This is a genomic window from Leuconostoc sp. S50 (genome assembly GCF_016624925.1).
GTDB lineage: Bacteria > Bacillota > Bacilli > Lactobacillales > Lactobacillaceae > Leuconostoc > Leuconostoc pseudomesenteroides.
Genome location: NZ_JACVUE010000002.1, coordinates 1 through 115,343, shown reverse-complemented (window position 1 = coordinate 115,343; position 115,343 = coordinate 1). Strand labels below are relative to the sequence as shown.

The window sequence follows — 115,343 nt, the reverse complement described above, 5'->3', positions numbered from 1 at the left end:
ACTGATTTGGATACACTAAGAAAAGAAATAGAAACACGCGATTATAAAGATTCTCACCGCCAAATTAGTCCTTTGGTGCAGGCAAAAGATGCAATACTTGTCGACACAACTGGACAAACAATTGATCAAGTGGTTGATGAAATTACAAAAATTATCAAAAATTCATTGAACTTCTAATTTACACGGTTTAAACCGTGTTTTTTACTATACAAGAGTTGAAATATTTGGTACACTATATTCATAGTGTAAATTGTAGGAGGACGTTTGACGTCATGAGTGAAACAAACAACGAGCTTTTAGCAGCTCTTGAAAGTGCAGATCAAATTAAGGTAGGAGATGTCGTTACCGGTGAGGTATTAGCCATTGATAACGATAACCAAGCAGTTATTGGTTTGCATACCGGTGAAGAAGGAGTTGTGCCAGCACGTGAGTACTCAGACGATCGTAACATCAACCTGGCAGACGAATTAAAAGTTGGTGACAGCGTTGAAGCTGTTGTCATCTCTAATGTTACAAGCGACAAAGAAGGTGTTGCATACTTGCTATCAAAGAAGCGTTTGGAAGCACGTAAGGCATGGGAAAACTTGTCATTTGCTGAAGGGGACACTGTTGATGCAAAAGTTATCAATGCGGTCCGTGGTGGCTTAATTGTTGATGTCAATGGTGTTCGTGGCTTTGTCCCAGCATCAATGGTTGCTGATCGTTTCGTTTCAGATTTGAATCAATTCAAGAATAAAGATATTAAAGCGCAAGTTATTGAAATTGATGCTTCAAAAGCACGCTTGATTTTGTCACGTAAGGCTGTTGCTGCGCAAGAACGTGCTGCACAATTAGCAGAAGCATTTGCTAAGTTAACAGTTGGAGAAGTTGTTGAAGGTAAAGTTGCTCGCTTAACTGACTTTGGTGCTTTCGTTGACTTGGGCGGCGTTGATGGCTTGGTGCACGTATCAGAAATTTCACATGATCGTGTTAAGAACCCAGCGGATGTTTTGACAAAGGGTGAAGTTGTTAATGTTAAAATTTTGGCATTGGATTCTGAAAAGGGTCGCATTTCATTGTCAATTAAAGCAACACAACCTGGTCCATGGGACAAGGTTGCTGAAGAAGCACCAGCTGGTACTGTACTTGAAGGTACAGTAAAGCGTGTTAAAGATTTTGGTGCCTTTGTTGAAATTTTCCCTGGCATTGAAGGTCTTGTCCATGTGTCACAAATTTCGCACAAGCGCATTGAAAACCCATCAGACGTTTTGAAGTCAGGTGATAAGGTTAAAGTTCAAGTGCTTGATGTTAAGCCTGCAGAAGAACGCATTTCTTTGTCAATGAAGGCTTTGGAAGAAAAGCCAGAACGCGAAGATCGCGGTAATGCAAACGATAGTTCAGCTTCACGTGCCGATATTGCTGCTTACAAGCAACAAGAGGACGATTCAGCTGCAACTTTGGGCGACATTTTTGATGGTAAGTTCTAAGAATTCTTATTGAGAAGAACTGGTTCGCCAGTTCTTTTTTTATGATAACGCAATATAAAAAGGAGGTGCTGATATGGCTGCACCAATAGTAGCAATTGTTGGTCGTCCAAATGTTGGGAAATCAACTATTTTTAATCGAATGGCTGGGGAACGTATCGCTATCGTAGAAGATATGCCTGGCGTCACTCGTGATCGACTTTATGCATCAGCTGAGTGGTTGAATTACGACTTCCGAATGATTGATACCGGTGGTATTGAAATTGGCGATGCGCCATTTCTAGCTGAAATCAGAGGACAAGTCGAATTGGCCTTGGATGAAGCAGACGTTATTGTCATGGTTGTTTCAGGTAGAGAAGGTTTGACCGAAGCTGATGAAGTCGTCGCTAAAATGCTGTATAAAACCGACAAACCTGTTGTATTAGCAGTTAACAAGGTTGATAATCCAGAAATGCGTAATGATATTTATGATTTTTACGCGCTCGGTTTAGGTGATCCATTCCCTGTATCTGGTTCTCATGGTATTGGCCTAGGGGATTTATTAGATGAAGTGGTTAAACATTTCCCTGATGAAGCTGCTGAACAAGAAGACGAAGCCATACGATTTAGTATTATTGGACGCCCAAACGTTGGAAAGTCTTCAATTGTAAATGCGATGTTAGGTGAAAAAAGAGTCATTGTCTCTGATATTGAAGGTACGACACGTGACGCTATCGATACGCGGTTTGTTACGCCTGATGGTGACGAGTTTGTGATGGTAGATACCGCTGGTATGAGAAAACGCGGTAAAATCTATGAAAATACTGAAAAGTATTCCGTGATGCGCGCTATGAAGGCCATTGATGATAGCAATGTTATCTTAATGGTTCTCGATGCAGAAGCAGGTATTAGAGAACAAGATAAGCATGTGGCTGGCTTTGCGCATGATGCTGGCCGTGCGATGATTATTGTTGTAAACAAATGGGATGCAATTGAAAAGGATGATCACACGATGTCTGATTTTGAAAATTTGATTCGGGATGAATTCAAATTTTTGGACTATGCACCGATTGTTTTTGTGTCAGCCAAAACGGGACAACGTTTAGACAGATTGCCTCAGTTGGTGAAAGACGTTGATGATAACCACCGAAAGCGAATTGGATCGTCAACCTTGAATGATGTCATTATGGACGCTATTGCGGTTAATCCGACACCTTCAGATAATGGTAGGCGCTTGCGTGTCTACTATGCGACACAAGTAGCAGTTCAGCCGCCAACATTTGTTATATTTGTTAACGACGTTGAGCTAATGCACTTTTCTTATGAACGCTTCCTTGAAAATAAAATCCGAGAAGCCTTTGACTTTACAGGGACGCCGATTAAGCTAATTGTTCGTGCAAGAAAGTAACTTAATTTCAAAAATATTGTAATTATGTAACGTAATTATTACGAAATGCCGAAAACCCTTGATAACACTACACATAAGCGCTTTCTTGTGTTATTCTAAGTACATGAAATAATGTTTCGACAAATTTCACACGGCGCTTTGCGCCAATCATAAAATAACTCTCAGGAGAAAAGAACATGGCAAATAAGCAAGAATTAGTAGATTCAGTTGCAAAAGCAACTGGTTTGACAAAGAAAGATGCTGTCGCATCAGTTGATGCTGTCTTTGCATCAATTGAAGCAGCTTTGAAAAAGGGCGAAAAGGTTCAATTGATTGGCTTCGGTAACTTTGAAGTTCGTGATCGTGCAGCTCGTAAGGGCCGTAACCCACAAACTGGTGAAGAAATCGAAATCGCTGCTTCAAAGGTTCCTGCATTCAAGCCTGGTAAAGCCTTGAAGGATGCCGTTAAGTAATATATATCGCAATTAAAAAGAGTAAGCCTTTGGTAGGCTTGCCTTTTTTTGTATACAAAATGTAATACACAACGCTAAATATCGTTTTTTATCCTTCTTTTGGGAATTTCGCTAATTTATACATTGTGCACGATTTAATGGTGTATAATGTAGTTGTTAAGAAAGAAGGCGACGAACTTGGAAATTCCAGTTAATAATGACAATATTAAGTTAGACAACCACTTGTGTTTTTATATCTATGTGACCTCTCGTGCGATTCAGCGAATGTATATGCCACGACTAAAACAATTGGGATTAACATATCCGCAATATCTTGTGCTGGTTGCTCTCTACGATAAGCAGAAACTAACGGTTAATGAGTTGGGAAGGCTGTTGGACTTAGAGTATGGTACATTATCACCCATGCTTAAAAGAATGACCGATAGGGGATTAATTTCAAAAGTACGTTCAACTGAAGATGAGCGAATTGTTGAGTTGACGTTGTTATCTGAGGGAAAGTTGAAACGACAGCAAGCATTGCAGCTTCCACAAATGTTAGCTAGTAATAGCGGATTAACTGATGAAGAATGGCAGCAGATGGTTAATCTAACAGAAAAAATGTTTAAAAATATTTCAGAATAATTTTTTTGGGGGAATAATTTATGTTAACAGTTTCAGAAAATCTAACGAAAAAAATAAGCAAAGTAATTCATCCGGAAACAGTGCTGATTTTAGATTTTGATGATGGTGTCGGTCCGTTTTCTAACGCGGCAACTTGCACGTTGGATGTTGCTTTCAATTTGATATTAGCAACACGAAGTCAAATCACAAACGATTTTGACACCACGATTGAATCTAATTTAGGCAAAATTTACATTAAAAAGTATGCTCTACCACAACTTGGACATGGTGCCTTGAAGTTAGAACAAAATAAATATTTAGCGAATGTTTTGTCCAGTGACGCTGGTGTCGTTGACTCAAATTGTGGTATTTATGATGTACAAGGTGTGAATGAGAATGATGCAAAAGTTGGCAATTATTTATCATGTGACGGGGTGTCTCAAATGTAGGATTACTGCAAGAATCCGGATGAATTGTGGTGTTCAAGTGGAAACAGTAAACATTGAAAATCATCCGGAAACTTTGCAGCAATTAAAACAAATGGGGTATCATAGTTTTCCGGTTATCAAAATGAATGATGGTACAATTTGGCACGGCTTAAGCTTAAAACACTTATTAACATTTCTTACCGATCGATATCAAACTAATAAAAGCAAGGAGAAGTGATTATGGCAATTCAAACAGCAATATTTGCGGGTGGTTGTTTTTGGTGTATGGTGGAGCCATTTGAAAAAATGGATGGCATTCAAAAAGTCAGATCAGGTTATACTGGTGGCTCAGTTGCCAATCCAACCTATGAGGAAGTATCCAGTCATCTAACTGGTCATGTTGAAGCAGTAAAAGTGTGGTTTGACGATAGCAAAATTTCGTATAAGCAACTACTGAACATCTATTGGATGATTTCAGACCCTACTGACAATCAGGGACAATTTGCAGATCGAGGCAATACCTACAAGCCAGTTATATTTACTAATTCTCAAGAACAAAGAAGAGAAGCACAGGAATCAAAAGAAGAACTTCAGAAATCAAATCGATTTGACCAACCTGTTGTCACTGTAATTGAGGATGCTGAACCATTTTATGATGCAGAACCAGAGCATCAAGATTTTTACAAGAAAAATCCAATGCGAGAAGCAATCATGATGCGACCGCGTCATGCGTTTCAACATCGCTATTGGAATGATAAATTGTGAAGGGAGTATGTGATGGACAAAGAACAATTAGAAAAACCAAAAGCAACTCTAACTAATGAAGAGCGGCAAGTGACACAGAATGGCACAACGGAAAGAGCATTTACTGGAAAGTACGATAATTTTTTTAAAGATGGTATTTATGTTGATGTCGTGAGTGGTGAGCCACTGTTCACATCACGAGACAAATACGACTCAGGCTGTGGTTGGCCGGCCTTTACTCACATTTTGGCACCTGAAAATGTTGTTGAACACAATGATAATTCATTTGGTATGAAACGGGTTGAGGTTAAGTCAAAATTAGCTGATTCGCATTTGGGTCATGTTTTTCCTGATGGTCCAAAGGATCAAGGCGGTTTGCGATATTGCATAAATTCTGCGGCACTTAGATTTATCCCAAAGGACCAAATGGTAGCACAGGGGTATGGCAATTACCTGAATAGTTTGTATGGTAATTAAATCAATTGGGGGAATTGGGAAATGGTAATAGAAATTAATGATCAAAACTTCAATGATGAAACAAGAACTGGTTTAGTGTTAACTGATTTTTGGGCAAGTTGGTGTGGTCCATGTAAGATGCAAAGTCCAGTAGTTGAAGAAATGTCTGAACGATTTAGTGACATTAAATTTACAAAACTAAATACTGAACATAATCAAAAAGTTGCGACGGAATTAGGCATTAAAGCGATTCCAACATTACTTATTAAAAAAGATGGCGTTGTGGTTGATCGCTTGACTGGCTTCCACAATAAAGAAATGTTGTCAGAAATTTTGGAGCAATACAGGTGATTAAAGCAAAAGTTGTTTTGTGATTTTTTGGGGGTTAAAAATGAAAGTCATTATTGTAGGGGCATCGCATGGTGGTCATGAGGCTGCCTTTGAATTATTAGATCGTTATAGTGATATAGATGTCACGGTTTATGAACAAAGCGATTTTATTTCGTTTATGTCATGTGGAATGCAACTCTTTCTTGAAGGGCAGACTACTAAACGAGATAATGTGCGTAACTTTACACCAACTGATTTGGAAATGCGTGGTGGTAAAGTACAGATGAATAGTCAAGTGATAAAGATCGATCCATCGGTGCATCAAATTACAGTCAAAAATTTAATAACGGAGGGTATTTCAACCGATAGTTATGACCGATTAATTTTATCGACCGGCGTTACACCAGCTCTAATTCCAATTAAAGGCGTGGACTTAGAAAATATTTACCTAATGCGTGGTCGTGATTGGGCGATTAAACTTAATGAGAAGTTGCATGATAAGACAGTCAAAAATGTTGTTATAGTTGGTGCCGGTTATATTGGTATTGAGGCGTCAGAAATATTTGCCAAGGCAGGCAAACAAGTCACCGTTGTTGATAAAATAACGCAACCACTAGGTAATTATTTAGATGAACCGCTGTCTAATGAAGTGAAAAATGAGCTCATCAACAGTGGTGTTTCGCTTCACCTTGGTCATGGTGTATCTGAATTTAGGGGAGATAGTGGCGTTACACAAGTTATCACTGATGATGGGCAACATTTTGCGGCAGACTTATGCATCATCGCGGCTGGTGTTCGTCCCAATACAGATTGGTTAGCAGGGACGGTTGATTTAGACAGTCGTGGCTGGATAGCAACTGATCCATTTTTACGGACCAGCCAACCAGATATTTTTGCTATTGGAGATGCAATATTGCCCGCATACGCTAGTGTTGGAAAACAAGCACCGATTGCATTAGCATCCACAGCAAGGCGTGAAGCACGTTACGTGGCAGAAAATATTTATCAAATGAGTCAACCTGAGCGCCCATTTTCAGGAGTTAATGGGACTTCTGCGTTACGAGTATTCGGATTAAAACTAGCTAATACTGGATTAAACGATTATAGCGCCAAAAATCTGTCAATTAAAACAGAAAGTAGCTTATATGTTGGATCTTTGTTACCCTCGTTTGTAAAATTAGACAATCCTAGAGTGATGATTAAATTAACATACAAACCAATCAACCATGTGATTCTCGGTGGCCAAATTCTGTCTCAGGCAAATGTGGTGGAAATTGTTAACACAATTGCGTTAGCGATTAAAGGTAAAATGACATTATCCGATTTAGCGGAGGCGGATTTTTTCTTCCAGCCTAGTTTTGATAAGCAATGGTCAATTTTAAATCTTGCAGCGCAACATGCGCTAGGTGAATACATGACCATTGCATAGTGAGCAATGTCATTAACAATAAAAATAATTATTAATAAAGGAGAAAATATGAGTGTAAAAGTTGGTATTAACGGTTTTGGACGTATTGGACGTTTGGCATTTCGGAGAATTCTATCATTAGCAGAATCTGCCGATGATATTGAAGTTGTAGCCATCAATGATTTGACAAGTCCAGCAATACTGGCATACTTACTAAAGCATGACTCAACTCACGGTAAACTTAAAGCCGAAGTGACAGCAGACGAAACTGGTATTATTGTGAACGGCAAACATTATAACGTTTACGCAGAGCAAGATGCCCGTCAAATTCCATGGGTGAAAAATGATGGTGTTGAGTATGTGTTGGAAGCTACTGGATTTTATACCTCAACTGAAAAAGCGACAGCACATTTAGAAGCGGGTGTCAAAAAAGTGTTGGTGACAGCTCCAGCTGGAAATATGCCAACTGTCGTTTATGGTGTTAACCAAAATATTTTAACCCCAGACGATAAAATTATATCAGCTGGATCATGCACCACCCAATCGCTAGCCCCCATGGCCTATGTTTTACAAAAAGAATTTGGTATTGAAGTTGGTACAATGACGACGATTCACGCATTCACTTCAACGCAAATGATATTAGATGGTCCTAAAGGAAGTAATCTGCGTTCTAACCGAACAGCATCAGCTAATACAATTCCTCATTCAACTGGTGCAGCTAAGGCGATTGGTTTGGTTATTCCTGAGTTGCAAGGCAAATTACAAGGACATGCGCAACGTGTGGCGGTCGTTGATGGTTCAGTGACAGAATTGGTTTCAATCTTGTCACGGCATGTAACGGCTGAAGAAATTAATAATACCATGAAAAAATATCAATCGGAATCATTTGGTTATGATGATGACGAAATTGTCTCTTCGGACATGATTGGTGATACACATGGTGGTGTCTTTGATCCGACTCAGACCGAAATTACAACAGCTGGTGACTTTCAATTAGTAAAAACGGTTACTTGGTATGATAACGAATACGGATTTACGTCGAATATGATTCGCACTTTACAGTACTTTGCCAGTTTATAATTCAAATTGCGAAATGTTTTAAACGAATTTAGTTTTCTCTAAATTCGTTTTTTTGTGCTTTATAATCTTTAGTCGTCAAGCAGTGATTTGCTAATAAAATGTTTTCTGAAATGATTTGGCGTCACACCTGTCACTTTTTTAAATGTTTTGACAAAATAGGTGGCTGTTGAGAACGATAGAAATTCAGCAATTTCTAGCAGCGACAGATTAGACGCAATCAATAATTCTTTGGCAGTTTCAATTTTGGTCTGTCTAACATACTGGGTGATTGTGACACCATATTCTTTTTTGAAAGCAGGATTTAGTGTTTTTTTCGAAGCATTCAAACCAGTAGCAATGTCATCTAGAGTAATATTTTCTCTGATATGTTGTTTAATATATTGTTTAATTCTTTGGTGCAAGGGTAGAAAATTATTAAATCGATAATCTTTAACAACGTTAAAATAGTGCCATGAAATTTCCCTAATGGTTTGAAAAAAATTTAAAAATTGAGGTGATAATTCCACTTCCTGCACTAAATCATATTGTAATTGGAAAGCTAATTTAGCTGGATAACCCCATTGTATAATTGCCCGATTTAAAATTGATATGTAAGAAATGAGGGTATTCTTTTCGCCTCGAATAATATTGTTGGCTGTTAAATGTTCAGCTACTAAGTTAAACTCTGCTAGACGGTCCAATGCTTTGATCAGCTGATTTTTTTTTGAATATACAATTGCTTTAATAATGTCAGTTTCTGTGTCAAAAAATAATTGTGAATCAAATGGTACAAAATGACGAGCCTTAACAGGTTTTTTGTTATCCATTTTTAAAATATAAATGTCTTCATTGGGCGCTTCCATAGTGTTGTACATTGTAAAAATGATTTGTGCAATTGTTTTTAAATTCTGTAATGAGTGTAAATGTATTAGTTCGTTGTTATCGGTGAAGCTTTTTTTGTATAAAAATGAGAAGCAGATTAATTTAGTTGGATTAATTTTACATACAACAACGTGTCCTAAATCATAATCAACTGACGTATACGAATGGGATAACACTAAATCTAGTTTATTCAATAAAAAATCATGAATATCATTATTGGAATCACGATTATTTTTGTATAAAAATTTTGTAGTATGCTGGACACTATCCAAAAAGATGACATCAGCATTTAATATTTTTGCTAGTTTTGCAATGTTATTCATCAACACTCCTAGTTTATTCATTTATAATGACCAGAAAATTGAAATTAAAAGATATGTATTCTTAAAAATTTCGTTCTTTAGATACTCGTGAAATATTGTATAAAAAAAATAATAAAAAAATAACCATATGCCGGTTTATGGATTTGAATTTGCTATAAAATACCTTTTTGTATCATGAAAATATAAAAAAAGTAATAGATAATAATTAATAGCCATGAAAAGAATTGTAGTACATTCTTTGTCCGATTCGAGAATGGGGGGAATTATAAAAAAAACTTATGCTACCCGTGGTAGTTAAAGTTTTTGTTGCATTTTAAAAATGTAAATATTTTTTAAATTATACACACATCACAAACATTAGAGTGAATTTTATAAAGATTACAATAGCAAAAGACAAACTCGAGCTACAGTTCATGGTGAGAAAGAATAAAATTTCTCAGATGTTGTGAATTAATTTTTATAAAAAAGAACAATTAATGTTCTTAGAGAGGAGAATTATGAAAAAAAATATTCACAAGAATCTGCGCAACAAAATTGTTCACTTCTTGGGAATTGCTTTATTGATGGGATCGATTATTACGAGTTCATTTTTGCAACCAATATTGACAGCTTTTGCAGCAAGCGACATAACACCGCAATACACTAGTAATAGTAGTGGTATTTCGCCAACTAACTCTTGGACTATTCCAGGACAAAATACTGTAATCAACCATCAAGGTGGGGATACTACTAATGGTTGGGACAAGAATAGCAGTTGGAATGGTGATTCATCTGATACATCAAAATCATATTTGAAATTTGGTAATGATACTAGTAACCCAGATTACCAAATTCGTAAGTATGCTAAAGAGACTGCAACACCTGGGTTATATGATGTTTATTTGAATGTTAAGGGAAATGAAGTTAAGAATATTAAACCCATTGATATTGTGCTAGTAGTTGATATGTCGGGATCAATGGAACCTAATAATAACTCAACTAAAAGTAATAGAGCACAGGCAACTAGGGACGGCGTTAAACAATTTTTACAGGCTATCAAAGATGCTGGAATTGCTCAGTATGTTAATGTTGGGCTAGTCGGATTTTCCAGTCCAGGAGGATATGTTACAGGCTCAAATGGGTATCTGGAAGTTGGGATGCAGAATCTTTCAACATCTGGTCAGATAGAGCAAATAAATAAAACTTTATCTCCAACTTTCTCAGGTGGAACATTTACACAATTGGGGATTCGTAGAGGTCAAAAAATGCTTGATGATGATAAAAATGATCACCAAAAAATGATGATTTTATTGACTGATGGCGTTCCAACTTTTTCTTATAAGGTTACTCAAGCAACCACAGTAAATGGTACAGACTATGCTACAAATTTTAGTGACACAAGTCTTGATAAACCAGGATTTACATCTCAGTTTTATAGTACAAATTCGCAGGGATACATTACAGGTAAATATTCCTACCAGGTTTCTGGTAAAACAATTCAAGATACTTGGCCAGCTACACTAGGTGAGTCACTTATATCTCAAAATAAAGGGACAGAGATTCATGCTTTAGGAATTCAAATTGGATCAGATACTGGTTATACACAAAGTACCACTAATCCGTATTTAACTGAAGCGGCTGTTAGAGCACGTATGAGTTTAATTGCTTCATCTGGACTTTACCAAGATGCCAACAGTGCTTCGGACGTTACTACCTACTTAAATAATCAGGCGAAAAATGTCCTAAGCCAATTCAACACCGTCAACCAAGGGACCATTTCAGATCCACTAGGTTCTCAATTTATATACGGTGATGATACACCGACAGTCAAAAGTGTTGGAAATAGTGTTGTTCAGAATTTACCAACTGTTACCAAATCAAATGGAAGTATCTCCGTTAGCAATATGAACCTCGGTAAAGACCAAGAAGTTCAAATTCACTATCAAGTTCATTTGAATACCGAGTCGGATAATTTCCAACCGGATTACTGGTATCAGATGAATGGTAAAACAACCTTCACACCGACAAAGGATAGTAATGCTGTCGAATTCGGGGTTCCTTCTGCTAAAGCACCTGGAACTGCGATAAAGGTTACCAAGCAATGGCAAGAGTTGGCTGATTTATCGAAGCGACCAGATAGTATTAACTTTAATGTAATACGAACAGTGAACAACCAATCAACTAATTGGCAAGCTTCTGGTATTTTGAGTCAGAGCGATAACTGGACAAAAACGTTTAAGCAATTGAATAAAAATAATCAATCTGTTTGGTTGCCAGCGTATGACAATAATGGCAATACGTTTAATTACCAAGTTTCTAGTGAAGCTACGGATGGTTATGTTTCAAGCATTAGTAACAAAACGAATGAGTCAACAATCACGAATACACAGTATGGTTTAATTATTGATAAGTATGCAAGTAATTCAACCAATAAACTCACTGGCGCTGAATTTATTGTCAAATCAGCAGATGGCAAGCAGTCCTACACATTAAAAGGTAATCAGTTACAGCAACTGACACCCGGGGATTATACTATTCAAGAAACTAAGAGTCCAACTGGGTATCAACTTGATTCTACGGTTTATCCAATAACATTATCGCAGGATGGTAAATGGTCAAGCAGTGGAAAAGGTATTAGTGCGACATCACCAAGCGCTAATGGTAATGGCTATAAAGATGGCTTTTCTATTGCGACTGATACATCAAACAATCTTGACAAGAATAATGTTGTTAGATTTGTCAAAAATGATGCTTTGAAGCAATTTAATCTGACAGTTAATAAGGTTGATAAAACTACTGGTAATGCGTTAAAAGGTGCTAAATTCTCATTAACTGACTCTGCTGGCAAAACATTATCTTATAAAGAAACCGATCCAACAGCGACGTTTACTTTTGAAAATCTTTCATCAGGAACATATACTTTGAAAGAAACAAAAGCGCCTGATGGCTACATTACTAGTCAAGACGTTACAGTAGTAATTTCTGATGATGGCAGCGTTAAGGTAACTAACAATAATGGTGATTGGAAATCAACTTTACAAAATGATGCAGGTAATAATCAGATTAGCCTAACGGTTAATAATACCAATAAAACTGTCTTTCCATCTACTGGTGGATCAGGTAATGAACTTTATTTGATTGTCGGAGGTATTTTTATATTAATCGCGGCACTTGCTGGTGGCTATTATGTTTTCAGAATTAAGCGAGGTTACCGGTCATGATTAAAAAAATGATGATTTCTATTGTAACAATTTTATCAGCTGTTCTGTTAAGTTTTAGTCTGTCACACAAAAATGTCGAGGCGGATCTATCTAGTTCGGTAACAATAAAGCTTAATCATCAATTAAGTGTTTATGGTTCAGATCCAATGGCTTATATGCCGGGTGCAAATGTCACTTTTAAATTATACGATTTAACCAATGATTATCAAAAACATCAAAATGATGAAAATTATTTTCAAACACTAAAATCACTTAATCAAGGTATTGAAAAATATATTAAACAAAACAATGTTCAATTGGTTGAGACTGAAAGAACTGATGAAAATGGACAAGCAATCTTTCATGCCGATAAAAGCATTGGTAAAGCCTATTTAATCGTTCAAGAGCAGGTGAAACATTTTGATAACAATGGGTTAGTTTATGAACAAATGACCGATCCAATTGCTTTTGTGCCAGCTGATCAAAAAGTGCATCAAGATATTTTAACAATTGATACTAAGTCTGCGATTGTTACAAGAGTGCCATATTTTTTCAAATATGGTCGAACATTAGATCAAAAAGAAACGCCATTAGCTGGGGTGAAATTTGTCTTTTATAGATTAAATAATAATCGAAGAGAATATCTTACAAATGACAATAATTGGCAAATTGTAACTAATCCGTTACACGATAGCGCAATTAAAAAAATAGTATCTGATGAAAATGGCTTAGTTGCTTTGAATGATACTAAATTAGTTGCTGGAGAATATTATTTTGAAGAGGTTGCAACATTAAAAAACTTTGAAATTTCAAAGTCAGCTCAGCAAATTAAAGTCAATATTCCCGCAGTTAACAGTATCAATGACGTTTTACCAATTACTGTTAACGGGCAACCATTATCAAAAATTTCAGCTGGTACTATGCCGGACTATCTTATGAAAAATGCGCGACCACGCATCTTGAATTATCAAAAAAAGCCGACTATACTGCCAGCTTTACCAGCAACGGGTGCGGCGATAGGTTCTATTTCTGTTATTGGTTTGGTGATGGTGATATTAGTTTTGTTTATGAAACAAAGAAATAGGAAGAAAAAGGGAGAATACAAATGAAGCGTAAAACATGGTCAACATTGGCTAATACAATTTTACTAGTGCTACCATTACTGCTTTCAGCAGTTTTAGGTGTTGCTAATGTATCAGCAGATTCAACTGACGCAGTTAATGTGACATTACACAAGCGTGTGTTTGATGAAGGCCAAGTACCGGCAAACAAGACCAACACAGGTGATATTGATAGCAGTTTTGGTGGCACACCACTAGCTGGTGTTACTTTCACAGCTTATGATGTTACAGATCATTATTTGGCGCTACGTAAAGGTGGGCAAACGGCTGAAGAAGCTACTCAAGCTGTTCAAAAAGATGCTGTTGATAAAGCACCAAGTTATGCAAATCAAGTGGGTCAAGATGTCACTAAGGGTGATGATGGCACAGTGACTTTCTCAAATTTAGCTTCTAAAGATGGTGATAAAGATAAAGTTTACTTATTTGTTGAAACGAATTCACCAACGGATATTACGCAAAAAGCTGATCCAATTGTATTGGCACTACCTATCTATAAGACAGGATCTGATTCAGAGATCAATACTAATATTCATGTTTATCCAAAAAACGAAAAATCAACTGCTATTACAAAAGATTTGAATGACAAGAGCAAGACTGCTTTAGAAGTTACGCTGCCTGATGGTACAAAGGTATACAATGCTACATTTGGTCAAACATTTGGTTATCAACTACAAATTGCTGTACCTTGGAACATTGCTGATAAATCAACATTTAACGTTGTCGATACACCTAATTTAGGTATCGAGGATGATGCGTCAACTGTTCAAGTTGCAGGACTAACAAAAGGCACTGATTATAAGGTTGAACCAAGTGCTGCTAATGACCAAAATGGTAAGGGCTTCAAAATTACCTTTGATACAAGTACTGCCGCTGTGAAAGCAGCTGCAGGAAAGAAATTAACTATTACTTATGATGCAACGCTAACTAACGCTGCAGTACCAGACAAGGCTTTAAACAACACGGCGACACTTAATATTGGTAATGGCACTGACGTTACTTCAACGCCAACTCAGGGACCAGAAATTTATACTGGTGGCATTAATTTTGTTAAGCAAGATAAGCAAAGTGGTAAAACACTTGCTAATGCAGAATTCCAGTTGGTTAAGTTGAATGCAAATGGTGATAAGGTTGCTTATGCAACACAAGCTTCTGATGGGTCATACAATTGGGCCGCAACAGCTGATGGTGCTACAACATATATTTCAGATTCGAAGGGTGCGATATCACTAAAAGGATTGGAATATTCAACTAAGTTGTCAGATGGCCAAAGTTACGCCTTGGTTGAAACAAAAGCACCAGAAGGCTATGCACTTTTGACAGCACCTGTTAAGTTCACAGTGACAAAGGGAAGCTTTGGTGCAAGTCAGTTGATTACAATCACGAACATCAAAAAAGGTATTTTGCCATCAACAGGTGGTTCAGGTATTTATTTGTTCTTAATAATTGGCGCATTGATGATGGGGGCTGCTTATCTTTGGAACAAACGTAATAAGAAAGAACAAAACATTTAATTCATCTCTAGAAAGTGCAAATCATGATAATGGTGCGCGCTTTTTTTATCAAAGTAGTATCAGATCAAGTGTGACATTCTTCTCAGAAATACCTTAATGGCGTTTAGTTTGGCAAATTATAAAGGGAAATAAGAACATGTCAAAGATGAATCATAATAGAACGAATATTTCATTGAAGTTGTTTATTGCCATTATGTTTATGATTGGCTTTATGATATTTATGTACCCTTTTTTTGCCAATGCTGTTAATAATTATGTTGCGCAAAGAGAGGTTAATTCAGTTAATCAGATTAATCAAAAAGCAAGTGATAAGAAGTTAAAAGAACTAATCGCAGCGAATAAGAAAAAGAATGAAGAAAATCAACAATTAGGAATTTCTCCAGTCAAAAATATTCTTGGTACATCTCTAAAAAATGTGCCAAAGGAAGATCAGTCTTATTATAGGCAACATGCCTTAGGTAGTATATTTATTCCCAAAATATCACTAAGTTTACCAATTTTTGATACAACAACTGAAAGTTTATTGCAACAAGGTATCACATTGTTGCCTGGCAGTTCATATCCTGTTGGCGGTAATAACACTCATACTGTGCTTTTAGGTCACAGTGGTTTGACTAGTCAATTGTTGTTTACCAATTTACATAAGCTAAAGATAGGTGATAAGTTTTTTTTCAAAGTGTACGGCAAGCGATTAGCTTATCAAGTAGTCAGTAAGAAAGTTGTACTGCCTTCGAATTTAAATGATGTTGGTATAAAAGCAAACGAAGATTTGGCAACTTTGGTGACGTGTACGCCATACATGATTAACACTCACCGACTGTTGATCACTGGTAAAAGGGTTCCCCTCAGCAAATCAGCATTTGACCACCAAGAAAAGCAAACCTCGCAATATCAAACCAAAAATCTGTTAGTCTTATTGGTACTACTTGTGACTGTTCTTGCGATTATTTGTTATATTTTGAAACGAGAAATAATTGAACTATTAGCTGCCAAACGCTCTTATTTATTGCGATTCTATATTTATCAAAATCATCTTCCAGCGCCGAATCTATCTTTTAGACTGATTCAAAAAAATGGAAAACCACTTTTCAATCAGCAGGGCGATATGTATCGAGCAACTAGTGATAAAAACGGCCAAGTTAACTTTGGCAAATTGTCCGGAGGACAGTATCAAATTTTAATTGAAAATTCTATGACAAATGAAAAACCATTTTGCGCTTATGTGAAAAAGTTGACTTACAAACGATTTTATTTAAAAAAGACAAAGCGAAGTCATTATCAAATAATACTAGAAAGTAATCAAAAAAATGACTAAGAAGAAGAGAACAAAGCAAAATTTTATTTTAAATCTTATTTTTTTAATCGGATTTTTGGTTGCGTTGTATCCATTTTATGTTGGTGCGCTTAATCATTTTATTGATGAACAACGTATTAAGACCCTACAATCTCAAACAAATAAAAATATTTGGTCTAAAGAAGCCAGTATGCGTAAGAAAAATGCAAAATTGCGTCAAAATGGTATCGTGGCAGGTAGTGATCCTTTTTCTGGGTCCACTTATAATGAACACGTTGACCTAAAAAAGCACTTAATCGGAAAAATTAGTATTTCAAAAATCGGATTAGATATACCTCTTTTTGATACTACCAACGAAGAAACACTCAATTATGGCGCAACAGTATTGCAAGGCACTTCTTTTCCGATTGGTGGGGAAGGGACGCATAGTGTTATTTCAGCTCATCGTGGATTAGCATCGCGGGTTTTATTCACAAACCTCAATAAAGTTAAAAAAAATGATATTTTTGTTTTAACAGTATTGCATAAAAAATTAGCCTATAAGGTTTTTAAAATTCAAATTGTTAAACCTGAGGATTATCAAGGATTAAAAATTGAACCAAACAAAGATTTAGTTACGCTTTTGACATGTACACCATATATGATTAATTCTCATCGACTGTTGGTGACCGGATATCGGGTACCCTACACAGCAGATATGACAAAGAAAATTGATACCGCCAATAAATGGCATACTCTGAAACAAGGCATAATTCTGATTGGTGTTGTGTTGTTGCTAATTGGTCAGTTCTTTTTACTCTATCGAAAAATTGTGATGATGAAATTATCAAAAAAGAAATTCAATTTTGCTTTTTACCGACTTAACAAAAATGGAGAGCCTATTGCTGATATAGGTTACCAATTATTCTCCAAAAATGGAAAAGTGACTCTGAAGAGAGATGGTGCGCCGTTAATTCGTTATTCTAATTTGGATGGTCAAGTCGTATTTGATAATTTACCGGGTAATATGTATGTTATGAAGGAGCTGGGCATACCTAATCAAACTAAAGTTAAGATAGGTGTTAAAAAAATAAGTGATAGACACATGTCATTTTATCCTAAAAAACAAGATCAATTCTATTTTAATTCCAAGAATGGCAAAAATTGGATTAAAATGTGAAAATAGAAGATATAATGCAAAAATAATTTTGAACACTGGCTGAGTAGACTAGATTTGGTAACAAACTGAATTTAGTCTACTCATTTTTGGTAGCTGATTATTTTACTGGAGTTTTAAGCCTGTCAGTTTAGAATTTAGAACAGTTGATGATTAAAACATGACTGTATGAGAGCGATTCACTATCTTAATGAAATTAAGCTTTAATAGGATGACAACATAATTGAGAGTTACAAAATGCTATTGATTAACTGTCCTATTGGTTTAATGCTATATTTGTAAAATTGTAGTGTTTTTACATTATTATCAAACGGCAAGACTAAATATAAGTTATTAAAACTATTTTTTTATACTAATAGTGATATAATGATATCTAAAATGTTTAACGTTTATCATCGGCTAGCAATTTACGTGTATAGAGTCTAAAAAAAATAATGAGAACTTCAAATTTATTTTATGACATAGGAGAGTATATGAAAAATACAATTAAAGTAATGTTTGTTTTTGGCACGAGACCAGAAGCAATTAAAATGGCGCCAATTATTAAGGCAATGGCAAAAAACAATCATTTTCAAGAAATTGTTGTTGTGACGGGACAGCATAGAGAAATGTTGGATCAAGCGCTTAATGATTTTAAAATAGTCCCTGATTATGATCTGAATTTGATGAAAAATGAACAAAGTTTGTCAAGCATAACAATTGATGTTATTCAAACATTGGACGGTATTTTGGATAACGACAGGCCGGACATTGTTTTAGTTCACGGTGATACCGCGACAACTTTTGCTGCCAGTGTTAGTGCATTCTATCATAAAATTACTATTGGTCATGTGGAAGCTGGGCTAAGAACTTGGCATAAATACTCACCCTTCCCAGAAGAAATGAATCGTCAATTAACTGACACACTTGCTGATTTGTATTTTGCGCCAACGATTCAGAGTCAAGAAAATTTGCTTTTGGAACATCACAATCGTGAACATATTTTTGTAACTGGTAATACTGCGATTGATGCATTAAATTATACTGTTCATAAAGAATATAACCATAGTGTGTTAGATAAAATTGAAAAAGGTCATCGTATCATTATGCTAACAATGCATCGACGCGAAAATCAAGAAAATGGATTGGAGTCAGTCTTTAGTGCGGTCAAAAATGTGATTAAGCAATATGAAGATGTTGAAGTTATTTTTCCAGTTCATTTGAGTCCACATGTGCAAGAGGTTGCTCATCGCTACTTTGATGACGTTGATAAAGTTCATTTGCTACCACCACTAAATACGGTTGACTTTCAAAATATTGCAGCGCGTAGTTTCTTCATTATGACAGATTCGGGTGGTGTGCAAGAAGAAGCGCCATCGCTTGGGAAACCGGTTTTGGTACTACGAGACAATACAGAGCGACCAGAGGGAGTAGCGGCTGGTACTCTAAAATTAATTGGCACACAGTCTGATAATGTTCAAAAAAATATGCGTTTATTGTTAGAGGATAAAGATGTTTATCAACAAATGGCCAGTGCTAAAAATCCCTATGGCGACGGAAAAGCATCTGAAAAAATTTTGGATATTATTTATCATCATTTCCAATAGTTGAGTAGGTAATTTATAAAATGAAATATAAAAGTAAAACATTAACGCTAGAAACATTGATTCTTTTGTTTATTGTTGTTATCTTAACAATCACAATTTCGGTTGGACTATTAGATAAATACCTAATGATTCCAATTGCAGTTATGATGTTGCTGGGCATTATTACAGGATTCTTTATTGATCGTATTATTTTAGTATGGTTAGTAACTATTATTGTTTTTGTTGGTATCGCCCTAATTTTGAATATTGGTTCGCAAGTTAGCGGTGTAATCAAAACTTTGCTACTTGTGACCTTTCCTTTTTTTTCTACCATTAGTGTAGTTATGCGCTCACAAGTTTTGAGTCGTAATACATTAATTAATAATAGAAAATTGATCATGCGTAAAATGGAAAAGAAAAATTTGGTCACCAAAACACCAACGCAAGCATCACTTAGAAAATATTATGACAAAATAGTTGGCAAATTTTCTGATCGTGAACCACTCGTTGTACTAACATTAATTTCTCTGCCATACTACGAACAACGGGAGTATGCAAATCAAAATCAATTGTTCCAAGTGCTTTCAGATATATCAACATTACTAAAAGAAAATCGGCTTCCTAGCGAACGTATCTTTTATTTCGGTCATAGTGAATTTATTATCGTTAGTCTACGAATTAAAGAAGATGAAGTTAACTCATTAAATCTTGAAACGCGACAACAACTTAATGACACATATTTTGAACTTAATGGTAAAAAACAGGAATTACGTTATCAATTTGCCAGTTTAAAACTAAATCAGCGGGAACCATTAAAATTTGATGACGTATTGAAAAAGCTACATCGAAAACAAGAGACCGATTTAATTGATGAATACTTATTATAAGGATTAAAAAAATGACAGAAAGCATTTTTGTATTGATTTCATGGCTAGTGACGGGCATTTTTTTTATTAGTTTTGTTATTCTTTTTGTTTGTTTATGGATAATTTATTACAGAGTGATTGACATTTTTAAATTGGAGTCAGAAGATGAATTTTAGTCAAATAATTATGGTGTTAGCAATTATGTCGATTTGGATTGCGACTGGACTTGGGCTGATGATTCTATTTAGTGCCACTCATTTTTGGCTAACAAGTATAAAAAAAGAAAGGCAAAAAGTCTTTCGACTAGCAACTTACCCTAAGGTAACAGTCGTCGTTCCTGCCCACAATGAGGACGTTGTGATTGCCCAAACTGTTGAAGCTATATTAAATTTAAATTATCCTAAAGAACAGTTAGAACTGTTATTGTATGCCGACAACTGTGAAGATGACACCTATGATCAAATAAAGAGTGTTGTGTCGTTACCACAGTATCAACATATTGATGCGACAGTTATTCAAAGAACGGGGACTGGTGGAAAAGCAGGCGTATTGAATGATGCTTTAAAAATTGCCACAGGTGAATGGATCTGTGTATACGATGCAGATGCAATGCCTGAAAAAAACGCACTTCACTTTTTAGTAGAGAAATCCTTGGAAAATCCAGAAAAATATGCGGCTGTTTTTGGTAGAAATAAAACAAGAAATTATAAACAAAATTTTTTAACAAGGTGTATTAATTTAGAAATTGTCAATACACAAAGAATTCATCATGTTGGCTTATGGCATCTGTTCAAAATTGGGCGAATACCAGGGACAAATTTTATTATCAAAACAAGTTTTGTTAAGCAGATTGGTGGTTGGGACAATGGCGCATTAACTGAAGATACAGCCATTTCATTTAAAATTATGCAAAGCGGTAAATTGATTGCTTTGGCACATAATTCTGAGGCGTTTCAACAAGAGCCTGAGACTTTGTCAGCATATTATCAGCAGCGCAAGCGCTGGGCTAAGGGCAATTATCAGGTGATTTTGGATAATTTCAAACATTTATTTGATCGAAGTGTTTGGCGGATAAAGTGGGAAGTTTTTTATTATATTAGTACATTTTTTTGGTTCAATGCTGCGATTGTCATTTCTGATGTGATATTTGTGGTTAATATGGTGACTTGGGGGATTAGCATTTTCAATCCGAGTGTTCATATTTTATTTACAATTGGTAGTAATAACGTTGAGCTAGCAAATTTATTGATGATAAATTGGTTTTTGATGGTTGGCATTTACTTATTACAAATCAATATAGCACTTGCGAGTCAGTTTGGACAATTGACTGTAAAAAATCTATTAGTAGCAATTATTTCTTATATAACTTATGCACAACTTTTTATTGTTGTGTCAGTGGTGTCAGTTATTTCCGTACTTTTAGATCATATTTTACATAGAGACGGTACGAAATGGTACAAAACCAAAAGATTTGGTGACTAAAGGAATTATAAATGACTAAAAGAATTTTATCGTTTGTCTGGTTTTTTATTGTGATTTTACTTTTTGTTTTTTCAGTGCAATATGTCAAAAATGAAAGTTCAGAGCATAATAAACAAGAAATCTACAGTCAGTGGCAGCATAAATATATTTTTAAAACGCCTCAAGGAAGATACGTGAATACCTCATCCCGTAGTGAAAATGGCGTCGCTTTGTCTGAGGCACAGGGATATGGCATGTTAATTTCTGTATTAAATGATCAAGATAAATCTTCAGAAAATCAGTTTTATGACCTGTATACTTACTACAAACATCATCGTGTTAAGGGAACGTATCTCATGTCATGGCGTTATACTAATGGCGCTAAGCAACAAAAACAAGCAGATTTAAAAAATAATGCAACCGATGGGGATCTTTACATTGCTTATGCATTAATTTTAGCATCTGAAAAATGGTCACAGCATAGATCTGTCTATGAAAGTGCTGCAAAACAAATTTTGGATGATATTTTGAAGTACAACGTGAATTACAATAATAATATTTTGACGGTTGGTAATTGGGCGGATGGTTCTTCCAAGTACCAAAACTTAATGCGAACTTCTGATGTTCTACCTTCGTTTTTTGATAAGTTTTACGAGTTTTCACAAAATTCTCAATGGTTGACAATTAAAAATAAAATGCTTGACAGCCTTTATCAAGCCAGTCTTAAGAGCAACGTTGGTTTGGTACCAGATTTTATACAGGTGACAAACGATAACAAAGTGAAATCTTTAGCCTATGGTAAAAACGTTAAACTCAACAAGCACGATGATGATTATTACTATAATGCATTTAGAATTCCCTATAACTTAGCGCTTGATAAAGATAGAAGTAGTAAAGAAAATCAAATATTGATCAAGTTGATGAATTTCTTTAGTTCATTTGAAAAAATAAGTAGTGGTTATAATATGTCTGGTAAACCGCTTAATAAATTCCAGTCAACTAGTATTTCGGCCCCGTTATTTTATGCTGCTTCAACTAGTCAAAAATGGCATACGCTGTATCAAAAACAATCCTTTATATTAGATTATGACCGTTTAAATCATAACTATTATGATGATACTTTATTAGTTCTGATATTATATAGTACTAAATGAGAACTTATCAAACAACTGTCAAAACAGCATATTTCATACAAATTAAGGTTGGTAATATTAACATCGTTAATGACGTAAAACGTAAAAAAACGAAATATCTAAATCATTGCTGGAAAAGTAATGTGTCGAGAAAACGGAACGTATTTAGATGGACTTAAACGTGTACTCGTCGTTATAATAATTCAAATAAACGCATTTAGCTAATAGATAAATTGTCCTTTCACTTTTTTGAACACATTATTTTTTGCGAGAACTTTATCTTCATTCAAATGATAACAGTGCCATTTCGTTTTTTTGAGATGACGTCACCCCATGCGAAAATAGTAGCGTTTAGTATTCTATTTGAGCTATTATGGATTGGTTTTGATAAAATAATAGTTATGAAAGGTAAAATACTGAATGAAAAATATTGTGATAACTGGTGGTGGATCTGGTGTTGGATTTGCCATAGCGCGAGATTTATCAATTAATAATCAAGTGATTTTGGTTGGCCGTAATGAGCACAAGTTGCAATTAGCCCAAACTAGTCTTGGTAATAATGTCAAGTATGTTGCTGGTGATCTGTCAATCAATTCAGAACGTCAAAAAGTTGTTGAATTTATTTTGAAAAACACAGAGCGGATAGATGTCTTGATCCATAGTGCCGGTATTTATCCAACTAACAGTCAAGATAATATTAATAACAACTTGTTAGCCCATTATTATTTGACAATAGCTCTTTTAAAAGTATTAAGAGGAAGTCGAGTATTGATTGTCACGGGAAACCCACAGGCTATTGCAATGGCTCCGATTTGTGAACAACAATTTAACGCATTGATGCGCGCCACATGGGCAATTACTCATAAAATGCTATTAGTACAGGTACTGGTTGACCAATTGGCAGCACAGAAGACCACTATTAATAGCTTTTTCCCTGGGGATGTAAAAAGCAATCTGATGGCGTATACAAAGTCTCTGACGAATACTTCTGTACCGGTGGGTAGCTTACTGGCTTTGAATGAAAAATTTGAAAATGTGACTGGTGCTTTTTTTGATGAAATCGGAAATAAAGTACCTCAAAATACTGATAAATACAATAAAAATAATGCGAAAAGAGTCTTATCACTTTATATCCGAGAGCTTGGTTATTCATCATTGCACAAACTTCAATAATCAGCTTTTTTTCAATTGAAGAGGTGGCAAAAAATAAATTGATTGGCAGAGTCATTAGCATTTCTTATCGATAACAGCTCTATAAATAATCCAGAAAAAATTCTAAAATCGTGAAATTGTATTTTGTAACAATCGCTATAACGTCACCATAACTTTTGAAAGAAGTCCAGTTATGTCTAGTTAGCCCATTACTAGACTTCGTTGCGAATCCAAATGGGTTAGTTTTTGTCATTAGAATTCGCCTGGTTTGACTTTGACGAGTGATAGGCTTTGTTATTGACTTATGAGCAATCTAGAATGATTTAAACAGTTTACACGTTTTTGTTACTTTATATAAAAATAGAATTGACAGAGTAGTATTGTAATGATAACAGAAATTTTAAATAAACTAAGTGCTTGACACCAAAGAGACTTTTTAAAGAATACTGGCAACTTTTATTTGTTTAATCAATGACTGATTTAAATTTCCAGTCTTGTTGGTAAAAAGCTTGCTCCCAAAACTGCCATTCTAGTTCACAACTTTTTAAGAAAAATTGCATAGCTTCTTCACGTTGTGATGATGTTGCCTCTGATGCCAAACGATCAATCCAATCGAAAATTTGATCAGAGAGTGTGGTCTGAGAATCATCATCCGTTTTGGCATAGAAATCAATCCATCCTTTAAAAGGATTAGCTTGATTATTAGCCTTTTCTTGAACTTGCTTGCTGGCAATTTCATGGTACGTCCAAGGACAAGCTTGAAAAGCAGCGAGAATATTCAGCAGTAAACCTGTATCAGCTGCACGATACATATGTGATTCATACAAATATGCTTTTGGTGCTGGTGTTGCATGTTGTAACATTTCATATTGAACGCCGGCCACATCGCAAAAGACGTGGTGTGGATGAATTTCGCTATTCAAAATAAAATCAATTGAATTCGCAAAAAATTTTATCTCGGTACGGTCAGTTAGTTTTGTAATTGCAGTGGCATAAATTTTAATAAATTCACTCAAATATTGAAAATCTTGTTCAACATAAAAAATTAAAGCTTCTCGTGGAACGTATCCTGTCGCGATACCACGTACAAATGGGTGTTCATGAATAGCAGTCATAATTGGTTGTGCATGAGCACGTAATTCTTCTGAAAACAACATAATATCTCCTAATAATTGGTTTTTAGTCAACAAAAAAAGCGCTTTGTTAAGAGCGCAAAAAGAGCATCTTTATTAAATAAAAGAATGCCACTTTCCTACGCTAGTGTTGACTAGATCAGGTTCGAAGGGACTGATGTAAACATCATCTCAGCCAAGAAGGCACCCCTAGTGGACAACATATAATATTTTATGAATTAAGAATAACACTACTACAAAATAATTACAAACATTAAAAAAAGTAGGAATCAGTGCATTGCCTTTTTGAAAACAATGAGTTATACTTTTTCACGTAGTTTAATATTTTATCTGGGGTACCGTAAGGTTGAGATTATACCCATTGAACCTGTCAGGTTAATACCTGCGAAGGAAGATAAGTTAGATTAAGACATTTTTTGATGCCATCAATCACTATTCTCTTTTGTGGTTGGTGGTTTTTTCTATGATCACTTATTACTAAAACGGTATATTAGCAAAGCTTACGACCTCAATCAAAAGGAGAATATGTTTATGGAACAGTTAGAAATCTCATCTGAATCAAAGGTTAGGTGGTCGTTGCGAGAAGTGATATTAATGGCATTAATAGGTATTGCTTTTGGTGTCATTTATTTTATTATGGATCCGATATACACAGCTTTAGATGCTGTTTTGGTCCCACTCGGATTACATCAATACACAATTGCAATTACAATTGGTCCTTGGATGATGGCAGCGCCACTTTCCAGCTATCTATTGAGAAGGATGGGGGCTGGATTAATTGGTGAATTACTAGGTGCGACAGGAGAAGCACTTTTGGGTGGTTACTGGGGTGTAGCGACTTTAATTTCTGGTTTTATTCAAGGAATTGGATCAGAGTTAGGTTTCACATTAACAGGCTATAAAAATTGGAAAACAGGTTTAATTTTGTCGACCCTTACAGGAACTATTGTGACTTTTGTATGGTCATTGTTCCATGATGGCTATCTTCAGTTTGGAATTAGTATGTTAATCGGATTGTTCATTGTACGGTGGATTTCAATTGCTTTTTTTGCTGGCCTACTAGTTTATTGGATTGTTAATCTATTAGAAAAGTCTAAGTTATTAAAAAAGTGATGTTAGGATGACCAATAATGACGATTTTAAAAACTAGCCATTTAGATATTAAAATTGATGACCAATTAATTTTAAAAGATATTACGCTATCCATACAACCGGGACGATTTATTTTATTAGTTGGTGAATCAGGTTGTGGGAAGTCTACATTGATGACTGCTCTAGCTGGTTTGTATCCCAAGTATGGTGGTGAATTGTCAGAAACAGTTTTATTAAATAAACATAATATCGCAACAATTAAAGCTAATTTTCGATCGAGAAAAGTAGCTATGTTATTTCAACATCCCGATCAACAGTTCGCAATGGATCGTGTGGAAGATGAATTAATTTTTTCACTTGAAAATTTGTCTCTATCAAAGCAAGAAATAGATAAACGAATCAATGAAGCATTAATTGAAGTTGGTATTGAACCACTGAGGCATAGTGATTTAGCTCATCTATCAGGTGGGGAATTGCAAAAAGTGGCTTTAGCTGAAACGTTGGCTATGGGCGCCGAAATCATTTTGTTAGATGAACCTTTTGCAGCGGTTGATCTCGTGCATCGAAAAGAATTGCAGTTATTGTTGAAAAAGTTAGCTGATCGTGGACATGGCATTCTAGTTTCTGATCATGATACAAGTGGTTATCAGTCGCTGATGACGGATGTCTTTCGCATAGCAAATAAAACACTTTATCAAGCAGGCAAAAATGAAATTAAGGATATATTTAATGAATATAGTCCACAGCTGTTAAAGGTTCACAATGAAGTAGATGAATTATCATTCAATATGGTTGATGTGACCTTGAAAAATGGCATCATGCCTATTTTAAAAAATAGTGATTTTAAGTGGGCCAAAAATAAAATAACATTAATTACTGGACCAAATGGTATTGGTAAGTCAAGTTTGTTATTAACTTTTGCGAGATTGCATGACTTTCAAGGAACATTATGCTACGAAGAGCAAGCGATTAATAATTTACCTTTTAAGAAATATGCACGTTTAGTGGGGCTAGTTTTTCAAAACGCAATGAATCAATTTTTAAACATTACAGTAAAAGAAGAACTTGAGCAAGCTAGATCAAAGAGTCGTTTCAAAGGATACTGGACTAAAGACAAAATATCCAAAGTTATCGACCGGCTAAATCTTGACGGACTATCAGAGCATAGCGTGTATGAATTGTCAGGCGGGCAGCAAAAAAAAATTACAATTATTAATTATGATAGTTATTTCTCCAGAAATATTATTATTAGATGAGCCTTTGGCGGGCTTGGATAAGATGTCTATTCAACATGTTATGGCAACTATTAAGGAGGTCGCTGATGATTTACATCAAACCGTCATTATGATTTCGCACCAAACACATGGCATTGCAAAATATGTTGACTATCACGTTCATTTCGATACAAGTGGCCTGCGCTATGAGGAGAAAATATGTTGATGAATGAAACTCAAAAACTAGTATTGGTCTTACTTATCTCTTTTGAAATAGCTTTCACAAAATCAGTATATCTCAATTTAATCTTGATTGTAATGAGTCTATTAATTTTATTGATAACTGGGAATTTTGCAAAGAACTTTGCTCGATTGTTGATTGTAAGTATACTGCCGGCCATTGGATCATTTACTTCGTTCTATTTTTTTGGTACCGGAAGCAAAGAACAGCGGGTACATTTTGCTTTGGTCATGACGACTCGTGTCGGAGTGTATATTTTTTTGGGCGCAGCTTTTATATCGACTATGGTGTTATACAAATTACTACGTTCTTTGGAGCAAAATGTCAAAATGTCTGCTACCTTCGTCTACGGTATATTAGGCGCTTTTAGTTTTATTCCTAAAATTATACACGCTGTGAAGACGATTCGTGCAGTCGGCATGATGCGAGGAGAAGTGTTGCATTTTTGGTCTCCAAAGCTATATTTTAAAGCGATTACCCAGTCATTGATATGGTCCAATAATTTGGCCATGGCTATGACTTCACATGGTTTTGAGGAAGGAGAAAAACGAAGTTACTATGAACGGTTTCCAGCAAAATTTGGTGGCTGGATGATTATTCTGATCGTGATGTTATTCATTCAATACTGCGTTTTTATTTTACGACTCTGGTAATTATTTTTTAATCATTAGCTAATTTTGAGAGATACGCGTGTGATCAAAGATTGAACAGTTTAGAAAAGTCCTCGTTTTTCCTAGAGAATATAAAAGGAGCTGAATTATGAACGATAACAAAATTGTTTTCTTTGACTTAGACGGCACGCTTTGTCCCAATAACGATCTAAAAGTTAGCGTGGAAATGATTGAACTGTTAAAAACGTTTCCAAAACGTGGGATTCTGTCAGTCATAGCTAGTGGCCGTAGTTTTTATGAAACTAAACCATTACTCGAAACACTGGAACTAGATGCTATTCAAAATATGATCTGAAAAAGGGAATTGAAATATGAATGTGAAAAAGATATTGAAATTATATTTGGTTACTGATCGACAGGGGCTTTGCGATGAGGATTTTTTGAATCGGGTAGGACTGGCATGTAAGAGCGGGGTCACACTAGTACAATTAAGGGAAAAGGAACTTTCTTCGCGTGACTATTTTAATTTAGCCGTTAAGGTTAAATTAATTACGGATAAATACGATATTTCTTTAATCATTGATGACCGTGTGGATATTTGTCTAGCAGTTGGAGCTGATGGTGTTCATGTTGGTGATAGTGATTTACCAATTAATGTTGTTAGAAAGCTGTTAGGGCCGAATAAAATAATTGGTGTATCAGCAAAAAGCGTGCAGAGCGCACAGGAAGCAGCAAAACAAGGAGCTGATTATATCGGCGTCGGTGCGATATATCCGACCCAAACAAAGGTTGTCACACAACACACATCTATAAAAACATTGCGGGAAATAAGCCAAAATGTTTCTATACCAGTGATTGCAATTGGAGGTATTAAGGAGGCGAAAATAAAGCACCTTGAAGAAACTGGTATTGTTGGCGTTGCAGTGGTAAGTGAAATTATGCAGGCTATCAATATTGCGCAAAAAGTGCCTAATTTACTTAAAGAACTGCATAAAGTTGTGACGAAAGAATAGATTCAAAAGAAAAAACGATCACAAAATATTGAACCTCACATAGGCATTACAAATATGCAGGAGACAAAAATGAATAAAAATGTAGATATTCAAAGATTAATAATAGTAGCTGTCATGATTGGTTTGGACGTGATATTGTCACCAATTTTTAGAATAGAGGGTATGGCTCCAATGTCAAGTGTTATGAACATTATAGCTGGCGTCTTTTTAGGGCCACTTTATGCAGTTGTTATGGCATTTGTGACTGGTATCATCAGAATGCTAATTTTGGGTATTCCACCACTTGCTTTAACAGGGGCTGTTTTTGGTGCTGCTGGTGCAGGATTACTATACAAATATGGACAAAGCATTTATTGGTCTATGCTTGGAGAATTTTTAGGAACTGGCATTATTGGATCATTGATTTCTTATCCTGTAATGATTTGGTACACAGGACAACAGCAGAATATGTATTGGTTCGTGTATACGCCACGTTTTATTGGTGCAACAATTATCGGTGCTGTTATTGCTTACTTTGTCATTACTAATTTATTGAAAATTAAAGCTGTTCGGAAAATTCGCCTTGTATTTGTAGGTTGAAACATGGAAAAAATAGATATAAAGACCTTTGATACTATTTTACCTTTAAAAAGTTCACCACTCATTCATTGTATAACAAATGACATCACTATCGAGACAGTTGCAAATAGCATTCTATACATTGGTGGGAAACCAATTATGAGTGGCGACAGTCGAGAATTTCGTTCTTTATTCCAGACAACAGATGCTTTATTTTTGAATATGGGGCGTATGAGTGAAACCCATGAAAAAAATTTAAAAATAGCCAGTCAACTGGCTTATCAAACGAAAAAACCAACGGTGGTTGACATGGTTGGCTATGGTATTACCCAACAAAGATTAGATTTAGGAAATGAGATAATCAGTACGCATCCTGCTATTATTAAAGGAAATAGTTCTGAGATGCGACGGATTGTTGGATTACCTACGTCCGCTCGTGGAATAGATAGATCAGAACAGGACAACCAAGACAATACAGTCTTTGAACTAATTCACGCCTTAAAGATGGTAGCTAAGCAACAGCCAGAAACGGTGTTTGTTGCCACAGGCCCAATAGATATTGTCGTTAAAGGTAATCAATGTGTCAAACTTAATAATGGTGTGTCTTTGTTGGATCGCTTTGTGGGGACTGGTGATATAGTCGGTGCTTTAATGGCCACTTTACTGGGTGCTGGTTACGATGCCTGGACGAGTAGTTTATTTTCACTTAGTTATCTCAATATTGCTGGCGAACAAGCTTTTTCTAAAGCAAAAGGACATGGTATTGAAAACTTTCGTCAAACTTTTCTGAACAAACTATCTGTACTCAGTAGCCATAAAGATTGGGTTAATGACATACGCCCGGTGTCTTAACGACGCCTTTTGAGTGAAGCATTTGGGCATTTAAATATTTAAATTCAGCACTCGTGTAGTGTGAGCCATTTGTAACAACATCAGCAGTAACTTGTATCGTTAATGTCACAATAGCTTGATTTATAATTTCAAAAAGCGCATAGTTTCTATTTAGAAACTATGCGCTTTTTGAAAGGGTTACTATGGATAACAAATTAAAAAAAATACTCTCAGAATTACAATGTGAATTAGTGGCTGAAAGGAACCTAGTGAATCCTGAAGCAGTGAGTTGGTTACAATATGATATTTTGAGCCTTTTGAGGATAAAAGCTTACTTACCAAAAGAACTTAGCAAGCATTTGGGGATATCCAAATCGAAACTTTCTAAAAATTTGGCGGGATTGCATACTTTAGGCTATATTAGTCAAAAACCCGATCAACTCGATAGACGTGAAATGATTACGGATTTAACGGAAAAGGGTCAAAATTTTTTAACAGAAACAGATAATAAACACAATGAATTACTTGTGGACGCTCAAGCTAGTTTAACAAATGAAGAACAGCAAATATTTGCAAAGTTATCTGAGAAATTTGTGTCAGAGCTTCGAGAAAGAAGGTTAAGTAATGACACAAAATAGAATTGTTGTTAAAGGTGCTAAAACAAATAATTTAAAAAATATAGATGTTGAGATTCCAATCAATCAAGTAACAGTGATAACAGGTGTCTCTGGATCAGGAAAGTCGTCATTAGTATTTGATACACTCGCATCAGAAAGCCAAAGAGAAATAAACAAAAATTATAGTGCCTATATTCAACAACTACTCCCAAAATATGATAAACCAAATGTTGATACGATTCAAAATTTGCCTTTCTCTGTTGTTGTTGATCAAAAAAATATCAGTGGCAATGCGCGGTCCACTGTTGGTACCTTCACAGAAATTTATACAGCGCTGCGTTTATTATTTTCTAGAAAAGCGCAACCATTTATAGGATATTCAATGGCTTATTCATTTAATAATCCATCTGGTATGTGTCTTGATTGCCAAGGATTGGGTTATATTCAAGAAATCGATAACGCTAAACTTTTGAATACCAATTTATCCTTAAATGAAGGCGCCATTCAGTTCCCAACTTTTCAACCTGGTGGCTGGCGCTTAACACGTTATACCGAATCCGGATTTTTTGACAATGCGCTACCGTTGAAAGATTGGTCAAGAGATACGTTCCAATTATTTTTATATGGCGAAGAACAGACGCCTGACCATCCAACAAAATCATGGCATAAAACAGCCAAATATCTAGGCCTCATACCACGTATAAAAAAATCTTTTTTTCACCAGGAAGATGGCAAATACAGTAAAGAGATTGGCGCCATTACTCAAACAATTACTTGTCCGACATGTCACGGCACGAGACTTAATGAAGCAGCTCGTACAGCTATTCTTAATGGTAAAACAATTGCCGAATGCAGTGCGTTGCCGCTTATTGATCTTAAAAAATGGTTGGGGAAAATCGTTGATACGGATATCGAGTCTGTACTAAAAGATTTGAATTTAAAAATTGACAATTTAATAACGGTTGGACTTTCTTATTTAAGTTTAGATCGCCGTACAAGTACACTTTCTGGTGGTGAAGGGCAAAGAATTAAATTGTCTAACCATCTTAATAGCGCTTTATCAGGGGTACTATACATATTCGACGAACCAAGTGTAGGATTACACCCACATGATTTAATCGGTATCAACAAAATTTTTAAATTACTTGCTAAAAAAGGTAATACAGTCGTTATTGTTGATCATGATCCAGACGTTATCAAAAAGGCAGATAATGTTATTAATTTAGGTGAAGAGGCTGGTGAAAATGGTGGCTATTTAACATTCGAGGGGACGTATCAAGAACTACTTACCAGTGGCACGATAACTGGAAAATCACTTAGTCATCCTGGCTTGGTGAATAATCAAAGTTTATTGAAAGAAAATTTTGTTAGTTTGCATCATTTAAATATTCACAACTTAGTCGATGTGAGTGTTGACGTACCTCAAAAGGCGCTTACAGTAGTATCTGGGCCAGCTGGTTCGGGTAAAAGTTCATTGTTACATGCCTTTATTAAATCACAGGATGCCGTCACAGTATTAGATCAAAAACCAATTCATACAAGCAGTAGGTCGAATATTTTAACTTATTTAGATGAATTTGATCAATTGAGAAAATTGTTTTCACAAATCACTGGTTCTTCTCAATCATTGTTTTCATATAATGGTAAAGGCGCTTGCACAGTATGTAAGGGTCTAGGTTTTGTGAAATTGGATCTGGCGTATCTGGGTGACGAAATTTCGGTTTGTGAGGCTTGCCACGGGAGCCGTTATTCAAGCAAGACTTTAGCTTTGAAGGTGAAAGGATTTAATATTCACGAAGTGTTAAATTTTCCTGTGACCAAATTCGCCAACGTTTTTCCTGAATTTTCTAATGTAACAGCAATACTTCAAGAGTGTGGACTTGCCTATCTACACATAGGTCAATCACTAAATACACTTTCAGGTGGCGAATTACAACGACTTAAATTAGCAAAGAATTTACTGCACAACAGTAGTACTACCATTGTGCTTGATGAACCAACAAGTGGTTTACATGAATCAAATATTCAACAAATCATCAATTTGTTAAAAAAACTAATTGTGAAACGTCAAGTGACTATAATTGTGGTGGAACACAACTTGCGGTTTATCGGTCAAGCTGACTGGGTGATTGATATGGGCCCGGGCGCGGGGGATAATGGCGGAAAAGTTCTTTTTGAAGGTTCGCCAATTGAACTCATGAATCATTACAAAACCAATACATCTATTGCAATGCAGGAATATTTTCTCAATAATGGTTATACAGACTAAAGCTATATTAACATTTTAGGGATGAAACAAATAGGGCGACCACAAAGTCCATGGAAGTCTGATTCTTATTTTATTACCTTTTTTTTAAAATTGCACAAGTGTTTGGGCCTTATACCAATTGCTAGATTTTGGCCTGATACTCTAGTTACAGCAAACAAGTTAATACGGTGGCTATCTTAGATGAGGATGGTGCTTATGCTGTAACAGATAGAAGCCGAGACTCTAAGAAAAGTGCTGACTAGTGTCACATCAGATAGTTTACAGCAGCTAATGATTGGCTTTGGACCTACGTCTTAATGCCGGTCGGATTAGTTGTTGAGATGATAAACAAAAACAACAAAAGATGACTACTCTTAACTTTTGACAGAGCTAATGATCGTGGGATTAATTAGTATAGACGCCGTATAAAACTGTTTTGCTAGGAGTCATAGGTGGCGCTACGGCTCATTTCAATGTACTTTGTATCAAATGTTTTAAAGACTATCACTAGATCAGTTGGTCAAGAATGTTGGTCAAAAGGAGAAAGTCGCTAACTTATCAATTAAGAAAGTTAGCGATTTTTGTGGATGATAAAATACTGATGTGGTTAATCGACGAGTAGATTTGCCTGACAATAATCCAAACACACAGCCACACAATGTCTAGTGACAAAATCAATCGAGGAAGTGGCAACTCAATACATTTTGACTATGTATATTAAACAAGAGCGACTGGCTAATTAAAAGGTCAAAATGTAAAAATCAAGTGTTAATAATTTCTATCACCAGAAGACTATAACAGATAATAAATTAATTTTTGATGTATGCCATGTTTTTTCTTGTAAATTACTCTTACTTGCCCAAATGAATCCATGTGACTCAATATACTAGTCAAACGTTGCTAAACATAGTAAGAAAACAATTAAGTTTTTAGTAGCAGTGTAGTGTCAGATGAACGCAATGATAAAAACAGGAAAGAAGGATTAAATGTAATTGAGCACGTGATCAAAAATAAGCTTTAAGACAAATCTCATAAGATGTAATAAAGTCTAGAAACCGCACCAGATCAGATATAAACAGGCATAAAATTCAAAAGTAACCGCCAAAAAGAATACAAATTTTCCATTTTGGGTTGACATGTTCCGTTGCACATCAAGTTGCACATCAAGTTAACATAATATACGAAATTTGAAATCCTGATATGCTTAAAACGTTGCTATAAAGCGATTTAATAAAAATCAAAGGGCTTGACAAATTAAAATATTGAACGTATAATTTTATATACGAAGATTAGGTCGCGAACGACGTCGTTTGCGACTTTTATTGTTTGGAAAGGGGTGTGCATGGCGAGTAGAATTCCGCAATCATTCATTGATGAAGTACGGTCGAAAATAAATATTGTTGATGTTATCGGTCAATACACACCGCTCGCAAAAAAAGGACGTCAATGGAATGGCTCTTGTCCGTTCCATGAGGATAAGCATCCATCGCTCTTTGTTGAGGAAAACAAACAAGTTTTTAATTGTTTTTCTTGCGGTCGTTCCGGTTCTGTTTTTTCCTTTATTATGGAAAAAGAAGGGCTATCTTATCCAGAGGCTATCCTGTTTTTGGCTGAGAGTGTTGACATGCCGATTGACAGTAGTATTTCAGCGACGGCGACGCACCAAGTTGATGCGACGACTCAAGCAATTTATCAATTACACAATGATGCACAGAGATTGTATCAACATTCGCTACTTAATACGACCTCAGGAGAAGCCGCACTTCAGTATCTTCACGACAAACGTCATCTGACAGATGATATTATTAAAACATTTGGTATAGGCTTTGTACCTGACGATAATTTGTTGTTGAGTTACGCAAAAAATCAGAATCTATCGCCATCGCTATTATCAGCCTCAGAATTATTCCTCACCAATAGTGCCGGAGAACAGCGTGACCGTTTTGCTGGTCGAATCGTCTGGCCAATTAAAACTGAGCGCGGCCAAGTGGTTGGGTTTTCTGGTCGCGCGCTGGATAAAGACAATTCAATTAAATACATGAATAGTCCTGAAAGTCCTTTTTTTACGAAAGGGCGAATCCTATATAATTTTGATCGTGCGAAAAATATCATCAGACAAACTGGCACAGCGATGATATTTGAAGGCTTCATGGACGTTATTTCAGCTGACATGGCTGATCAAAAGGTTGGTGTTGCGACTATGGGAACTGCGCTAACTAGTGATCATGTCCACCAATTAGCAAAAGTTGCCAAACGCATTTTACTGGTTTATGACGGGGATGATGCTGGTCAGAAGGCTGCACGACGCTCGATTGAGTTGATTACGAACAATGCAAGATCACTTGAAATTGGCGTTGTTCATTTACCTGATAACCTTGATCCAGATGAAGTGCGGATTAAATTAGGCTTACCCCAGTTAGCACAGTCATTGACACAAAGTATCCAAACACCGATTGAATTCTTGGTTGATGATGCTAAACGTGACAAAAACTTGAGCAATCAAGCGCAATATTTGCAATTTTTAAAAGAAGTGATGATCATACTGAACCGCGCTACACCAGTGGAGCAGGATTTACAGTTAACTCGAATTTCTAAAGAGTTCGGCACTTCTAAGGAAGCGTTACAAGCTCAATTGACGCAAACACTTCAGCAGAAATCCAACCAACCACAGGCGCAATCACAACGTTTGACGACTAGGGATGATTTCTATGGTGAGCCACCACAAGATAACTATTATGATCAACTTTATGAGGCTAATCCACAGTTAAAAAATACGGTTTCCAAAGTGGAGTTGGCCGAGCGTGCCTTAATTATGGCAATGATTAAAGACCCACAAGTGATGCGTCGTGTTAAATCTACTGCCGGTTTTGCGTTTGTTCATTCAGATTATCAGCTATTAATGATGTTAGCTGAAGTTTATCAGCGAGATCATATTGGTAGTTTCGACATTGCAAAATTTATGGATTTTTTGCAAAAACCAGAGTTAAACCAAAAAATAATGGCAATCGATCGTTTGTTTGGTGATTTAGAAGTTAAAGACGAAGCGGTTAGCGATTACTTACGTTTAATCATCAATGATGCCCCACAAATGTCGAGGATTGCTGAATTGCAACGACAAATTAACGTTGCAAAGCAACAACATGACGACACGAAGTTAGTACAATTGACAACGGAATTGATTAATATTAAGAAGCAACAACAGTAATGGAACGCACTTTTAGTGTAAAAAGGAGTTAAGCATGACAACTGTTTCAAGTTCAAGCAAAATTTTAGATATCAAAGCATACCTAGATGAAAACAATATTGCTTACAATAGTCGCGCTAAAAAAGCTGAATTATTGGCTTTAGCACAAGGTAAGACACCCGAACAAGCAGCTGCGGCAGGAAAAGCCTCAAAGCCAAAGTCAGCCAAAAAATCTGGTCCACTTAAAAATCCAGAATATGACAAAGCTACAAAAGCATTAATTGCTGAGTTTAAGACTGCTAAGTCAATTACTTATGCTGATTTATCAAAACGTTTGGCAGAGCCATTCAATTTAGATGAGGAAAACATCGAACGTTTGATGGAAAAGGTTGAAGATGCGGGCATTGCAATTGTTGATGACAATGGTGACCCAGCACCAGAAGTGTTGAAAGCAAAACAAAATAAACCATCAGCAGAGGAGTTAGCCGAAGCAGAAGAAACGCCAGCTGGTATCAAAATTAACGACCCTGTTCGTATGTACCTTAAGGAAATCGGGCGCGTTAACCTCTTGAAAGGCGACGAAGAAATAGAAATTGCCAAGCGAATTGAAAATGGCGATGTTGAAGCCAAACAAGAATTAGCCGAAGCTAACTTGCGTTTGGTTGTGTCGATTGCTAAGCGGTATGTCGGTCGTGGTATGCAATTCTTGGATTTAATTCAAGAAGGTAACATGGGTTTGATGAAAGCCGTTGACAAATTTGATTACACCAAAGGTTTCAAATTCTCAACTTATGCCACATGGTGGATTCGCCAGGCTATTACACGTGCTATTGCTGATCAGGCACGTACAATTCGTATTCCAGTTCACATGGTCGAAACAATTAATAAATTGATTCGTATTCAGCGTCAATTATTGCAGGACCTTGGGCGTGAACCACTACCGGAAGAAATTGGTGCCGAAATGGATTTGACGGCCGACAAGGTTCGTGAAATTCTGAAAATTGCGCAAGAGCCCGTTTCACTTGAGACACCTATTGGTGAAGAGGATGATTCGCACTTGGGCGATTTCATTGAGGACAATGAAGCCGTTTCACCTGCTGATTCAGCTGCCTACGAAATGTTGCGTGAGCAGTTGGAGTCAGTTTTGGACACGTTAACTGATAGAGAAGAAAACGTGTTACGTTTGCGCTTTGGCTTGGAAGATGGGCGTACGCGTACGTTGGAAGAAGTAGGCCGTGTATTTGGTGTAACACGTGAACGTATTCGCCAAATCGAGGCCAAAGCCCTGAGAAAGTTGCGCCATCCAAGTCGTTCAAAGCAACTTAAAGATTTTATGGATGAAAGTGCGAATTAATCAAGACACTCACTGATCGTTGATAAAACATAGGCATCAACGTGACAATGAAAACAGCGGTTCATCTACCATCCCGCTCATCAAAACTAGGAGAATTATCAATGCAAAAATCTATGACAGTTTCAGAATCAAGCCGTACGCGCAACATTACTATGGTAGCAATTGTCGCTGCTTTGTATGCAGCGATTACTATCGTTGTTGCACCAATAGGATTTGGTCCAGTTCAGTTACGCCTATCTGAAGGGCTGAATCATTTATCAGCTTGGAACAAGCGTTATGTATTAGCTCTTGGATTAGGTGTATTAATCGCTAATTTGGTCTCACCTTTGGGTTGGATTGATTGGGTATTTGGCACTTTAGGAACCGTGATTATGACTACTGCCACTTATTTATTTACAAAAAAAGTAAAAAGTGCGATTGTAAAAATTATGATTAGTTCGGCTGTGGTATCCACTATCGGCATGGCCATTTTGGCTGCGGAATTTACGTTTGCTTTCAGCATTGGCGCAAGTGGTGCTTTTGCCTCTGGGTCGAAAGGTGGCCTTTTCGCACAATGGTTGGCGTATTACATTAGTCTAGTACCCGGCGAACTTGTTTCATTAATCGTGGGTGGTATGATTATTTTTTCACTTAGTAAAATAGTTGATTTGAGTAAATAATGGCTAAGACATATACAAATAAGAATATTTTGATTACCGGTGCCGCTTCTGGCATCGGTTTTTCTCAGATGATGAGTTATTTGGCAAATGGTGCGAATGTGTTTGCAATCGATCAACAAGTTATAGATGTTCAGCATGAGAGGCTTACAACTTATCAACTCGATATCAGCCATCATGACGCGTTGATTGATTTGCTCACTGCTATTACAGAGAAGGCCAGCATTGATGTTTTAGTCAATACGGCAGGTATTTTAGATGATTATCAACCTAGTTTAGAAATCAATTTAGAGAATTGGCAACAGGTTTTAGACGTGAATGTTACGCCCATGTTTATTACAACTAATGCAGTGTTGCCAGGCATGATTGCAAGAGGTAGTGGTCACATTGTGAATATGGCGTCTATCGCAGGTTTTTCTGCTGGTGGAGGTGGCGCGGCCTATACAACAAGCAAACACGCTATCATTGGTTACACCAAGCAATTGGTATTTGACTATGCAAAAAAGGGTATTCACGTCAACGCAATTGCTCCAGGAGCTATCAATACGCCGATGAATGCGGCAGACTTTGCGGGTGATGGTGCTATGGCGAAGCAAGTGGCTGAACAAACACCTGCAAAACGCTGGGCGACACCACAAGAAGTAGCTGATCTCACCTTATTTTTAACTAGTCCACAAGCTGATTATATCAATGGCGCAGTAGTACCAATTGATGGTGGTTGGAGTTTAGGACATTAATAGATAAATTATGTTGTAATCATTAAACCTTTCCAAATCCTAATGGGTTTGGTTTTTTTGTGTTCATGCACATGATATGATAAAAGTAATAGTCAATTAAAAGAGAGAAATATGAGGGGGATTGTTGATGTGGCGAAAAATTAGAAGGTGTTTTTTCTGGTTGGTTGTTGTCCTCTTAGTCATAATATTGACAACTTTGTTAGCATTCAGTTTGTCTCCAAGACCAAGTGCATATTTAATTAAGCGTATGTTTGATGGGCCAGTAACGATTACGGATAAAAGTGCTTTTCAGTCGGCTTCTAAAAATATAACGGTGACCAGTAATGTCGTTTATCCGTCCCATTATCAAAAAAACACTTTAGATATTTATCGACCTAAAAATGTAACAAAATCTAAAGCAACACTTTTCTGGGTTCACGGTGGTGGGTATGTGGGTGGTGGCAAAAGTGGCATGAAGGAATTTGCCACAAAAATAGCTGCTGACGCCAAATTAACAGTCGTTGCCATTAATTATCAGTTGGCGCCCACTGCGACTTACCCAAGCCAACTATATCAGTTAAATGACGCGATAAATTATCTAAAAAGCCAATCAAATTTGAATACATCAAAAATAATTGTTGGTGGTGATTCGGCTGGTGCACAAATTGCCTTGCAATATTCAGCATTAGCAACGAATAAAAGCTACGCCAAGCGTATGAAATTTCAAACAGCTATCCCAAAAGATGCTGTTAAAGGCGCGATTTCCTATTGTGGCCCAGTCAACCTCAAGCAAGTATTAGATCAAAAAAATGATTCATTACTCTTAAAGTGGTTTGTTCATTCAGTTGCTTGGAGTGAATTAGGAACACGCCAATGGCAAAAGTCTGTTGAGCTAAAGCAAGCTTCCTTAGTTGATCACCTGACAGGTGAATTTCCACCAACTTACATTACAGATGGGAATGCATATTCTTTTCAAGACCAAGGTTTAGCGTTTGAAAAAAAGTTAAAACAATTAGGGGTTCCGGTGACGAGTCAATTTTTTAACCATTCCAATGAATCCATCACACATGAATATCAATTTAATTATCAAACAAAAGAAGCGAAAAAATGTTATCAGCAAACACTAGCTTATACAGCTAGTGTTGAATAGTCAGCATGATCAATTGATGGTCATGTTTTTTTGTGAAAAATATTACATATTATTTGCATATAAAATCACAAGTTAAATACTTTTGTAATAATTTGAACGGTGTTATAGTAATGATGTTGTTAGTTATACTCACTCTGTATCAAACGAAAGGTCGAATAAAATGAGCTATCAAACAGTTAATCCATTTACAGATGAAGTGATTAAAACATATGACAATCATGATGATGCCTATGTCGAAAACGCAATTGCCAAGGGTCACGCACTATACAAAAAATGGCGGAATGATCCTGTTGAGAGTCGTGCTGCAGCGTTGAATAAAGTGGCTGACGTGATGGAAGCACAAACAGATGAGTTAGCCAAAGTCTTAACTCTTGAAATGGGAAAACGTTTCGTAGAAGCGCAAGGCGAGGTTGCGATTTGTGTATCAATTGCACGCTATTATGCCAAAAATGCAGCGGAATTTTTGAAACCAGAGCCAATTGAATCATCAATCGGACCAGCCCAAACCATTTCAAGACCAACTGGTGTCTTGATGACAGTTGAGCCTTGGAACTTCCCATACTATCAAATTATGCGTGTCTTTGCGCCTAACTTCATGGCAGGTAATCCCATGTTATTGAAGCATGCAAGTAACACGCCAATGGCAGCTGGCGCCTTTGAAAAAGTTGTCAGCGAAGCAGGCGTACCAGACGGGGCCTTTACTAATCTTTACGTTGACTATGATCAAGTGAATAATATTATTGCAGACGATCGTGTTCAAGGTGTGGCGTTGACAGGATCGGAACGCGCTGGACAATTGATTGCCGCAGAAGCTGGTAAGAACATGAAGCAGAGTTCTCTTGAACTCGGCGGCAGTGATCCATTTATTGTTTTGGAAGACGCTGATCTTTCAGAAATTAAGAAAATTATTGGTGGCGCACGTTTGTATAATGCTGGTCAAGTCTGCACGTCATCAAAGCGCTTTATCGTGACAGAAAAGAACTACGATGCACTGTTAGATATGCTTAAAGAAGCCTTTTCTGAAGCGAAAATTGGTGATCCAATGGATTCAGATACCACTTTGGCACCACTTAGCACTTCAAAAGCTAAGCAGAATCTGACAAAACAAGTTAAAGCGGCAGTCGATGCTGGTGCAACACTTGCGTTTGGTAGTGTCGAACAGAACTTGCCAGCTGCACTGTTTGAGCCAGTTATCTTGACCAACATTACTAAAGAAAACCCAGCATTTTATCAAGAATTCTTTGGTCCAGTTGGACAAGTATACAAAGTCAAGGATGAAGAAGAAGCTATCGCTTTGGCTAATGATTCGCACTATGGTTTGAGTGGCGTTGTGTTTGGTGGTTCGGCTGAACATGCAACTGAAGTTGCATCACGACTAGAAACTGGTGCAGTCTTTGTCAATAGCTTTGGTGGTACATTACCTGAATTGCCATTCGGCGGTGTTAAAAATTCCGGCTATGGTCGCGAACTAGGCCGCTTTGGTATTGAAACATTTGTCAACAAAGAAACAATTGTGACGAAGCATGAACCAATTGATTTGGATGATGTATTCGGTGGGTTCGTTTAAAAATTTGATCAAAAGAAAAGCTTTTAATCTCTTATTGTTGAAGAGATTAAAAGCTTTTTTTAGAATTCTTGATAACTGGCAGGGTCTTGGTTATTAGTTCGACCATCAGGTTTTGACAGTGCGTTAATACGTGCCATGTCGTCTTCCGTGATGTCAAAATCAAAAATATCCAAGTTGCTAACTTGACGGGCAAAGTGAGTGGCTTTTGGAATAGGGAGAACACCAAGCGATACTTCCCATTTCAAAATCAATTGACCAACATTTTTGTGATATTTTTTAGCGATATCAACTAGGGTTGGGTTAGTCAATAAATCGCTTGCTCGGCCTAGGGGACTCCAAGCCTCAGTTAAGATATTGTGTTTAGAATTATACGCACGCATTTCGGCTTGATTAAAGAAAGGATGTAATTCGATTTGATTGACTACGGGTAAATGACCCGTTTCTGCTTGTAGCCGCTCTAGATGTTCAGGTAAGAAATTGCAGACACCGATTGATTTTACCAAACCAAACTTCTGTGCTTGAATTAGCGTATCCCATGCTTCAACATAATGATCATCAATTGGGTTTGGCCAATGAAGCAGGTATAAATCGAAGTAATCTAATTTTGAACGAAACAAGGACTCTTGAATTAAATCAATCGATGCTTGTTGGTCACTATAATATTTACCTGGTAACTTGGAAGTGATAATCAGTTCGTCACGAGAGACGTGAGATGCCTTGATGGCTTGACCAACAGTGCCCTCGTTTTGGTAGTTGAAAGCAGTGTCTAATAAACGATAGCCAGCTTTAATTGCTGAAGTGATAGCGTGAGCACCCGTGATACCGTTTAATTTATAGGTACCAAAACCAACTGCTGGTAATTGTTGTCCGTCACTTAATTCATGAAATGACATTTTCATTTTCCTTCTTTCTTAATTGATAACACTTACATTAAACGATAACTACAGGCGATGCAAAAATATTGCTTGTAAAATATCCTACAAACATAGATGGTAAGTGTGAGTTTTAGTTGTGTTTAATCACTATTTTTAGGTGATTTTTTACACAAAGAAATATAATAAGCGTTATAATATTACTAAAGACATATAGTCTTGAAAAACTTACTGTCATCAAAGGAGACATAATAATGAAAGCAGCTGTATGGCATGGTGTGAAAGATGTTAGAGTCGAGGATGTTGCGTTAAAGCCAGCAAAGTCCGACGAAGTTGTTGTACGTGTAGCGTATGCTGGAATTTGCGGCAGTGACTTACATGAATATTTGGAAGGACCCGTCTTTATTCCAGTTGATGCACCAGACATATTGACTGGTGGGCAAGCGCCATTGACAATGGGACATGAATTTTCTGGTGTCATTGAAAAAGTTGGTACTGATGTTACCAATTTTAAAGTTGGCGATCATGTTTCAATTAATCCAACAGTGACTAAGGGTATTTCACCTGATAATCTTGATGTTTATGATGGCTATAGCTTCATTGGTTTGAGCACAGATGGTGGTTTCACTTCGTTCGTCAATGTCCCAGAAGAAAATCTATATCATCTTCCAGAGGACTTTTCACTGAAATTAGCTGCCACAATCGAACCAACGGCTGTTGCTGTTCAAGCCGTTAAAGAAGGTGATTTGCGCTTTGGCGAAAAGGTTGTTATTTTTGGTGCTGGACCAATTGGTGTGTTAGTTGCTGCGGCTGCAAAAGCTGCTGGGGCAACTAAGATTGTTGCGGTGGACTTGTCAGAAGTTCGTTTGAAGAAGGCATTGGAAATGGGCGCAACAGATGTCATTAATCCTAGCCAAGTCCCAGACGCAATTGCTGCGATTAAAGAGATTATTCCTGGTGGTGCAGATGTATCATTTGAAGTTGCTGGCGTACAACCAACGTTCGAACAAGCAATTGACGCAACACGTCCACGTGGTAATGTTGTGATTGTTTCAATTTTTGCTAAGCCAATTAGCTTTGATCCAATGCAATTGATGAACGCTGGTGTCAAGTTGACCACAACGATTGCTTATTCAAAAGAAACGTTCCAACAAACAGTTGATTTAGTAAGCAGCGGTCAAATTGATGTTCAACCAGTTATCACCGATACTATTGAATTAAATAATATTGTTAATGATGGTTTTGAAGCGTTGACACGTGATAAGTCACAAGCTAAAATTTTAATTGATTTGAATCAAGCATAATTTAATATGTCTTAGAGCACACGGTAGCGTGTGTTTTTTTTGGTGAAATAAGACCGTTGTTACCGAACTGTTTCGGCGACTAACGTGTCGCACAAATGGGTCATTATCAGGGCTGTAGCTCAGTGGTTGTTTCAAAGGCATCATCCCGATTCCTAACTGATCGCATGATAGTAATTTAAAAAGAGCCCAAATTTTGTCGTGCTTGAACAATTTTGGGATTTGATTCAATGGTACGACCATGCATCAATATTTAGCATTGCTCATCAGATTGACGCTTGTGACGAAGGCCTTTTGATTGCGTGTGCCACGATTTCTTTATGGTTGTTTTAGACAATTACCATTAAAATCGTTCAGGGTTTTCAATATAAGAGAAAAAAGAGTTCTTGATTTTTCAAGAGCTCTTTTATATGTTAATCATGTTATTTTTTATTGTAGTATGACAGTATTCTATTAAATAACTGAGTGGTATCAGTATCATTTAAATATTCTGTAATGTTATAGGTTTTTTTTATTTTTTTTTCATTATTATTATAAACTCCGGTTAGAAAGAGTTGCCACAATTGTTGATTGGTGTTGAGTGATATTGTCTTCATTTCCAATTTATGAAGAAAAAAATGATCATGTCACTTTTTTTTGCACGATACTAGTTTCTAAAAAAATGATTATGATACTAGTGATGGTTTCGGGATAGCACATAACATTGGATTCACTGTTATATTGTGACAAAATATCTAAGAAATACGATTTTGTTTTCTTAACAGGAAGCATACTTATTGTAGCTTGAAAAAGATAGATATCGTAAAGTTGCCAATTAATTATTTGGTCAAAATATGAAAAAAGTATATTTTGATCTGTTGCATCTGCTAACTGAAAGGAGAGGTGATAAATAGTTGATTTTACCATCAACATGCGGTGTTTTGTTTCTATATTTAGTGATTTATGATGCTTATATTGAGAAAATATTTTTTGTAATTCCGCGATATTCCCTTTCAGGTACAACTCATTTAGTTTACTTCTAAAAATAGTTGTATTTTGAGTTGGACCAAATATACTATAGAAATATTCTTCAACGGTAATCTCAAGTTTACTACATAAAATAAATATGGTTTGAGCATTTGGTAAAATTTGTCCATTTTCTATTCTTGAAACCATGGCCTGGGAACCAACAATATCACCCAGTTGCGCTTGCGACATACTCCTTAGTTTTCTCTTTTCTTTGATAATGTTACTCTTAAATTCTTTCACAATTATACTCCCTCAGCCGGCTGCGATATAAATTTTGATAATGGTGGATTGTAAGACTAAACCGAACACTTGAATTCAAAAAAGCCGCAGCGCTTTTAATGGTAATTGTCTAAAACAACCATAAAGGAACTGCGACCTATGACTTGTTTCTTATCTCAAAAATTCAAACTTCGCTGGAATTAAATTATTTTGTATGTGCCATTTTGCGACATTCATTTTCATTCGCGAGCGTCTCAATTGAAATTTATCAAGTCGTGTCTTGTAAAGCAGATATCACCGACACACAACGAACATCATCTGCGTGGACATCACCGCATAACAGCAGCCGTTTCATTTCTTTAATAATCGCATTGGTTTCCTTTGTCCTGAAATGGGGGTGCTAGAAATTGTGACTCAAACTGAAAATGTTATTCCTCAAAAACGTCAATTTAATGGTAGACGTCACGAATCTGTACACGGTCGCTCCATGGCATCAAGACTAAAATATGTCCAAGCACGACAAATGCTTGGGTATTTTGAAGTTGATACGATGCAATCTGGTAAGAAACAGGATGACCTGCTAGTGGCAATAACTGGAAAAGTTAGCCGACAACAACAAATTGTGCAACGCGTTAGTGGCCGTAATAGTCAGGCAGTCACATCAGCCTTAATTTGTTTTTATCAAGGAATAAAGAATGCAAATCAATCATTTCATCATGCCAGACGAATGAAAATATTCAATTGGTAATCACCATGAAAGGTGTTTCAGAAGTTTGCAGTGTTCGGTTAATTCTTGCAACCTACATAACTAAAAATTAGCATGATATATATTTTTTTTCTTGGTTTATTCAATATTGAATATTCTGTTATGCATAAAGTAAAAAAGAGCAGCAGATGGCCCATAAAATGAAATGGTAAAGGTTTGACATTTTTATAGGTACTTTGCGGGAAAGAATATGAAGTGAGGAAAATTTCATGAGAGACAAAAGAATAATATGCGATCGTAAAAAATTGTATAAATCCGGGAAAATGTTAGTAACAGCTGGTATTTTTTCTGCTGTGATGTTTGGCGTTTCCATAGCTAACGTAAGCGCTGATAGTATTAACAATACTAGTATTGCGGTGGCGCAATCAAAAAATATAGCAGTGGCCACAACGACAGCTACAATGGACAAAGTAACTGATACGACAGCTACGACAGATAAAGTAACTGATACGACAGCTACGACGGACAAAGTAACTGACACGGCAGCTACAACGGATAAAGCAGCGAACACAACAGTTACACCTTCAGAAAAATCAAAAAGTATTAAGCAAATCGATGGTAAAACATATTTCATTGGTGATGATGGTCAGCCCAAGAAAAATTTTACAGCCATTGTGGACGGTCAAGTATTATATTTCGACAAAGATACCGGTGCTTTGACATCAAATAGTAGTCAATATACCGATGGTTTGGTCAATATAGGAAATGAGCATAATGCGGCTTATTCATTGTCTTCGGACAGTTTTACACAAGTTGATGGCTATCTAACGGCTAACAGTTGGTATCGACCTAAAGATATATTGAAAAATGGTACAACATGGACAGCTTCAACAGCAAATGATTTTCGACCATTGTTGATGTCTTGGTGGCCGGATAAAGATACCCAAGTTTCATACTTAAAATATATGCAATCTGTTGGATTATTATCAGATGACGTTGTACTATCAAACAAGGATAGTATGAATAGTTTGACAGCTATGGCACTGACTGTTCAAAAAAATATTGAAGAGAAAATAGGCCTATTAGCTACCACTGACTGGCTTAAGACTGATATGGACCAAATGGTTGACTCACAATCAAATTGGAACATTAGTAGTGAGTCTAAAGGAACAGATCATTTGCAAGGTGGTGCGCTCCTATATGTGAATAGTGATTTGACACCAAATGCTAATTCTGATTATCGTTTATTAAATCGAACGCCAACGAACCAAAAAGGTCAAATTACAACAGACGGTAATCAAGGTGGCTATGAGATGTTGTTGGCCAACGATGTTGATAATTCTAACCCTATTGTTCAAGCTGAACAATTGAATTGGTTGTACTACATGATGAATATCGGTAGTATCGTCCAAAATGATCCAACGGCAAATTTTGATGGTTACAGAGTTGATGCTGTTGACAACGTGAATGCTGATTTGTTGCAAATTGCTGGCGATTATTTTAAGGCAGCGTATGGAACGGATAAAAGTGATGCTAATGCAAACAATCACATTTCTATCTTAGAAGACTGGGATAATAATGATCCGGCGTATGTAAAATCACAGGGAAATAACCAATCAACCATGGATTTTCCAATGCATTTGGCGTTAAAGTATTCATTAAATATGCCAAGTAGTGCTCGTAGCGGGTTGGAACCAGATATTGTAACAAGTCTAGTAAATCGCTCAGAAGATTCAACAGAAAATGAAGCACAACCGAACTATTCATTTATTCGGGCACATGATAGTGAAGTACAAACCGTTATTGCGCAAATTATTAAAGATAAAATTAATCCTAGTTCTGATGATGGATTGACTGTTTCAACGGATGAAATTGCCAAAGCATTCGAAATATATAATGCCGATGAATTAAAAGCTGATAAAGAGTACACTGCATATAATATACCCTCATCATATGCATTGTTGTTAACTAACAAAGATACAATTCCACGTGTTTATTATGGCGATTTGTTTACGGATGATGGTAAATATATGTCTGCTAAGTCACCATATTATGATGCACTCACCTCATTGCTTCAGTCGCGAGTAAAATATGTTTCAGGTGGTCAATCAATGAATATGGCTTACCTGCATAATAATCAAGGCCTTTTGACATCTGTCCGCTATGGGAAAGGTGCCATGAAAGCTACTGATACTGGTACCAGTGAAACTCGTACACAAGGTATTGGGTTAATTGTCAGTAACAAAACTGATTTAAATCTCAATAATGATGAGCAAATTGTGCTTAACATGGGCGCTGCACACAAAAATCAAGCTTACCGTGCATTAATGTTAAGTACTAAAGATGGATTGAAAATTTATAATAGTGATGACGATGCATCGCTGGCATATACAGATGACCAGGGTCGTTTGACTTTTAAATCTGACATGGTTTTTGGTGTGAGTGATGCTCAGGTTTCTGGTTATTTAGCAGCTTGGGTGCCAGTTGGCGCAACAGATGATCAAGATGCTAGGAGTCAAAGCAGTACGATAGCTTCAACAGATGGTAATACCTATCATTCAAACGCTGCTTTGGATTCTCAGGTTATTTATGAAGGTTTTTCAAACTTTCAAGCGATGCCAACTCAGACTAATGAATATACCAATGTTAAAATTGCTCAAAATGCGCAACTATTCAAAAATCTCGGTATAACTAGTTTTGAATTAGCACCTCAATATCGGTCAAGCACTGATAATAGTTTCTTAGATGCAGTTGTTCAAAATGGTTATGCCTTCACGGATCGATACGACATTGGTTATAATACGCCTACAAAATACGGTACAGTTGATCAACTATTAGACGCTTTAAGAGCATTACATGCTCAAGGCATTCAGGCTATCAATGATTGGGTCCCAGACCAAATTTATAATTTGCCTAGCGAAGAAATCGTGACTGCTAGTCGAACAAATGGGTCAGGAAAGATAAACGAAACTTCGGTTATTAACAATACGTTATATGATTCTCATACTGTCGGTGGCGGAGAGTATCAGGCAATTTATGGTGGTGCTTTCTTAGATAAGTTAAAACAAGATTTTCCTGAGTTATTTGAAACAAAACAAATTTCAACCGGTGAAGCAATAAACCCTGATGTCAAAATCACAGAATGGTCAGCTAAGTATTTTAATGGCTCAAACATTCAAGGGCGTGGTGCATGGTATGTTCTCAAGGATTGGGCGACAAATCAATACATTAATGTTTCAAGTGGTAGCAAATTTTTACCTAAACAATTATTAGGCGAAAAAACAAGCACAGGGTTTACCAACGTTGATAATGGTAAGACTGAGTTCTATTCTACAAGTGGTTACCAAGCTAAGAATACCTTTATTCAAGATAATGACAATTGGTATTATTTTGATAATGATGGTTACATGGTTGTTGGTGGTCAAGAAATTAATGGTAAAAAATATTACTTCCTGCCAAATGGTGTAGAGTTACAAGATGCTTATTTGTCGGATGGTACTAATGTATATTATTACAGTAGTACAGGTCGTCAAATTACTAATCAATATTATCGAGATTCAGATAACAAATGGCATTACTTCTTCTCAGATGGGCATATGGCCATTGGTTTAACAACAATTACTGCAGATAATGGCACGGCTAATCAACAATATTTTGACGTTAATGGTGTACAACTTAAAGGTGTTGCTGTTAAAGACACTGATGGCAATGTTCGTTATTTTGATGGTAACACAGGGAACTTGGTTGTCAGTAACTGGGGTAAATCGGCTGATGGTTCATGGTTATACCTAAATGATAAAGGGAGAGCAGTAACGGGACAGCAAAATATTAATGGCCAAAATGTCTACTTTAACGAAGATGGTGTTCAAGTGAAGGACGAAGCCATTACGGATACTAATGGCAATGTACATTACTATGATCGTAGTACTGGAAATTTGGTTGTTAATTCATGGGCTGAAACAAAGAATGGTTCATGGCTATACTTGAACGACAAGGGTAATGCCGTTACAGGAGAACAATTGATTAACGGTCAAAAACTATATTTCAGTAGTAATGGCATCCAGCTCAAAAATACATTTAAGAAGTTGTCTGATGATTCATGGTTATATTTGAACGATAAAGGTATTCCGGTGACAGGCGCACAGGTCATTGATGGACAAACCTTTTACTTCGGCCAAGATGGGAAGCAGGTCAAAGGTGATATTGCTACAGATGGACAAGGTAAGACTCATTATTATGATGGTAACACAGGAAATATGGTTACTAATTCATGGGCAGAGTTACCGGACAGCTCGTGGATGTATCTAGATGTTAATGGCATTGCTGCCATTGGTGCTCAAAAAATTAATGGTCTGGAATTTTATTTCGATAATAACGGTAAACAAGTTAAGAAGGACAAAGTCATTAATGATGATGGCACAATAAACTATTACACAGGTATGAGCGGCGAAAAACTAAAAAATGATTTTGGTGAATTGCCAGACGGATCATGGATGTACTTGGATAATCAAGGTAATGCTGTAATAGGCGACAAAAAAATTAATGCTCAGAATCTATACTTCAAGATAGACGGACAACAGGTTAAGGGTGAAACCTATATAGATGGAGTTGGCAAAATGCGTTTTTATCAAGCTGCCAGCGGTGAAATGGTGACGAATCAATTCGAACAAGTTGCTGATGGCAAATGGGCTTACTTTGGTGCTGATGGTGTGGCTGTCACTGGAGAGCAATATATTGATGGTCAGGATCTTTTCTTTGACCCAACTGGTTATCAAGTGAAGGGTGACAAACGCACAATTGACAGCGTTCTCTATAGCTTTGATAAAGACAGTGGAGAGAGACAGCGTTTAAATACTATATAACTTACCTAGTATCTATGCTTTGATGCTTACCAATAAGGACACGGTTCCGCGTGTTTATTATGGTGATATGTATCAAGACGATGGCCAATATATGGAAAAGCAAAGCATTTATTACGATGCCATTGTATCTTTGATGAATACTAGAAAGAGTTACGTGAGCGGTGGCCAAACCATGAGCGTAGATAACAATGGTTTGTTAAAAAGTGTTCGTTTTGGTAAAGACGCAATGACGGCTAATGATCTTGGTACGGATGAAACACGTACGGAGGGTGTTGGTGTGCTGGTAGGTAATGATTCATCGTTAACACTTAATGACTCAGATACGGTTACATTAGAAATGGGTGCTGCTCATAAAAACCAAAAGTACCGAGCTGCATTATTAACTACTAGCGACGGTATTGTTACGTATTCTTCTGATGACGATGCACCAACTGCTTGGACAAATAATCAAGGTACATTAACATTCTCAAACAAAGAAATTTCTGGACAAGAATACACTAATGTGCAAGGCTATGCTAATCCAGAGGTATCAGGTTACTTAGCAGTTTGGGTACCCGTAGGAGCTAGCGATGATCAAGATGCCCGAACCGCAGCATCAACGGATGCAAATACTGATGGCAAAGTGTTACATTCTAATGCGGCATTAGATTCGAACTTGATTTACGAAGGCTTTTCTAACTTCCAGCCTAAAGCGACTACCCATGATGAATTGACTACCGTAGTCATTGCTAAAAATGCTAATTTATTTGAAAAATGGGGAATCACGAGTTTTGAGATGGCACCACAATATCGTTCAAGTGGGGACCATACGTTCTTAGATTCAACAATTGATAATGGTTATGCATTTACTGACCGATATGATTTGGGATTTGAAACACCAACTAAGTACGGAACTGATGAGGATTTGCGTACTGCAATTAAAGCATTGCACCAATCAAATATGCAGGTCATGGCTGATGTTGTTGATAACCAAGTTTACAATTTGTCTGGACAAGAGGTCGTATCAGCTCCACGTGCCGGCGTTTATGGCAATGATGTGCCAACAGGCTTTGGAACACAACTTTATGCGGTTAATAGTGTCGATGGTGGTAAGTATCAAGCCCAATACGGTGGTGAATATTTGAATGAATTGAAACAACAATATCCAGATTTGTTCGAAGCAAAGACGTATGATTATTGGGTTAAAAATTATTCAAATGATGGATCAGATCCGTACTATACGCTGTCACAAAGTACTCGTCAAGATATGCCAACTGATGAGAAAATTAAGCAGTGGTCGGATAAATATATGAATGGGACTAATTTATTAGGTAACGGTATGGGATATGTATTGAAAGATTGGAATACGGGCCAGTATTATAATATGGGGGCAAAGAATTCTGATTTTATAACAAATTAATCAATAAAGTTTTCTTATCTTGTCGAGAAAAGAAGTGTGATTGTTAACTCATCACGCTTCTTTTTTGATTTGTTTCGTCATTTATAGGCGCCGTACCAATGTGTAGTGAAATGAAAACTTGAATGATTTATTGCCTTATTATTCACTGAAAAAGGGCAATGAGATAGCGTAATAGATGATGGTCTTGATGATTGTCGATACATTGTCTGTATTGATTGGCAAGTTATTACTTCACATTACAGTGGGACCACATTTCTTTAAAAATTTAATCAGTTACGGTGTGAGCAGTTTTGCCCCCTCGGTACTTGTCCTCGGGATGGTATTGTTAGTGGTTAATATTGTCCGTAGTTCGGGCGCAGCAATTGCTTTGGGGGTTGCATTTACATTAGGCATTAACATTGTCACTGCTGCGTCACAATTTCTGATTTCAAAAGCTGAACTATTGAAATGGTACCCTTTTAATATCTTACTTGGACGACCCAATTTAGTTACGATGTTACTTCTCAAACACAGTTGACATTGATCAATGTCATTATTGGTTTAATCGTATATCTCATCTTGTTTTATGGCATAGCATTCGTTATATTTAATAAACGAAATGTTTAAGAATGTAATCATTGCCGTTTAACTAATTTTTACAAACAGATGATTTTGGCGTTAGCTGCCTAGGGTTTATAATTATAGTTATAAATAGTAAGCAGGAGGAGACGCAAGTGATAGATAAAGAAGTTGTGAATCAACTAAATGATAAGGCTGCAAAATTAGGCATTGGCACAAATAAAGTTGGTGGACATAATTTGTTTGACGGTCTAAATAATCAAGATGGTTATGACCTTGTTAAGGAAGCGTTGGATTCAAATATTCAAATGATTGATACTGCTTTTATGTATGGATTAGGTCGATCTGAAGAAATAATTGGCGATGTTTTACAGAATTATACCCGCGAAAATGTTAAAATTGCGACTAAAGCAGCGCAGGATCCCAATAATAATTTACAAATCAACAACTCGCCAGCCTTTTTAACACAAGCTGTTGATGATGCTTTGACACGTTTAAAAACAGATTACATTGACTTGTTTTACATTCATTTTCCAGATGACGTTACACCTAAAGATGAAGCTGTTGCCGCTTTAACTAAGCTGAAACAAGCTGGCAAAATCAAGGCTGTCGGTGTTTCTAATTTTAGTTTAGAACAAATCAAAGAAGCCAATAAAGAGGGTGGCGTTGATTTTGTAGAAGATCATTACAACTTAGTTGATCGTGAAGCTGAAACTAAACTGTGGCCATACTTAAAGGAAAACAACATCCGATTTGTGCCATACTTTCCATTAGCTTCAGGGCTACTTACTGGTAAATATCGACCTGATGATGGTAACAAGTTTAAGCAGTTTTCAGCGGATCAATTTAGTAAAATCATGACTGGATTAGACGATGTCAAACAGATTGCTGATCATCACCAAGCCACTGTTGCCCAAACTGTGTTGGCATGGTATATCAAAAATCCTGATATTGCTGTTGTGATTCCAGGTGCAAGACAACCGCAACAAGTAGCTGACAATGTAGCCACACTAAAAGTTGACTTGACAGATGATGACTATCAGACAATTGATCGTTTATTTCACAATTAAAAAAGCAGCAAATTAAAGTTTTAGGCTAGATGTTTGAAACCACTTGTTTGATGCTTTTTTGTTTTATGCCAAAAAAGTGATTGGACTATTTTCAATTTTTGAAGCATAATAGCATATGTAATCAATAAGTGACATCATGGCATGTCAACAGAGGTTTAAAATACATGACTGATAACATCGTACAATATGATAAGGGTTTGGCAATACTAGAAAAGAGTGAATTGCGGACAACGAAGCAACGCAAAGATTTGTTAAAATTTTTGTCTGATTTTGAAAATAGTTATGTGTCAGTGACAGAAGTGGATGAATATATGCAAAGCATTTATCCAAATGTCAGTCACACGACAACTTACCGCAATATAAAAGAATTCACAGATCTTGGTATTATTGAACAACGTTCTGAAGACGGTCAGCTAAGAGTCAAGTTTCAATGTGACTTTGTGTCACCACGTCATGGTCACTTTTTCTGTCAAAACTGTCATCGTGTAATTAAAATAGATTCAAGTTTATCACCGCAATTACAGTCACAATTAAAACAATTTATGGTATTAAATGTTAAACTAGAAATCTTTGGATTATGTGATATTTGTCAACAAGAACGTGAAAAAAATAATCAATAAAACTGCAGCTGCAAAAAAAGCTGCAGTTTTTTAGGTAAAAAATAAAAAGTAATGATTACTTTCTATTGACTTAAAGAGTAATGATTACTATAATTATAGTCATGTTAATATTTTTGAATAATCAATTGTTTGTCCGGAAAATAATTTTTGATTGAAATTAGTGACATAATCGTGTTCCGCTATAGTGGAATTTTTTGTAGATAATAGCATATTTTGAAAGATGGGTAAAAAATAATGAAACGACGTGTTACCATTGGCGCAATTATTGTTGCCATTTTGGCAGTAATCCTTGTCATTGTGTGGGGTCAACAGACAAAGCAAACCAAAAGTAGTTACAAAGATGACAAAATAAAAGTGGTTTCCTCAGTGGATTTTTATGGTGAAGCTGCTAAAGCAGTCCTAGGTAAATATGGTTCTGTTACATCAGTTATTACTAATCCAAACGTTGATCCACATGATTATGAACCAAGTGCCAAAGTTGCCAAAGAAGTTGCTAATGCTGATTTTGTTGTTTATAACGGTATTGGTTATGATTCATGGATGACAAAGTTAGCAAAAAATGATAAAATCACTTCCATTCGTGTTGGTGAAGATGTCTTAGGCAAGAAGGATGGCGATAATCCACACTTATGGTATCAAAGTCAAACAATGTCTAAATTAGTGACTTACTTATCAAATAAGTTTGCCAAAATTGACCCAAAGCATGAGGCACAATTTAAAGCAAATGCCAAAAAGTATATTGCGTCGCTCAAACCAATCACAACAAAAATTGATGCGTTAAAAGCAAATTCTGATAATAAAAAAGTTGATGTGAGTGAACCTGTCTTTGATTACGCGCTTTCAGAACTTGGGTATACTGAAAATAATACGCATTTTGCTAAGTCAGTCGAAGATGGTACAGATCCATCACCAAAAGATATTAAAGCGATGCAAGATGACATCAAAAATCATCGAATTGCCTTTTTTGTCCAAAACACACAAGCAAGTGACAAGACGGTTACAGAATTAGTCAAGTTGGCAAAACAATATTCTGTTCCGGTGCTAAAAGTAACTGAGACAATGCCTAAGGGCAAAACTTATAGTCAATGGATGTTAGCGCAATATCAACAATTGGAAGACATTCAAAAGTCAGAAAAATAAATCAAAATGGTTGAAAAAATCTTAAGTGTTAAAAATTTAGATGTTAGTGTGCCCAATAAAATTCTGATTAAATCATTATCTTTTGAGGCGTTCACTGGTCAAATATTGTGTGTAACCGGGGATAACGGTGTCGGTAAAACGACCTTGTTAAATACTTTACTTGCAAAATCAAAAAAGAGTCAGAATACTTCGAAGCATATTGATTTTAGTGTTCCGTTTAATGCCATTCAAGTTATTCCACAATTTAGAGATATTGATGACGATTATCCGCTTAGTGTTGAAAATTTTATGACACTTAACTTAACTCAGCGACTAAAACCTTGGCTATCAAACTCTGAAAAAGCATTACGTGTTAAAGTTGCCAAGTGGACTAATTTAAACCAAATTTTAAAACAACCAATGGGCAAAACATCTGGAGGAGAAAAGCAACGTGCTTATCTGGCTCAGGCTTTGATGGCAGAACCCCAGTTATTGATTTTAGATGAAAGCACCTCAAACTTAGACCGTGATTCGCGCATTGAGTTGTTGCGTTTAATTAAAGAGATAAGTCTTAGTGAAAGTATAGCAGTAATTTTTATTACGCACGATCCAGAGCTTGTTGCCATGTTTGCTGATGTTGAATTGCATATTCAACATCAAGCGGGTGTGGTCAAAAATGATAGCTTAGAGAAAGGGGATTGCAATGTTTGAGTACGCTTTCATGCAATATGCTTTTATAGCAAGCTTCTTTATCAGCCTGATTTGTGCTGTGATGGGTGTGTTCGTTGTTGCGCGTAAAACGGCTTTTTACACGCATACCTTATCTGAAATTAGTTTCTCTGGTGCTAGTTTTGCCATATTTGCTGGACTTTCACCGATAACTGGTATGCTAATTTTTACGATAACAAGTTCGATTTTTGTTTCCTTAGCCGGGCGTAAAATGAGTCAACGTGAATCCTCAGTTAGTGTCTTTTCGGCAATTTTTATAGGATTAGGTGTTTTATTTCTATCATTGTCTAATAAGCAATCAAGCTATGCGACGAGCATTTTATTTGGCAGTATTGTTGGTATTAGTCGTGATAATCTAAATGAGTTGTTAATATTAATTGCGATTATAGGCGTTATTTCAGTTTTGCTATTTCGTAAGTTGAAATACATTACTTTTGATCCAGCCGGGTCGGCCTATAATTCAAAATATGCGGTTTGGATTTCCCTCATTTTTTTAATTTTGGTTGCTTGTACGGTTAGTGTTACGGCGCAAATTGTTGGTTCGCTGTTAATCTTTTCGTTATTAACAATTCCAGCTTCATCAGCCAAGTTTCTAACAACATCTGTGCACAGTATGATTGGTTTATCTTTCATTTTTGCACTGTTTGGTACATGGATGGGACTTTATTTAAGTTACATTACCAACTGGCCAGTTAGCTTTTTCATTACCATTATTGAGGGGCTGATCTACGGTGTTAGTTTGATGATTGCCAAGATGCCCTAAAATCGCAGATAATTACGATTAAAAGCGTTACGAGAGTAACGTTTTTTGTTGATTAAGACAGTTGAAAAAAGTAAGATATCATGGAATAATATCAGTTAGTAATTAAAAAATGTTAACTCAAAACGTTTAAGGGGATGTCATGGGTAAAATTAAAATCAAAATTAAAGATAATCTAGCTACGGAACAAGCAGACCAATTTCGAAAGTTTATTACATCACCCGCCATTATTCAATTATCAATTGGTGTCATCGTCGGTGGCAGCTTGACAGATTTAATTAAGAGTATCATTAGTCTTGCTTCGAATATTTTTTATTTTTGCTCAATTGTGTTGGTGTCAAAGCACCACACGGCTGATATTTACTTAGTCTTGAACCCTTTGCGTTCGGTGTTCGAAAACGTTTTGACATTATGTGCTATCGCTGCATGTGTATTTTTCTTTGTTAAATTGGTGAACAAGTTCTTAGTGAAGGAGGCTTCAGAGGCATTTGGCTACAATGCGCAACTGGAAGAAACTAAGCAATTACTAAAAGCACAAGAGGCGACAAACGAGTTGTTACGACAATCGTTGCACATGCAATCGGAGATGTTAAAAAATCAGAAGGAAGGACGGGAATAAATTTACTAAGAGGGAGTGTGTATTAACATTGTATTGAATCGGTAAAAATTAAAAAAACAGTTATAAAACAGCAATATTTCATATATAATAGATTCATATATATTAATTGGGGGATTTCATGGATTTATTAACATCGCTAAAAAAGCGACCGTTGTATCGGTACTTTGTACTATTTGTCATCATTTTGTTGATTGCGTGTCTGAAACAGTTTATGACATTACTCTTGCTGACGATAATTTTTGCTTATCTGGCAATGAACGCTGGAAAGCGCGTTTCCCATTTTCTCAAGCTGTCACGGTCTTTATCAATCGCGCTGGTGTACGTTATCTTTATTGGGGTGATAGTGTTTGCCATTGATCGTGGCGCTAACACTGTCATTCATCAGTTTGACAGTATGGTGAAATTAGCAACGCATATCAATTGGCATGCCAATTCATTTTTAGAAACAATATATAAGAATTTTCATCAGTATATTGCTTCAGTGAATACTAGTCAATTGATTTCACAGGGATTAACGCAGCTTAACCAAGTTGGTCATGTCTTATATGAATTAATTTTAGCCCTACTATTTAGTTTTATTTTTAGTATGACATATCCACAACTACGGTTGTGGTCAATGAATTTTTTGCACAGTCCTTATAAAAAATTCTTTGGTGAGTTTTATATTATTGTTCATCGTTTTATCATCATATTGGGAAAATTGTTTGAAGTACAATTGATGATTTGTTTGATTAACACAGCTATTATGATGGTTGTATTGGCTTTTTTGCAATTTCCATACTTGTTAGGCTTTACCGTCATGATTTTCATTCTGGGTCTGATACCAGTGTTTGGTGTCATTATTTCTCTAATTCCATTGACCATAACTGCTTTTATTATCGGTGATTGGAATACCGTCATTATTATTTTGGTTGCGATTGCTTTCATTCACTTTTTTGAATCATATTTCTTGCATCCGCATTTCATGTCGCATCGTACGCACATGCCCATTTTAGTCATACTATTAAACTTAATCATTATGGAAAAAATGTTTGGTGTTTGGGGACTAGTGATTGGTCTACCAATTTTGACGTTCTTGCTTGATTTCTTCAGAATTCAGAAATTTAATAATTAATTCTGTATTACATTTTATACACAAAAAAAGAGTAAATTATTTTACTCTTTTTTTGTGGTTATGAAAATAATTTAGAACGTTTATAGGTAAGACCAATACCAGCAAATAGTACCAAGCCCAACATGACGAGATTGATGATATTTGGTTGATTCACCATTGTTTTTGGTAATTCAAGGTGTTGCTTATGATTATGTTTTTGTGAATCAATTTTTGAAGAAGTGGACGTCTTGATCTTTTCATTTGTTGTTGAAGAAGTAGTTGTTGACGTATTGTCTGAAGATACAGGCGTCAGTGCGTCGATTTTTGATTGTAGTGACTCAACTTTGGTATTTAACTCATTTTGTGTACCATTGTTTTTAATCAAGTCTTGTATTTCTGCGATTGTATCCTTGATGTTTTGATAATTGGTTGCATCATATTTTGTGGCTGTCAAGTTGTTGAATCGACTAACTTGCTTTTCAAATTGTGTTGTATCTAATGTTTCAGTTGTTGGTACTTTAACTAAGTTGCCCAATGCTTGCTCAATTTGTGATGTCAAACTATCTAAATCTGTTTGTGAGCCATTGTTAGATACAAGTTCATTGGCGCTTGCTATTAATTCGCTTACCTTTTGATAACTATCATTTGTGTAGTCTGACGCTGTTAGTGCTTTGAATGTGGCAATTTGTTTTGTCAATTGTTCTGTATTGAGATCAAATAGCGTTGTATTTGAAGTAGCTAAGGTGGGTGTGCTTGATAAGAAAGTGAGGGCATCGGTTAATTTCTGGCGTTGCGCGCCTACTTTTGTCTCATCAAAAGTAGTTTGAATACCAAGCATTGACGCTGTAACGCCGTATGGTATGGTGAGTACTTTGTTGAATAGCGCAGTGTAGGTGGCGTCACCATTAATTAATTTTTGTAAAATAGCATTTCCTTTGTCAAAAGCGGTGAGATAATCATTTTGTGATTCAAACGACAAACCCTTAAATTCTCCAGTGCTGGTCAAAAAGATGCCTAAATAAAATTCCGCGAAATTCGCTGTCACGCTATCCTTGTCAATAGCACTCTTCCGCCAAAAATAGGCAAGACTCCGAAATGGATCGTCCACAAATTCGTTGGCATACATATGTGAAGGTAGTCGTTCTAGGCTAAATGACTGATATTCACCAGTTTTGACATTGAATGCTAGGGGCAGTACTTGATTGGTGGCGATTAACTTTTTGTAAAAATCCGCCATGGAAAGTGTGCTGTAGTCATCAATTACTTCAACATTAATCGTATCAAAACCTAAATTATACTGTTGTTTAATGAATTCGTATGTTGTTGAACCATGATGACCATCAGTTGCGTACAAAACACCACCCGGTCCTTTAATCACTGGCACTTTGGCTGCACTGTCGCTGGTTAGTTGAGCATCTGGTATGGCCGACTGTATACTATTGGTTTTGTAGAGCGTTTTGTCTGTCTGTGAAACACCATTCAGTGAATAAAGACCATTGGTATAGCCATTATCATCATTAAAATCGTTGTAATAGTCTTTAGTTAAGGCACCATTTTCAACGTAAGTTGATATTTTCGAAGCAATTTGTGCTTTACCCACTGCTGCTTGAGTGGGGTGAATGGTAGAAATAGGCACATTATATTCTGTTTTACTATCCGCACTAACATTGACGACACCAACAAAAATGGCTGCCACTAATCCAGCAACGGTTGCTGAAATTTGTGAAAAACGGGGTTTGATCATAATCTTCCTCTGAAATATTTATTATTAAGATAATGGTAAACTACTGAATTAAAAAATCTGCAAAGAAGAGGTAAAGATGTTGTATGTGAGAAAGTAAAAATTTTGAAAGTGGTCTAGTAACAGGATTGTATTATTTAAAATGATAACTTTTGTAATTTTGTATTGTATTTTTTAGTGTGCAAGAGTAAAATATTATTTAGGTTATGGAAGCGCTTACATTTAACCCTGTAAAAAATGATATGATGTCGAAACATGATTTCATTTTGTTCATGAAAGTTAGGAGAAAGAGAATGAATTATCTCATTTTGGTGAGTCATGGTCGATTTTCGGAGGGCTTGAAAGATGCTCTTGGTATGTTTATTGGCGATGAAATAAAAACGGTGAAGGCAGCGGGGATGCATTCTGGTGAAGACACGGCAAAATTTGAAGAGCGGTTTAAAGCACTTTTATCAGAATTGGAGCCTGACGCGAATTTGATCGTACTTGGCGATATTATTGGCGGGAGTCCTTTAACAACTGCAATCAACATTATTCACCAAAGTGGTCAATTATCGAAGGCAACGATTCTTGGCGGCATGAATTTCCCGATGGCGTTAAATGCAGCAATTTTAAAAGACAGCCTTGATCCAGATAATTTAACAAAAGCTGTCTTAACTGAAGCTACAACCGCTGTCAAAAAGTTTGAGTTATCAGCAGATGATGACGATGATGAAATTTGAAAGGAAGAACAATTATGAGTATTTCATTTGTAAGAATTGATGACCGCATTATTCATGGTCAAACCGTAACACGTTGGGCTAAAGAATATCCTTGTGATGGTTTGATTGCCGTTAACGACGCCGCAGCAAATAACCCAGTCTTGAAGGATGCTTTCAAGAGTGCCTCTGAAAAGAAAACGTTTGTTTGGACATTGGCACATTTTAAGGAGAAAGCCCAGCAAGTGCTTGACTCAGACCGCCGATATTTCTTGATTACAAAAACACCTCAAGATATGAAGACAATTTTGGTGGACTATGGTTTTGTACCAAGTAACGTTGATAAGGTAATTGTTGGACCAGCTAACGACAGACCTGACGCTGTTAAACTAGGAAATAATCAGTCAATCACGCCCGCCGAAGCTAAGGCACTTGATGCCATTCAGACACAAGGTTATCAAGTCAAGTTCCAGCTTTTGCCCGATGTGTCAATCGGTTACTGGAACGATTTTAAAGGGAAATTCAATTTGTAAACTAACATCAAAGGAGTTAGGAATATGACAATTAGTTGGATACAAGCAAGTATTCTGGGCATTTTCGCTAGTTTATCGTCAATGCCTGGTATGGCTGGCTCAACTATCGGAAACTATACATTAGGTCGTCCTTTAGTAGGTGGTCTAGTCTGTGGACTTGTCTTAGGTGACTTAAAAACTGGTATCGCAGCAGGTGTGGCGATGCAATTAGTATATATCGCTTTGGTGACACCGGGTGGTACGGTGTCTGCTGACTTGCGAGCGGTCTCGTATATTGGTATTCCACTGGCAATGGTGGCAATTCACTCGCAAGGTTTGGCGGCTACTTCGACAAATGCGGCTGATTTAGCCAAGTCGATGGGTACATTGGTTGGAACTGTGGGAACTGTTTTGTTCTATGGTACAGCAACAATGAACTTGGTTTGGCAGCATATTGGTTGGCGAGCGGTTGAAAAGGGTGATTTCAAAAAGCTTTATGCGGTTGATTGGGGTTATCCTTGGATTTCTCACTTTATCTTTTCATTCATTCCAACACTGTTGATGACACATTTTGGATCAAGTGCCGTTACTGCGCTCAAAACAGCACTGCCAATGGACGGCATTCCAATGAAAACGTTATTCACTGTTGGTGCACTACTACCCTGTGTGGGAATTGCAATCTTGTTAAAGCAAATTGTTGATAGTCCGCTTGATTTTATTCCATTCTTTGTTGGCTTTACTTTTGCTGCTTCATTGCATTTGAACTTAGTCTCAGTCACAGTCGTTTCGTTGATTTTTGCAATGATTTTCTACAAGTTGGATATGGCTATCAGTACTAATCGACAAGCTGTTCCGTCAGGAACAACGACGACCGTCGATGATGATGAGGAAGACGAGGATATTTAAAATGGATAACACAGAAAAAAAGACAATTTCTCGTAAGACATTAAATAAGTCATTCCATCACTGGTTTTACGGTCATCTCACGGTGTTTTCACAGGAGCATATGCAAACCTTTGGTTATTTGACTTCAATGTTACCAATTGTTGAAGAATTGTACGATAACAAAGAAGATCAAGAAAAAGCGATGAAGACCTATACAGCGTTCTTCAATACAGAACCACAGTTGGGTACAGTGATTGTTGGTGTGACAGCAAGTTTGGAAGAAGCACGTGCCAACCATGGTAACGTGGATGATACAACAATTAACGGACTTCGTGCCGGATTGATGGGACCAATTGCTGGTATTGGTGATTCGTTGGTGGTCGGCACACTGATTCCGGTTATTCTAGGTATTGCTTTGGGGATGTCTGATGGCGGATCGCCATTGGGTGCCATCTTCTATATTATTGTTTGGAACTTGCTTGGATACTTTGGTATGCGTTTTGCCTACTTTAAGGGATATGAATTAGGTGATAAGGCTGTTGGTATTTTAGTTGGTGCGCAAGGAAAAGCTATTCGACGTGCAATCGCTACTGTTGGTGGTATGGTCGTTGGTGGCGTTGCCGCGACTTGGGTTACAGTCAAAACCTCATTTAAATTAACAAATTCATCCGGAAAGGCCTATCTTGTTCTTCAGGATAAGTTGGACTCTGTTTATCCTGGTTTGTTGACGGCGCTGTTTATTGTGGCGTGCTGGTGGTTAATGGCTAAAAAGAATATCTCACCCATCAAGGTGATGTTGATTTTGGTAGTCGTTGCTTTGATTGGTGTACTCCTTGGATTCTTCAACCCAGGACTAAGTTATTAATAAAAGAAAGGCGTTTCATGAAGATGAGCACACAAGATTATAATGAAAACTATCAAAAAGAAGTGTCTTACCAAAAGACAATGCTCAAGAATCTATCTCGCTGGCAGTCATTCTTTTCAATGTTAGTTGGGATAAGTATTTTGATGATGTACTTCTTTGTCAAGCATAACTGGTGGTTGTTTGGCACTGGTGTTGTTCTTGGTATTTTGAATGTTGTGGCTGTCTTCACAGTTGGTTACGCTATCTACCGCGGCAAACAAAATTTGGCCAAGGTCATACAGTATTACGGTCATCAAAAGTAAGAAATAAAAATGGTTGTCCTTGTGATGGGACAACCATTTTTTGTTGTAGAGATTAAATAACTAAATTGTCTATTGTAATGGACAATCCTTAAAGAAAGCGCTTGCAATAAAAGACGTATAATCAAATTATAGAAATGGAGGTGAAAAAATGGGTGTGCTAGAAAATCAAATACTGATGTTTTTAGGGCAACAATCAGACTTTGTGGATGCACAAAAAATTTCATCAACATTTGATGTTTCGACAAAAACTGTATATCGTTCCATCAATAAAATTAATGAAACAAACAAAATTATCGCATCTAAGCGCGGACGTGGATATCGGTTGACGACAATTTCTGTTCCTCACATGGATAATTCACAAGAAGATTACAAACGGCAGTTAGATATGGCTATTGTCATACTGACGATTTTTCCAAAAAAAATTTCGAAAACAAAGTTAGCAAATAAATTTTATATTTCGGAATCAACTTTGGATCGAGACCTGAAGTCAATCATAATTCAAATGACAACGTTTAATATCACTTTTTCTAAATCTGGTGGGAATGTCATTGTTATCGGCACTGAAGTACAAGTAAGAAAAGCGTTGAATTATGTTTTATTAGAAAATGCACGATCAAAAAAAGTTTTAGATGATGTTAGCAAAATATTTCCTGATATTTCTAATACTGATCAGACATTTATTACCGGACAAATGTCATTAATTGAGCATGGGCTGAATGTTCAAATTCTAGATCCTTATACCATTAATATATTTTCTCACTTGTACATACTGTTGAAAAGAATTCGACAACATCGATTCGAAGCAAAAAATCCAGTTCACAATCTTAGCTACCTTGATGATTCGTTGAGAACTGTTTCACAACAAGTGGTAGAAAATATTAGTCAGTATCTCCGTGCCGAGGTTCAAACGCAAGAAATTGAAAATCTCATGTTGTACTTGGTTGGTTTGCGCTATGACAAAGTAATTGATAATGTAACGAATGGTGAGGCTCAGCAATTGGTTGACTGGTTAGTTAGTGAATTGCACTTTAATAAAAATCCTATTAATTTGGAAAATTTAAAAAAAGGATTAGTAGGTCATGTAAGACCTATGTTACATCGAATATCATCACTCATTACCGTAGTTAATCCGCTGTTAAATGATATCCGATTTAGCTACCCAGAAGTATTTGATCAAATCAAGTCAATTTTGGCACGCTCTCGTTATCAAGTCTCTGATGATGAGGTAGGTTTTTTAACACTTTATGTCGTGAGGGCGATTGAAGATGCTACTGACAATAAAAAAGTGTTATTGATGTGCTCGTCTGGTATTGGAACAGCTCAATTACTTCAAAGTAAAGTTAAACATGCTTTTCCAAATTTTGAAATTGTAGACATGATATCTGCGCGCAACTATCAATCAAATATTACCAGATATGCTGATATTGATTTAATTATTTCAACCATATCTGCATCAAATTTTGAATTATTGCCGATTCCTTTTATTCAAGTAAGTGCATTATTTAATGAAGGCGATAAAAAACGGGTGGAACAAATACTTTATGGATAAATATGAATATAGAACAGTTAGAAATCGCGCTGAATTACCAGCTATGATAGCTCAAATATATAATTTAAAATTGTTAGATGTTCAGAAATCTTTGAATGAACGAGATGCGCTAGGAAGTGTTCGAATCGCTGAAGATATTGATTTGCCACACGTAGAATTACCTGAAATCACAAATCAAGGCTTAGTTTGGGTTCGATCAGAAGAACTCAATTATCTAGTAATGGTTATTGACAGTAATAAACCTTCCAGTGAAGTAGTAGATAGGCTGAAAAAATTATTGAGTAAGAAAGGATTAAATGATATCCGAAGCGTGCAGTCACAAAGTGATTTAGACAAACTGATGATGGAGTTGAGAAGTAATGGCAACAGAAAAAATAATTGAATTAGATTATGGTTCAAATAGTTGGGAAGATGTTCTGAGACATTTGAGTGAAAAAATGGTTGAAAGTGGTTCGGTTAAGTCATCTTATATCGATGCTGTTGTTGAGCGGGAAAAAGAATTTCCCACTGGATTAAACACAGAAGGTGTGGGAATTGCCATTCCACACACAGATGCCGAACATGTTATACGTGATCAAATTGCTGTATTGCGTTTGAAGAATCCGGTAACGTTTCTACAAATGGGTGATGGTGAACCTGTTGAAGCTAAATTGATCTTTATGTTGGCGTTGACGAAGCCGCATGAACAACTGTCAATGTTACAAAAATTGGTGATGTTGATACAAGATACTGTCAAAGTCAAACAGCTTTTGAAATTACAAGATAATTCTGCTGTGTTAACAGTATTAAGTGAGTCAGGCATATAGAAAGGGAGAAAAATGGAAGTGATTAAATGGTTGTTGAATGCTGGACCAACAGTATTATTACCCATGTTACTATTTGTATTTGGTTTAATATTAAAAATAAAAGTAGGAAAGGCATTTAAAGCAGCCTTAATGGTGGGAATTGGATTTACGGGATTGAATTTAGTTATCGGACTATTGACCGATAATTTAGGACCCGCTGCGCAAGCTATGGTGCAAAAATTTGGTCTATCCTTAAGCTCAATTGATGTGGGTTGGCCTGCTGCATCTGCTATTTCTTATGGCACGACATTAGGAAGTTTAGCTATTCCAATTGGGGTCTTACTCAATGTTGTATTATTAGTTGTGGGTTTAACTAAGACATTGAACGTGGATTTATGGAATTATTGGCACATTGCCTTTACGGGGTCACTGGTGTATGCCGCTACTAATAATTTTGGATTAGGTATTGCTACGATGTCGGTTCATGCGATGTGGATTTACTTCTTAGCGGATTTAGCTGCACCTACAATTCAAAAGCACTATGGACTGGAAGGCATATCGTTTCCTCAAGGTGCTTCTGCACCAGGATTTGTATTAGCATTACCGATTAATTGGTTATTAGATCGCATTCCAGGTGTTAAAAACATTCATTGGACGCCTGAAACAATTCAAAAAAGATTAGGGGTTTTTGGAGATTCAGCAGTAATGGGCTTGATTATTGGTATAGTTATTGGTGCACTGGCTCAATATAATCTTACTAAGATTTTAAATTTGGGTATCATTACATCAGCTGTATTGATTTTAATGCCACGAATGGTTGCATTGCTTATGGAAGGACTATCTCCAATTTCTGAAGCAGCTAACGATTTAGTTCAAAAGAAATTTCCAGGTCGAAATTTGTATATAGGCATGGATTCAGCATTAGCTGTTGGTCAAGAAGCTGTGCTATCTGCATCATTGATTTTAGTACCAGTATCACTATTGATTGCAGTAATTTTGCCTGGTAATCGTGTGTTACCATTTGGAGATTTAGCAACAATTCCTTTTATGCTAGCTGTCATGGCTGCAGTGTTCGGGGGTAATGTTTTTCGAATTGTTGTTGGTGGCATTATAGATATTGCAGTTTCACTTTGGATAGCATCATGGATTGCGCCACTGTTAACGATTGCCGCCAAATCAGCACATTTTAATATGAACGGTGCTTCCTCTATCTCTGTTTTATCTGACGGGGGTGCTTGGACAACATTGCTGATTGTAGGTTTGGGTAAAATGCTGTCTTGGGGCGGAATTGCAATTGTAGGTGTTATTGTATTGGGTCTAATGATCTGGTTAAATAACATACACACAAAACGTTCGTAAAATACAAAGGAGAAAATAAATGGTTAAGACACTAATGGTAGTTTGTGGAACAGGAATTGCAACGTCAACAGTTGCAACAGGAAAAATAAAAGATTATCTTGATTCCGAAGGACTCGGTGACCAAGTAAAATTACTACAATCCAAAATTTCTGATGAAGTGAGTGCAATTCGAAATGGTGATTATGATATTGTTGTATCGACAACAATGGTTCCTAATGATATAAAATCTCAAGTGATTAATGGTGTGCCACTTATCACAGGTATCGGAAAAGAAAATGTTTTTAGTAAGATTCAAGAAGAAATACAAAAAAATGATCATTGCAATTGGCAGATTTCAAAATAAAAATGGTTGTTCTGGTGACGGAACAACCATTTTTTTGACTGACATCACAATTTGTGACTACTTTCTGATCGAATTTTTAAATGCGCTTTTAAGCTAATACTTAACCCTAATAAAACCAACATACAACCAATTACAGCATCAAATAATCCAGTTGAGGATGAGGCTTCGGGAGATTTTTCGTAAGCTAATAAAGCGTATTGTGTCATCACAATGGCTACTAAACCATCAGCGAAATTAAGCGATTTTAAAAAAGTGATAATTGGACTATGGAAATGGCGTGCCCGTATCCAACCAGCAATTGAAGTGCCAATTTTAACAAATCCAATCAGTGCAATCAGTAAAACAATGCTCTGATTGTAATGTTGTGGCTGTCCTCTGTAATACATATAAGCGGACAAAACAACCAATACTGCACCTAATAGTGCATAAAAAAATCCGCCCTCACGCAGGTATTTCGTTTCGATGATTTTTCGCTGTGTTAATGACAGTGCCGACATTCTAACCTGTTGATATCGCCATAAAAAATAACTTCTAATCGCTAATAAAAGCACATAGTAGCCACCGAAAATCATAAACCAGAGTGACCAAAATAATAGTCCTACCACAATTTTCAATAAGGCAAATAAAAAATTGGTGATTGTACTGGCGGCATTATACAGGACGATACGATCTGCTTTCTCGATGATGTGGCGTCTTAAATTGTGCCTATCAATCAGCTTGTTGAAATAGTTTTTAATATTGTTAATTAGTGTCATCATATTTTTAAATTTGAAAAAAGGTTGTACTCGATTAAAATTCAATTTTTATTGTATCAAATTTAAGTTCTTAAAAATGTCTAAATCGCAAGATTAACACAACGGCAACAATTGGTTAGTATTTCATAAACAATTACGTATGATAATAAAGTCATTAAAATAAAGGAGAAAAATCATGACAATCTTATTCAATATTTTAATTGGCATTTTGGCAGGAGGTGCTGTTGGTTATCTCGGCAACAAAATCAAAAATTCTGGTTCAAAAATGGCAGAGTGGTTAACAATCATTGTTGGCATTATACTTGGTGGGCTTGGCGCTGTGTCAGCCGACCAGTTGATAAATTATGGGCCAACTTTACTTGATAGTCAATTCGTTCCGGCAATTGTTGGTGGCTTAGTACTAAGTTTTGTCGGTGTTTATGCCGGAAAAAAGTGGTTCCATTTGAGCGCGTAATAGGAAAGTTTGGTTAATTGTGATGAAGAAAAAAGATTTTGTAACAATGTTGACGGGAACCATTAGTGGTTTTTTCTTTTCAATAGGCATGTGCATGGCATTACTGCCTGAATGGCACTTGATGGTGCCGGGAATTTTTCTGATTGCGATTGGTGGTATTGGTGCCATTGTTGCGTTACTCATTAGGAGAAAAATGTCAGGATTGTCGCTATGGCAGTGGAATACACGTATTGTTTTAAACAGCGTATTTGGAATCGTAGGATTTTTGGCATTCAGTTTAGGAATGGTGATGTCGATGGTGTGGCATTTGATTTTATTTGGCATAATTCTTGGATTGATTGGTATTATTATGTTGATGACGTTGATTCCACTAATTAAGGGATTTGAAGATGATGCCGATCGTTAATACCTTGTTGATTCATCAGTAAATTCAGCGGATGACGGTCAATATTGCTATAATATGTATAATAAAAATGATGAGGTAACAGACTAATGATTTCAATATTAGTAGTGGAAGATGATCAGGATTTGAATCAAACCGTTTGTTCTGTGCTCAAGCGACACGGTTACAGCGTTAGCGGGGCATCGAGCGCGAATGAGGCGTTTTCATTGATGTTTGATAACAAATTTGACCTTGTCATCTCAGATATCATGATGCCGAAGGTTGATGGCTTTGAGTTGGCAGAAACCATTCGACAACTTGATCATAATATGCCAATTATGTTTATGACCGCTCGTGGTGATTTAGAGTCAAAACAAATTGGCTTTCGTATTGGTATAGATGATTATATGGTGAAACCAATCGATTTTGATGAAATGCTCTTGCGTGTTGGCGCTTTATTACGACGTGCCAAAATTGAAGCCAACAAACGATTAACAATTGGCAAATTTGTGATGGATGCTGATGAACATGTCGCTTACAATGGGAACGAATCCATTGCATTCACAATGAGAGAATTTGAACTGGTTTTTAAATTATTATCTTTTCCGAAAAAGACCTTTACTCGTGGTCAATTGATGGATGACTTTTGGGGTATCGATACAAATACCAGTACTAGAACAGTTGATGTGTATATGACAAAAATTCGAGATAAGCTGGCTGACGTCAATGATTTTGAGATTGTAACTGTGAGAGGGCTTGGCTATAAGGCGGTACCTAATGAATCATGATGGCAAAACCGTAAATCGTAGTATTTTTGGAATAGGTAATTATCTAGTTTACTTTTTATCAAGCTCGCTTGTTGTGACAGTTACGATTTTAATTATTTATGTTCCCAAAGGGGATGAAACAGCACAAATGATTCGACCTCGTGCAATTATAGCATTGGTAATTATCATTGCTATGGCACTATTATTGACTATTATTAACGGGCTTTGGCGACGATATACAATTGGTCGACCGGTGAAAAAAATTTTGGCTGCCACACAAAAAGTGACTGAAGGTGATTACAATGTTCAAATTCAACCATCACATGGTTTTGACAGTATTAACGAACTGGATGTTATTATCACCAATTTTAATATTATGACAAAGGCGTTGGGTAGTGTTGAGACATTACAAACTGATTTTATTGCTAGTGTTTCTCATGAAATTAAAACACCACTTGCTATTATTCAAAACTACGCGACAATGATTCAAGACAGTTCCTTACCGGTTACTGAGCGTGAACGCTACGCCACTCGAATTGCTGATGCGACAAGTCGATTAAGTGGGCTGATTACGAATATACTGGCGTTGAACAAAATAGACAATCAAGAGATCACGACCAAAAAAGATACCTATTTGTTAAATGAACAAATTGCTGAGGTTTTGGTCAATCACGAAACACTTTGGTCGGAAAAAAATATTGATCTTCAAATTGATGCTGAAGACGTTTATATCACTGGAGACAAGGAATTGTTGGCTTTAGCATGGAATAATCTAGTGAGCAATGCTATTAAATTTAATCATACCAATGGTAAAATTACCGTGGTGGTTAAGTCTATTTCTGACAAGGAAATTCTAGTATCTATCGCAGATAGCGGTATCGGCCTAACTGAGGAACAAAGACAACATATTTTCGATAAATTTTATCAAGCAGATACGGCCAGATCTGTACAAGGAAATGGCCTGGGATTGGCCCTAGTTAAACGTGTTATTGATATTGTTGGTGGTCAAATTGTTGTCACCTCACAACACAATGTTGGCACACAATTCGAAATCAAATTACCAGCCAATCATCCCATTTGGATGAAATCATTATAATGAATTATTTACTACGATCAGTCTTACGCCTTATGAGTAAGGCTTTTTTTACCGCTTACCAATCTAATTCAACCGGTTAGCAAAAATTGAAGCAATAAAAAAGTGTCCTTTGCTATACTCGTTTTTGAGGAGGTTAAGTCATGATATTGAAAACAATTAACTTAACACAAAAATATGGCGATCATACAGCTGTTGATGGTATCAATATGGATATTGAGAAAGGTAGCTTAACAGCTGTGTTGGGGCCAAATGGTGCTGGGAAATCAACCACAATGCGTATGTTGACCGGCATTCGAAAGCCTAGCTCGGGTGACATTATATATGCCCCAAATACAACGATTGGTGTTGTTTTTCAGAGCAGCGTGCTTGATAATCAGTTGACAGTAAAAGAAAATTTAATGATTAGAGCGAAACAGTATCGTCAAGTTGGATTGAAGCAGGTTGAGATTTTAATTCACGATTTGGGATTGACTCAGTTCGCTGGTCAATTATACGGAACTCTGTCAGGCGGTCAAAAAAGACGTGTGGATATTGCCCGAGCATTGTTAAACAATCCAGACATTTTGTTTTTAGATGAGCCGACAACCGGTCTTGACATTCAAACAAGGCTAGCGATTTGGCAATTACTGCATGACTTGCAGCAGAGTCGTCAGTTGACAATTGTTTTAACAACGCATTATTTGGATGAAGCAGATCATGCGCAACAGGTCTATGTCGTTGATCATGGACAAATCATCGCTAGCGGCTCAGCTAATCAAATTAAGCAACGCTATGCAAGTAATCAATTGACACTATTTACTCCTGACGCAAGAAGTTTGAGCGAAAAAATGCCAGACAATATTGGTAGCCAGGTTATAAATGAGCATGAGATACTTATCAAAACAGGAAATGCCACAGAGGCAATTTCCCTAATCACACAACATCAGTCAATTTTAACCAATTTTGAATATCGTTTAGGTACGATGGATGATGCGTTTGTGGCACTAACTGGAAAGGAGATGCGTTAATATGTTGGCTATGGTAAAACGTAACATGATGTTGTATTTTAGAAATCGTAGCGGGGTAATTTTTTCACTTCTTGGTGCACTGATTTCCTTTGTTCTGTACCTAGTCTTTCTAAAAAAAGGTATTTCATCTAATTGGGTGGGCATCAGTCATAAAAATCAATTGTTAGATACATGGTTGATAAGCGGAACACTTGCCATTACTGGTATTACCACAACTTTGACGGCACTATCACAGATGGTCAAAGATAAAGAACAACATGTGCTAGAAGACTTATCTTTAACTGATGCTGGACCAATGTCAATCCGGTTCGGCTACTTGCTAAGTGCAACGTTGATTGGGATCATAATGCAGCTAATTATGCTAGTATTGATGGGACTATATTTCAATGTGACTGATAAAATTTCATTTCAAATGTCACAAGTTGTGCCAACATTGGGTATAATGGTTTTAAGTGCGATATTGGCAACATTGGTTAATGCTATATTAGTGAATCGATTAAAATCAGTTGACAGTTTTGGAAGACTTACAACTATTATTGGTACCGCGTCAGGATTTTTAGTTGGTACTTATATTCCAATTGGATCACTACCCACTTTTGCCCAAACAATTATGAAAGTGACCCCGGGTTCTTATATTGCCTCGCTGTATCGACAAGTATTGATGAATGATACGATTAAAGATACATTTCAACAAGAGAGTGCTGTCCGATATTTTAATCGTCTCATGGGCGTTCAAATAAAATGGTCCTCACTGTTAAGTTTGGTAGGAACTTATAGCCTTGTGGTGGCGCTGATTGTTATTACGTTCATAATTGTTTTGGTGCCAAGTTTTATTGCACAAAAACAAAGGCAAAAATTACTTAATTAAATGAACGAGGTTGAGACAAGTATGAAAGTTGTCTTTCAAATCAGTACAGAAGTTTCTGGTGAGCAGCCAACGGTAATCGTCCAGGCAAAAGAAAATAGTATAGAAACGCAACATTTGATGGCATATATTCGTCAATATGAGTCAGAGACTGTTAATCTTGTAACGGTCAAGGTGGAAGAAGAGATAGTTGTTTTGAAAGTGGAAACGATTATTTTGCTTGATGTTGTTGAAGATGAATTATTAATTTATACAACAGAGCGACTTGTATGTACTAAAGAAAGATTGATTCATTTTTTTCAAAGAATCAAAAATCAACACTTTGTTCAAATATCCAAGCATGCTGCAATCAATATCAATCATTTGCAAAGTCTATCGGAGAGTTTTGCAGGCAATATGACGGCACATTTAACTCAGGATAATCAATCAGTGGTTAGCCGTCGATATGTGAAAGACTTGATTGCCCGTTTGTCGGTTTGAGGAGATAGAAATGATCAAAGAAATTTTACGTCACGTGATTCATGGGTTTGGTTATGGGTCGTTCATTTACATGATTTGTATTATCTTTTTTTCTGAGCAAACACATGTTGACGCGACTAATACGCTGACTGTGTTAGTGATGAGCGGGTTAATTGGTATTTTATCAATGATTTTTGATGTCGAACGATTTTCATATTTAGTCGCACTCATACTACATTTTATAGGTACGCTAATGATAACCTTAGGTGCTGCGTCGTTGACTTTGGGGTTACATGAAGTTCTGTATGCACCCACCTTTTGGTTTAGTTTTTTGACAATCTATATTGCGGTGTGGGTCTTTATCAAAATTAATTTACGTCTTAAGGTTGAACGCGTTAACGAATCCATTGTTAAATTTCATAAACGTTCAGATCAATAATTAGAAAAACGCCAAATATTGGCGTTTTTTTGTTTTTTAGGCTATTGTAATCAAATTTCTTTACGTCTAAGTGTGAAAGCCTTATACTCGTTGTATTACATTATTCATAAATATGGTGGCTTCAAAATCAACTATAGCTGCATAACATTATGATCTGAATAATGAAAGGAGAGAAGTGAGATGTCTTTAAATTCTACGGAACGTTTCAATACCAGTAATGAACTCAAGAAAAATCTTAAAATGAGTCACTTGGCAATTGAGGATGTAGCAAACGCTTTAAACACTTCTGTTGAAAAAATCAATCAGATCTTAGAACTGGATCACGTTGCGCCCGAAGATCCTTGGATTTTGAAAGAATATTTATCGGATCAATTACGCCAACAAGGACTAATGGATTATCCGTATTCAAAATTAGTAGGTGACTTCCGTAATTATTGGTTTTTGAGCACCAGAAAGATATACAAACGACAATTGTCAAAATAATATAAGTTGGGGGAGAATTTTTGTGACTAAGACAAGCGTGATGTGGTTTAGAAGAGATTTAAGATTAGCAGATAATACGGCATTATCGGCTGCAGTCGCTAATAGTGATCATCTTGCTTTAGTGTTTATTATTGACCCAGAGCAAATCGCATCTAATGGCAGTGTCAATCAAAGTGCTTTTTTTGCTAGTGTGTCTCATTTTAACTCAGTTTTAAAAGCCAAAAATATCAGTTTGCATATTTTATCAGGAAATGTCACAACTGTGTTTACAGCATTAAAAAAAGAGCTGCCGGATTGGCAAGATTTGTATTTTAATTTTGACGAACGAGGTTATGGTAGAAAACGAGATCAAGCAATTGCAACATATTGTCGTGATGAGTTGCAGATAACGCCACATCCTTTTTTAGATTTTACATTGCATAGTGCGTTCGATATTAAAAAGCAAGATGGTACTGGATATAAAGTATTCACACCATACTTTAAGCAATGGATACAACGTCCTAAAAAATCAGCAAATTATGATCTAAAGCATTCGGAAGTTGTCAAGAAACAACGGGAACTGTCGTGTAATGAGGCAACAGCTGAGCTTAAAAAGCTAATCCGTCCATGTGACAGTTATGCTTACGAAAACCAAATTGGAGAGTCGGTTGCCAAACAAGTTTTGATCGACTTTGTGTCACATAAACTCGCTGACTATGACAAAAATCGTGATATACCAAGCCTCGATGCTACCAGCCATTTATCGCGATATTTAAGGACCGGTGAAATTTCAATTCGGACAGTTTTTGATGCTGTCAGTCAGGAACCAGAAAGTGACGGTCGTACGACCTTCATCAAAGAGCTTTGTTGGCGTGATTATTACAATATGATTTATGCCATGTATCCAGATCAGCAAGAAAAAGCGATTAAGACTTCATTTCAAAATGTTGTTTGGCAAAATAATGAGGATCATTTTAAAGCATGGCAGTCAGGGCGCACCGGTTTTCCAATTGTCGATGCAGCCATGCGTCAGCTAAATGAAACGGGTTGGATGCACAACCGATTGAGAATGGTTGTTGCTTCTTTTTTAACCAAAGATCTATTAATTGATTGGCGATGGGGTGAAAAGTATTTTCAACAAAAATTAGTTGATTATGATCCTGCTAGTAACATTGGTGGTTGGCAGTGGGCTGCGTCGACAGGTACAGATAGTGTGCCATATTTTAGAGTATTTAATCCGACAATACAGTCAGAAAAATTTGATCCTGATGGCACGTTTATCACGCAATATGTTCCGGAATTGAAATCTATCAAGGGAAAAAAAATACATCAGCCTAATCAGTTAACTGATGCGGAACAAAAAGCTTATGGTGTGAAATTAAATGATGATTACCCTCAGCCAATTGTGGATCATAAAGCTGCGCGATTAAGAGCGATCGCGATGTATGAGCAAAGTAAAGATTATACTTCTTGACGGAAAGGTCTGACATGACAAAAATTGCAATTATTGGTGCTGGTGTTGGTGGTTTATCAACGGGCATCTACTTACAGAACGCGGGCTACGAAGTTGATATTTACGAAAAAAATGGGCATTCTGGTGGCAAAATGGACCGTATTGAGGCAAATGGGTTTAAGTTTGACACCGGTCCAACCATTGTCATGATGCCTGATATTTATCAAAAGCCTTTTACTGATACTGGCGTCAATTATAGTGATTACTTTTCTATGGTTCGTGTAAACCCATTTATGTCAGTTATTACTGGGGACAAGCAAATACCATTGTCGTCCGATCTTGTTGATATCGCCAAGTCATTTGAGGCATATGGTGAAACTGAAATGCTGGGTTTTTTAAAATATTTGACTGATATTTACGCGAAGTATATCAATGCCAAAAATAATTTTATTTATCGCAGTTTTCGTGGTCCAAAAGACTTTTTCAATTTGAAAACGTTGTGGCATGCTTATCAATTAAAAACATTTTCCTCTTCGTATGAGGCGATCAAAAAGAATATTAATCATACTGATTTACAATATTTGATGTCTTTTCAAACATTATACATTGGCATTTCTCCGTTTAGTGGTCCGTCAATATATAATATTATACCCATGATTGAGCTTGTTTATGGGGTCTGGTATATTCAGGGTGGTATGTTTGAATACGCTAAAGCACTTGAAAAAAGGTTCAGCGAACTTGGCGGCCATATTCACTTTAATTCAGAAGTTCAACATATCAATGTTTCGAATCATCAACATGTTACGGGTTTGCAGATTCACGATGAGACAATAAGCACGGACGCCGTGGTAGCTAATGCTGATTTCCCATATACTATGTCTGAGTTAATAGCCAGGGAGGATAATTTGAAGGGGCGTTATACACCTCAAAAGATTCAAAAATTAGATTACTCCATGTCTTGCTTCCTATTATATTTAGGTATTGATAAGCAATATGATGGCAAACAATTGCATACAATCAAAATGGCTGATGATTTTGAGAAAAATATTAATGATATTGAGGCGGGTATTTTACCTGATGATCCGTCATTTTATGTCTATAATCCCAGCACAATTGATCCAACTTTTGCGCCGGTTGGACAGTCATCACTTTACATTTTAGTACCCGTTGCTAACTTGAAAGTAAATGATGACTGGGATAAGGACAATGTTATGCGGTTTGCAGACAGTGTTATAACCCAAGTTAGTCATGATCTTGAAATGCCTGATTTGTCTGAACATATTGTTTATCAAAAAATATTTACGCCGAAGACCTTTGAAAATCGTTATCATAGTTTTTTTGGTTCAACTTTTGGTCTGAAACCAACATTGAAGCAAAGTAACTATTTTAGACCGCACAATAAACATGCTACAATTGATAATTTGTATTTTGCCGGAGCAAGCGTTCACCCTGGTGCCGGCGTACCAATTGTTTTAACAAGTGGTGAATTAACAGCAAAAGAAGTGATGAGAGATTTTAATGATTAATCCACAATTCGAAATTGAATCTGTTTTACCTTATTTAAAATCAAGTCAAACGGTGATTCAAAATAATTCGAGTTCTTTTTATTTTGCTTTCTCTAATCTTCCTGAATATCAAGCTTTTTCAATTTTTGTAATATATGATTATTTGCGACAGTTAGACGATGCGGCGGATAATTATGATGTTGCTACTTTTAATACACTGATTCAAGACTGGCAGCTTGCATCAAAAACTGACCAATTACATTTAAACATGAGCTCAAGTATCGCTCAAAAAGCGGCATTTGTGTTTAATACGTTTGAAATAGACAAATCAGAAATGTCGAATATGATTGCAGGACAAGAGTTTGACTTGCAAAAAAACAGTGTTTCGACAATTGCTGATTTGCGACACTATTGTTATCAAGTGGCGGGTACAGTAGGGTGCATGATTTATCGTATTTTGTCAGGAAAGAGTGCGTCTGCAATTAGGCCTCATTTAATTAAAGTCGGTGAAGCCATGCAGTTAACCAATATATTGCGTGATATCAAGGAAGATGCACTAGCCGGTAAAATATATTTGCCAAAAGATTTGTTAGAGCAAAATAATGTCTCAAAAGCAGATTTAGTCTCACTTGAAACATCTCATTCATTGAAAATTGTGGTAAAAGAAATTGCCCAAATAGCAAAAATAAATTATGAGCATGGCATTTTTTGCCTCGCACCGCTTACTGATAAAAAAATCAAACTGTCATTAGAATTAGCAATGGTGACATATCAAGCAATTCTACAGCAAATAGAAGAAAATAACTTTGATGTTATGTCAGGTCGAGTAATTGTTTCTCAAGAAAAGAAGATAGCTATCTATCATAATTTACTGCGGCAGTATGATATAGAAAAGTAATTCTCATAGTTCTTAAAATTTATTACTTCATTAATCAATACGTGTGCTATAATTTTTTATGTAAGATATCTGGGGTGCCTTGAGCTGAGATCATACCCATTGAACCTGAAGCAGTTAAGACTGACGCAGGAAGATATTATAGTAGCCACATCAATATCATGATGTTGTATTTAGCGATGCTTTTTGGCGACCCCAGCTCAATTTTAGTGAGCTGGGGTTTTTAGATATTTTATAAAAAAGAATGGAGAATATCATGAAATTTAGCGAATTAGCACACGAAAAGTCAGCTTCACTTTGGCTGTCAAGCAAGAATCACCCCTTTATTAAGGGCATTGAAGATGGGACGTTACCTTTGTCTGCCTTTAAGGCATATTTGATACAGGATAATTACTACGTCAAAAATTATTTAGCAATTTATGATAAAATTTTGGCGACAAGTCAGGATTCACAAGTTATTGGTGCTTTAAAATCAGGCATTCAGGCAATTACAGCTTATGATGTTGACCAGCAAAATGGGATATATCAAGGTCTTAATATGACTGATGACGAGATTCAAAAGGCTGAAATTTTACCAACAACTTATCACTATACTTGCCACATGCATCATGCCTTTGATAGTTATGGGGAAGTGCATGCATTAGCAGCGTTACTACCATGCCCATGGTTATATCTAGAAATTTTCCAAGAAATGTTAGCAAGAAAAGACTACTTAGAAGGCACGCAACAAATTTATATTGACTTTGTTAATTCCTACGCTGATGAGACATTTCAAGGGTACGTTCATGAAATGATTCAATTATTGGATGATTTAGTGATTAAACATCAAGATGAACTTGATATGGATTTGTTGTTGCAACAATTTATGTATAGTAGTGCAGAAGAATTACGTTTCTGGCAAATGACATTATTGCCAGAAAAATGGGACAGCTTCACTACTGCGCAATCCAAATAAATCGAAATTTGACCCAGGTTTTTTTGTGATCCCCGAATATCATTATTTTCATAATTAATACGTCGTAGTGCTATAATGAAAAGTGATTTGTTGCACAAAATTTTGATTAAGGGGTTACATCATGAATAAGAATTATATTGCGCGAATGCGAGAGAAAGTTGGTCATGAGGGCATGATTTTTGTTTCTGCGTTTGGTGTTTTATGGAATGACGCTCACGATGCTATTTTGTTGGAAAAACGTTGGGATTCAGATGCTGGTTGGGGATTTCCTGGCGGATATCTTGAATATGGCGATTCCCCAATGCAAGCAGTTGTACGGGAATTCAAAGAAGAGACGAATATTGACGTTTGTGTAACCAGAGTCTTGGGAATCGCTACAAATGTGACGGACAAAAATTCTTGGGGTGATGCACAAGAAACGATTGGCATGGGTTTTGAAGTTAAACAAGTTGGTGGATTTTTGCAAAAAGATGGGACGGAAACGTTAGACTTACAATTTGTACCCATTCATCCGGAACCGACAATGTTTGTGCCTCAAGCGCAAAAAACTTTGCATCGGATTATCACTGAGAATGAGGTTAGCGATCGACCATGGCTACGCGAAAATGGTGATTAATCTGTTTATTTGATGTGCAATATTAAAAGGAGTAGCAATGAAATTTCGTTCTGTTTTGATTTTTCCAGACTTTAATTCAGTTGATCAAGCAACCATTCAGTCGATTCGACAAAAACATGATAGCTTATATACACATATTCGACCTCATGTATCGCTTGTGTTTCCTTTCAAAAGTAATGCCTCGGATACGAGTATTTGTGATGCGGTGCAATCTGTTGTGAAACGTCTTGAGTCGTTCACTCTAACACTGAATCGTGTTGGAGGTGACACGGATAACGGCTACGTCTGGTTATCCGTTGCGCAAGGCGCAGACATAATCAAAATGATACACGACAAGCTTTATGAACTGGATAATTTTGAGCCTTTTTACCGTCGCTTACAACCCTATGAAGCGCGTCAACTAGTTAAGACACTAAATGAATCACAATGGCATATAACCGCTAAAATCGAATGTGTTGCTATTGAAAACATTCTTGCTAATGATGACTCTGAAATTTTGGCTTCATTTGAATTGGTGTGAATGTTTTTAGGATTTTAAAAAACAGTCAATCTTAGTGATTGGCTGTTTTTGTGCGCTATGCACAAAAAACTAGTTATAATATAGATGTTTTTCAAAAATGTTTTAAAAACCGTATGCTATTATATTGAGTATCAAATTAAAAAAGTTATATTCAAATGAAAAAGTGCTAATTAAAAAAATATTTATTTCAATAACGCTTTGATGAGAAAATAACAGAGAGATGAGAAATATATATGGTAAAACGGAACACAATCATTTTTGGTACCATTGGTGCTATCGTGGTCATTGCGGCAGGAACGCGAGTTGCCGGTGTGTGGGGAACCAGTGGTAGTTCAAGCGATGCAACGATCAAAACCTATATTAGCACTGACTTAACGACGCAGGATTTGTCAAAAATGACCGATACTTATGCGTTTGAAATTGCCGGGAACACACAAGAGGGCTTGTTAAGTAAAAGCGCAAGTGGTAAACCGATTGCAGGACTTGCAAAAAGCTGGACCACATCAAAAGATGGTTTGACATGGACATTCCATTTACGTAAAAACTTGAAATGGTCGAATGGTACAAAATTGACTGCTAAAGATTTCGTTTATGCTTGGCGTCGGACGGTTAATCCTAAAACAGCCTCGCAGTATGCGTATATTTATTCTGGCATTAAAAATGCGGATACAATCAGTGCCGGAACGGATAAAGATGTCAATTCATTGGGCATCGTTGCAAAGAATGCTTCAACAGTCGTTGTAACACTAGATTCGCCACAGCCTCAATTTGCTAGTCTCATGTCATTTCCTAGTTTTTACCCACAAAATGAGGCGTTTAATACGAAAGCAGGCAAGAAGCTTGGTACTAAATCAAGTGAACAAATTTATTCTGGACCATACAAATTTGTTGGCTGGAATGGTACAAACACGTCATTTAAGTTAATTCCGAATAAAAATTATTACAACGCCAAAAGTGTCAAAAACGCTGGTGTGGATTATAGTGTTATTAAAAATCCTGCAACAGCTGTTCAAGAATATAAACGTGGTAGCTTAGATTTGGCTGTTTTGAGTACGACTGAACTACAAACGGCCAACAGCAAGCGTAATGATTACAAGGCTGTTCCATTGGCAGCGACATCATATTTTGAGTACAATCAGACGGGTAAGGTTAAAGGGTTGAACAATCAGAAAATTCGTCAAGCATTGAACCTTGCAACAAACCGTTCCGAAATCTTGAGTTCAATTTATAACAGTGTTGGTAAAGTACCAACAGGTATGACACCCGCCGGACTATCAAAAACGGCTAGTGATAAGGATTTCGCATCAACAGCCAAACAAGATTACAGCTACGATCTTGAAAAAGCTAAACAGTTATTTGCAGAAGGTATGAAAGAGGAAGGATTAACCAAATTAAATCTGACATTAGAACTGACTGCTGATGTACCACAAACTAAGCTTGTCGGAGACTTTATGAAAGATTCATGGCAGAAATTACCAGGTTTAACAATTTCAGAAAAATTTGTGCCATTCAAGCAAAGATTAAATGATCAAACTGACCAAAACTTCGATATTATCTATGTCAATTGGTATGGTGATTACGCTGAACCGACGACTTTCTTGAATTTATTCACAACTTCTTCACCAAATAATGATGGAAAATGGTCAAATGCCAGTTATGATGCCGCTATCAAAAAGGCGTTATCGACGGATGCCCAAAAGGGAAGTGCTCGTGATCAAGATGAACAATTAGGTGAGAAGATTTTGTTCCAGGACTCAGCTGTTAATCCAGTAATTTGGGGTCAACAAGTTCAATTATCTAATCCAAAAGTTTCAGGTATTCAATACTTCACAACGGGTGCCGGCACAATTTATAAGAATGCTGTCAAACATGATAAGTGAACCAATTGAGACTTCGGCCCAAGCTTATGTTGTGTTTTCAGTCACTGATGACAAAGTCATTGCCAGTAAGAATGACAATCTAAAATGGCCAACAGCCTCTTTAGCAAAACTAATTATTATTTATCAAACGATGTCAGCGATTCAACAAGGTCAGCTCGATTATCATTCAGTTCTACCAGTCACAGCAAATGTTGCTGCAGTGGGTTCTAACCCTGATTTGGCAGATATTCCATTGACTGTACCACAGGGTTATGAGGTCATTGATTTACTCAACATGATCTTGCTGATATCTGAAAATCAGCCAGCGCTTCAATTGATGCTGACCTTATTTGGTTCTTTTTCAAATTGGCGTCATCAAACACAATTATTATTGGCGGCGATGAAAATTGATGGCGACATTAGTAATCCAACTGGTCTAGATGATGAGGACCTTGCTGGATTTTTCATTAGTCAGCACGTTAGCGACAAAAAAGTCACAAAAATGTCGGCCAATGCGTTGCTATTATTGACAAAGAAGCTTATTTTGCAATTTCCTGATGTCTTATCATTAGCGCAACAAGCGCAAATGGTGATTGCAAATAAAATTTGGTTAAATCGAAATCCCAAAATTGCTAATCCTTCACCTGATATGACTTGGGCAGGGTTGAAAACCGGCTTTACGGACCGTGCGAAGCAGAACCTTATTGCAGTTATTACACATCAGCATAAGCGATATATTGTGGTGCTTTTAGGCTTTGATGGGGCTAATCATTTTGCCAAGTTCGATGAAGTTGAAAGGCTCATAAGGGAGGCAACAACGAATGAATTTTCCAAATAGCGGTGCTTTAGACAATCCAAATTTGATTGTTGTTAATCAGCAACATCCTATTCAAGAAGAACTCAAATTTGAACGGTTTTTAATTGGGAAAGAAACGATTAATACTAGTATTGTAGATAGCTTATCTAGGTTGTTTTCCGAGGCTGAGAAAAATGGGTTTCGTTTTACATTAGTTTCTGGTTATCGTTCGATTGCGTATCAAAAAAGCCTATTTGATCAATCTGTCCAGCGCCACCGCGATGCTGGTTATTCACTGGAACAGGCGCAAAACATGACTTTAGCTTATTCACAACTGCCTGGTTCAAGTGAACATCATACTGGTTTAGCTGTTGACATAATAGACACAGCGTTTTTAAATGACAGACAGGATTTGTATGATGATGTTGATCAGCTTATTTCACAACAGTGGCTGATAAATCACGCTGTTGACTATGGTTTCATTTTGCGATACCCCAAGACAAAAGTAAACTGGACGGGTATTAATTATGAACCGTGGCACTTTAGATATGTTGGTCAAGAAAATTCCGTTTATATGACAAAAAATGGGTTATCGCTAGAGGAGTATATCGAACGCTTAACAACTAATTCAAAATCACATTTGTGGTTTCGGACTCAGTATAATGATCAGCGATAAAATAAAGTAGAGGTTTAAGATGAGCGAATCTTCTTGGCAAGAAATGGTGCCAAACTATTACGAGCAGTGGCTAAAAGATCTCAAAATGTTAGTTAAAATTCCCTCAGTGAAAAGCACACAAACAAGTGACAAAAGTCATCCATATGGTGTTGCAGTTAAACAGTCATTGGATCAAATGCTGAGTTTTGCTGCGCGTGATGGTTTGCGCTTTGGATGTGTTGCGGATCGTGTTGGGTATATTGAATATGGTCCAGTGGCAGCGTCAGAAACCGTTGGTATTCTTGTTCATGTCGATGTTGTTCCGGTGGGAGATGGCTGGACGTCATCACCATTTGAACCAGAACAACAGGGACATTTTCTGACTGGTCGTGGTGTTGATGATATGAAGGCCTCGACAATGCTGAGTTACTACGCTATCAAACTGATTGCTGATCAACAGCTTGCTGTTAAAAATAAAATAAGATTAATCATTGGCACCGATGAAGAAAATGATTGGTCAGATATGCCTTATTATTTTCAAACAGAGGGGGTGCCAGACATAGGTTTTTCCCCTGATGGGGAATTTATTGTTGAAAATGCTGAAGCAGGTATTGCCAACTTTATGGTGTCATTTTCAGATACCACGCAAGGTCAAGATAATTTAACATTATTAAAATTTGACGCCGGAGTTGCTGGCAACGTCGTACCCGGCTTGGCTGTTGCTACAATAACTGGGATTGACGAGACTATTGTAACCGAAAAACTTGACTATTTTTTGAAGCAAAATGCTGATGTTGGCCTGAAAGCTACTGTCCAAACGCTAAGTAATGGCCTTGAAATTAAAATGATAGGGAAACAAGCGCATGGCTCAACACCTGATGTTGGTTTAAATGCTGGGACTTACTTGGCTAATTTTCTGACGCAATTGGACTTTACTGGTGAAGCCGCTTCTTTTTTACAAATTTTAGGTCATACAGCACATTTAGATTATTTCGGCAAAAAAATGGGCTTGGCCTTTAATCAAGCTGAAATGGGACCTTTGGTCGTGAATTATGGTTTACAGAAATTTGTCAGTGGCGAGGATGGTTACTTTAGTATCAATATCAGATATCCAATTGGTATTACTGAAAAACAAATGCTTGCCATTATTCAACGAAGTGTCAAAACCTTGCATAGTAGCGTGACAGTCAAAAAGGATGAATTGTTGCCACATTTGACGCCCAAAAACGATGCTGTGATTGAAACTTTGTTGGCCAGTTATGAAACAGTGATGGGTCAACCCACGGTTCTGCATTATTCAACTGGTGCATCTTACGGTCGATTAATTAAGCGTGGTGCTGCTTTTGGAACACGATTTGCGTGGCAAACAACAACGGCGCATCAAGCAAATGAAAAATATGATTTAGAGAATTATCCAAAAGCAATGGCTATTTTAGTGGAAAGTATCTACCGATTGGGAAATATAGAATGATTATTGTTAGCGACATTAAATTAAAAAAATACACTGTTCAGCTAAGACGGCCATTTGTGACTAATTTGCATCGGCAGGATAATGCAGAAGGTATCGTGATTGCAGTGTCAGCGAAAACGGAAACCGGCATTATTTTTACAGGTTATGGTGAAGCGGTGCCATCACTGAAAGTAACTGGTGATACTTTGACAAGTATTGTGGCGGTCATCAATGACATTGTAAAACCAGCCATTGTTAATCAAACCTTTCAAACACCGGCAGAAGTTGATGAATTTATTCATGGTCTAATTGTGTTTAATTCTGCAGCTCGTCTGGCAGTCAGTGAAGCCGTCTATGACATTTTTGCTAGTATTGCAGACTTACCGATTGCTGAGTATTTAGGTGGCACGAGTCAACCGGTAGTGACCGATTACACACTGAGTATTAGCCAAAAAAATCAGATGTTACAAGACGCTGATAATATTGTCAGCCGAGGTTTCTCAGCTTTAAAAATTAAGGTTGGCGGCGATACTATTGTGAATGAAATTGATAAAATTGCACAATTAAATCATCGATATCAAAAAATACATTTTCGAATTGATGCGAATCAGGCTTGGACAGTTGCACAAACAATGCAGTTTATTGAAATGGCACTTACCAAAGAATTGCCAATTGATTTTATTGAACAGCCATTGAAAGTCGGCTTTGAACACCAGCTTAAAGCGCTAGTTGTCAAGTCTAAGATACCGATCATGCTGGATGAAAGTGTCTTTAATCATCACCAAGCGTTTCAATATATGCATGAAACCGCTGTCCGTTTGATTAATGTTAAGCTGGAAAAAGCAGGCAGTATTACTGAAGCGCAAAAGATATTTCAAACTGTTAATGATTTTAACGGACAAGCTATGATTGGTTGTATGATTGAATCAAAAATCGGTATTGCATTTGCTGTCGCTTTAGCTAACACAAATAAAACTGTCAAATACGTGGATTTAGACGCACCGTTTATGTTTAACTATGACCTTGTTCCTGATGGCTTGCGGCTTAATCAAACGCAATTGATACCTTCAAATCAGTCAGGATTGGGTATTGCGCAGAGGAGTTTTGATGACATTTAAGATACAAAAAATTGAACAATTGCTGTCGGATTTTGAAGGTCAGACTGCAATTGTTTTGTCACTTGATGGCAGTGTTTTGTTGTCGTTACGGCCAGATTTATCTTTTCCATCTGCTAGTTTAATAAAGTTGCTGATTTCAGATTATATTATGACTGAAAAGCCAGAAGCCTTAGCAAACAAAGTGTCGCTAATCAATTCAGATTTTGGGTTAGCGGAGGATGATGTTTGGTGGACGAAACGAAAGCTAACGCATTTTGGAGCAGGTATTTTAGACGTATTGTCGGGCAATAATCAGACTGTCACGGTGGCGCAATTGCAAGCGCTAATGTTGACGATTTCAGATAATTGGGCCGCAAATGCGTTGATACGTTATTTTGGTATGGCAGAAATCAATCACTTTGCGAGCTCTCGTTATACAAACACTCACTTGCGTCGCCAATTCATGGCACAAACCAAGTTAGATAATGAAACAACGGTCTCTGATAGTTTATCAATGTTAAAAAATGTTCTGGAACATTCGGCTACCAACTATTTATTGACGCGTCAGCAATCGCAATATAAGTTGCCGGGGACGTTTATTGAAAACACCTCAGCGTCATTTCAAGAATTAACCATTTTCAATAAGACTGGTGAAGGTGCAACAGTTGATCATGATGTTATGAGTATCGTATTTGATAATCACCAATTAGATGTTGCGCTGTTAACAAAAACAAGCGCCAGTCACAGATTTCAGCGACTGGCGTTGTTTAACAATATAAGTCATGTTTTGTGGGAAGAAATGACTATGTTTTAGAAAGTGTTACGATTTTGTTGTAATACCCTGTGTATAGCTGACGGGTAAAATGGTGATCAAATTTTCCTTATCTATTTTTTCGGATTTGAACTGAGTCAGCAATTTTTGAACAGCAATTGCTGCCATCTTTTCTGTTGATTGACGTATTGCTGAGAGAAAAATTGGTTGTCTGGGATATATTTTTGCAGCATCAAATCCAATGATTTGAACATCTTTTGGAACTAACACCTGGTGTTTGACTAAAAGATGCCAAAAGTCACTTGCATATTCATCAGTGTCTGAAAAAACACCATCAAATTGAAATTTGCCATTGATAAGGTGATTATCTATGAAATGATCATAGTCTGAGCTGAAGTCTCGCTTATCCTCTGCTAACATTATGTCATATCTTAAATTGTTTTCTTGGCAATAATCGATAAAGCCTTGTCTGCGTCTTTCAGAGACATCTTTTATGGGTGCTTTTGAAACAAAAAGCAGTTTTTTTGCACCACGTTTATGAAGTTGTTCAGCGCCAAGATGTCCGCCAGCGTAATTATCGGAAACGATTGTTGGAAATTGATTCGAAATTTTCTTCTCAATAGCAACGAGGGGAATTGAGGGCGCAACAAGTTCACTGATATCTGAATATGACATCGTAATAACACCAGCAACTTTTTGCGTGTTAGCCATTTCGATATATTCAATTTCTTCTTGATAATTGCTGTTAGAGTTACATAAAATCATTTTATAGCCAAATTTATTCAGCTCAATTTGTATAAAATAACTTAATTCAGAAAAAAATGGGGTATTCACAGTTGGCAATATGAAGACGACATAATTAGAACGATTCGTTTTAAGTGCACGAGCGGTAGCATTAGGAATATAATTCAGGTCCCTAATTGCTTGTTCTATTTTATGTTTAATTTCAGGTCGGTTAGGTCTGCCATTGATGTAGTTTGAAACAGATCCCCTAGACACGCCTGCCAAAGACGCAACATCATTCATATTAGCCATTGATAATCACCACTATATTAAAATAAAAAAGCGCCCAAAGGCGCTCAAACATTTAAACATTAAACCTTCCTGATAACATTTTATCAAATAAATCAGAAATTTGCTGTTGTTTCATTTGCTCTAAGTTGCTAACCTCAAGATGATTAAAATCATCTATCAAGTAATATGCTTCCAAATAAAGGGTCAAATTTTTTTTAATAAGTGCAGAGTTAGAAAGATTTGTGTCTGCATGACTTGTTGCAATGACTTGCATTGCAAACTCATTAGGATCGATTTGTAAATAATTGTCTGACATATTTTGTTACCTCAGTTTTCCAATTCACGTGCTAATGCTAAATCTTCTTGTTCTTCACGATGGTGTTTGATTGCTAAGTCATGATTCATTATCTTTTCTTTATCAGTTGTCAGATTGTAGAATAATACAAGTACAAATCCAATAAAGAGCGCAATCAATGGAATCCAAACATAATTGAATTCAATACTCAACAAAGATGATGCTTTTTGTGTTTTATTGGGGACATAATTTCCTAATGCTAGCAACCAGCCTGTTATAGCACCACCTAATCCCATGCCAAACTTTGCCGTAAAGCTCGATGCTGAAGTGACTATTCCTTCGGCACGAACACCATTTTTCCATTCACCGTAATCCACCGCATCAGATAACAAGACAGCTGGTAGTGCACCAACGAACCCGTTTCCGAAATTACCAACAATAATACCAATAATGACAATGGGGATGTTTAGCATGTGTGCACCAAGTCCTAGAATTGCTTGACCTACAATTCCAATCATTAGTCCTGCTAACATGGTCTTTTTCTTGCCTAATTTACCTACCACTAAGGGGGTAAGGAAGACTGACACGATACCGGCAGCGTTGAAGAACAAAGCTAGAGGAATTAATCCAGGTGCGTCTAAGTTGTACTTGAAGAAGTACATTGTCACTTGACCCTTAGCACTCATACCAATCCAATAAATAAATATTTCCATGACAACAATTAGCCATGGCCAGTTGTTTTTCAACGCTTTGATTGATTGCTTTACAGGCAGAGGCTTCTGCGATGAACGCGTTTGAACATGTTCGCGTAAGTTGAAAAATGCAATCAGATATAAGACAAAGAAGACTGAGGCGCCTAAAACGGCCACCCAGAAAAAGCCTTTGCTTTCATCTTTACCGCCAATTAATGCGACAAGTGGTAAAGCAATAACAGAAATTAATGTACCGCCAAAATTGGAAAATAGAGATCGAATTGTCGATAACAACACACGCTCATCTGGATCGGTGGTCATGCTTGGCAAAATTGACGTTAATGGAATATTGATCGCTGAATATAAGACATCCACGCCAATATAAGTGACATAAGCCCAGACAATTTTCCAAGTCATTGGCAAGTCAGGAGTTGTGAAACAGAGTATGGAGAAAAAGGTAAAGGGAGCGTTAAACCATAAGAAAAAAGGTCTGCTCTTTCCCCACTTAGTATGAGTGTGGTCAATTAATATTCCCCAAATAGGGCCGTCAATAGCATCAATCACACGTGCGACTAACATTAACGTTCCGACAGCACTTGCTGTAATACCGAATACGTCAGTGTAAAAGTACATTAAATAGGTGCCGACTAAATTAAAACTAAAGCTACAAGCAAAATCACTAATACCATAGCTTAGCCGTTCATTCCAAGGTAATTTACCATTTTTTTGCGTAACAATTGCATTACTTGCCATACGTTTAACCTTCTTTATTACTCATTTTTTTAGGGATTTAGTGGGATATTGATAAACTTTAACTTCATACGGACGGATAGTTGTTTCTTGGTCGTCTGTATAATTTTGAATCAATAATTGAGCGGCTTTGGGAACATCATAATTTCTAGTGATGGTGTCAGATGTGAAATTGGCAATAATCAATAAAGTCGTTTCAGAATTGGTTCTGGTGTAAGCAAAAATGTGATCATCCTGCTCATTGTCAGGCAAAAGCTTGAACGTACCATCAGTAATGACTGGTAGTTGGTGCCGAAGTTTGATCAACTTTTGATAGAAATAGAATATTGAGTCGGGATTGTCGAGTGCTGCTTTGGCATTGATGGCTTGATAATTAGGGTTAGTTTCTAACCAAGGTGTGGTGTCAGAAAAACCGGCATTTGAACTTGTGTCCCATTGCATTGGTGTACGGGCATTATCGCGAGATTTTGATTGGAAATACTTCAACATCGTTTCTTCAGTCACTAATTTTTCGGTCACAACGAGTTCTTGATAGGCATTAATCGTCTCTAAATCCTGATATTGGTTGATTGTATCAAAGTAAGCATTGGTCATACCAAGTTCTTCACCTTGATAAATATAAGGGGTTCCCTGCATAAAATGTAATAAGGCCGCTAGCATTTTAGCAGATAATTCGCGAAATTTTGGCGAGTCATTTCCGAACCTTGAAACAACACGTGGTTGATCATGATTATTCCAATAAAGACTGTTCCAAGCTTTACCACTCAAAGCTTGCTGCCATTTAACTAGGTTTTCTCGCAACTCAGGCAAACCTGCTTTGCGATCAGACCACTTTCCTAATGCGGGATTTGTGTTGCTGTCTAAGCCAACATGTTCAAATTCAAACACCATATTAAGTTCCGAACCATCTTTATTAGCATATTTTTGTGCTTCAGAAATTGTAACCCCGGCTGTTTCACCAACGGTCATCCAGTCATGCTTGGATAATACTTTAGTGTTCATCTCTTTCAGATATTCGTGTACGTGAGGGCCATTGGCAACAGCATCGCCGGCATTACCAAATATTGAATCACCAGTGATTGGTGCGTCGGGTAAGCCATCAGGTTTTGAAATAAGGGAAATAACATCCATTCTAAAACCGTCAATACCTTTGGCAGCCCACCAATTCATCATGTCAAAAATAGAATGGCGAACTTTGGGATTATTCCAGTTGAGATCGGGCTGTTCTTTGGCGAAAAGGTGGAGATAATATTGACCTGATTTTTCATCGTAAGTCCAAGCAGGACCAGAAAAGAAAGATCCCCAATTGTTGGGTTCGTGACCATCAACTGGATCACGCCAAACATAATAATCACGGTAATCATTGTCTGGTTCTGAAGAAGCTAGGCTTTTTTGAAACCAATCATGTTGGGATGAGCTGTGATTGACAACTAAATCCATGATGATTTTCAATCCCATTGCATGGGCTTTTGATAATAGTTCGTCAAAGTCAGCCATTGAACCAAAGGTTGGATTAATATCTTGATAATCAGAAATATCATAGCCACCGTCAATGTCAGGGGACTTGTAAATGGGATTAAGCCAAATCACATCAACGCCTAACTGTTTAATGTAATCTAATCGTTGAATGATACCGCGGATGTCCCCGATACCATCATGGTTACTGTCTTGAAAACTTTTGGGATAGACTTGGTAAACGACAGCCTTTTGCCACCATTTTTCTGTTTGCATACTTTTCTCCTTTTTGGAACGTGTCGTTTTGTACTGATTTACAAATATTAAAAATGAAATAAATGGAACGTTCCAAGTTACGTTGATTATAAAACGTCTATTTCAAAAATGCAAGCGCTTACATTTTGGGGTAGATCAATTAAAGTAGAAAATTAATGTACGCTAGTTGATGCACAATGCTTTTAACGATAAAAATTAAATTTTATATAGAATTCATTTTTTTCTTTTTTAATTAAAAAACCGAAGTCAAAAAAATTAGTTGACTTCGGCATTAGTTATATTTAGTACAGGTTAATGGAAAAATATAATGATGTTGCTGTTTTAAATTTTCGGTGATTTTTAAATGGTAATAACTTCACTCAATTATGGCCAAACCATCTGATTAGCCCACAAGTTTTCAATAACTTTGATAAATTCCTCGGGTGTTTCTGGATTCTCGCTTGTAATCCAAGTGCAGATTAAAGCGAATAGTTCATTTTTGAAGAAGACTGCTTGTCGCTCTGAAATATATGATAGTCCAGGAACGTGTTCTGATTGCTGTTCAATACGATAAATTGTGAAGTCCCGACTCTGTATTCCTAATTTTAGCTGGTGAAAGAAATAGGCGGCTGTATGGCCACAGTATATAAACAACTGACGTAGTTCGTTTTGAAAATCAAACAGAACGCGCAATTGGTTGAGCATTTGAGAATGTGAATAAATGTTGGGATCATACCATTTCTCTGGACCAATTTGATAAGCTAAGTGGACTCTCTCAAGTAATTCCTTTTGAAATTCTTCAAAAAAAGCATCAGGTGTTGCATCAGGCTGAATATATTTTTTAATGGTGGCGCGATTCAAATCAGTCATGGTTGCTAAATCAGTATTTTTAATTTTGTTAATCGGGGTATCACGTGACAAGTTAATGATTGCTAAAAAAATCTTCCGTTTTGTCTGCATAACTTTTAAATTACGATTCATAATTTATTTCCTTAAGTTAATCTATTAAACAACTACTACACTCAACGATAGCAAGTATTTGTGAATAATTGTCTATCAATCTATTGAAGAATTGATGACCGAAAATAAATATTATGGGGAGATAATACCAACTGTAATAAAGAAAAAAGGGGATTGTGAGCAATGAAGGACAAGCGACAACTATTAAGTAAAAGATTCAAGATGTTTAAGGCAGGAAAGCTATGGATCGTAGCTGGACTTTCTATCGGATTCATGGGAGGCACAGTGGTGTTAAACAGCAATATTGCCCATGCTGACACTGTGAGCAGCAATGATTGTTTGACAGTAAACAAAAATGTCAGTGATAATCCGGACTCTAATCAGTCTTTAAAACAAGACAAGGTAACTCAAAATAGTAGTTTTCAGTCTAGTGAGACGAGCGCAAACATGCCATCTCAGGGTACATCTCCGATTAGTGACGACAGCGAGATAGTAAATGACACTAGTGACACAACTAAAAACAAAATGGCTGATGAGTCGCTAACTAACGCCCAAGATACAGAAACTGGCACACAGAATAATGATGGCAATACTGAACGTGGACAAATAACTGATGCTTCGGAGCCAGATAAGTTATCAAAAACTGACGAACCTGATAAAAATGCAGCTACTGACAACTCAGAGACAACTATTGTACCTGCCCCATTAACGCCGGAACAAAAACAAGCCGTTACGACAATATCACCAAATAAGATTAATGATTATCCCATCCAAATTCAGGACTCAAATGGAAATGCGTACCGCGTTTTTTCAGATATCCAAGGATATAATGGGATGCAATTTAATTCAAATCCGGCGACTAAGCATCTATATGTCGGAATTAGCAAAGACTTGAAAAGCATTGTATTACAACAAATTAATACTAAAAACCAACTGATGAAGACATATGTCATTAACAATTCGGAAACTTCTGATCAAGGTGTAGCGCTTGATTTTGCATTTGATAATGAATTTAGATATGCAATTAATAGTCACGGTGTAATATCGTTTATATCATTACCTCATAGAATAGAGATGACGCTACCAAAACAAACTGAACAAGAAGTTCATTTTTCAGTCGACACGAAACAAAAAGATGAAAATGGAAATGAAATTTATGCCGATTTGACAGAACCAGTCATTACTCCAGCAGTAACTAAAATTGATGCTTATCATACAACTAATGTCATTGACGGCAAGCCACTTGACTTCCCAGGTTATTATTACGTTAAAACGATTGGTGCAGAAACAGGTGAGGTATCCGAACAAAGTAAAGCCTATACTGAATCACAACTAAACGATGGCTTCAATGATTTTATAAACGGTAAGATTGATACAAAAAATATCCGGCAAGATGCCCATGGTGCTTATGCATTTGCTGTTTGGCGCGTGATTCAAAATGAGAACGGCGACTCAAAATCTTATGTTGCAAACTTAAATCAACCAACCACGTCATTAGATGAAGCTGTTAGAGCCTTTAATCAAGGTAATTTCTACTGGTTAAAATCTAAAGATGGACAGAATCAATTTGATGACAATGGGCGACCATTTGTTTACCAAACTGTTGGACAAATTTACCACTACACACTCTTAGTATCTGATCCTAATGATCCTGGGTTGATCAGCGCACACAAAAATGTCGGTAATGCAAACTTTAGTTTGAGTAATAAATTTGTTCCCTCTACATTAGTACGATACGTTTATGCGCCTTATGAGCGTCCAGAGACACCAGGATTAAGTAGCTGGACAATTGTGAACACGCCAGATAATCCAGGCAATCCTGGGACGATCATTGATCCGAAGATACCAAATGATCCTAAGCAACCAGATGGGACAGATAAAGCCAGTTTGGAAAAGGTCATTACAAAGACGATTCACTATGTGGACGAACAAGGCAAGCAGTTATTAGCCGATAAGACATATCAAGTGACGTATACCCGAACAGCCACTTACCATGTGAATAACGCCGGTGAAGTGTCAGCGGTTGAATATAGCGATTGGCAAACCGATAATGATGATTTGGGAAATAATGGTGAACCAAGTATTAGTGATTATTATGTCAAGACAGCGGAACCAGACGCGATTACAGATAATCATGTTCAGTTAAACGCAGCAAACATTGAGACGAAGATTGTTTATGCTCAAGTTCAAATTAAGACAGCCGTTGATGTACCCGAGGCACATGGTTGGGCGGTTGATGTACCAGAACCAGTTTACGAGAAGACAGCTGTTGATGTACCGGAAGCACATGGTTGGGCAGTTGACGTACCAGAGCCGATCTACATTAAGACAAAAGTTGATGTACCAGATCCTGCTAAATTAACCAAAACAGAAACTAAAATTAGCAACAAAAAAATTGTCAAAAACGATTTTGAAAGGCCAACTCTTCAATCACCGATTGACCAAAACAATTTTAAGGAGCAACTACCACAAACGTCTGCAACACCTAAAAAGTCAGAAAGTTCTATAATTGCAGTAAGCATAACGCTAGTTTGTTCACTTTTGATGATGTTCAAAAAATTAAATCACAAATTTTTTTAAAAAATGAAAAAAAACGTAACATTGTTATTTAGTAAAACGGTTACAATAAAATAAAAAGGGGGATTTAGCATGGCATATCATATTGAAGAAGACGCCATTGGTCCAGTTAAGGTTCCAAATGATGTCTTGTGGGGACCACAAACACAACGGTCACACGAAAATTTTAAAATCGGTGGGCGAATGCCATATCCAGTCATTAAGGCAATTTTGCACATCAAAAAGGCAGCTGCTTTAACGAATGCTAAGCTTGGTGAATTATCACAAGCCAAAGCTGATTTGATTGTTAAGACTGTCGACGAATTATTGACGGGTAAATACCAAGATCAATTTCCATTAGTCGTTTATCAAACAGGGTCGGGCACGCAAACTAATATGAACGTGAATGAGGTCATTGCGCATCTGGCCGCTAAAATACAACCGGATTTGCCTTTACTACCAAACGATGACATCAATCATTCGCAAAGTTCAAATGATACATTTCCTACTGCAATGGCGATTGCCGCGTTCTTGGAGACTGTCAAATTGTTGCCCATTCTCAAACATGTCAAAGCAACATTTGATCAGAAAGCGCAGGACTATAAAGATGTCATTAAAATTGGTCGCACACATTTACAAGATGCAACACCGATGACTGTCGGACAAGAAATTTCTGGCTGGGCATCGGGTATCCAGCATAACATCGATTATTTAGAATTAAATTTACCAACATTGCTTGAATTGCCCATTGGGGGAACAGCGGTAGGGACAGGATTAAATACGGCGCCAGATTATGATGTTGAAGTCGTTAAAAAGCTTGCTGAACTTTACGGCGTTTCCTTTGTGAATGCACCGAATAAATTTCAAGGCATGGCTGAACATTCCGGTCTCAATATGGTTCACTCAGTCTTAAAAACGTTGAGTGCTGACCTAGTCAAAATCGGAAATGATATTCGTTTTTTGGCGTCAGGACCTCGTGCCGGATATGGTGAATTTAATATTCCAGCCAATGAGCCGGGTTCTTCTATTATGCCTGGTAAAGTAAATTCTACACAAATTGAAGCGCTAACAATGGTTGCTGCTACCGTGTTTGGACATGATGCCACAATTAACTTTGCCGCATCACAAGGTAACTTTGAAATGAACGTCTATAAGCCTGTCATCATTGCAACGTATCTTGATTCTGTGAGTCTGTTACAGGAAAGTATTCAATCATGGGACGATAAATTAGTAGCTGGGTTGACCATTAATCCAGATAGAATGAAGGCTTTAGTGTATCAGTCGTTAATGACTGTTACGGCATTATCACCGCATATTGGTTATGAAACATCAGCACATATCGCTCAAAAAGCACAAAAAGAGGGAACTACACTGCGTGAAGCGGCAATTGCTTCTGGTAAAATTACGGCCGCGGATTTTGATAAATGGGTTGTGCCAGCTGACATGACACATCCGCGTATAAAGTGAAAAGGAGATCAGGACATGACAAATATTTTAAATGATGCTTTTAAAAATAAAGGTACAGCCTTTACACAGGCAGAACGTCAACAATATCATATTGTTGGTCAATTGCCACCGGTTGTTCAGACAATTGCACAACAAGCTGCGCAGGTATACGCACAATATCAAACTAAGACATCAGATATTGAAAAACGCAAATTTTTAATGCAAATTTTTGACACGAATCGCGTGTTGTTTTACAAAGTTTTTTCGCAGCATGTTGTTGAATTTATGCCAATTGTTTACGATCCAACAATTGCTGAGTCAATCGAGAATTATTCGGAAAATTATGTTGATCCACAAGAGGCAGCATTTTTGGATGTCAACCATCCTGAAGCGATTAAAGAAACTTTACTTGGTGCAGCAAATGGCCGAGATATTAAATTAGTTGTTGTCACCGACGCTGAAGGTATTTTAGGTATTGGCGATTGGGGCGTTAACGGCGTTGATATTTCAGTCGGCAAGTTGATGGTATACACTGCTGCAGCTGGTATCAATCCAGAAAATGTGTTGCCAATTGTGATTGATGCTGGTACAAACAATCAAAAATTGCTTTACGATTCACTATACTTAGGAAATCAGCATGAACGTGTTCGTGGTTCAAAGTACGATGATTTCATTGCAAAATTTGTTGATGAAATTGAATCCGCATTTCCAAATGTTTATTTGCACTGGGAAGACTTTGGACGTTCAAATGCAGCACGTATTTTGAAACAATACCAAGATAAAATTCTAACATTTAATGATGATGTTCAAGGCACAGGCATTATCGTTTTGTCAGGTGTTTTGGGGGCAATGAAGCTGACAGGCAAAAAACTAACTGATCAAACTTATGTCACTTTTGGGGCCGGATCAGCGGGCGCTGGGATTGCAAACCAAGTTTATACTGAAATGGTTAAACAAGGATTGAGTGAAGACGAAGCCCGCAAGCACTTCTACATGGTTGATAAGCAAGGATTGTTGTTTGATGATGATGATACCTTGACGCCTGCGCAACAACCATTTGCTCGTTCGCGCTCAGAATTTACTAATGCTGACGAACTCACCAATCTCACTGCGGTGATTAAAACAATTAAGCCAACCATTTTGGTGGGCACGTCAACCCAACCAGGGACTTTCACCGAAGAAATTGTTCGTGAAATGACTAGCTATGTTGATCGACCAATTATTTTCCCATTATCTAACCCAACCAAGCTCGCTGAAGCAAGTGCACAAGATTTGATCAAATGGAGTCAAGGTAAAGCATTAATTGCAACTGGTATTCCAGCCGTTGACGTGACTTTTGAGGGTGTAACTTACCAAATCGGGCAAGGCAATAACGCTTTAGTTTATCCAGGTTTGGGATTAGGCGCGATTGCAGCACGTGCAAAAGTATTGTCGCAGGGCATGATTTCAGCAGCTGCGCACGCATTAGCTGACACTTTAACAGACGATAGTACGGCTGTTTTGCCACCTGTTTCTCATCTGGATGAATTTTCACAAATTGTTGCTGTTGCCGTAGCGCAAGTTGCCATTGATGAAGGCATCGCACAAGGCGTGACTGATGCTAAGGCAGCGGTTGCAGATTTGAAGTGGTTACCAGAATATTAGATAGATCATATTAAAGACCATTATGGTCTTTTTTTGTTTTTTAATAACTTGTTGTTCTAAAAACAACAAGTTGTGTTATAATAAATTATAAACTTTTTTATTACGAAAGGAATTTATCATGGTTAAATATGCAATTACTGCTGCTACTGGTCGATTTGGCCGCGCAGCTGTGTCACACTTACTAACGCTTGTTGATAAAAAAGACATTGTACTAATCGCGCGGAACGCAGAAAAGGCTAAACAAGCTTTCAAGGATATCGAAGTACGTGAGGCATCTTATGATAGCGAATCAGCTATGACGAAAGCGCTGTCGGGTATTGATCGGGTGTTATTTATTTCGTCGCAGCCGGGTGGAGAAGTGCCACGGTTAGTACAACATCAAAATGTTGTCAATGCTTTAGCAACTAATCATGTGTCATTTGTTGTTTATACTAGTTTTCCGCATGCTGACGAATCTGAGAATTTCTTAGCGCAAGACCACCGTGGGACGGAACAAGCCATTGTGTCGGCCAAATTATCGCACGCATTTTTGCGAAACAACTGGTATTTAGAAAATGAAACGAGTTTTTTGCAAGCTGCTGCTAGTGATGCTTCTGCTTATTATTGGGCAGACAAAAAAGTAGGGTGGGCATTAGAACGTGAATATGCAGAAGCTGCAGCGAACGTCTTAGCTAATGGTGCTGAACGAGAAATTTACGAATTATCTGGTCCTTCGATTAACTTTGCAACACTTGGTGAGACAGTTAAGAGCGCTTTCAATGCGTCATCTAGCATTCAGCAAGTTTCTGAAAGTGAGTATACGTCACAATTAGAAAAAAATGGTTTAGATCATGACACAGCACTTATGGTAACATCATTTCAAACACCCATTGATGATGGCTCATTAGCACACCCTAGTGATGACTTGCCTCAAATTTTGGGACATGATTTGACGCCTTTATCTGAAGCAGTGAAAGAGATTATCAGATAATTAGCAAGTTGTCTAGAAAAAATGACATAACAACCTGTGTTATGTCATTTTTTATGCGATACTTATTAGGAAGGAAGTGAGGTCAGCTGATGCGATTTTCATATAAATTAAGTGATGCAATACACATCTTAGCTTTCCTGGATATTTATCGGGATGGCGATTTATCTAGTAAAATGATTGCGGCCAGCATTGGTGCCAACGCTAGTGTTGTCCGAAATTTAATGAGTGAGTTACGAGAAAGTGGGTTTATTACCACAAGACAGGGCGCGGTAACACCGATGTTAGCCAAGTTACCATCAGAAATCAGTCTGTATGATGTCTATATTGCGATTAGTATTGACCATAATTTATTACATATTGATCCAAAAACTAATCCAGACTGTATTGTTGGTGGCAATATCCAACAAACACTCAATGGTATTTATTCCGAAATAGAAACGACAGCATATGATCGCATGAAGAGCGTCAACATTAGTGATGTGATAAAAGATATTTTGGTATTACAGCAACACAAAACGAAATAATATTCTAAATAAAAAACACATATTGTACCTTTGAATGCACAATATGTGTTTTTTGTTTCCTTTTTAAATAAGATTATTGACCATATATCGTATATATTATATAATGTTTTCAGTAATATATGACGCGATTAAAACTATTATATACAGATACGACGGATTGACTGGAGCATGTGATGAAACGAATAAAAATGATTAGATTTGGGACATTAACGATTTTTTTAATCGCTATGACCATAGTGAGTTTTATGCTTTTGGCCGATATGAGCACTAATAACATCACTGTTGCAATGGCGGCACTGATTCTATTGGCCGTTGCTTCAGGTCTCTTCATCCCCAGTGTTTTATTGTCTTGGATGGTGGTACTGATTTTAGCAGCAGGTATATTTACACTGACAATTGGGTATCCATTAATTTCTAATTTTACCCGAATTGTTGTGATAGCTGCATATCCAATATTAAGTTTTGTCACCATTTTAGGTCGTCATTTTATCGGTGATTTGGGCTGGATTGCAACGAATCGTGCCAACATTGAGGCTTACGTTGAACATTATGATCCAGCCGTCAACTTCCAAACCTTGCACACCGCCAGCAATACTTTTTCAAAATCAGCTGAGTTTATTCAAAAACAAAATAAATTAGAGGTTTGGATTGATGTAACGGCTGTTCAATGGTCGCATCATGAACAATATAAACAGTTTCATGCATCTGAGTATGCTGAAATACTATCAGCTATTCAAACTATTTTAAAACAAGATCGTTTGCCGGGTGAATCAATTTATTACGTTGACAATGCCACATTTTTGATTATTTCGCATACTGTGTCGGAAACCAATTTAATGCAACTGAATAATAATGTCAACGACCAATTAGCAACAATCATGGTTGACGGGTTTAAACCACAATTTAAAACGGCGACAATGCATATTAATGAAAAAAATATTGATAAATATTCTAGTTTAGATTTAGCTATGAACAAACTTTACCGTCAAATGGAGACAGACATTATCGTTGAATATATGCAAAAGCATTAACAGGAGACATGATATGATTAACTTTTTTTATTTCTTTTCAATTGCTGTGAGCATTATCTTTTTCATTATAATGTTAGTTTTATTGTACTTCATGTGGATTATTTATGATCGTGTTGAGACCACGAAAGTGAATTTGCATTTGCGCGAGTTAAAGACCAGAGGTGACTTGAATGCAAACGATTAATCAGCTATTGATGATTGTGACTTTGATGTTAATTTGGTTGTCACTGTTTATTTCGTTTGTCATGTTAAGTGGGGCAATTCATTTTTGGTTTAAAAATAGCCATCGTATTATCGAGACTCCAGCGTTGTCGCGCTATCCACTTATAACAGTTGTCGTACCTGCGCATAACGAAGAAATTGTGATTGAAAATACGACACGAGCATTGTTAGCACTTAATTATCCAAAAGATAAAGTTGAATTGTTACTATACTCAGACAATTCCACGGACCACACAGCAGATCGCATGCGTCAGGCTTTCGCCGATGAGCAGCACGCAGGACGCAACTACAAAATAATTGAGCGAACGGGTACAGGTGGTAAGGCCGGGGTTTTGAACGATTCTCTCAAAATTGCCCGCGGTGAATTTATTGCCGTTTATGATGCAGATGCCATGCCAGAAAAAAATGCATTATACTTCCTAGTTCAAAAAGCATTGGAAAATCCGGACCGGTATATGGCCGTATTCGGACGTAATAAAACTAGAAATGCTGATCAAAATTACTTAACTCGCTTCATTAATCAAGAAATTATGGTCAGCCAACGTATTCAACACATTGCTATGTGGCACATGTTTAAAATTGGTCGAATTCCAGGAACCAATTTTATTATTCAACGTGATTTTGTTGACAGCATTGGTGGTTGGAGTGACGGTGCTTTAACAGAAGACACCGATATTTCGTTTAAAATTATGCAAAGTGGTAAACTAATTGCTCTTGCATACAACTCTGAAGCCTTTCAGCAAGAACCAGAGCATCTTAAAGATTATTATTTTCAACGCCTTCGATGGGCAAAAGGTAACTATCAAGTCGTTCTTGATAACTTTAAAAATTTGTTTAACAAGAGTAATTGGCGCGTTAAGTTTGAAACATTCTACTTTACATCGACATTTTTTATCTTTAATTCGGCAGTCATTCTATCAGACATCATTTTTTTGGTTAATTTTGGATTTATGATTTGGAGTTGGTTTGATCCCAACACGCAAATGCCATTTACATTTACACAAGGCAATACGCAGATATCACAAGTGCTCGTTTTTAATTGGCTTTTGATGATTCTACTGTATATGTTACAAATCAGTATTGCTTTGGCTTCGCAATTTGGTCAGACTACGGCTAAATCAGTTCGAATTGCTTTGGCATCATATTTCACATATTCGCAACTGTTTATTATTGTTTCTGTACACGCTGTATTACAGGTTTTGATGGATAAGATATTTAAAAGAAATGGCACACGTTGGGTTAAAACAAAGCGATTTGAAGATTAATCAAGTAGGAGGTTATCAAAATGAAATCCAACAAGTATCCAGTTATATTAAGCCTTTTAATTATTTTGGCTTATATTGGTGTCCTAATTGCATTAAGAGTAAATCACGAAACAGACGTGAAATACAAAGCATATCAGGATTGGCAACATCAATTTATTGTCAAGTATAATTCAAAGCAAGACTTGATTAATACGATTAAAAACAATAAGAAACCGGTAGCTTTGTCGGAGGGACAAGGTTATGGCATGCAAATTATCGCTAAAGCGGGCCAAAAAGGTTGGGCGAAACAATCGCAATTTGAACGATTACTAGCCTATTATTTGGAAAATCGTATTACAGTAAAAACTGATAATAATAAGTCTGAAAAAACCTACTTAATGTCTTGGCAACAACAATATAACCAATCTCAAAAGTGGGTGGGTTCAGACCAATCAGCAACTGATGGCGATTTATATATTGCGCAGTCATTATTAACGGCCGCTAAAACATGGCCACAATCTGCCTCAAAGTACCGTAACTTAGCAAAAAAGATAGCTGATGATATCTTGAAATATGAATACAACCAGAAAGATAAATTTTTAACAACAGGAAGCTGGGTAACTAAATCTTCTGATTATTATCAAATCATGAGAACTTCCGATGTCATGCCGAGTGTATTTGACAATTTACACGAAGTGACCAAAGATTCAACTTGGCAGACAGTCAATACCAACATGTTGCAATATTTGTCTGATTTAAGCGCTAGGAACCAAAGCGGTTTGTTGCCGGACTTTGCGGTAGTGAGCCATTCAAAAGCAAAACCTGCTAAAGCCAATAGCGTTGCGGGTGCAAATGACGGAGATTATTCTGCCAATGCTTGTCGAGTACCGATGATGTTGGCCGATTCGTCGGATAAGCAAGCAAAAAAGGTACTGACTAAGCTCATGAATTTTTTCAAAAAACAAAGTACCATTAGCGCTGGATATACGTTAAAGGGTAACTCCTTAAATAGTCAAACGATGGCTAGTTTCAACGCACCGATTTATTATGCAGCCTCTGTTAATCACGACTATGGCTACGATATTTTATTTAAGAATCAGAAAATCATATTATCTGATTCAATGGCAGATTTGCATTATTACGACGCAACACTCACAGTTCTTTCAATCTTAGGAGGATTAAATGATTAAAGTTATGTCCGTCTTTGGCACGCGACCAGAGGCAATCAAAATGGCACCAATTGTCAAAGAAATCGAAAAGACATCTGGTATGAGCTCAATTGTTGTTGTGACTGGACAACATCGAGAAATGTTAGATCAAGTTTTGGATTTGTTTGATCTGCATGCAGACCATAATCTCGACATTATGGAAAAAAACCAAACATTGACGACGATTACAACTAAAATTTTGTCTCGCTTAGATGTGGTAATCGACCAAGAAAAACCAGATTTTGTTTTAGTCCATGGGGACACAACGTCAACAATGGCAGCTAGTTTGAGTGCGTTTTATCACCAAATACCTATTGCGCACGTCGAGGCCGGCCTAAGAACATGGGATAAATATTCGCCTTATCCTGAAGAAATGAATCGACAACTCACAGATCGTTTGTCAGATATTTATTTTGCGCCAACAACCTTGAGTGAAGAAAACCTGTTAAAAGAAGGCATTCAATCGTCTAAAATTGCTGTGACGGGTAATACTGTCATTGATGCCATGCAATATACGATTGACAAAAGCTATAACCACGATGTCTTATCCCAAATCCCATCAGATCATAAAATAATTTTATTAACGATGCATCGTCGTGAAAATCAGGGACAACCAATGGCTAATGTTTTCCAAGCTGTTAATGAACTGACGCAATTACGTCCTGATGTGGATGTGATTTACCCAGTTCATTTAAGTCCAGCCGTTCAAACCTTGGCTCATGATGTTTTTGATAATAATTCTCAAGTGCATTTAATTGATCCTCTGAATGTTGTTGATTTTCACAATCTAATGTCACGAAGCTATTTTGTGATGACTGATTCGGGTGGTGTACAAGAAGAGGCGCCTTCATTAAATAAACCAGTTTTGGTGTTACGTGATGCCACAGAGCGGCCTGAAGGGGTTGACGCGGGAACGTTGAAAGTGATTGGTACAGATAAGGCCGTTGTCTTATCCAATATGTTAGCATTACTGACTGATAATGTCCTTTATCAGAAAATGGCAATTGCCAAGAATCCATACGGCGATGGTAAAGCCAGTCAACGAATTGTGTCAATTTTACAACACTATTCGGATTGAAATTAAACCAACAGATTTACAGAGGCTCGAAAATTGTTAAACCAATTTTTGAGCCTTATTTTATTGCTTATTTAACCAAAGTGGTATTATTAATGTAATCGCTAATACAAGTGGAAGGAGACATGAGTTTTATTTGAAACACGAATTGTTTTGGTGACTTAATAAATGGCCGTGAATGCGATCACCGCTAATTATTCAGTCACCTGTTACAAGAATTATTGATTTCAAACTGGATGAATGGAGAATATTTGTATGTCTGAAGAAGAAAAAATTGATGTTAAATCACAAAACAAGAAGGATGATCCTGAGTCAACTGACAAAGAAAATGTCTTTGACCATAATCCTAAAAACGCTGATTACAAAAAGGCGGATTAAGCTTAATTCGAATAAATGAGTAACTAAGTCTTTAATTTGTTTCATACAAATGAGGCTTTTTTATAAACACTTTTTGACATCTCGCTGTTATTAAAGTGGTTAGATAGGAAAAAGCGAAAACAAATAAAGGACAGAATTGATAAGTATGCAAAACAAAACAAATAAAAAAGTTAAACTTAATTTTTTGAATTATTGTGTTTATGTTATTTCCTTAGGTGGCTTCCTATTTGGTTATGATACTGGTGTGATCAACGGTGCCTTAGCTTTTATGAGTCGGTCAGACCAACTAGATCTAACCCCATCATTACAAGGCATTGTTTCAAGTTCACTAGTGATTGGTGCCTGTATTGGTGCACTAGGGTGTGGTAAAGTAGCTGACAAATTTGGTCGTAAAAAAACGTTGCGATTGATTGCGATTATTTTTACGGTGGCAACTGTACTGTGTGCAGCGGCTATAAATTTTTGGTCTATGTCAATCTTTCGGTTTGTTCTCGGTATTGCAGTTGGTGCTGCGTCGAGTTTGTCACCAATGTATTTGGCAGAAATTTCGCCGGATAACTTACGAAGTGCAAATGTTAACAAAAATGCTATTTTTATTGTTCTTGGGCAGCTTTGTGCTTTTGTTGTTAATGCCATTTTAGGCAATATTTGGAGTGATTGGGGACCTATCTGGCGTGTGATGGTTCTATCGGCGGCCGTCCCATCTGTGATTTTATGGATTAATTCATTTCGTATTAGCGGTAGCCCCCAATGGCTATTATTCAAGCGACGTTTTAATCGCGCCAGACAGTTGTTCCGTCGTTTGGGATTTAAGAATACAAATTCACTTATTAAAAGTGAAACTGAAGCGATTGAAGAATCAGATGACCAGGAATTTAGCTGGTCGCGCGCACTGCAAAATAAAACATTACTGTACCTGTTAATTACTGGTATCGTAATAGCATTAATTCAGCAAATTTCAGGTGTTAATACGGTCATGTATTATGGCACTATTTTACTTGAAAAAGTTGGTATGGGTGAAGGGGGATCACTTTATGCAAATATCTTAATCGGTGTTGTGTCTGTGATTGCAAGTATTTTTGGTACTCGAATGATTGAAAAAACTAATCATCATCGGATATTGATTATCGGTTTAATTGGTAACGTAGTCTTTTTGGCATTGTTAGGTGCTATTCTGAAATCGACTATATTCTCTCAAACTGTCACAAATGCATTGGTATTGATTGCATTGACGCTGTTTTTGGCGAATCATCAAGGTATCGTCAGTCCTGTCACTTGGTTGTTGTTGGCGGAAATGTTTCCCGGAAAAGTTAAAGCACAATTCATGTCCGTGGCAACCGCGACAACATGGATTACTAATTTTTTCATTAGTTTGATTTATCCGCAGTTGATTGCGTGGTTAGGCACAGCGGTTGTCTTCTTTGTGTTTGCAGTAACAAACGGCATCAGCATAGTATTATCGATTCTATTTGTTAATGGTCGCAAAATGTCTCATGCTTATCAAAATGCTAAATTATAATATTTCAAAGGAGTAGTCAGTCAAATGGCAAATTTTTATGTTGATACAACCGCAGTTGTCCACGAAATTCCTGACAATGATCGGCCAAAGTTTTATATGTTTGGTGTGCCTAGTTATACTAACATGGGTGATCAAGCTGTTTCATTAGCAGAACGACGATATGTCGAAAATGAATTTCCAGAATATCAATATATTGAAATTATTGAAGAAGATGACGATTACGCTATCCCAGTCGTCCAAGAACATTTACAGCCCAAGGATATCATTGCTTTTACTGGTGGTGGTAACATGGGAAATTTGTATCATAATCATGAAGAAGCGAGACGTAAAGTCTTTTCAACTTTTGTCAATAACTTGACGATTTCATTTCCACAGTCAATCCATTTTGAAGAAAATGAGGACGGTGAGGTTGAAAAGAAAAAAAGCCAAGCAGCATATCGCATGAATCCCAATCTTGTGCTTGTTGCACGTGATGCACAAAGTTTTCATCGCATGCAAACCACTTTCGATAATCCAGTCATATTTACACCTGACATGGTGCTATATATGAATGCTGTTGATCTAAAATTCAAACGTCACGGCGCCTTGTTTGTGCTACGTCACGACTCTGAGAAAGTTGTTAAGCAAAGTACAATTGATAATATCAAAGAAATGCTTGGGACAGAACGGCCAATTGATCGTGTTGATACTGTTTTAGACGATCCACAAAAAATAACACCAGTTACGCGTGAAGCTCTCTTTGAAGCAGAACTTGAGTTGTTTTCACATCAAGAAATGATTATCACCGACCGTTGGCATGCGATGGTTTTTTCTGTATTAACAGGTACGCCGTGCTTACTATTTGGTAATAGTTATGGCAAAGGTAAGCATGCATACATTGACTGGTTAGAGCATGTGAACTGGATTGATTATACTGATGAAACTGACATTGACCGCATTAAAGAACTCATGCGTTATCTCGTAGCACAAAAACGGCATGATTATGATGTTAAAAAGGACTTCAGGCAGCTACGCGATTTGATTGAAAACTATGCAAAAAAGTAGGTTCAAATCGTTCAGTGAAGAAATGAAACGACAAGGCAATGAGCAGACGTGATGAAAGGCGATTAATTTATGAATGAAAAAGATGATATTCAATATCAACGAATGATTAGAGGCGATTTATATCATCAAGATGAAGCATTGTTTGAACTGAATATGCGTGCAAGAGATAAAATTTTTGAATATAATCAGCTCAGACATCGTGACTTAAAGAAACGTCAAGATATTTTAGAAAGTTTATTAGGTGAGACGGGTAAAAATATTTTTATCGAAATTCCGCTACAAGTTGATTATGGTTTCAATATTCACGTCGGTGACAATTTCTTTGGTAATAATAATTTGACGTTGGCTGATGCTGCACCAATTCACATTGGAGACAATGTTTTAATTGGACCTTACACAGGCATTTATACTGGTGGTCATAGCATTGATCCAGATTTAAGGACTAAGGAAGGCGCCGAGTATGCATTTCCAGTTACAATTGGTGACAATGTCTGGATTGGTGCTAATGTCACAATTACACCAGGCGTCACAATTGGTGAAAATTCAGTTATTGGCGCGGGCAGTGTCATCACAAAAGATATTCCTGCCAATGTAGTCGCTTTTGGCAATCCTGCTAAGGTTGCGCGTGAGATTAATGAAAATGATAAAACCTATTATTACAAAAAACACAAAACGCCTGAAGAGTTTCTTGATAAATTAAATCGTGGTGACTATTTTTATCGTTGAGTATGATAAAATGGTGGCATCAAATGATGAAACGGGGCACTAATACTGTGACTAACCAACCATTTTTTCAAAAATTTACAACTGCAAATAAGCAACTTTATCAACAAAATATTGATTTGAGAAATGCTGTTTTAAGGGGGCCTCTCGGCAAATTAATTACACCTGAAGAAATAGTGATTGAGCAAAATAATCAGTTTTATGGCATTACGGTCGCTGATGTGTTGGTGGCAACATTTTCAACTTACCAAAAAAATACCGCTACCGTGCGTTTAGTATCTTTTGCTGTCGATATGTCATATCAACAGCAGGGACTCGGATCACGATTGTTTCGCTGGGCACTTGATGATTTCAAAAAGCAAGGCTATCAACAAGTCAGCTTATCAGCGCGTGCCTCAGCGCATGAATTCTATTTAAAACAGGGGTTTAAAGACGTAGGGAACCCAACGACAAATCAATATCTTGGCGTAATAGACTTTGATATGCAGTATATGATTTAAACACGAAAAAAAGCAAAGAATGAAATTATTCTTTGCTTTTTTTATCGTGTTTTTCCCACTCTGAACGTAATAATGACCATTCGTTCATATCTGCAAATTTACCATTGTTGTATAAGATGTCCTCACGTTTAGTACCATCCAAATGACAGTTTAATTTTTGAGCAACGTGATTACTAGCGTCATTATTAACGTCGACATTTATAATAATTTTGCGTAGGTTGTATTCTGTGAAGCCAATTGTTAGTAAAGCTGTGACGGCACGATGCATGATGTTTTTGTGATGCCATTGATTGCCTAGCCAATAGCCGATTTCGGAATGTTGATGTGCTTTATCAATTCGATTAAAGCTGACCATACCAACTGGCTGATTACGATAACGGATCACACAATTTAAAGAATCCCCCGTGCCGAAGTGCGTTAGCGTTGTTTTTAGAAACTGTTTTTCATCATCTGCAGATCGGAGCTGATCAGCCCACGGTAACCATTGGGACAGGGTAGTACGGCTGTCTTCGACTAGCGCGTACAATGCTTCTGAATCCTGATCTGGTAAGGGCAATGATAGACTAACATCATCGTCATATTTAAAGCTGAACACAAATAAATCTCCTTAAATTAAAATTTTATTTGAAATACATAATAGATGACATTATAAACTAATAAAAGTTGCTTGTAAACTTGAAAATAAGAGGTGACGGACACTCTCTATAGTTCGTTTCTCAAAATACCGTACTTAACTGAATCATAATACTGATTATGCCAATACCTTACTTTTCTAATCACACCTTCTTTTGTCATGCCCACTTTATCACCCAATTTTTGCATACCGATGTTACCAGACCATGTTGTAAAACCAATATGTGGTAAGTAATCAAAAAGCGTAAACATTTCATTAAGCCACTGCTTTAAAGCAACGCCACCAATGCCCAACCCCCATTTATTGGCGTCATAAATCACAATACCAACTTCTAACCACTGTTTGAGTTTGCCATCATCCCAATACGCTGAAACCAATCCAACAATTTCACCGTTATAAATAATCAGTTTTACCATCGGGTTATTAATATTGGCCGGATAAAAGCGCTGATAAAAATCTTCCCAATTCAGGACTGGATCGTGGAAGTACGGACCGTTTAGGCTCATCCATTTCAAGTCAGCCGATGGACCATAGCTGATTTGCCAAAAATCTTGCAAATCTTGTGTTTCAATTGTCTTTAATGTGATTTCTGATGACATGTGCTACGCCTCGACTTATTATTTCTGTTATATATTTTACACTATTGAAGCTACATAACGGCCATTTTCGGAGAAAAAAATTGGTAAAAAAAATAACAAAAATATATTTTCACAAGTAAGCGTAATATTTATAAATAGAATTTTTAATATACAGATTTGAAATAATCGTGAAAATATTTTGAAAACAAGCGATTTAAGTTCATTTCTATTGGTAACGTTCACCAATAATAATTATATAACGAATAATAAATAATAATCTTTTTCTGAAATCTTGAAAAATAGATTAACAACTTGTTTTAACAATGCTTGATAATATCACATAGGTTTAATTGGCGTTAAATCAGTAATGTTGTTATCGATTCGATAAGGAAAGGGAGTTAGAGCGTTTATGAAAAAATTGAGGGAGAGCAAAATTTATATTCCTACGAATACTCGGGAGCATAAAAAGATGTTCAAGGCGAAGAAAAATTGGATTGTATCTGGTTTATTCGTTGTGTCATCGATTGCAGTAGGTATTGGCTTGCCAAATACAACAGTTGCCCATGCAGCTGATTTAAGTGGAGCGCAGCAAGCACAATCAACCACGGATAGTTCGAAAGTCACTGAATCGCAAAGTGCGAATCAGGTCACGTTGCCAGCCGCAACTAGTCAAGCATCATCAGCAAATCAGGATACATCATTAAATAATACAAAGACCACAACTGTCAATTCAGTTAGTGTTTCTACACAATCAAGTGATACTAATGATATTTCAGCAACTAGTAGCGCAAATTCGGCTGCCAATACGGCGACAAATACAGCTTCGAACGCTGTTTCATCAGCTAATTCTGCAATTGCAGCAGACCCTACTGCACATCCAGTAGTTGCTAGTAACGCAGGTGTTGTCGCTTCAGCAGCCAATAATCAGGGTGCTATTTCCGACGATAAAAATCAGTCTTCAGCATCACAAGCAAGTGACACATTTGAAGTACAAGGCAATATTTCTGGTAGTTCAATAACGACATCCGATTGGCAATCAAAGGGATTCAATATTTCGGTGGTCACGCCTAATAATGCAACAGTGGATCCCGTTGAAATAAAAATTGGTAGCGATGGTATTGCCACTGCAACTTTTTCTGATGGTCGAACAGTACAATTTACTTTAGATATTGTCAATAATGATCCGTCTGTGAAAGACTTGCTAACTAAAGTTGCACGGGATCAATTATTGGTCAATGCTAAACAGGCAACTATTGACAATGATGAAGTAGCTACACTGACGCAAGCGGTTAACGATTCCAAACAAGCCATATCAGATTTGAATAATGCTATTGCGGATAATCTACAGTCATTTGCCAACAGTACAAGTAAATTAAGCATTGCGACAAGCAAGCTGTCAGATGCTTCAACTGTTTATACTTTTAACCCAAATAATAACATTGGTGGCATTGCAATTAAAGATGCTACGACTACTGTCACTGCTAAAGGATCAGATGATTCTGACAGTGCTGGTGTTATGACCAAAATTATTGCTGATATTCGTCAAGGTAATTGGGCACAGGCAGCGAAAGACGCCATCACTCGCAAACACCGCTTAATCGGAGACTCATCTTACCAAAATGCACTCGATTTATTGATAGGTGGTACAACAAACGATGATGGCGCCGATGGCTATGGGTTGTTTGGTAATTTGGGTAAATCGGGTACTTGGACTGCCAGCAAAGCCAGTGGACTGAGCAAAACGGTTCAGGATTATGTTGATACTTTAAATAATTATCAAAGTCAACTGACAGCTCAACAAAATATTCTTACTAATGATCAAGCTGCATTGTCAACTTTGACGTCAGCGTTGCAATCAGATAAGACAGCACTGACTAATGCACAAGTTGCAATTTTAAAACAAATTACTGGTCCAAGTGGTATTGCAACTGTTAACTTAGGTAATGACACTGATACCGCAAAGCAATGGACTTCAGAAGCAGTTACTGCATTGCAGAGTATGTTAACTAGTGTTTCTAAAAATGCCACTGATTTGGCTAAGGGACCGACGTACAGTCAAAGTTCCAGTTTACTAAATGCGTTACTCGGCACCACAACTGGAAACTATGCGCAAGCTATTAATATATTGCCCAATTTGATTACAAAATTTGGTAGAACCTCATTAATTGGTAAAGCACTAACTCAGGCACTAACATTAGCGCAACAATATCAAAGTGGCTCTGTGTCAAGTTCAGTGACTGCCTCAGGTAAGAAGGTTGAATCAGATTCATTTTATGGTCAAGTACCCGGATTTGATTTAGACCTGACTAATTTGACTAACAAGACTAATGTTTTGATTAACTTGTTAAGTGATCCTGGCAAATATTTATCCTACGATTTTTTTGTTGAACTTAGTCAATTGAGTGATACGACATACGCTACTACGGCTCCAATTAATGTTGATCCATCTGTTTTGGTTCAAAGAGCAATTGCGACCGCAGTTCAAGAAGAAGTGGCAGCTGTCACGGATATTTCTTCGCAAATTAACAATTATGTTACTACTACAATTCCTAACTACATTGCTGGTATTGTCATGCTGTGGCAAGCATCCGGTTCTAGTTCAGGTAAGATTTCTGATCATGCAAACACAATTTCTAGTGATTTACAAGCATTAATTAATTATGCTTCATATAAAATCTATGACAGTACAGCGACACTTGCGCAAACAGTTGCCTCACAACAATTAGCATTGGCGCAGCAATTTATTACTAACGCTGGTGGTACTTCCCAAATTGTTATGGATTCAGATTTAGGAACATTGGCAGTAGTCATTCACGATCAGGACAAAATTGGTAATGCTTTGATTCAAGTGCAAATGGTTACTGATATGTTGAACGAGGTAGCGGCAGCGCAATATACAACGATTAACACGGCTAGCGAAAAAGCTAACAAAGCGTTGACACAATTGAAAAGCTATTATCATGTTTCTGACAGTGATTTAAAAGGGGATGATACCGCTGATAAAAAATTAGCTTCAATTCTCTACAAGATGCGTATTTTTTATGGCGATATCGCAGCCGCTAGTATTTTACATCCGATCGACTCTGCCACGGCAGCGCTTAATTTTGTCAATGGTAACGTCAATACAACTTTTGGTGCCTATGCTCAAATTTTGAACAGCGCGACGCAGTCTGCCACTCAAAGTATCACAGATCAAGTTTCTAAGTTTTTCAGCACAACTGATGCTGATGGGCTTGTTAAAAAGTTTAATGATATTGATCAGGGATTGATTGATGGTTTTGATGCCATTCAAGCGACTAATGCAACGGTTACACCCTCTGTCATGGCCGCAGTTTCGGTAACAGCACAGAAACCTGATGTTAGTAGCGTGCCAACTGGTACATTCGTTTCAGATAAATATACTGTGGGTGCAACAGGTACAGTAGTCGGTCAAGCGGACACTCTTGTGGCTTATCAAGCTATTGATAAAACATTGCTTCAAAAAGATATTGATGCGGTAAATGATAGTCAGTATGCTGATGAATTTACTAAAGAAGTGTCAAATGCTACTAGCATCGTCAACAATTCATCTGCTTCACAAGCGGATATAGACAATCAAGTTGCTATCCTAGAAGGTTTGACACATAGCGGAACAACAACGACTATTGACTCAGTTCATTATGTGGGTGCTGGTAACCAAACACCTGCTGATAATGTCCAAAATGTGTCTTGGGATGTCACGACTAAAATCATTGACAATACGACTGAGTATAAATTAAATTCAGGTGCTCAAACTGTTTCAACACCAATAATTGATGGTTACTATGCCGACCATTCATCAATTTCATTTACCGACTCAGCGCCTCAGGATCAGACTAAGACTGTCACCTATAATGTGGCTTACAACGGTAGTACGGATCAGTCAAATTCTACCTTTAATAGTCAGAGTATTGTGGACAGTACATCTAGTGAAGAGTCGCGTTCGATTAGCAATTCTTCTACAATGTCCACTTCAGATTCGGTAGCGACATCAAATTCAGTGTCCAATAGTGAAAGTATGACTAGCACTAGTAATCAAGGTGAATCGCAGTCGCTATCTACTATTAGTTCCTTGAGCGACAGTGCGTCATGGACCAACTCTCAATCAATTCAAAACTCAACCAGTTTGTCTAATTCATATCAGAGTTCTTCAGACGATGCTACATCTCTAGAAAATTCGCTCAGTGATTCGGCAAGCCAAACAAATGTTAATGATAAGAGTGCTTCTAATGCCGATTCTCAATTGGAATCAGAATCACTGTTTGAATCTACCTCATCTTCGATTGCGGATTCGGTGAGCCAATCTGAGTCGACAATACAATCACAATCAACAACAGATGTGAAGTCATTGTCGGAAAGTGTATCGGCCTTAAGTTCAACATCTGCTAAGAATAATGATTCAATTTCAAATAGCGTCTCAACTGTTGCTTCTAATAGTGGATCACAACATGGTAGTACTGGTGATTCACAATCAATTGCTAATTTGAATTCAGCTTCAAATAGTTCAATTACGAGCCAGAGCATATCAAATTATCACTCTGATTCGGTAAAAAATTCTCAATTTGCTAGTGAGTCCGAATCAATCGCCATTTCTGAATCAAAATCAATGCAGCTCATTAACTCAGAGTCAGCATCAATTGTTACATCAACGTCCTCTAGCTCTTCATTAAATACGTCAACAAGTATGTCCCAGGATATTTCTAATAGCCAGAGCACATTGAAAAGTGATTCAATAGCAAAGAGCGATTCGACATCAAAGAGTGAATCAATTTCGAACAGCGATTCGACATCGAAGAGTGACTCTATCTCAAACAGTGATTCGACATCAACGAGCGACTCTATCTCAAATAGCGATTCAACATCAAAGAGCGAGTCAATCTCGAACAGCGATTCGACGTCAAAGAGTGAGTCAATTTCGAACAGTGAGTCAACCTCAAAGAGTGAGTCAATTTCGAACAGCGATTCAACGTCAGAGAGTGAGTCAATTTCGAACAGTGACTCAACGTCAAAGAGTGAGTCGATCTCGAAAAGTGATTCGACATCAAAGAGTGAATCAACTTCGAACAGTGACTCAACGTCAAAGAGTGAATCAATTTCGAACAGCGATTCAACATCAAAGAGCGAGTCAATTTCGAACAGTGATTCCACGTCAAAGAGCGAGTCAATTTCGAACAGTGATTCCACATCGAAGAGCGACTCAATCTCAAATAGTGATTCGAC

Annotated in this window: 111 protein-coding genes and 3 riboswitches (1 of these 114 running past the window's edge); of the genes, 97 read left to right on the top strand and 14 right to left on the bottom strand. The window is 36.9% G+C overall.

Features of this window, described 5'->3' with window-relative positions; genetic code table 11:
- The 12 genes from cmk to gap all read left to right on the top strand — a co-directional run.
- On the top strand, positions 1-177 hold the final stretch of the coding sequence (gene cmk, locus IAE53_RS03115; RefSeq protein WP_148424256.1) for a (d)CMP kinase. 501 nt of this gene lie to the left of the window's left edge; the window shows 177 of its 678 coding nt (coding positions 502-678); the start codon falls outside the window, past its left edge; the stop codon is at positions 175-177.
- Positions 178-272: 95 nt separating this feature from the next.
- A complete protein-coding gene (gene rpsA / locus IAE53_RS03110) occupies positions 273-1,466 on the top strand; it encodes a 30S ribosomal protein S1 (protein ID WP_148424255.1) in 1,194 nt (397 codons plus the stop codon).
- Between the two features lie 73 nt (positions 1,467-1,539).
- The gene (gene der / locus IAE53_RS03105) at positions 1,540-2,850 is read left to right on the top strand and encodes a ribosome biogenesis GTPase Der (RefSeq protein WP_148424254.1); all 1,311 of its coding nucleotides are present in this window, start codon (positions 1,540-1,542) and stop codon (positions 2,848-2,850) included.
- A gap of 176 nt (positions 2,851-3,026) precedes the next feature.
- The gene (locus IAE53_RS03100) at positions 3,027-3,302 is read left to right on the top strand and encodes an HU family DNA-binding protein (RefSeq protein WP_004910092.1); all 276 of its coding nucleotides are present in this window, start codon (positions 3,027-3,029) and stop codon (positions 3,300-3,302) included.
- A 177-nt stretch (positions 3,303-3,479) separates the two neighbouring features.
- A complete protein-coding gene (locus IAE53_RS03095) occupies positions 3,480-3,923 on the top strand; it encodes a MarR family winged helix-turn-helix transcriptional regulator (RefSeq protein ID WP_188350499.1) in 444 nt (147 codons plus the stop codon).
- A gap of 20 nt (positions 3,924-3,943) precedes the next feature.
- The gene (locus IAE53_RS03090; RefSeq protein ID WP_148424251.1) at positions 3,944-4,351 is read left to right on the top strand and encodes an iron-sulfur cluster biosynthesis family protein; all 408 of its coding nucleotides are present in this window, start codon (positions 3,944-3,946) and stop codon (positions 4,349-4,351) included.
- Positions 4,293-4,568, top strand: coding sequence for a glutaredoxin domain-containing protein (locus IAE53_RS11600; RefSeq protein WP_368668222.1), 276 nt, complete (start codon positions 4,293-4,295; stop codon positions 4,566-4,568). Before IAE53_RS03090 ends, IAE53_RS11600 begins: the two co-directional genes overlap by 59 nt.
- A 2-nt stretch (positions 4,569-4,570) precedes the next feature.
- On the top strand, positions 4,571-5,095 hold the full coding sequence (msrA, locus tag IAE53_RS03080) for a peptide-methionine (S)-S-oxide reductase MsrA (protein ID WP_200135941.1): 525 nt from the start codon (positions 4,571-4,573) through the stop codon (positions 5,093-5,095).
- Between the two features lie 12 nt (positions 5,096-5,107).
- Positions 5,108-5,551, top strand: coding sequence for a peptide-methionine (R)-S-oxide reductase MsrB (gene msrB, locus IAE53_RS03075; RefSeq protein WP_200135940.1), 444 nt, complete (start codon positions 5,108-5,110; stop codon positions 5,549-5,551).
- Between the two features lie 21 nt (positions 5,552-5,572).
- Positions 5,573-5,881, top strand: coding sequence for a thioredoxin (trxA, locus tag IAE53_RS03070; RefSeq protein ID WP_010294079.1), 309 nt, complete (start codon positions 5,573-5,575; stop codon positions 5,879-5,881).
- Positions 5,882-5,921: 40 nt separating this feature from the next.
- The gene (locus tag IAE53_RS03065; RefSeq protein ID WP_200135939.1) at positions 5,922-7,289 is read left to right on the top strand and encodes an FAD-dependent oxidoreductase; all 1,368 of its coding nucleotides are present in this window, start codon (positions 5,922-5,924) and stop codon (positions 7,287-7,289) included.
- Between the two features lie 48 nt (positions 7,290-7,337).
- Entirely contained in the window at positions 7,338-8,348 is a 1,011-nt protein-coding gene (gap, locus tag IAE53_RS03060; protein ID WP_200135938.1) for a type I glyceraldehyde-3-phosphate dehydrogenase, read from the top strand.
- 68 nt (positions 8,349-8,416) lie between these two features.
- Here gap and IAE53_RS03055 read toward each other — a convergent pair whose 3' ends face one another.
- The gene (locus IAE53_RS03055; RefSeq protein ID WP_200135937.1) at positions 8,417-9,532 is read right to left on the bottom strand and encodes a helix-turn-helix domain-containing protein; all 1,116 of its coding nucleotides are present in this window, start codon (positions 9,530-9,532) and stop codon (positions 8,417-8,419) included.
- Between the two features lie 497 nt (positions 9,533-10,029).
- Here IAE53_RS03055 and IAE53_RS03050 point away from each other — a divergent pair, with 497 nt between their 5' ends.
- The 10 genes from IAE53_RS03050 (at position 10,030) to IAE53_RS03005 (ending at position 23,991) form a co-directional block, all read left to right on the top strand.
- Complete coding sequence (locus IAE53_RS03050; protein WP_200135936.1) at positions 10,030-12,732, top strand: SpaA isopeptide-forming pilin-related protein; 2,703 nt, start codon at positions 10,030-10,032, stop codon at positions 12,730-12,732.
- The gene (locus tag IAE53_RS03045) at positions 12,729-13,820 is read left to right on the top strand and encodes a prealbumin-like fold domain-containing protein (protein ID WP_200135935.1); all 1,092 of its coding nucleotides are present in this window, start codon (positions 12,729-12,731) and stop codon (positions 13,818-13,820) included. Before IAE53_RS03050 ends, IAE53_RS03045 begins: the two co-directional genes overlap by 4 nt.
- Positions 13,817-15,343, top strand: coding sequence for a SpaH/EbpB family LPXTG-anchored major pilin (locus IAE53_RS03040; RefSeq protein WP_200135934.1), 1,527 nt, complete (start codon positions 13,817-13,819; stop codon positions 15,341-15,343). The genes IAE53_RS03045 and IAE53_RS03040 overlap by 4 nt, the downstream gene beginning before the upstream one ends.
- 145 nt (positions 15,344-15,488) lie before the next feature.
- On the top strand, positions 15,489-16,658 hold the full coding sequence (locus IAE53_RS03035) for a class C sortase (protein ID WP_234456348.1): 1,170 nt from the start codon (positions 15,489-15,491) through the stop codon (positions 16,656-16,658).
- Positions 16,651-17,796 carry a class C sortase gene (locus IAE53_RS03030; RefSeq protein WP_200135932.1) on the top strand — a complete coding sequence of 382 codons (1,146 nt, stop codon included), beginning with the start codon at positions 16,651-16,653 and terminating at the stop codon, positions 17,794-17,796. The genes IAE53_RS03035 and IAE53_RS03030 overlap by 8 nt, the downstream gene beginning before the upstream one ends.
- A 470-nt stretch (positions 17,797-18,266) precedes the next feature.
- On the top strand, positions 18,267-19,379 hold the full coding sequence (wecB, locus tag IAE53_RS03025) for a non-hydrolyzing UDP-N-acetylglucosamine 2-epimerase (protein WP_200135931.1): 1,113 nt from the start codon (positions 18,267-18,269) through the stop codon (positions 19,377-19,379).
- A gap of 20 nt (positions 19,380-19,399) precedes the next feature.
- On the top strand, positions 19,400-20,245 hold the full coding sequence (locus tag IAE53_RS03020; protein ID WP_200135930.1) for a hypothetical protein: 846 nt from the start codon (positions 19,400-19,402) through the stop codon (positions 20,243-20,245).
- A 165-nt stretch (positions 20,246-20,410) separates the two neighbouring features.
- Entirely contained in the window at positions 20,411-21,706 is a 1,296-nt protein-coding gene (locus tag IAE53_RS03015; protein WP_187241170.1) for a glycosyltransferase family 2 protein, read from the top strand.
- An 11-nt stretch (positions 21,707-21,717) separates the two neighbouring features.
- Positions 21,718-22,839: a glycosyl hydrolase family 8 gene (locus IAE53_RS03010; RefSeq protein ID WP_200135929.1), complete on the top strand. Its 1,122-nt coding sequence runs from the start codon at positions 21,718-21,720 to the stop codon at positions 22,837-22,839.
- Positions 22,840-23,238: 399 nt separating this feature from the next.
- A complete protein-coding gene (locus IAE53_RS03005) occupies positions 23,239-23,991 on the top strand; it encodes an SDR family NAD(P)-dependent oxidoreductase (RefSeq protein WP_200135928.1) in 753 nt (250 codons plus the stop codon).
- A gap of 79 nt (positions 23,992-24,070) precedes the next feature.
- Here the strand turns inward: IAE53_RS03005 and IAE53_RS03000 are convergent, their stop codons facing one another.
- Positions 24,071-24,223, bottom strand: coding sequence for a hypothetical protein (locus IAE53_RS03000; RefSeq protein WP_200135927.1), 153 nt, complete (start codon positions 24,221-24,223; stop codon positions 24,071-24,073).
- 211 nt (positions 24,224-24,434) lie between these two features.
- Positions 24,435-25,127: a thiaminase II gene (gene tenA, locus IAE53_RS02995; RefSeq protein ID WP_010294047.1), complete on the bottom strand. Its 693-nt coding sequence runs from the start codon at positions 25,125-25,127 to the stop codon at positions 24,435-24,437.
- Between the two features lie 75 nt (positions 25,128-25,202).
- A riboswitch (TPP riboswitch) is annotated at positions 25,203-25,304 on the bottom strand.
- A gap of 120 nt (positions 25,305-25,424) precedes the next feature.
- A riboswitch (TPP riboswitch) is annotated at positions 25,425-25,513 on the top strand.
- Between the two features lie 121 nt (positions 25,514-25,634).
- On the opposite strand from tenA, the gene IAE53_RS02990 reads away from it, so the two are divergent.
- From IAE53_RS02990 to IAE53_RS02920, 16 genes are all read left to right on the top strand, one after another.
- On the top strand, positions 25,635-26,216 hold the full coding sequence (locus tag IAE53_RS02990; protein WP_010294045.1) for an ECF transporter S component: 582 nt from the start codon (positions 25,635-25,637) through the stop codon (positions 26,214-26,216).
- 17 nt (positions 26,217-26,233) lie between these two features.
- Positions 26,234-27,451 carry an ATP-binding cassette domain-containing protein gene (locus tag IAE53_RS02985; RefSeq protein WP_233610653.1) on the top strand — a complete coding sequence of 406 codons (1,218 nt, stop codon included), beginning with the start codon at positions 26,234-26,236 and terminating at the stop codon, positions 27,449-27,451.
- The gene (locus tag IAE53_RS11380) at positions 27,414-27,635 is read left to right on the top strand and encodes a hypothetical protein (RefSeq protein ID WP_234456347.1); all 222 of its coding nucleotides are present in this window, start codon (positions 27,414-27,416) and stop codon (positions 27,633-27,635) included. Before IAE53_RS02985 ends, IAE53_RS11380 begins: the two co-directional genes overlap by 38 nt.
- Positions 27,629-28,303 (top strand): energy-coupling factor transporter transmembrane protein EcfT, encoded by a 675-nt coding sequence (locus IAE53_RS02980; protein WP_233610650.1) that lies wholly within the window; start codon positions 27,629-27,631, stop codon positions 28,301-28,303. The genes IAE53_RS11380 and IAE53_RS02980 overlap by 7 nt, the downstream gene beginning before the upstream one ends.
- 106 nt (positions 28,304-28,409) lie before the next feature.
- On the top strand, positions 28,410-28,616 hold the full coding sequence (locus IAE53_RS02975) for an HAD family hydrolase (RefSeq protein WP_200135926.1): 207 nt from the start codon (positions 28,410-28,412) through the stop codon (positions 28,614-28,616).
- 16 nt (positions 28,617-28,632) lie between these two features.
- The gene (gene thiE / locus IAE53_RS02970; protein ID WP_200135925.1) at positions 28,633-29,274 is read left to right on the top strand and encodes a thiamine phosphate synthase; all 642 of its coding nucleotides are present in this window, start codon (positions 28,633-28,635) and stop codon (positions 29,272-29,274) included.
- Between the two features lie 69 nt (positions 29,275-29,343).
- A complete protein-coding gene (gene thiW / locus IAE53_RS02965) occupies positions 29,344-29,853 on the top strand; it encodes an energy coupling factor transporter S component ThiW (RefSeq protein WP_200135924.1) in 510 nt (169 codons plus the stop codon).
- 3 nt (positions 29,854-29,856) lie between these two features.
- Positions 29,857-30,684, top strand: coding sequence for a hydroxyethylthiazole kinase (locus IAE53_RS02960; RefSeq protein WP_200135923.1), 828 nt, complete (start codon positions 29,857-29,859; stop codon positions 30,682-30,684).
- A gap of 182 nt (positions 30,685-30,866) precedes the next feature.
- Positions 30,867-31,301 (top strand): MarR family winged helix-turn-helix transcriptional regulator, encoded by a 435-nt coding sequence (locus IAE53_RS02955; protein ID WP_200135922.1) that lies wholly within the window; start codon positions 30,867-30,869, stop codon positions 31,299-31,301.
- The gene (locus IAE53_RS02950; protein WP_200135921.1) at positions 31,288-33,549 is read left to right on the top strand and encodes an ATP-binding cassette domain-containing protein; all 2,262 of its coding nucleotides are present in this window, start codon (positions 31,288-31,290) and stop codon (positions 33,547-33,549) included. The genes IAE53_RS02955 and IAE53_RS02950 overlap by 14 nt, the downstream gene beginning before the upstream one ends.
- Positions 33,550-34,870: 1,321 nt before the next feature.
- The gene (gene dnaG / locus IAE53_RS02945; RefSeq protein ID WP_148423918.1) at positions 34,871-36,733 is read left to right on the top strand and encodes a DNA primase; all 1,863 of its coding nucleotides are present in this window, start codon (positions 34,871-34,873) and stop codon (positions 36,731-36,733) included.
- 34 nt (positions 36,734-36,767) lie between these two features.
- On the top strand, positions 36,768-38,066 hold the full coding sequence (rpoD, locus tag IAE53_RS02940) for an RNA polymerase sigma factor RpoD (RefSeq protein WP_148423917.1): 1,299 nt from the start codon (positions 36,768-36,770) through the stop codon (positions 38,064-38,066).
- A gap of 101 nt (positions 38,067-38,167) precedes the next feature.
- The gene (locus tag IAE53_RS02935; protein WP_148423916.1) at positions 38,168-38,725 is read left to right on the top strand and encodes a QueT transporter family protein; all 558 of its coding nucleotides are present in this window, start codon (positions 38,168-38,170) and stop codon (positions 38,723-38,725) included.
- Entirely contained in the window at positions 38,725-39,459 is a 735-nt protein-coding gene (locus IAE53_RS02930) for a 3-oxoacyl-ACP reductase (protein WP_200135920.1), read from the top strand. Before IAE53_RS02935 ends, IAE53_RS02930 begins: the two co-directional genes overlap by 1 nt.
- A 127-nt stretch (positions 39,460-39,586) precedes the next feature.
- Positions 39,587-40,588, top strand: coding sequence for an alpha/beta hydrolase (locus tag IAE53_RS02925; protein ID WP_200135919.1), 1,002 nt, complete (start codon positions 39,587-39,589; stop codon positions 40,586-40,588).
- A 160-nt stretch (positions 40,589-40,748) separates the two neighbouring features.
- The gene (locus tag IAE53_RS02920) at positions 40,749-42,155 is read left to right on the top strand and encodes an NAD-dependent succinate-semialdehyde dehydrogenase (protein WP_200135918.1); all 1,407 of its coding nucleotides are present in this window, start codon (positions 40,749-40,751) and stop codon (positions 42,153-42,155) included.
- Positions 42,156-42,214: 59 nt separating this feature from the next.
- Here the strand turns inward: IAE53_RS02920 and IAE53_RS02915 are convergent, their stop codons facing one another.
- Positions 42,215-43,048, bottom strand: a complete 834-nt coding sequence (locus IAE53_RS02915; protein ID WP_148423912.1) for an aldo/keto reductase — start codon at positions 43,046-43,048, stop codon at positions 42,215-42,217.
- A gap of 233 nt (positions 43,049-43,281) precedes the next feature.
- Here IAE53_RS02915 and IAE53_RS02910 point away from each other — a divergent pair, with 233 nt between their 5' ends.
- A complete protein-coding gene (locus IAE53_RS02910; RefSeq protein ID WP_200135917.1) occupies positions 43,282-44,331 on the top strand; it encodes a 2,3-butanediol dehydrogenase in 1,050 nt (349 codons plus the stop codon).
- A gap of 618 nt (positions 44,332-44,949) precedes the next feature.
- Here IAE53_RS02910 and IAE53_RS02905 read toward each other — a convergent pair.
- The gene (locus tag IAE53_RS02905; RefSeq protein ID WP_368668221.1) at positions 44,950-45,576 is read right to left on the bottom strand and encodes a helix-turn-helix domain-containing protein; all 627 of its coding nucleotides are present in this window, start codon (positions 45,574-45,576) and stop codon (positions 44,950-44,952) included.
- Between the two features lie 388 nt (positions 45,577-45,964).
- On the opposite strand from IAE53_RS02905, the gene IAE53_RS02900 reads away from it, so the two are divergent.
- The 11 genes from IAE53_RS02900 (at position 45,965) to IAE53_RS02855 (ending at position 59,111) form a co-directional block, all read left to right on the top strand.
- Entirely contained in the window at positions 45,965-46,303 is a 339-nt protein-coding gene (locus IAE53_RS02900; RefSeq protein ID WP_148423910.1) for a hypothetical protein, read from the top strand.
- 227 nt (positions 46,304-46,530) lie between these two features.
- Positions 46,531-51,123 carry a glycoside hydrolase family 70 protein gene (locus tag IAE53_RS02895; protein WP_233610649.1) on the top strand — a complete coding sequence of 1,531 codons (4,593 nt, stop codon included), beginning with the start codon at positions 46,531-46,533 and terminating at the stop codon, positions 51,121-51,123.
- A gap of 22 nt (positions 51,124-51,145) precedes the next feature.
- A complete protein-coding gene (locus tag IAE53_RS11375) occupies positions 51,146-52,522 on the top strand; it encodes a glycoside hydrolase family 70 protein (protein ID WP_233610648.1) in 1,377 nt (458 codons plus the stop codon).
- 187 nt (positions 52,523-52,709) lie between these two features.
- Positions 52,710-53,039: a hypothetical protein gene (locus IAE53_RS02890; RefSeq protein WP_200554184.1), complete on the top strand. Its 330-nt coding sequence runs from the start codon at positions 52,710-52,712 to the stop codon at positions 53,037-53,039.
- Positions 53,040-53,235: 196 nt separating this feature from the next.
- Positions 53,236-54,150 carry an aldo/keto reductase gene (locus IAE53_RS02885; protein ID WP_148423908.1) on the top strand — a complete coding sequence of 305 codons (915 nt, stop codon included), beginning with the start codon at positions 53,236-53,238 and terminating at the stop codon, positions 54,148-54,150.
- A gap of 164 nt (positions 54,151-54,314) precedes the next feature.
- On the top strand, positions 54,315-54,770 hold the full coding sequence (locus IAE53_RS02880) for a transcriptional repressor (RefSeq protein WP_148423907.1): 456 nt from the start codon (positions 54,315-54,317) through the stop codon (positions 54,768-54,770).
- 234 nt (positions 54,771-55,004) lie between these two features.
- Positions 55,005-55,910 (top strand): metal ABC transporter solute-binding protein, encoded by a 906-nt coding sequence (locus IAE53_RS02875; RefSeq protein WP_148423906.1) that lies wholly within the window; start codon positions 55,005-55,007, stop codon positions 55,908-55,910.
- Positions 55,911-55,916: 6 nt separating this feature from the next.
- Positions 55,917-56,600, top strand: coding sequence for an ATP-binding cassette domain-containing protein (locus IAE53_RS02870; protein ID WP_200135915.1), 684 nt, complete (start codon positions 55,917-55,919; stop codon positions 56,598-56,600).
- Positions 56,593-57,381, top strand: coding sequence for a metal ABC transporter permease (locus IAE53_RS02865; RefSeq protein WP_148423904.1), 789 nt, complete (start codon positions 56,593-56,595; stop codon positions 57,379-57,381). The genes IAE53_RS02870 and IAE53_RS02865 overlap by 8 nt, the downstream gene beginning before the upstream one ends.
- Before the next feature lie 139 nt (positions 57,382-57,520).
- Positions 57,521-57,997 (top strand): MscL family protein, encoded by a 477-nt coding sequence (locus tag IAE53_RS02860; RefSeq protein WP_148423903.1) that lies wholly within the window; start codon positions 57,521-57,523, stop codon positions 57,995-57,997.
- 118 nt (positions 57,998-58,115) lie between these two features.
- Positions 58,116-59,111 (top strand): AI-2E family transporter, encoded by a 996-nt coding sequence (locus IAE53_RS02855; RefSeq protein ID WP_148423902.1) that lies wholly within the window; start codon positions 58,116-58,118, stop codon positions 59,109-59,111.
- 58 nt (positions 59,112-59,169) lie between these two features.
- Here the strand turns inward: IAE53_RS02855 and IAE53_RS02850 are convergent, their stop codons facing one another.
- Positions 59,170-60,834, bottom strand: coding sequence for a ParB/Srx family N-terminal domain-containing protein (locus tag IAE53_RS02850; RefSeq protein WP_148423901.1), 1,665 nt, complete (start codon positions 60,832-60,834; stop codon positions 59,170-59,172).
- A 290-nt stretch (positions 60,835-61,124) separates the two neighbouring features.
- On the opposite strand from IAE53_RS02850, the gene IAE53_RS02845 reads away from it, so the two are divergent.
- From IAE53_RS02845 to IAE53_RS02800, 10 genes are all read left to right on the top strand, one after another.
- Complete coding sequence (locus IAE53_RS02845; protein WP_148423900.1) at positions 61,125-61,553, top strand: PTS sugar transporter subunit IIA; 429 nt, start codon at positions 61,125-61,127, stop codon at positions 61,551-61,553.
- A gap of 14 nt (positions 61,554-61,567) precedes the next feature.
- Positions 61,568-62,062, top strand: coding sequence for a PTS sugar transporter subunit IIB (locus IAE53_RS02840; RefSeq protein WP_148423899.1), 495 nt, complete (start codon positions 61,568-61,570; stop codon positions 62,060-62,062).
- Between the two features lie 24 nt (positions 62,063-62,086).
- Complete coding sequence (locus tag IAE53_RS02835; RefSeq protein ID WP_148423898.1) at positions 62,087-62,947, top strand: PTS sugar transporter subunit IIC; 861 nt, start codon at positions 62,087-62,089, stop codon at positions 62,945-62,947.
- 1 nt (position 62,948) lies between these two features.
- Complete coding sequence (locus IAE53_RS02830) at positions 62,949-63,791, top strand: PTS system mannose/fructose/sorbose family transporter subunit IID (protein WP_004914067.1); 843 nt, start codon at positions 62,949-62,951, stop codon at positions 63,789-63,791.
- A gap of 17 nt (positions 63,792-63,808) precedes the next feature.
- Positions 63,809-64,093 (top strand): PTS sugar transporter, encoded by a 285-nt coding sequence (locus IAE53_RS02825; protein ID WP_080519352.1) that lies wholly within the window; start codon positions 63,809-63,811, stop codon positions 64,091-64,093.
- Between the two features lie 148 nt (positions 64,094-64,241).
- A complete protein-coding gene (locus IAE53_RS02820) occupies positions 64,242-65,642 on the top strand; it encodes a PRD domain-containing protein (protein ID WP_233610647.1) in 1,401 nt (466 codons plus the stop codon).
- Entirely contained in the window at positions 65,635-66,024 is a 390-nt protein-coding gene (locus tag IAE53_RS02815) for a hypothetical protein (protein ID WP_148423897.1), read from the top strand. Before IAE53_RS02820 ends, IAE53_RS02815 begins: the two co-directional genes overlap by 8 nt.
- A complete protein-coding gene (locus IAE53_RS02810) occupies positions 66,002-66,448 on the top strand; it encodes a PTS sugar transporter subunit IIA (RefSeq protein ID WP_148423896.1) in 447 nt (148 codons plus the stop codon). The genes IAE53_RS02815 and IAE53_RS02810 overlap by 23 nt, the downstream gene beginning before the upstream one ends.
- A gap of 12 nt (positions 66,449-66,460) precedes the next feature.
- Complete coding sequence (locus IAE53_RS02805) at positions 66,461-67,786, top strand: PTS galactitol transporter subunit IIC (RefSeq protein ID WP_200135914.1); 1,326 nt, start codon at positions 66,461-66,463, stop codon at positions 67,784-67,786.
- Positions 67,787-67,805: 19 nt separating this feature from the next.
- On the top strand, positions 67,806-68,129 hold the full coding sequence (locus IAE53_RS02800; protein WP_148423894.1) for a PTS sugar transporter subunit IIB: 324 nt from the start codon (positions 67,806-67,808) through the stop codon (positions 68,127-68,129).
- A 44-nt stretch (positions 68,130-68,173) separates the two neighbouring features.
- On the opposite strand, the gene IAE53_RS02795 is transcribed toward IAE53_RS02800, so the two are convergent.
- A complete protein-coding gene (locus tag IAE53_RS02795) occupies positions 68,174-68,887 on the bottom strand; it encodes a hypothetical protein (protein ID WP_233610646.1) in 714 nt (237 codons plus the stop codon).
- A gap of 172 nt (positions 68,888-69,059) precedes the next feature.
- Here IAE53_RS02795 and IAE53_RS02790 point away from each other — a divergent pair, with 172 nt between their 5' ends.
- The 21 genes from IAE53_RS02790 (at position 69,060) to IAE53_RS02690 (ending at position 87,430) form a co-directional block, all read left to right on the top strand.
- Positions 69,060-69,338 carry a hypothetical protein gene (locus IAE53_RS02790; RefSeq protein WP_148423893.1) on the top strand — a complete coding sequence of 93 codons (279 nt, stop codon included), beginning with the start codon at positions 69,060-69,062 and terminating at the stop codon, positions 69,336-69,338.
- A gap of 22 nt (positions 69,339-69,360) precedes the next feature.
- Positions 69,361-69,744 (top strand): hypothetical protein, encoded by a 384-nt coding sequence (locus IAE53_RS02785; RefSeq protein ID WP_148423892.1) that lies wholly within the window; start codon positions 69,361-69,363, stop codon positions 69,742-69,744.
- A gap of 86 nt (positions 69,745-69,830) precedes the next feature.
- Positions 69,831-70,508 carry a response regulator transcription factor gene (locus tag IAE53_RS02780; RefSeq protein ID WP_148423891.1) on the top strand — a complete coding sequence of 226 codons (678 nt, stop codon included), beginning with the start codon at positions 69,831-69,833 and terminating at the stop codon, positions 70,506-70,508.
- Complete coding sequence (locus IAE53_RS02775) at positions 70,498-71,583, top strand: HAMP domain-containing sensor histidine kinase (RefSeq protein WP_200135913.1); 1,086 nt, start codon at positions 70,498-70,500, stop codon at positions 71,581-71,583. Before IAE53_RS02780 ends, IAE53_RS02775 begins: the two co-directional genes overlap by 11 nt.
- A gap of 140 nt (positions 71,584-71,723) precedes the next feature.
- Positions 71,724-72,590: an ABC transporter ATP-binding protein gene (locus tag IAE53_RS02770; protein WP_148423889.1), complete on the top strand. Its 867-nt coding sequence runs from the start codon at positions 71,724-71,726 to the stop codon at positions 72,588-72,590.
- A gap of 1 nt (position 72,591) precedes the next feature.
- Positions 72,592-73,458 (top strand): ABC transporter permease, encoded by an 867-nt coding sequence (locus IAE53_RS02765; RefSeq protein ID WP_148423888.1) that lies wholly within the window; start codon positions 72,592-72,594, stop codon positions 73,456-73,458.
- Complete coding sequence (locus tag IAE53_RS02760; protein WP_148423887.1) at positions 73,459-73,935, top strand: LytTR family DNA-binding domain-containing protein; 477 nt, start codon at positions 73,459-73,461, stop codon at positions 73,933-73,935. It begins immediately after the preceding gene.
- A gap of 10 nt (positions 73,936-73,945) precedes the next feature.
- Positions 73,946-74,353 carry a DUF3021 domain-containing protein gene (locus IAE53_RS02755; RefSeq protein WP_147651707.1) on the top strand — a complete coding sequence of 136 codons (408 nt, stop codon included), beginning with the start codon at positions 73,946-73,948 and terminating at the stop codon, positions 74,351-74,353.
- A gap of 180 nt (positions 74,354-74,533) precedes the next feature.
- On the top strand, positions 74,534-74,836 hold the full coding sequence (locus tag IAE53_RS02750; RefSeq protein ID WP_147651705.1) for a DUF2316 family protein: 303 nt from the start codon (positions 74,534-74,536) through the stop codon (positions 74,834-74,836).
- Positions 74,837-74,858: 22 nt separating this feature from the next.
- Positions 74,859-76,289, top strand: a complete 1,431-nt coding sequence (locus tag IAE53_RS02745; protein ID WP_148423886.1) for a deoxyribodipyrimidine photo-lyase — start codon at positions 74,859-74,861, stop codon at positions 76,287-76,289.
- Positions 76,290-76,303: 14 nt separating this feature from the next.
- Positions 76,304-77,794, top strand: a complete 1,491-nt coding sequence (locus tag IAE53_RS02740) for an NAD(P)/FAD-dependent oxidoreductase (RefSeq protein WP_148423885.1) — start codon at positions 76,304-76,306, stop codon at positions 77,792-77,794.
- Positions 77,787-78,671 (top strand): phytoene/squalene synthase family protein, encoded by an 885-nt coding sequence (locus tag IAE53_RS02735; protein ID WP_200135912.1) that lies wholly within the window; start codon positions 77,787-77,789, stop codon positions 78,669-78,671. The genes IAE53_RS02740 and IAE53_RS02735 overlap by 8 nt, the downstream gene beginning before the upstream one ends.
- A gap of 60 nt (positions 78,672-78,731) precedes the next feature.
- Positions 78,732-78,820, top strand: a riboswitch (TPP riboswitch).
- 104 nt (positions 78,821-78,924) lie between these two features.
- Entirely contained in the window at positions 78,925-79,623 is a 699-nt protein-coding gene (locus tag IAE53_RS02730) for a hypothetical protein (protein WP_200135911.1), read from the top strand.
- Between the two features lie 121 nt (positions 79,624-79,744).
- Positions 79,745-80,239: an NUDIX domain-containing protein gene (locus IAE53_RS02725; protein ID WP_148423882.1), complete on the top strand. Its 495-nt coding sequence runs from the start codon at positions 79,745-79,747 to the stop codon at positions 80,237-80,239.
- A gap of 37 nt (positions 80,240-80,276) precedes the next feature.
- The gene (locus tag IAE53_RS02720; protein WP_148423881.1) at positions 80,277-80,759 is read left to right on the top strand and encodes a 2'-5' RNA ligase family protein; all 483 of its coding nucleotides are present in this window, start codon (positions 80,277-80,279) and stop codon (positions 80,757-80,759) included.
- A 233-nt stretch (positions 80,760-80,992) separates the two neighbouring features.
- Positions 80,993-82,639: a peptide ABC transporter substrate-binding protein gene (locus tag IAE53_RS02715; protein WP_147651688.1), complete on the top strand. Its 1,647-nt coding sequence runs from the start codon at positions 80,993-80,995 to the stop codon at positions 82,637-82,639.
- Complete coding sequence (locus IAE53_RS02710) at positions 82,629-83,456, top strand: serine hydrolase (protein ID WP_167497537.1); 828 nt, start codon at positions 82,629-82,631, stop codon at positions 83,454-83,456. The genes IAE53_RS02715 and IAE53_RS02710 overlap by 11 nt, the downstream gene beginning before the upstream one ends.
- Positions 83,440-84,090 carry a M15 family metallopeptidase gene (locus IAE53_RS02705; RefSeq protein WP_148423880.1) on the top strand — a complete coding sequence of 217 codons (651 nt, stop codon included), beginning with the start codon at positions 83,440-83,442 and terminating at the stop codon, positions 84,088-84,090. The genes IAE53_RS02710 and IAE53_RS02705 overlap by 17 nt, the downstream gene beginning before the upstream one ends.
- Positions 84,091-84,109: 19 nt before the next feature.
- Complete coding sequence (locus tag IAE53_RS02700; protein WP_147651682.1) at positions 84,110-85,540, top strand: Sapep family Mn(2+)-dependent dipeptidase; 1,431 nt, start codon at positions 84,110-84,112, stop codon at positions 85,538-85,540.
- The gene (locus IAE53_RS02695) at positions 85,537-86,637 is read left to right on the top strand and encodes a dipeptide epimerase (protein WP_148423879.1); all 1,101 of its coding nucleotides are present in this window, start codon (positions 85,537-85,539) and stop codon (positions 86,635-86,637) included. The genes IAE53_RS02700 and IAE53_RS02695 overlap by 4 nt, the downstream gene beginning before the upstream one ends.
- A complete protein-coding gene (locus IAE53_RS02690) occupies positions 86,627-87,430 on the top strand; it encodes a serine hydrolase (RefSeq protein WP_148423878.1) in 804 nt (267 codons plus the stop codon). The genes IAE53_RS02695 and IAE53_RS02690 overlap by 11 nt, the downstream gene beginning before the upstream one ends.
- A 6-nt stretch (positions 87,431-87,436) precedes the next feature.
- Here the strand turns inward: IAE53_RS02690 and IAE53_RS02685 are convergent, their stop codons facing one another.
- The 5 genes from IAE53_RS02685 to IAE53_RS02665 all read right to left on the bottom strand — a co-directional run bounded on the left by IAE53_RS02685 (position 87,437) and on the right by IAE53_RS02665 (position 92,830).
- A complete protein-coding gene (locus IAE53_RS02685) occupies positions 87,437-88,414 on the bottom strand; it encodes a LacI family DNA-binding transcriptional regulator (RefSeq protein ID WP_147652052.1) in 978 nt (325 codons plus the stop codon).
- Positions 88,415-88,475: 61 nt separating this feature from the next.
- Entirely contained in the window at positions 88,476-88,718 is a 243-nt protein-coding gene (locus IAE53_RS02680) for a hypothetical protein (protein WP_147651675.1), read from the bottom strand.
- Positions 88,719-88,729: 11 nt separating this feature from the next.
- Complete coding sequence (locus IAE53_RS02675) at positions 88,730-90,142, bottom strand: glycoside-pentoside-hexuronide (GPH):cation symporter (protein WP_147651673.1); 1,413 nt, start codon at positions 90,140-90,142, stop codon at positions 88,730-88,732.
- A 21-nt stretch (positions 90,143-90,163) separates the two neighbouring features.
- On the bottom strand, positions 90,164-91,870 hold the full coding sequence (locus IAE53_RS02670) for an alpha,alpha-phosphotrehalase (RefSeq protein WP_200135910.1): 1,707 nt from the start codon (positions 91,868-91,870) through the stop codon (positions 90,164-90,166).
- 363 nt (positions 91,871-92,233) lie between these two features.
- Positions 92,234-92,830 (bottom strand): hypothetical protein, encoded by a 597-nt coding sequence (locus IAE53_RS02665; RefSeq protein ID WP_147651667.1) that lies wholly within the window; start codon positions 92,828-92,830, stop codon positions 92,234-92,236.
- Positions 92,831-92,992: 162 nt separating this feature from the next.
- Between IAE53_RS02665 and IAE53_RS02660 the strand changes: the two genes are divergently transcribed.
- The 15 genes from IAE53_RS02660 (at position 92,993) to IAE53_RS02595 (ending at position 108,893) form a co-directional block, all read left to right on the top strand.
- Entirely contained in the window at positions 92,993-95,389 is a 2,397-nt protein-coding gene (locus IAE53_RS02660; RefSeq protein ID WP_200136053.1) for a KxYKxGKxW signal peptide domain-containing protein, read from the top strand.
- A gap of 69 nt (positions 95,390-95,458) precedes the next feature.
- Positions 95,459-96,832 (top strand): class II fumarate hydratase, encoded by a 1,374-nt coding sequence (locus IAE53_RS02655; RefSeq protein ID WP_200135909.1) that lies wholly within the window; start codon positions 95,459-95,461, stop codon positions 96,830-96,832.
- Positions 96,833-96,847: 15 nt separating this feature from the next.
- A complete protein-coding gene (locus IAE53_RS02650; protein WP_200135908.1) occupies positions 96,848-98,455 on the top strand; it encodes a malolactic enzyme in 1,608 nt (535 codons plus the stop codon).
- 118 nt (positions 98,456-98,573) lie between these two features.
- Positions 98,574-99,425, top strand: coding sequence for an NAD(P)H-binding protein (locus tag IAE53_RS02645; RefSeq protein WP_147651659.1), 852 nt, complete (start codon positions 98,574-98,576; stop codon positions 99,423-99,425).
- 89 nt (positions 99,426-99,514) lie between these two features.
- The gene (locus tag IAE53_RS02640; RefSeq protein ID WP_147651657.1) at positions 99,515-99,949 is read left to right on the top strand and encodes an Rrf2 family transcriptional regulator; all 435 of its coding nucleotides are present in this window, start codon (positions 99,515-99,517) and stop codon (positions 99,947-99,949) included.
- Positions 99,950-100,122: 173 nt separating this feature from the next.
- A complete protein-coding gene (locus IAE53_RS02635) occupies positions 100,123-100,980 on the top strand; it encodes a DUF2721 domain-containing protein (RefSeq protein ID WP_148423872.1) in 858 nt (285 codons plus the stop codon).
- 13 nt (positions 100,981-100,993) lie between these two features.
- The gene (locus IAE53_RS02630; protein ID WP_167497536.1) at positions 100,994-101,164 is read left to right on the top strand and encodes a hypothetical protein; all 171 of its coding nucleotides are present in this window, start codon (positions 100,994-100,996) and stop codon (positions 101,162-101,164) included.
- Positions 101,160-102,467 carry a glycosyltransferase family 2 protein gene (locus tag IAE53_RS02625; RefSeq protein WP_147652050.1) on the top strand — a complete coding sequence of 436 codons (1,308 nt, stop codon included), beginning with the start codon at positions 101,160-101,162 and terminating at the stop codon, positions 102,465-102,467. Before IAE53_RS02630 ends, IAE53_RS02625 begins: the two co-directional genes overlap by 5 nt.
- A gap of 20 nt (positions 102,468-102,487) precedes the next feature.
- Positions 102,488-103,636: a glycosyl hydrolase family 8 gene (locus IAE53_RS02620; RefSeq protein ID WP_148423871.1), complete on the top strand. Its 1,149-nt coding sequence runs from the start codon at positions 102,488-102,490 to the stop codon at positions 103,634-103,636.
- Complete coding sequence (gene wecB / locus IAE53_RS02615) at positions 103,629-104,732, top strand: non-hydrolyzing UDP-N-acetylglucosamine 2-epimerase (protein WP_200135907.1); 1,104 nt, start codon at positions 103,629-103,631, stop codon at positions 104,730-104,732. The genes IAE53_RS02620 and wecB (IAE53_RS02615) overlap by 8 nt, the downstream gene beginning before the upstream one ends.
- A gap of 252 nt (positions 104,733-104,984) precedes the next feature.
- The gene (locus IAE53_RS11535) at positions 104,985-105,107 is read left to right on the top strand and encodes a hypothetical protein (protein WP_004913832.1); all 123 of its coding nucleotides are present in this window, start codon (positions 104,985-104,987) and stop codon (positions 105,105-105,107) included.
- Between the two features lie 145 nt (positions 105,108-105,252).
- The gene (locus IAE53_RS02610; RefSeq protein ID WP_148423869.1) at positions 105,253-106,626 is read left to right on the top strand and encodes a sugar porter family MFS transporter; all 1,374 of its coding nucleotides are present in this window, start codon (positions 105,253-105,255) and stop codon (positions 106,624-106,626) included.
- Positions 106,627-106,650: 24 nt separating this feature from the next.
- On the top strand, positions 106,651-107,670 hold the full coding sequence (locus IAE53_RS02605; protein ID WP_188353071.1) for a polysaccharide pyruvyl transferase family protein: 1,020 nt from the start codon (positions 106,651-106,653) through the stop codon (positions 107,668-107,670).
- Positions 107,671-107,739: 69 nt separating this feature from the next.
- Complete coding sequence (locus IAE53_RS02600; RefSeq protein ID WP_228934291.1) at positions 107,740-108,396, top strand: sugar O-acetyltransferase; 657 nt, start codon at positions 107,740-107,742, stop codon at positions 108,394-108,396.
- A gap of 23 nt (positions 108,397-108,419) precedes the next feature.
- Entirely contained in the window at positions 108,420-108,893 is a 474-nt protein-coding gene (locus IAE53_RS02595; protein WP_148423867.1) for a GNAT family N-acetyltransferase, read from the top strand.
- Positions 108,894-108,918: 25 nt separating this feature from the next.
- Here IAE53_RS02595 and IAE53_RS02590 read toward each other — a convergent pair whose 3' ends face one another.
- Together IAE53_RS02590 and IAE53_RS02585 are read right to left on the bottom strand one after the other, a co-directional pair.
- Positions 108,919-109,488, bottom strand: coding sequence for a GNAT family N-acetyltransferase (locus tag IAE53_RS02590; RefSeq protein ID WP_148423866.1), 570 nt, complete (start codon positions 109,486-109,488; stop codon positions 108,919-108,921).
- Between the two features lie 107 nt (positions 109,489-109,595).
- A complete protein-coding gene (locus IAE53_RS02585; protein ID WP_188353070.1) occupies positions 109,596-110,126 on the bottom strand; it encodes a GNAT family N-acetyltransferase in 531 nt (176 codons plus the stop codon).
- Positions 110,127-110,574: 448 nt separating this feature from the next.
- On the opposite strand from IAE53_RS02585, the gene IAE53_RS02580 reads away from it, so the two are divergent.
- The coding region (locus IAE53_RS02580) for a hypothetical protein (protein WP_200554182.1) at positions 110,575-115,343 on the top strand (4,769 nt) is incomplete at its 3' end.

Excerpts from the sequence above, each read along its gene's own strand:
- trxA (WP_010294079.1), top strand. The coding sequence starts at position 5,573 with ATGGTAATAGAAATTAATGATCAAAACTTCAATGATGAAACAAGAACT.
- IAE53_RS03045 (WP_200135935.1), top strand. The coding sequence starts at position 12,729 with ATGATTAAAAAAATGATGATTTCTATTGTAACAATTTTATCAGCTGTT.
- IAE53_RS02775 (WP_200135913.1), top strand. The coding sequence starts at position 70,498 with ATGAATCATGATGGCAAAACCGTAAATCGTAGTATTTTTGGAATAGGT.
- IAE53_RS02630 (WP_167497536.1), top strand. The coding sequence starts at position 100,994 with ATGATTAACTTTTTTTATTTCTTTTCAATTGCTGTGAGCATTATCTTT.
- IAE53_RS02865 (WP_148423904.1), top strand. The coding sequence starts at position 56,593 with ATGTTTGAGTACGCTTTCATGCAATATGCTTTTATAGCAAGCTTCTTT.
- IAE53_RS02930 (WP_200135920.1), top strand. The coding sequence starts at position 38,725 with ATGGCTAAGACATATACAAATAAGAATATTTTGATTACCGGTGCCGCT.
- IAE53_RS03020 (WP_200135930.1), top strand. The coding sequence starts at position 19,400 with ATGAAATATAAAAGTAAAACATTAACGCTAGAAACATTGATTCTTTTG.
- IAE53_RS02920 (WP_200135918.1), top strand. The coding sequence starts at position 40,749 with ATGAGCTATCAAACAGTTAATCCATTTACAGATGAAGTGATTAAAACA.
- IAE53_RS11380 (WP_234456347.1), top strand. The coding sequence starts at position 27,414 with ATGATAGTTATTTCTCCAGAAATATTATTATTAGATGAGCCTTTGGCG.
- IAE53_RS02695 (WP_148423879.1), top strand. The coding sequence starts at position 85,537 with ATGATTATTGTTAGCGACATTAAATTAAAAAAATACACTGTTCAGCTA.
- IAE53_RS02770 (WP_148423889.1), top strand. The coding sequence starts at position 71,724 with ATGATATTGAAAACAATTAACTTAACACAAAAATATGGCGATCATACA.
- IAE53_RS03005 (WP_200135928.1), top strand. The coding sequence starts at position 23,239 with ATGAAAAATATTGTGATAACTGGTGGTGGATCTGGTGTTGGATTTGCC.
- IAE53_RS02795 (WP_233610646.1), bottom strand. The coding sequence starts at position 68,887 with ATGATGACACTAATTAACAATATTAAAAACTATTTCAACAAGCTGATT.
- IAE53_RS02990 (WP_010294045.1), top strand. The coding sequence starts at position 25,635 with ATGGAACAGTTAGAAATCTCATCTGAATCAAAGGTTAGGTGGTCGTTG.
- dnaG (WP_148423918.1), top strand. The coding sequence starts at position 34,871 with ATGGCGAGTAGAATTCCGCAATCATTCATTGATGAAGTACGGTCGAAA.
- IAE53_RS02650 (WP_200135908.1), top strand. The coding sequence starts at position 96,848 with ATGACAAATATTTTAAATGATGCTTTTAAAAATAAAGGTACAGCCTTT.
- IAE53_RS02850 (WP_148423901.1), bottom strand. The coding sequence starts at position 60,834 with ATGATCAAACCCCGTTTTTCACAAATTTCAGCAACCGTTGCTGGATTA.
- IAE53_RS02935 (WP_148423916.1), top strand. The coding sequence starts at position 38,168 with ATGCAAAAATCTATGACAGTTTCAGAATCAAGCCGTACGCGCAACATT.
- IAE53_RS02800 (WP_148423894.1), top strand. The coding sequence starts at position 67,806 with ATGGTTAAGACACTAATGGTAGTTTGTGGAACAGGAATTGCAACGTCA.
- IAE53_RS03030 (WP_200135932.1), top strand. The coding sequence starts at position 16,651 with ATGACTAAGAAGAAGAGAACAAAGCAAAATTTTATTTTAAATCTTATT.
- IAE53_RS02855 (WP_148423902.1), top strand. The coding sequence starts at position 58,116 with ATGGATTTATTAACATCGCTAAAAAAGCGACCGTTGTATCGGTACTTT.
- IAE53_RS02780 (WP_148423891.1), top strand. The coding sequence starts at position 69,831 with ATGATTTCAATATTAGTAGTGGAAGATGATCAGGATTTGAATCAAACC.
- IAE53_RS02605 (WP_188353071.1), top strand. The coding sequence starts at position 106,651 with ATGGCAAATTTTTATGTTGATACAACCGCAGTTGTCCACGAAATTCCT.
- IAE53_RS02870 (WP_200135915.1), top strand. The coding sequence starts at position 55,917 with ATGGTTGAAAAAATCTTAAGTGTTAAAAATTTAGATGTTAGTGTGCCC.
- IAE53_RS02975 (WP_200135926.1), top strand. The coding sequence starts at position 28,410 with ATGAACGATAACAAAATTGTTTTCTTTGACTTAGACGGCACGCTTTGT.
- IAE53_RS02750 (WP_147651705.1), top strand. The coding sequence starts at position 74,534 with ATGTCTTTAAATTCTACGGAACGTTTCAATACCAGTAATGAACTCAAG.
- msrA (WP_200135941.1), top strand. The coding sequence starts at position 4,571 with ATGGCAATTCAAACAGCAATATTTGCGGGTGGTTGTTTTTGGTGTATG.
- IAE53_RS11535 (WP_004913832.1), top strand. The coding sequence starts at position 104,985 with ATGTCTGAAGAAGAAAAAATTGATGTTAAATCACAAAACAAGAAGGAT.
- IAE53_RS02815 (WP_148423897.1), top strand. The coding sequence starts at position 65,635 with ATGGATAAATATGAATATAGAACAGTTAGAAATCGCGCTGAATTACCA.
- IAE53_RS02805 (WP_200135914.1), top strand. The coding sequence starts at position 66,461 with ATGGAAGTGATTAAATGGTTGTTGAATGCTGGACCAACAGTATTATTA.
- IAE53_RS02620 (WP_148423871.1), top strand. The coding sequence starts at position 102,488 with ATGAAATCCAACAAGTATCCAGTTATATTAAGCCTTTTAATTATTTTG.
- IAE53_RS02835 (WP_148423898.1), top strand. The coding sequence starts at position 62,087 with ATGACAATTAGTTGGATACAAGCAAGTATTCTGGGCATTTTCGCTAGT.
- IAE53_RS02705 (WP_148423880.1), top strand. The coding sequence starts at position 83,440 with ATGAATTTTCCAAATAGCGGTGCTTTAGACAATCCAAATTTGATTGTT.
- IAE53_RS11600 (WP_368668222.1), top strand. The coding sequence starts at position 4,293 with ATGAGAATGATGCAAAAGTTGGCAATTATTTATCATGTGACGGGGTGT.
- IAE53_RS02790 (WP_148423893.1), top strand. The coding sequence starts at position 69,060 with ATGACAATCTTATTCAATATTTTAATTGGCATTTTGGCAGGAGGTGCT.
- IAE53_RS03010 (WP_200135929.1), top strand. The coding sequence starts at position 21,718 with ATGACTAAAAGAATTTTATCGTTTGTCTGGTTTTTTATTGTGATTTTA.
- IAE53_RS02950 (WP_200135921.1), top strand. The coding sequence starts at position 31,288 with ATGACACAAAATAGAATTGTTGTTAAAGGTGCTAAAACAAATAATTTA.
- msrB (WP_200135940.1), top strand. The coding sequence starts at position 5,108 with ATGGACAAAGAACAATTAGAAAAACCAAAAGCAACTCTAACTAATGAA.
- IAE53_RS02710 (WP_167497537.1), top strand. The coding sequence starts at position 82,629 with ATGATAAGTGAACCAATTGAGACTTCGGCCCAAGCTTATGTTGTGTTT.
- IAE53_RS02890 (WP_200554184.1), top strand. The coding sequence starts at position 52,710 with ATGATTGTCGATACATTGTCTGTATTGATTGGCAAGTTATTACTTCAC.
- IAE53_RS02740 (WP_148423885.1), top strand. The coding sequence starts at position 76,304 with ATGACAAAAATTGCAATTATTGGTGCTGGTGTTGGTGGTTTATCAACG.
- IAE53_RS02685 (WP_147652052.1), bottom strand. The coding sequence starts at position 88,414 with ATGAATGATGTTGCGTCTTTGGCAGGCGTGTCTAGGGGATCTGTTTCA.
- IAE53_RS02910 (WP_200135917.1), top strand. The coding sequence starts at position 43,282 with ATGAAAGCAGCTGTATGGCATGGTGTGAAAGATGTTAGAGTCGAGGAT.
- IAE53_RS02915 (WP_148423912.1), bottom strand. The coding sequence starts at position 43,048 with ATGTCATTTCATGAATTAAGTGACGGACAACAATTACCAGCAGTTGGT.
- IAE53_RS02585 (WP_188353070.1), bottom strand. The coding sequence starts at position 110,126 with ATGTCATCAGAAATCACATTAAAGACAATTGAAACACAAGATTTGCAA.
- IAE53_RS02610 (WP_148423869.1), top strand. The coding sequence starts at position 105,253 with ATGCAAAACAAAACAAATAAAAAAGTTAAACTTAATTTTTTGAATTAT.
- IAE53_RS03000 (WP_200135927.1), bottom strand. The coding sequence starts at position 24,223 with ATGACAAAAACTAACCCATTTGGATTCGCAACGAAGTCTAGTAATGGG.
- IAE53_RS02725 (WP_148423882.1), top strand. The coding sequence starts at position 79,745 with ATGAATAAGAATTATATTGCGCGAATGCGAGAGAAAGTTGGTCATGAG.
- IAE53_RS02980 (WP_233610650.1), top strand. The coding sequence starts at position 27,629 with ATGTTGATGAATGAAACTCAAAAACTAGTATTGGTCTTACTTATCTCT.
- IAE53_RS02635 (WP_148423872.1), top strand. The coding sequence starts at position 100,123 with ATGAAACGAATAAAAATGATTAGATTTGGGACATTAACGATTTTTTTA.
- IAE53_RS03040 (WP_200135934.1), top strand. The coding sequence starts at position 13,817 with ATGAAGCGTAAAACATGGTCAACATTGGCTAATACAATTTTACTAGTG.
- IAE53_RS02675 (WP_147651673.1), bottom strand. The coding sequence starts at position 90,142 with ATGGCAAGTAATGCAATTGTTACGCAAAAAAATGGTAAATTACCTTGG.
- IAE53_RS02665 (WP_147651667.1), bottom strand. The coding sequence starts at position 92,830 with ATGAATCGTAATTTAAAAGTTATGCAGACAAAACGGAAGATTTTTTTA.
- wecB (WP_200135907.1), top strand. The coding sequence starts at position 103,629 with ATGATTAAAGTTATGTCCGTCTTTGGCACGCGACCAGAGGCAATCAAA.
- IAE53_RS02960 (WP_200135923.1), top strand. The coding sequence starts at position 29,857 with ATGGAAAAAATAGATATAAAGACCTTTGATACTATTTTACCTTTAAAA.
- IAE53_RS03055 (WP_200135937.1), bottom strand. The coding sequence starts at position 9,532 with ATGAATAACATTGCAAAACTAGCAAAAATATTAAATGCTGATGTCATC.
- tenA (WP_010294047.1), bottom strand. The coding sequence starts at position 25,127 with ATGTTGTTTTCAGAAGAATTACGTGCTCATGCACAACCAATTATGACT.
- IAE53_RS02660 (WP_200136053.1), top strand. The coding sequence starts at position 92,993 with ATGAAGGACAAGCGACAACTATTAAGTAAAAGATTCAAGATGTTTAAG.
- IAE53_RS02700 (WP_147651682.1), top strand. The coding sequence starts at position 84,110 with ATGAGCGAATCTTCTTGGCAAGAAATGGTGCCAAACTATTACGAGCAG.
- IAE53_RS02785 (WP_148423892.1), top strand. The coding sequence starts at position 69,361 with ATGAAGAAAAAAGATTTTGTAACAATGTTGACGGGAACCATTAGTGGT.
- IAE53_RS02655 (WP_200135909.1), top strand. The coding sequence starts at position 95,459 with ATGGCATATCATATTGAAGAAGACGCCATTGGTCCAGTTAAGGTTCCA.
- IAE53_RS02955 (WP_200135922.1), top strand. The coding sequence starts at position 30,867 with ATGGATAACAAATTAAAAAAAATACTCTCAGAATTACAATGTGAATTA.
- IAE53_RS02735 (WP_200135912.1), top strand. The coding sequence starts at position 77,787 with ATGATTAATCCACAATTCGAAATTGAATCTGTTTTACCTTATTTAAAA.
- IAE53_RS02985 (WP_233610653.1), top strand. The coding sequence starts at position 26,234 with ATGACGATTTTAAAAACTAGCCATTTAGATATTAAAATTGATGACCAA.
- rpoD (WP_148423917.1), top strand. The coding sequence starts at position 36,768 with ATGACAACTGTTTCAAGTTCAAGCAAAATTTTAGATATCAAAGCATAC.
- thiE (WP_200135925.1), top strand. The coding sequence starts at position 28,633 with ATGAATGTGAAAAAGATATTGAAATTATATTTGGTTACTGATCGACAG.
- IAE53_RS03100 (WP_004910092.1), top strand. The coding sequence starts at position 3,027 with ATGGCAAATAAGCAAGAATTAGTAGATTCAGTTGCAAAAGCAACTGGT.
- IAE53_RS02765 (WP_148423888.1), top strand. The coding sequence starts at position 72,592 with ATGTTGGCTATGGTAAAACGTAACATGATGTTGTATTTTAGAAATCGT.
- IAE53_RS03065 (WP_200135939.1), top strand. The coding sequence starts at position 5,922 with ATGAAAGTCATTATTGTAGGGGCATCGCATGGTGGTCATGAGGCTGCC.
- IAE53_RS02895 (WP_233610649.1), top strand. The coding sequence starts at position 46,531 with ATGAGAGACAAAAGAATAATATGCGATCGTAAAAAATTGTATAAATCC.
- IAE53_RS03015 (WP_187241170.1), top strand. The coding sequence starts at position 20,411 with ATGGTGTTAGCAATTATGTCGATTTGGATTGCGACTGGACTTGGGCTG.
- wecB (WP_200135931.1), top strand. The coding sequence starts at position 18,267 with ATGAAAAATACAATTAAAGTAATGTTTGTTTTTGGCACGAGACCAGAA.
- rpsA (WP_148424255.1), top strand. The coding sequence starts at position 273 with ATGAGTGAAACAAACAACGAGCTTTTAGCAGCTCTTGAAAGTGCAGAT.
- IAE53_RS02925 (WP_200135919.1), top strand. The coding sequence starts at position 39,587 with ATGTGGCGAAAAATTAGAAGGTGTTTTTTCTGGTTGGTTGTTGTCCTC.
- IAE53_RS02720 (WP_148423881.1), top strand. The coding sequence starts at position 80,277 with ATGAAATTTCGTTCTGTTTTGATTTTTCCAGACTTTAATTCAGTTGAT.
- IAE53_RS02645 (WP_147651659.1), top strand. The coding sequence starts at position 98,574 with ATGGTTAAATATGCAATTACTGCTGCTACTGGTCGATTTGGCCGCGCA.
- IAE53_RS02670 (WP_200135910.1), bottom strand. The coding sequence starts at position 91,870 with ATGCAAACAGAAAAATGGTGGCAAAAGGCTGTCGTTTACCAAGTCTAT.
- IAE53_RS02595 (WP_148423867.1), top strand. The coding sequence starts at position 108,420 with ATGATGAAACGGGGCACTAATACTGTGACTAACCAACCATTTTTTCAA.
- IAE53_RS02690 (WP_148423878.1), top strand. The coding sequence starts at position 86,627 with ATGACATTTAAGATACAAAAAATTGAACAATTGCTGTCGGATTTTGAA.
- IAE53_RS02810 (WP_148423896.1), top strand. The coding sequence starts at position 66,002 with ATGGCAACAGAAAAAATAATTGAATTAGATTATGGTTCAAATAGTTGG.
- IAE53_RS02860 (WP_148423903.1), top strand. The coding sequence starts at position 57,521 with ATGGGTAAAATTAAAATCAAAATTAAAGATAATCTAGCTACGGAACAA.
- IAE53_RS11375 (WP_233610648.1), top strand. The coding sequence starts at position 51,146 with ATGCTTACCAATAAGGACACGGTTCCGCGTGTTTATTATGGTGATATG.
- IAE53_RS02820 (WP_233610647.1), top strand. The coding sequence starts at position 64,242 with ATGGGTGTGCTAGAAAATCAAATACTGATGTTTTTAGGGCAACAATCA.
- IAE53_RS02845 (WP_148423900.1), top strand. The coding sequence starts at position 61,125 with ATGAATTATCTCATTTTGGTGAGTCATGGTCGATTTTCGGAGGGCTTG.
- IAE53_RS02875 (WP_148423906.1), top strand. The coding sequence starts at position 55,005 with ATGAAACGACGTGTTACCATTGGCGCAATTATTGTTGCCATTTTGGCA.
- IAE53_RS02755 (WP_147651707.1), top strand. The coding sequence starts at position 73,946 with ATGATCAAAGAAATTTTACGTCACGTGATTCATGGGTTTGGTTATGGG.
- der (WP_148424254.1), top strand. The coding sequence starts at position 1,540 with ATGGCTGCACCAATAGTAGCAATTGTTGGTCGTCCAAATGTTGGGAAA.
- IAE53_RS02715 (WP_147651688.1), top strand. The coding sequence starts at position 80,993 with ATGGTAAAACGGAACACAATCATTTTTGGTACCATTGGTGCTATCGTG.
- IAE53_RS02680 (WP_147651675.1), bottom strand. The coding sequence starts at position 88,718 with ATGTCAGACAATTATTTACAAATCGATCCTAATGAGTTTGCAATGCAA.
- IAE53_RS02600 (WP_228934291.1), top strand. The coding sequence starts at position 107,740 with ATGAATGAAAAAGATGATATTCAATATCAACGAATGATTAGAGGCGAT.
- IAE53_RS02840 (WP_148423899.1), top strand. The coding sequence starts at position 61,568 with ATGAGTATTTCATTTGTAAGAATTGATGACCGCATTATTCATGGTCAA.
- IAE53_RS03090 (WP_148424251.1), top strand. The coding sequence starts at position 3,944 with ATGTTAACAGTTTCAGAAAATCTAACGAAAAAAATAAGCAAAGTAATT.
- IAE53_RS02830 (WP_004914067.1), top strand. The coding sequence starts at position 62,949 with ATGGATAACACAGAAAAAAAGACAATTTCTCGTAAGACATTAAATAAG.
- IAE53_RS03050 (WP_200135936.1), top strand. The coding sequence starts at position 10,030 with ATGAAAAAAAATATTCACAAGAATCTGCGCAACAAAATTGTTCACTTC.
- thiW (WP_200135924.1), top strand. The coding sequence starts at position 29,344 with ATGAATAAAAATGTAGATATTCAAAGATTAATAATAGTAGCTGTCATG.
- IAE53_RS03035 (WP_234456348.1), top strand. The coding sequence starts at position 15,489 with ATGAATCATAATAGAACGAATATTTCATTGAAGTTGTTTATTGCCATT.
- IAE53_RS02760 (WP_148423887.1), top strand. The coding sequence starts at position 73,459 with ATGAACGAGGTTGAGACAAGTATGAAAGTTGTCTTTCAAATCAGTACA.
- IAE53_RS02825 (WP_080519352.1), top strand. The coding sequence starts at position 63,809 with ATGAAGATGAGCACACAAGATTATAATGAAAACTATCAAAAAGAAGTG.
- IAE53_RS02640 (WP_147651657.1), top strand. The coding sequence starts at position 99,515 with ATGCGATTTTCATATAAATTAAGTGATGCAATACACATCTTAGCTTTC.
- IAE53_RS02730 (WP_200135911.1), top strand. The coding sequence starts at position 78,925 with ATGAAATTTAGCGAATTAGCACACGAAAAGTCAGCTTCACTTTGGCTG.
- IAE53_RS02880 (WP_148423907.1), top strand. The coding sequence starts at position 54,315 with ATGACTGATAACATCGTACAATATGATAAGGGTTTGGCAATACTAGAA.
- gap (WP_200135938.1), top strand. The coding sequence starts at position 7,338 with ATGAGTGTAAAAGTTGGTATTAACGGTTTTGGACGTATTGGACGTTTG.